We start from the raw sequence: 111606 nt of genomic DNA on the forward strand, positions 1-111606 counted from the left end.
GCGACGACTTCCGCAAGCTCGGCGCAGTCCTCGGCCGAGGCGCCGGCACCGAGCAGACGTCCGGCGCGGGCCTCCACGAGATCGACGTGGACGAGGACCGGTACGAGCTGATCGAGGGCACACGGCTGGAGTACGCCCGCATCAACGACCATGACGACGCCTACAGCGTGCGCGACATCGAGCACGAGGGCGACATCCGGCGGCCGGGCGACGACTGGCGCAAGCTCGGCACCGTCCTCTAACGCCAGTTCGTAAGACGCCCCGAGGCAGAGACGGCACCCCGTCCCGATCCCCCGGGCCCCCGAACAGGCGCGGCGGCCCTTCCCGGCCCAGACCCCCAGGTCCGGCCGCCGCGCCACTGGAAGTGATCACGTGTACATCTGGGAACCGCATCAGCCACGCGGGCGCCGATCCGTCGCCGAGGCAGGCTGTTGCGAGGCATTTCTCTTGTGCTTTGAGGGCGCGGAGTTCTACGTGCTGCGCTACACCGAGGCCGGGAAGGCAGAGGAGACGGCGAGAGGCACCTATGACCACGTTTATTGGGGGGCGTGGCTGGACCTCACTCGCCAGCACGAGCGCGAGAAGCACCGGGTGGCGTCGTGACCGCGCTCCAGTGGATCGGCCTTGTGTGGGCGCCGCTCACCCTGTGGGGCATCGCCCCCGCTCTGCGGACGAGAGCCCGCATCGCCGAGATCGGCTACCTGCGGACGTGCCGAGGGTGCCAAGCACGCCGTGATGCCTACTGGCAGACGGAACGCGCGTGGCGCTACTGGTACGGCGTAGCGGGGCTACCCCTGATGATCCTCGCCGCGGCAACCGTCTGGTGGGCTGCGCCGTTCCTGCCTGCCCTGCGCCGCCTCGCAGGCTTACCCGACCTCCCGCAGTGCGCGGGCCCATCCTGCGCCGCGCACAAGCGCTACATCCCCGCCCAAGCGAGAAGGAGGTGAGGCCCGACCGCCACCGCACCGCAGGTCAGAACCACATCCCGATGGGAGAACCAAGCACATGAGCATCACGGCGACGGAACAACCGCCCCCCGCCGACATCATCGCCGCCGACCTGATCGACGATGACCTGTTCGACCAACTCGCCGCCCGCGTAGCTCGCGAGCACAACCAGCCCACCGAGTACGCCGGCCGCATCATCGAGCAGACGCTCCTGTTCCTGTTCGCCTGCGCCCGCAACCCGGGCGCCGGCCTCACCCCGTCGCCCGAGGTTGATCTCGGGTGGCACGCCTTCATCCTCGACACGCACAACTACGCCGAGTGGTGCCAGCGCGTCGCGGGCCGGTTCCTCCACCACAATCCGGAGGAGACCGGCGGCGACAAGGCGGCGTTCGTGGCGCGGCTGGGCGACAGCATCAAGGCCATGCGCGACCTCGGTCTGAACGTGGACCCGGCGCTGTGGCTGATCGCAGGAGAATGCAGCCAGTGCTACCAGGGCTGCGCCGACGACCCGAGCCCGGAAGGGATCACCGCATGAGCGCCCGCACAACCCGCCCCGCGTGGGAGGACCTGCCCGACGCCGTCATCAACGCCGTCGAGGCGCGATTCGGTCACGTGCTCAAGGCCGAGACGATGACCGGCGGCATCATGCCGGGCGTGGTCGCCCGCCTCGACATCGAGGGCGGCGAGCACGAGCACGTCTTCCTCAAGGCGATCGAGAGGGACCACGACGCCGCCAAGCTGCACCTGCGCGAGCGGTGGGCGGGCGAGAACCTGCCCGAGGAGGTGCCCGCCCCGCGCATGCTGTGGTCCGGGACGCATCGCGGATGGCACACGGCGGTGTGGGAGTACGTCAACGACCACGCCCGCCACGCCGACCTGTCGCCCGGCTCACCGGACCTTAACCCGGTACTCGACACGATGGCGCTGCTCGGCACCATGTTGACGCCGTGCCCGAACGGGGCGATGCCGGTCTCGGACAACGTCAAGGCACTGGTGACCAAGGGGCGGGCCCTGCTCGACAAGCCCAGTCTGCCCAACCGGGAGCTGTACGAGGCGGCGTTCGAGTGCCTCGACCCGGCGCACCTGCGCGGTAACACGCTCCTGCACTACGACCTGTCCGCGAGCAACCTGCTCGTCTCCGGCCAGCGCGTCAAGGTCGTGGACTGGTCGTTCGCGGCGCGCGGCGCGGCTTGGCTGGACGCCGCCCTGTTCGCCCCCCGCCTCGTCGAGGCCGGGCACAACCCGGTCGAGGTGGACGGGCTGCTGTCCACGCTCCCGCCGTGGCGCGACGCGCCCCGTTCGGCCGTGGCGGGGATCGCGGCGGCCTGGACGCTGTTTCGCGAGTACAAGGCCCGATACGGCCCGGACGAGGTGCGAGAGGCTCGTGCCCGCGCCGCCGAGGCTGGCCGGGCGTGGCTGGCCTATCAGCGGGCGAAGGGCTGAATAGGCGCCCGGCGGTCCTTCCCCCGTGACGACCGCCGGGCTCGGCCCTCCCCCGGCCGGGACGGGGCAGGGCCGGACACAAGAAGGACCCCCGTCGCCTCCTGCTGAAGAGGGCGACGGGGGTCCGTTGCTTGTCGTGCGTCAGCGGGTGTCGGTGGTGAAGCCTGCCGTGGCCGGGTCGCCGCCGGTGCCCGCCACGATCGACGTGAGCAGCGACACCACAGCGGCCAGACCGGCGATGGACGCGACGCCGGACCATGCGACGTCGAAGATGCCGAGCGCGCCCGTGCCGATCGTGGCGAGCGCCGAGGAGGCGGCAGCGCGGACCATGCGCTCTACCGCGTCGAGCCAGAACAGGCCCGTCAACATCCGTCGTGCCAAGGGGACCTCCCGGAGGGTGGTGGGGCCCGGCCAGCACGGGGGCGACTGGCCGGGGGTCTGAGAGGCGCGCAGCATGTAGAACTGCGCGAGGGGGTCGAGCACGGTCAGGCCACGCGCAGGAGGTGGGGCCAGGTCAGTTTCCCGACCCACCCGTCCGGGTCGAGGCCCTCGGCGTCCTGGAACACCTTCACCAGCTCGACCAACTCGGGGTCGGCCTTGGTCAGCTTCATCCATGCCTCAAGGCCGATGTCGGCATAGGCGTCAGCGGGGACACGTCCGCGAGCGAACAGGCAGCCGCGCACGGTCTTGACGTCGAAGCTGTCCGAGCCGGGGCCGACGAGGGGCAGGTCCTTCACGATGTCCTCCGTCCAGGTGAGGAGAGGCCCGCCGGCGAGGATGGCCGCGATCTCCTCCCGGAAGTCGTTCATGTTGATCGAGTGGGGATCGGGCTTGGAGCGGTTGACCTCCTTGTGTCCCTTCACCCGGGCCACCGACAGGCCGAACTCGCGGCACAACTCCGCGCACAGCTTCCGGTAGGCGTCGAGCTGTACCTCGGGCCACGGCTGTCTGCCGTCCGATTCGGCCTCGATCCCGATCGAGCTGCTGTTGTCGTGGTAGCCCGAGGTGGACGGGGCGTTGTGCCAGCACCGCCCGGCCGCGATCAGGTAGATACGGCCCGAGCGCCCGAGCCCGAACTGAGACAGCGGGCCGGCCAGGTCGGCACGCCCGTCACGGACGACGCGCAGCGACGGGTAGTCGCCGCCGGCGGACGGACCCGCCGAGTGGTGACAGACGATCCCCTGCACCTCGGGCTGCGGCCCGTGGCCACGGGTGCGCCACCCGGGTACCTCGGTGACGGGGCATCCGGTACGGCGGGCGACCTCGGCGAGCTGTACGAGCCACGGCATGACGTCTCACACCTCGTACGAGATCTTGAACTCGGAGAGTTCGAGCTTGACCGACGTCGAGGCGTTGTGCTTGACCATGAGCCCGATCGGGGTTCCGGGGTGCACGAACATACCCCACGTCTTCGCGATGTACTGCCCGCCCGGGGTGAGCGCCCGGTCCTCGGTGCACGTCGAGTCGTAGCCGGTGGACAGGTTGAGCGGGTCGCGGACGAACCGGTCGCGCAGCTCGGTGTAGTCGTCGGCCTCCCAGTACATGAGCGCGTGCAGGGTCGCCCATGCGTCGTGCTGCGGCCAGATTAGGCCCGACCGCTCGTCCGGGTAGGCCGAGGTGGGGCCGTCAGGCTGCGCCGGGTTGTGCATGCCGTGGGCGTCGTAGCTCTCGGTGCCGTACGGGAAGCGTACGAGGTAATAGTCCGTGGTGATGGGGATGGTCTGGCTCGCGGCGAGCAGACTGCACACGTACGTCACTTAGTCCTCCTGTTGCCGTAGCTGCTCGTGGAACTGATCCGACAGGCGTGTCACGGTGCGCTCGACGCGGTTGATGGCGTCCCGGGCGGACGCCCCGCCGTTGGGTCGTAGCTGCGCCTCGATCGCCTCAAGGCGTTCCATTACTCCCGGCCGGGCGGGTACACCCTTGCGTGCGGGCTCGCCCTGCCAGTCATCGACGGCGTCGCTCAACTTCTTCAAGAGCTTGATCAGCTTGGCTGCGACCGCCCCGCCACCGGCCAGCGTGACCAGGGCGACGCAGACAGCAAGGATCTCGGGCATGGTTACGGTCCCTCCGTGCAATACAGGGCGGGCTGGTTTGGTGAGGGTCCGTAGGGTGTCGGGGCTGCTACAGCCCTGCGCTACTGATCAGCGATGTGTGGGAACTGCTCGTCCCTACAGGCAAACCGAGATAGCTAACCGTGGCAACTTAGCTACGCTATGTATCTGCTGGGGCGGGGGATGCCCCTGGGGCAAGCCTTCCCCCAGAGACGGGAGTCTCCCATGCGCCGCTCGATCGCCGCCGCCATCCTCGCCCCGGCCGCCGCAGCCTGCCTGCTGGCCACCGCCGTACCCGCGAACGCCGCCACCGGTACGGTGACCTTCTACACGCAACAGTTCGACCAACTGGCCGCCTACACCAACCCCACCGGCTGCCAGGCGGTCCCCAACGGCGCTGCCAGCCTGCAGAACGAGACCAACAAAACCATTTCCCTCTACTGGAACTCTGACTGCCGCCCGCCAGTTGTGCTGGTTATTGTCAGCGGGCAGATCGACAGTATTTCCGACCGAGTCAAAAGCTTCATGCCGGTCGAGAGCTCCTGACGCCCCGCCCCGGTCAACGGCCCCCGCCCACGCGGGGGCCGTTACTTGCGCGGCCGGGGCTTCCCGCAAGCTGCCGATCCCGATCCCTGTGCGGCTCACGTTGAGGTGGGCTATGGCACGGGGATGATCGCCAGGTTCTTCTGGCGCAAGTCCACGCTCGCGCTGCCGGCGGTCTCGGTCTTCATCATGATCCGGGCGAAGTAGACCTGACCTGGCCGGAGGCCCTGCATGATGGTGATCCGCGAGTGGTAGTAGTAATCGCTGGCCTCGGGCATGGAGATGATGCCGCGCACGTAGGCGCTCGCCGCAGCGACAACCGCGCCGGACACGTTTGTCTCGCGGATCTCGACACCCAGGAACCCCTGGTTGTTGTTCGTCTCGTCGCGGAACCCGCCACCCACCACTATCTTCACGCGGCCCGAGGTGGGCGCCGTGAACGTCACCCGGCACTGGTTGGTCGGCTCGACGTAGCCGCCCGAGGTGTTGATGTTGGACTGCAAGGTGTCGTCCGTCGCGTACTGGCTCACCGGCCGGTCGAGCGCCAGGACGACGGTTCCCGCGAGCAGGTCGGGCATGGCGTCCTCCTACGGGATCGGCTGGACGATGATGGAGCGCGAGGCGATGTCCGCCGTACCGGCGCCCGAGGACGCCCGGTACTGCAGGCGGGCGAAGTAGGTCCCGCCCGGCGTCAGCCCGGTCACCACGTAAGCGCGGCTCTGGTACTCGTAGCGCAGCGACTCGTCAGCACACGAGAGGGTGCCCGGCCCGGTGACGCTCGACGACACCACCACCGCACCGGCGCCGTTGGTCACCCGCACCTCGGAGTCCACATACACCTGATCCGCGCCGGAGTCGTTGCGCGTGCCGGCCCCGTTGATGATGAGCACCCGGCCCGAGAACGGCGCGGTGAAGGTGACGGACACCTCGGGCGAGCCGTTCGTGAACGCGGTGACGGTCAGGCTCGTGATGTCCGTGCTGTCGGCGGACCAGACGGTCGGCGGGAACTCGGCGTCCTGCACGCGGGTGCCCACGGCGACATCGGTCATGACGTCGGCTCCACCACGATCTCGCGGGCCTTGACCTGCACGGTGGTGCCCTCGGGCGACATCATCACGCGGGCGTAGTAGACCTGGCCCGGCGTCAGCCCGGTGAGCAGCGACACCCGCGAGCCGAACACGTAGTCCGAGTTCGAGCCCGGCGCGCTCCACCCGTACGACTCCACCGAGGGGGCGAGCACCTCCGTGCCCGAGGAGTCGCGCACGAACACCTGCGAGGCCAGGAACGCCCGGTTGTCGTTGGTGGCGTCCCTCGACCCGCCGCCCACGGTGATGAGCACGCGGCCGGACGTGGGCGCGGTGAAGTACACGCCGACCTCGGGCGAGCCGGCCACGTACGCGGTCGAGGCGGTCCCGTTCTGGATGGTGTCGTCCTGCGCCTGCACGGTGCGCGGGAAGTCCACCCCGCGCACCAGCTCGCCGTCACTGATGTTCGGCATGCGGGTCTCCCTTTCCTACAGCGCCCGCACGGCGGGCTCGGCGAGCTTCACCGCCGCGCCGGCGGACTGCGCCTTGACGACGCCGTTGACGCTGCGGACGACGGTGAACGTCTGCGGGCTCGACACCCCCGAGATCGCGGTGACGCACATGCGCTCACCGGCCACGAGGATGTCGAGCGGCAGGTCCCCGGCGAGGGTCGTCCACAGTTGCCCCCGGGACGTGGCCACCGACAGGGACGTGGCCGTGCTGGTCGCGCCCGCGCTGAGCGTGGACCACTCGGTGCCGTACCGGGCCACCCGGGCGCCGGTGCTCGCCTCGACGGCGTCCAGGTAAGCGACGACCTGGCCGTTGGTATGGCCGTTCGTGGTCCACACCTGGAACTGGATGTTGTCGAGCGTGGCGGACAGAGTGACCGTGCGGAACACCCGGTGCCACGTGTCGGCGGTCAGGTGGGAGGTGTTGGCGAACTCGAACGTCATGCCGTCGCCGCCGATGACCACGCCCGTCACATGCGGGAACGAGGCGGCCGGAACGTACAGGTAGCAGGAGACAGTGACGACGTCGCCCGCGCTGGTCTCCAATCCCACGTCGCTCACGCTCGCGCCGTACAGGTTGAACGGCGGGTTCGTCGCCGTTCGGGTGATCTGCAGGGACGCCGCGCCGATGTACTTCTGCGTGGTGACGCGGGCGATGGACGAGTTGGTCTGTGCGCCCCACCCGGTCGTGTTCGTCTCGAACGAGGGGTTCACGATCAGGTTCCCCGAGCTGTAGACGGCCACCTGGTAGGGCGTCTCGGGCGAGCAGTTGACCGTGACGCTCCATTCCTTCGTGGTGAGCTGCTCGGAGAACCCTCGGGCTATCTGGCTGATCTGGTCGGGCGGCAGCCACGGCGGCGGGTTGTCGATGGTGAGCCGGTCGCCCACGTCGAGGGCGATCACGTCGGCGGTGAGGTCGGTGTCGCCGGACACGGCCGAGTTGCCGAGGTTGACCGTGATCTGCGGGTAGCGGGCTTCATCGACGGTGCCGAGGTGGACTCTCCACCGTGCTTGGTCGGGTAGGTCGTTGTCGGCGGCCACGTTGACCGTGACCGGTTCGTCGTACCGGCCGACGCCGTTCGGTGGCGCTGCCGTGGACAGCGGGCCGGTGTCGAGCATGGCGCGGGCCGACGACCCGCCCGTCCGGGTGACGGTGACGTCGTTGCGTACGAGCTGGTCGTCATCGACCGGTTCAAGGGGCGGCGACAGGTGCCGGGCGTCGTAGTCGAGCGCGAGCGCGGGCATCTGGTTCTGCAGGCTGCCTCGGGTCCGGTAGGCCAGGCCGAGCTGGTCGCGCGGCTCGTACAGGATGCCCATGTCCGCCTCGGCGGCCTCGCCGATCAGGTCGAGCACGGCGGCCGGACGCTGCGCCCCCATGGCCGCGCTGTCGTCGAGGTCGCCCTCGGACGTGAGGGCGATCTGTTCCTCGGCGCACAGCCGCTCGATCCGGCGGCCGGCCGACTCGCCTACGTACGCGGCGAGCTGCGGCCCGAGGTCGAAGATGGTCGTGATCGCAGACTGCACCGAGATGTGCCCGATCGCCGTGTCCGTGATGCCGCCACCGACCGACACCACCACCTGCTCGATCTGGCCGAGGGTGCGTGAGGCCAGCGTGCCCCCGGCCGTGAGCCCGGTCGCCGCGCCCGGTTCGAGCGTGGACAGGTCCCAATCGACGTTGGCGCCGTTCTGGTCGAGGTCGAGCGCCACCCGCAGCCGCTTGCCGGTCACCGCGTAGGCGATGAACCCGCTGTCCAGGATGGTGTTGCCGTCCTCGTCGTACGCCTGCACCTTCAGGTCGCCGCCCGGGTCGCCGTAGCGGACGACCCACGAGGCGGCGGTCCCGGACGTGTACAGCGTGATGAGCGCCTCGTCACCGGAGATGCCGGCGATCGGGACGGCGAGCAGGAACCGGATGGACGCCTCGCCGGTCACGGTGTAGGCCGGGACTGTGCCCGTCCATACCGAGTCGCTCAGTAGCGGGATGGGCTCGGAGGAGTCGAACCCGGTGTACGCGGCCAGGTCGGGCTGTCCGGTGAACGTCATGGCCGGGCCGCCGACCGCCGACGCGAGCCGGGACGCGCCCTCGCCGTCCTCGCACGGCCAGTACGCGACCGGCCGGGCGGTCAGCGACGGGTTGGTCATGCCCCGGTACAGGGCAGAGCGCAGCGCCGCCGCGCCCTGCCCGAGCCTGCGCAGGATGCCTGCGGCCTCGACCGGCGTCCACACGTTGTTGCCGGTGACGTCCCAGCGCGGCGGCCAGGACGACACCTCGCCCACGAACCGCACCGACCCCTCGGCGGTGACCCGGATGGGCGTGTTCCGGCCGAGCAGCCCGTAATAGGGCGAGGAGGGGTTCCGCGGCGAGTAGACGCCCATCCGGTTGTTGAACGACAGGGTGAGCCGGGACACCTCGGCGCGGGCGCTCTCGTCGGCCTGGCCGCGCGTGATGGACACGCCGTCGCGGATACGAACGTCCCCGGTGACGTCCACCCACGAGCCGTTGATGAACAGCTCCACCACCACGTCGAAGCGGTTCGCCACGGTCACCTCCCCAGTACGGACTGGACGTTGCCGCCCCGGACTCGGATCGCGCGGCGCAGCAGCTCCACGAGGAGGTCGTCGATGCGGCCCCCGGCCGAGTCGATGATGAGCTGCACCTCGGCGGGCGGCATCTTGTCCAGGTTGCCGAGCGGCTCGGGCGCCCCGGTGCCGTTGTGCACCATGGACAGGCCCTCGGGCAGCATGCCGCCGTTGTCGAACGACCACGGCATGACGCCGCCGGACGCGAGCTTGAGCCCGTACCGGCGGGTGAACAGGCCGTTGTTCGCTCCCCGGGCCGCCGACCCGACGACGACGCCCCTCGACCCGCGCGACTCGACATTGACGCCGCCGAGCGTGCCCGCCATGTGGCCCACACCGGCGTCGGTGACGCCGACCCGGAACCCGCTGTTGCGGTTGCGGACGAACCCGCCCGGCCCCGAGGTGGCGCCGAACGAGTGCGTGCTGAACAGGCGGGAGTACGGCTTGCGGCCCTTGATCACGTTGGTGATCGCGGACATGAAGCCGCTGCAGTCGTAGCCGCGCGGGCCCACGCCGCCCCAGATGTACGGCTTACCGGCCTGCGAGCGCGCCCACTTCAGCGCGTTCTGCACGCCCGGCCCGCCGACGAACATCTTGTTGAAGAACTTCGACAGGCTGGACCCGATGTTGCTCGCCCACGAGCCGTACAGCTTGTTCGCCCTGGTCGCCATCTTCTGCACCGACGACAGGCCCGACACCGAGCCCTTCACCATGACGCCGCCCTTGGCGAAGAACGCGCCCTCGCCGCCCATCCGCTTGGGGCCGAGCCCGCCGGCCAGGACGCGCCGCACGCCGTCCACGCCGCCGGTGCGGGCGGCCCGGTTCATCTGCTCGATCGCACCCGGGCCGACCGCCTTGGTCCACTCGGGCCGCATGACGGCCTCGCCGCCGGACAGCCCGAGCGTGCCGCCGGTCGGGGAGTGGAACATGTGCACGTCCCGGCCGGGCGTGTAGCCGGGCAGGATGCCGCCGGACGCCTTGAGCAGCGTGCCGCCCTGCACCTTGTACCCGATCAGCTCGCCGCCGGCGCGCACCTCGATGCGGACCTTGCGATCGCGGATCTTGTCGGTGGCACTGTTGATCTGGCCTGGCATCTTCGCGTACCGGGCCACCAGCTTGTCGATCTCGGCCCGGGACAGGCCCGACGCGGTCAGCACGCCACGGAGACGGTTGATCTCGGTGGCAAACACCTTGTTGGCCTTGTCCACCGAGCCGGTCTGCTCGCGGACCTTGGCCGAGTGCTCGATCGCGGCCTGAATCGAGCCGATCAGCACGCGCGTGGCCTCGCGGCCCGCCTTGTTGTTGATGCCGATCTTGCCGGTGCGCTGGTCGATCGACACGTTGTTCTTGTTGAACGCGGTGGTCAGCTCGTCCAGCGAGTCACGGAACGCGATAGCCGCGAGGTCCGCATCGCCGTTCAGCGTCCGGAACTTGGCCAGCGAGGTGTTGAGGGCGTTGACCTTGCCGGTGGCCCGGTCGGCGGCGGTGCCCACCCCGTTCACGCTGCCTGCGACGGCCTGGCCGCTGGACGCCACCGAGGGCGCGGCGGCGATCAGCCGTTGGTACGCCTCGCGCGCCTCGGCCAGCTCGGTGTTGGACCCGGCCACGGTGTCCTGCACGAGCTTGGCCGTGCCGGACAGCGTCTTCCACTGCGAGTTGACGCTCGCACCACGGCCACCAACGGCCTGCGTCACCGTGGCGTTCTCGGCCAGCTTGGCGTTGACCTGCGCGATAGCGTCCCGGTTGCCGAGCGCGGCATCGGTGACCAGCGACAGGTTGATGCCGAGCTGTTGCGCCGCCTTGTAGACGCCCTCGGTCTCCAACCGGTTCTTGATGTTGGCCACGGCTTGGTCGTCGAGCGCGCCCTTGTTCCGCATGAGGGCGTCGGTCAGGTCTTGGACCCGGCGTTCCGCCTCGTCGTTGCGGGTGGCGAAGATACCGAGGACCGCAGCGCCGCCGGCCAGGGCGATGCCCCACGGGCCGGTGAGCATGCCGACCATGCCGGACAGGACGCCGCGCATCTTCCCGCCTGCGCCCTGCATGCCGGACAGCCGGTCGCGGAAGCGCTGCACCGGCCCGTCCGCGCTGGTCACGGCGCCGATGAACGACCCGACCCCGGACACGAGCGGGCCTAGCTTGCTGGTCAGCGTGCCGACCACGACGGCGAACGCGAGCGATTGGATGGCGCCCTCGCGCAGCGGCTCGGGCAGGCCGTTGATGAGCTTGACCACCGCGCCGAGCGGGCCGAGCAGCAGCGGCAGCACCTCGACCACGGCCGAGGCGGCATCGTGCAGCAGCTTGAACGTGGCGGCGGCCTGCTCTTGCCCTTGCGCCGAGCGCGACCAGGCGGCGAACTTGGCCGTGCCCGACTCCAGCGTGTCGAGCAGCCCATCGGCGGTGAACTTCGCTTGCGAGAACATGCCGACCAGGCCCTTGACGACGTTGCCGCCAATCCGGCCGAGCTGCGCGAGCACGTCCCCGGCCTTGGTGACGGTGCGCTCCAGCTTGGCCGCGCCCTGCTCGGAGGTGAGGAACGCCGCCGCGGCCTTGGCCCCGTTGGTCGCCCACGCCGCCATGCGCTCGGCGAGAGGCAGGCTCTTGACCGTGAGCTGCGTGATGACCTGTAGGGCGGGCCGGGTGGCGCCGGCCAGGGTGCCCATGATGCGGCTCGTCGAGGCGAACGTGGCGTTGACCGCGCCCTTGGCCAGCGGCGTGCCCGCGAAGCGGATCGCTTCCTTGGCCCCGGCGTTGAGACCGGCGGCGACGTCGGTCATGCCGGTCTTGATCTCGGGCAGCAGTGAGCGGGCGACCGGCGCCATCTCGGCGGCCAGGTCGGCGAACAGCTCGTCCTGGACGGCCCGCTGTACGCCGTCGAACTCCTTCTTGAGCGCGGCGGTCTCGCGCACGAACTTGCGGGCGTTGGGCGAGAGCTTCTCCAACGCCTCGTCGAGCTTCTTCGCGTCGCCCTCGGCTACGGCCGACATGGCGTCGCCGACCCCGATCAGGCCGACCTTGAGCACGCCCGTGGCGACCTTGGTAGCGACCATCGCGGCGGGCATCGCGGCCACGGCGGCGGCGGCCGGGGCGACGGCCGCACCGAGGGCGGTCGCGCTGCCCGCCAGTGCGGCCAGGCCGAGACCCGCGCCCGAGACCTTCCGGACGCGCTGCATCCGGGACTCGACCTTGTCCAGCTCGCCGCCCACCCGCTTGAGCGCGGGCGAGACGCGCTCGCGAGCGAAGATGGTGAACCCGAGGGCGGTCGTGTTGGCCACAGCTCACCCCCGGGGGCACTAGTCATCGAACGGTCGCGGGAGAGGCTCGGGCCGAGGCGGTTCCGGGCCACGCCCTCGATGCGCCGAGGCGAACAGCCAGTTGGCTTGCGCGATCAGGTCGCGCACCTGCGCGAGCAGCTCGGTCTGCGTGGACCATGCGGCCCGGTCCTCGCCGAGGTCGGCGGTCACCGTGGCGGACTCCCGAGGGAGCCGCGAGACGAGCACCCACAGCCGCCGCCACGACATGCGGCCCGCCCAGAACTCGGCGAGTTGGTCAGCGTCGCGCGGGTAGTAGCGGGCAAGGTCCGCCTCGACCTCGTCCTTGTACTCGACCAGCAGGCGGGCGAGCCCTACGAGCTTTTTGGGTCAAGGCCCGCGATGGCCTCGAACAGCTTGGTCTGCAGGTCGTCCCACTCCTCCGGGGACAGGTCGAGGTCCTCGAACGCCTCGATCTCCTGCTCGGTGAAGACGACGTCCAGCGCGCCGATCATGTCGTTCTGGCCGAGGCGGCGAGCCATCTTTCCGCGCTTGATCCGCTTGGGGATCACGAGGCGAAGGGACTGCCCGTCCTCGCCCGCCCACTCGAACACGCGCGTGGGCTCGATCTTGTCCTCGGTCTGCGTCCTGGTAGCCATGCGGGTCTCCTCAATCTGTGCCTGCGGGTCTGAGGTGGTACGAGACGGCCGGTAGACCCGCATCCCCGGCCGTCTCGCGCTCATTGGGCGATCCGGGCCGCCACGCGGTCCATCGCCTGCTTCATCTCCTCGCGCGCCTTGGGCGCGGTCTTGGCGATGGTCTGGCGGAACCACGGGTGACCGGGCTGCGTCACCCACCGCTCGCGGTTGCCGAACACGGGGTGCCGCCACCCCTTGGCGGTGTCGAACCCGCGCGGCAGCATCTCCAGCCCGGACGGCATGCGGGTCACGATCCGCACCCGGCGGGCGTCCGCCTGGATACCGACGCCGCGCGCCATCCGCCGGCGTAGCCCGGTCGAGCGCGGGCCCTTCACGGGGATGGCGCGGGCGGCGAGCTTGGCGGCGTTCCGGCCGGGCTTGGCGGCCTCGCGCACCGCCTTGCGCAGCTCACGGGCGAGGTCCTTCTCACCGGCGTGCCGCAGGCGGCGGTTGACGTCCTTCCACTCCCGGCCGAACTGGAACGCCACTTCCCACTGCGACCGCTCGGCGGCCATCAGGCGTAGGTGCCGCGCGTGACGACGCCGTCCACCTGGAACTCGGCCGAGAACGACACCTTGTCCGACACGCTCGACTCGGCGGTGTAGGAGGTGATCCACGCCTCGCCGCTGTACTTGACCTTGCCCGAGGTGTTGCCCTCGGGGCCGTACTCGAACGTCGCCGTGGCGCTCTGGCCGGTCATCAGCGCGCCGAGCACGGCGTCCGGGCCGGTCGTCACGGTCGAGTCGAAGTGACCCGAGATCGAGAACGTGGCGTTGACCAGGCCCGGGATGTTCTTCACACCCTCGTCGCCGAACGCGGTCACCTCGGACAGGTCCCTCGACCCGGGCAGGCCGGAGACGTTGTCAACGTACTGGGACAGGGTGCGGAGCGTGCCGCCGGTGTCATCGACAGCGAACGCGCTGTCCTTACCGTGTGTGAAAGCCATGTCGTCGCCCTCCAGGCATGAAAAAACCCGGCGACGTGGCCGGGTGGCTGTGCGGAAGAGGTGGAGCTATCGGCGGGCGAACGCCGCCGCGTAGGTGAAGCTCGGCGTGGTGCCGCTGATGGTGTGGGTCTCGCGCACGTACCGGTTGACCGTGCCGGCCACGGTGCGGCGCTGGGAGCCTGCGGCGGTCGCCGCGCTGAAGGTGATCAGGTCCACGAACGTGTTGCCGTCCACGCTGTGCTGCACCTTCACGGTCAGCGAGGGAGTGGTGCCCGAGGCGGCGGTCACGTGCAGGGAGGCGACGCCGCCGTTGAGCGAGGATGCGCCGTTGTCCACCGACGTGGCGGTGTTGCCGGTCGCGGTCTCGGCGGTGTGGGCGTGCACGACCCGGCCATGGTCCACGCCGTCGTTGGGCGTGGTCTCCACGGTCAGGCTCACCGTGTCCGACACCGACGACTCGACGGTGTACGAGGACAGATTCGAGGTGGCGATGAACGCGGGCTTGCCGATCGTGAACCCGTCCGGGAGCACGGTGGTCAGCAGCCCATCGAGCGCGCCATCGGTGGCCTGAATCGTCTCGTCGATGTCGCCGTCCTCGCCGTCGAACAGGCCGGTGACGTTGATGCTGCCCGCGCGCAGGCCCGGGATGAACCGGGCCCCGTCGTCGAGCAGCGTCGTCGTCTCGCCGAGGTTGCGCTCACCGGCGACGGTCCATCCGTTGATCCGGCCGGACAGGTGCTTGTCATTGACCAGCACCCGGCCCTGCTTGCTGTGTACGAACGCCATCGTCGGTCACCTCCTCGATCGCGCCCTGCTCCAGCAGCCACGCCACGCTCGTCTTGGGTAGGTCCTCGACTACCTCGCCCGGTTCGGCGCGGCGCTCGCCGCCGCGGCCTCGGGCCGGGTAGTCGAGACCGGCCAGCACCCGGTATTGCTTGGCCACCACGTCCTCCTCGGAACGCTCAATGAAATACACGCGCCGATCGCCGCATCATTTGCGGTGATATCAAGCGTTGCTTCTGCCGAGTTCGCTTACCCTCGCGTGACTAATCCCTTACCTATAGTGACGCTAAGTAGCGTGATCGCTACTCTCCGTTGTGATCATCGGGACAACATCAGGAAGGGACCACGATGTTCACCAAGTCCGCAGGACTTCGCCTGCTCACTGGCGCAGCCCTCGCTGCCGCCGCCCTCACTCTCTCCACCGGCACGGCCCACGCCATCGACTCCCCCTACGCACAGGCTGCCGCCAAGGTCGACAACACCGGTTCGCTCATCTACGGCAAGAACATCGCCGCGGTCAGCAAGCCATCGACCGGCGCCTACTGCGTTCGGGTGACCGATGACGTTGACCTCTCCAAGGCCGTCATCCAGGTAACTCCTGCCTGGTACCGGGACCGAACGATGACCGTTACCACCGGGAACACCTCATACTGCGGCGATAACTCCAAGACCATCACCGTGAGGTCTTACAGCGCCAAGAACAACACCGACGCAGACGCCTCCTTCTACCTCACCGTCTCCTAACAGCACCTCTGCCCCCCAGAGCCCGCAGGCACTTGCCTGCGGGCTCACCCGCCTCATGTGGGTTCAGGGAAACCTCTAAGCCGTGATCTCAACGGCGAAATCGACGCCCACATACCGGGCCTCGTCCCGGCCCCACGTCTGCGGGCCGTAGTTGCGGGCCTCCCGGACGTGCGCGAAGTGCACCAGGTCGCCGAGGGACGGGTCGGCCTCGATGACGGCCTTGATGGACCGATCCCCGGTGCCGTCGAGGTAGGCGTCCAGTTCTTCCTGGCCCGACCGGTCGTCCGCCATCGACACGAGCAGCGTCACCGTGAACAGGAAGTCGTCGGCACCGCGCGCCATGGTCGAGTCGAACCGGATGCACGGCTCGCCCTCGAACCCGGGCGTGATGACGGCCACCGGCGGCGTGATGCTCTCGGGCACCTGCGGGTGCACGGTCAGGACCGGGATGGTCCGCAGCCGCACCGCGAGGCCCTCACGGAGCTGCGCGAGGCTGGCCATCAGCCGAACCCGGGCAACATGTACGGCTCGATGAGAGCCCGCACGTCAGGGTCAAGGTGAGGCACGCGCATCAACCCCCATTCAGCGGACCCGGCCACGCCCTCGGGCGAGTCCTTGCGTTTGAACAACCGCCCCGCCTGCAGCAGGGTCGCCTGCACGATCTCGTCGGGCACGGCCGGCCACCCCCAGCGGGCGGTGATCCGTACCCGGCCGGTGCCGATGCCCCATGTACCGGTGGCAAGTAGCAGGCCGGTGATGGCCTGCCCGTTCAACAGGGCGTTGTCGGGCGCGGTCTCGTACGAGGTGACGGGCGACCACGAGCCGGTCGAGCCGGTCTCCACCACGAGGTCGTCGAGACTGCCGATGTCGTCGATCAGCAGCAGCTCGCCGCACTCGTCGCGGACCACCCGGCCGCGCGGGTTGAACGTGCGCGTGACGGCGGTCGCGTCGAGCCAGAACCGGCGGCCGGTCTTGGTGTCGATCGCCCTCGACGCCGCCGCGAGCACGTTGCCGAGCAGCGCGTCCCGGTCGTCGTCCTTGATGCCCACCTGCGTCTTGAGATCGGCCAGGCTCGCGTATTCGTTGGCCACGGCCTGCCCGCCCTTACGTAGTGGCCTTGCGCGCGACTCTACGGCCCTTGGGAGGTGTTGAGCGGTCGCCCGCCCCTGTGGGCCCTTCAGACGTCTGTGAGTCGTTCTGAGACGTCTTGTAGCCGCGCAGAGACAACTGCTCGTCCACCTGCGCCACCCGGTCGTCGAGGCCGCGCTGTACGTAACCCTCGCGCTCGCGCAGGAGGGCGGCGATCATCGGGTCTTCTGTCATCGTCACTCCCATGCAAGGCGCTGGGGCCCGCAGCGACGCGGACCCCAGCACGAGCGGATCAGGCGCCGGTGAAGGTCGGCGTGACCAGGCCGGTGCCGCCGATCTTGCGGGCGTGCGGCTGACGCTGGAACGTGAAGGCGTAGTAGCCGTACACGACCATGAGCACGCCGAGGTTGCCCGCCTTGGGCTGCTCGGCGCGGATGTAGACCGGCGCGTCCGGGTCCTCCCAGAGGTGGCACTCCATGCGGTCCACGAGGTAAATCTCGTCCTCGTTGGTGCCCGCACCGGCACCGATCGTGACGTTGTTGTCCACGATCACCGGCGTGCCGTTCGGCAGGATGCCACGCACACCCCGGCCGTACGCCTCGGCGTAGTTCGCGCCGAGCGTCTGCGCGATGACGCCCGGCTGAGTGATCAGCGGGTACGAGGTGCCCATCGCGTTCTGCATCCAGTACCACCGGCGGGAGTGCATCACCGCGAGGTTGTCGCCGGACGCCTGGTCGAGCAGCGCGGACTCGACACCGGCCAGGCCCTCGATCACCTTCGGGTACAGCTCGGCGGTGGTCGGGGTGCCGTCCGTGTAGGCGACGGCGGTAGCGACCGCCGACAGGCCCACCGTGGCGACGTTCAGCAGGGTGGTGTCCAGGCGGGTGCCGTAGGCCCGGAACAGGTCGTCGAGGATGACATCCTCGACGCCGGCGCCGCGCTCGATCGACTGCCGCGAGGCGGTCTGCTGACCGGCGGCGGTGCGCACGGGGATCGACAGCGCGGTGTCGTCCATGTCCTGCTCGGCCACCGCCGCGTTCTCCGCAGACTGGTTGTCCACGCTCGACCCGGTGGTGACCCGCGAGATTTCCACGGTCATGCCCTGCGCGGGCAGGGTGTGCCTGCGGCAGGCGTCGGCGAACGGGCGGTTGGCCTTGGCCTGCGGCGCGTACATGTCGGTGAGGTACTGCGGGATCACCAGGCCACCGAACGCACCGGTGCCGACCGCGCGGAGCTGATCGCCGCGTTCCACCCGCTCCTCCTGCATGTGCCGGGCCAGACGCGCCTGTGCCTCGTAGTCGCCGAGGAACGCGGCGGCCACGTCGCGCTGAAAGCCAGAGCCCCGCTTGTCGAGGTCCTGCCGATAGATGCGCTCCTCGGCACCGACCCGGCCCACACGGTCATAGGCGGGCGGCCGGTTGCCGGTCGGAGCGACCCGAGCCGACAGGGCGGCGATCTCCTCCTCGCGGGCCTGCTCGGCGAGCAGCTCGTCCAGCGCGGTCTGGCGCCGGGTGACCTCGGCGTCGGCGGTGTCCCGGGCGGTGACCTGCGCGGTCACGGCGTCCTCGGTGAGGCTCGGGTCCTCGCGCAGGGCGAGCAGCGCATCCTGCTCACGCTGCCGCGCGCCGATGGCGGTCTGAAGCGCCTCACGCGCCTGGTTGATCAGATCGTTGAGCGTCATCGCTCGATCTCCTCTGTCTCGATCGGATGGTGACGCCCCGTCGTTCCAGGTCAGACGGCCACCCGAGGGCATGCGCCGGGTGGGCTCGTGCGCGTAGAGCGCAGGGCAAAGACCCGCCCGAGGGCGGAAGCTCAAGGCCAGGTACGGGTTTGCCGCCAGCAAAGTAGCGGTACGTAATCAACGGCTACGGATAGTAGCTATAGGAAATCTCCCTTGGAACGACAGGAGATCGCATGCGCATCACTGCAGCACTGGCCAGCGGCCTGCTAGCCGTAGCCGCCCTCAGCGTCGTCACACCGGCGGCATCGGCAACGGCCTACGCCCCAGCACAAGCCCACGACTACACCTGCACGGTCGAGAAAAATCAGATGACCTGCACCGATGCCTCCGGCGGCACCTTCACCGCGGATACAACCACCGACCAAGCTTGGTACGCGTTCGGGTAGCCAGGCGCCGACGCCGCCCCTCGGGGTTCGTCTACGCGGAAGGTTCAACGGGCGAGCGCGATCTCCAATAGCGCGCGAGCCCGGCTCGACCTGGCGACCGGCGCACGCAGCGCGGCCTCGGTCGCCGGATTCGCGCCGTAGCCAACGATCGCCACGTCTCCCCGGTGGATGTCGTACCGGGTGATCCGGTACTCAGAGTAGTCCGGACTCCACTGACCAGCGTCGATGCGGAATGCGAACGACATCTCGTCGATCAGCCCAGAGCGCAACTTGGGCGCGATGTACGCCACGTCGTAGTCGGCGGGGTCGAGGGACGGCGCCCGGACGGACAGCCCGTTGTCGTCCTCCGAGAGCTGCAACGTCCCGGTGGTGGTCCTGGCCAGTCTGCGGAGCTGGTCATGCCCGAGCACGAGCGGCACGTCCAGGTCCGCGCGAGCGAGCGACTCGGCCCCGGCCCCGGCGGACACGACCTCGGTGTACGGGCCGTAGTAGTCCCACATCTCGTAACCGCGCTCGTACACGGTGGCGTAGCCGAGGAACTCCAGCGCCCCGCCGCCGCCCTGCTCACGCAGCTCGATCGAGGCGGGCACCCGGGCGACCGCGCGAGAGCCGGTCAGCTCGGCGCAGCGGCGCTGCGACGGCCGGTCGCCGCGCTGCCGTACATGCTGTGCGCGGGCCGCCGCGGCGGCCTCGCGAGAGGTGGCGCTCATCCTGTCGCTCCCGACGTCGCGGTGGTTGGTGGTGTGCGAGGACTGCCGAACAACGTCTCGAACTCGGCGAGCTGCTCGGGCGTGAACGGCGGCAGGTCCTCCAGCGCGCGGGCCTCGGACGGTGCCAGCGTGCGCGAGTTGATCCGGGCTGCGAGGGTGCGGGCGCGGGCCTCGGGGTCCATGGCCAGCAGCGAGCCCCGGTTCAGCTTCACATAGCGCGGGCCGGGCACCAGGCCGCGAGACAGCGCGTCCTCGCGCCGGGTCACGGCCGGGCCCAAGTGCATGATGAGGAACTGCAGGTTCCGCTGCGTGATCGTCGCGTAGGTGATGTGGCCGGTCGAGACGGCGGCGTCGATCAGGTCGGACGGGCAGCCGAAGAACCGGGCGATGTCCGTCAGCCCGAACTGCCGGGCCTCGATGAAAGCGGACTGGTGGGCAACCGCCTGAATGGGCCGGTACTCCCAGTCATTGCCGTGCACGAACAGGTCGCCGTTCGCCACCGACGCCCGGAAATGCTCCTTGGCGACCTTGGCCTCGGCCTTGTTGATGGTCTTGGCCTTGTTCACCAGCTCGGCGAGAGGGATCGCGCCGCCGCCGAACCAGTCCCGGGCGAACTTCTGCGCGTTGAGCGACTCCTCGATGCCCCACGCCGCGTACGCCACCGGCGACAGGCCGAGCGGGAAGCCGGCCACGGTGAACTGCTTCTCATGCCACACGTCCCACGGGTCGTACTCGACCCCGGCCACCACGTACTTCGTGATGGTCGCGCCGTTCGCGCGGACGGTCACGTCCTGCAGAGCGAGCAGGTCAATCCGCGCGGGCAGGCCGCGCCCGTCCGGGCCGATCACGCCCGACCGCTCGGTGATGAGCCCGAACGTGTTCCCGGCCCGGTCGAGATCCACCTGTGTCGAGTAGAGCCATTCCATGATGCCGATCTGCTGCCCGCCCGGGTTGACCAGGACGGGAGGCTTGGGTACCTCGACCTGCACGCCGTTCACCCGCCGGTACACGTCCACGGGCATCGTGCTCACCAGGTCGGCCCGGACCCGCAGGCACGCCCACACGGCGCTGTGCCGTAGGGCCGTGTCGTTGGTGACGAGCACGCCGCCGCCGGTGCGCTGGCCGCGCTGCGCGGCGAGCAGCTCCTCGGGGGTGGTGATCTGCGCGTCGCGGTTGAACGCCGCTCGCAGCCTCGCCAAGACGCCCATGATCCTCCTCTCACCCGAACGAGTCCTCAACGTCGTAGTCGTCATCAATCACGTGGGCTCGGGTCTCGTACGCCCACCGGGCGACGGTGCCGGAGACCAGAGGCGAGATGTCCACGCTCGACACCCGCCGGCCCCACGCCCACGCCTCGCCGAGCGGCCGGGTCTTGACCCCGCGTACGGCGGTCTCCAGTAGTTCCTGGCCGATGTGCCGCAGCGTGCCCTGCCGTACGGCGTCGGAGAGCTGCCCGCACCCGGCGGCCACGTCCTGCACGGTCGGGATGGCGAGGTCTCCCCGCTTGGGGTGCTCGGGGTCCTCGGGCGGGGTGATGCCCGCCTTCTTCAGCGGTTCGAGCAGCGACCCGGCCGGGCCCTTCACGTCGAGGCCGATCGCCACCGGCGCCCACCGGTCTTTCAGCGTCACCAGGCGATCCACCACCCAGTCGGTTCCCGGCCGATGGTCCACGACCTCCAGGTGGCCGAGCCCGTCCTCGCGCAGGCCGTACGCCGAGATGCACGCGGCGTCGCGCGACGGGGTGACGTCGAGGGCGAACGCGACCTCGCCCGCGCGCTTGGACTCGGGGTCGGTGAGTTCGAGCCAGTCGTCCACCGACAGGACCGCCGCGCCATCGGCGGCCCGGGGCAGCCACACGCCGAGGCGCTCGACGGCGAACTTGTCGCCGAGGCCGGACGGCTTGGCCTCATCCTCGACGGTGTCCTCGGTGATGCGCAGGCCCATCGCGGGGTTGCAGGCGTACCAGAGGTCCCGGTCGCGGGCGGCCCGCCGGCGGTCGGCGGCGTCGGTGATGTCCAGTGCGGCGCCCCAGTCGAAATGCGCGAGGCGGGGCACGCTGGCCTCGCCATCGGCGCGCAGGCCGTACACCCATGCGGCCGGGTCGTCCGGCGGGGTGCCGAGGAACCACACCTGCCAGTTGGGCATGGCGCTCACGGTCGGGAGCACGGCGGCCATCTGCTCGCCGGTCAGCTCTTGAGCCTCGTCAAGGATGATCTTTGCCGAGCTGAACCCTCGGATGGCCGTTCTCGACCGGGTCACGTACTGGAGTAGCCGCCCGTCCCTGGTCTCGATCTGCTGCTCGCCATTGGCCTGCCGGAACTGCGCGACCTGCCGGTACAGGTGCGGGGTGTCGCGGATGATCCGCTCAAGCCGGGCGTACGCGCGAGACGAGGTCCGGTGCTGATGAGCCGAGTGGATGATCAGGTCATCCTTGAACAGGAACAGCCACGCCAGTTCGAGGGCCTCGATGATGCCGCCCTTGCCGTTCTGCCTCGGCACCCACACGCTGACCTTGCGCGCGGTCCACTGCTCATCGAGTCCCTGCCCGAGGCCATGCGTGAGCACGTATTGCTGCCACGGGTCGAGGATCAGGCCGGCGGACGCGGCCAGGTCGATCACCTCGGGGGCGGCACTGAGCGGGTAGTCAGGCCAGTTAGCGACCCTGGGCGTCTGCGATCCGACGCGCACGGCGGGCGGTGAGATCGTCAACCGGGTTCACCCCCTTGCCACCCGGGAGGCTCTCCAGCTCGGCGATCGTCGCCCGCAGCTCTTTCGCGATGACGGCGGCGTCCCGGCCGGAAGCGTCGGCCAGCTCAACGGCGAGCTTGTCCCGGATGCCCTCCAGCGCGGCCCGGCGGTCGCCACCCTGCACGGTCGAGGCAAGATCCGACTCGCTCATGATCACCGCCCATGCACTCGCGGGGAGAGAAAAAAGGACGCCTAGGCGCGGGGTCATTCAGGGGGTTGATCAAAAGTCTCTGACCTGCGGAAACGTGGATCTCACCAATCTTGCGACGTCTTGAGAGGTGCGCTGGTCAGCGGCTTGTTGCCTCGCTCGGTGTTGCACTTCCGTCCGCACACCGGGCACGGGCTGTTCGCTCCGTGGGCTGGTCTCATCGCATGAGGGTCAACGGGCTGATCAGGGTCAAGGCTGATCGGTGTCAAGTGATCAGCTTCGTGTGCGTCACCGTGCAGACATAGGTGGCAGGTGTGCCCATAGATCAGGAACATCCGCTCGCGTGCTCGGCGATACGGGCGTCCGCTTCTGTGTCGTGCGTTTCGCATGTCGTCTCCCTTGCTGGGGCTGGACATGCGAAAGGCCCGGTCGTTGCGACCGAGCCCTACTCGCCTATGTCACACGCGGCTATCACAACGCAGTGTGACAGAGGATGGTTGCGTCTGCAACTAACTGGCCTGCTGCTCGGGCAGCATGAGCGCAGCGATGTCGGCGAGGCGGTAGATGCTGTGGCCCTTGTCGTCCACCCCGGCAGGCAGCAGCTTGCCGCGCTTGGCCCACACCCTGATCGTGTTCGCGGGGATCGGGCGCACGAGGATCGACAGGGCGTAGCTCGCTTCCGGTGGCGCCATGCACAGCACGGCCATGGCCGAGAGCATGGCGTCCCGTCGCTCTTGCACGCTGTAGGTGGTGCGCTCGCCCTCGGGTCCGACGCACACGGGGCAGACGGCCTGCGATGCACGCTCCGAGGCGTACAAGGCCGAGCCGCACCCGTCGCACTGTCCGCTGTACCTGCGGTCTCGCGGCCTGTCGATCGCACGGCGGACAGCTCGGACGGCGTCGCGGATCTCGGTCACGGCGTCGGGGCCGGCCTCGTGGTGGCGCAGCCAAGTCACGTGCTCGATGAGCCACCTCGACATGGGGGCGAGTCCGTCGAGCGGGCCGGGTACGCCGCGCTTGTCGGAGACGAGGGCGCACCACGAGGCGAGCACGGCCTTGAGTGCGCGGCCGGTGTCGTCGGCGGTCGCGTTGTACGGGACCGGCGTCTCGGTGGCGTGTCCGCCGCCGGTGTTCCCGGCGGTCATCTTCGCGAGCCGGAACACGGTCACGTCCAACTCGGCGTCGAGGGCGGGCACGTCGCGCAGGTCGGTGATGAGCGGGGCGGCGCAGCGAGAGCAGACGCGCCCCATGTCGTGTACGGGTGCGGTGCAGAGGTCGCAGTCAACGGTGGTCATCGGTCCCCCGATCACAGTGATGATGCAGGTCGGCCAGGTTACGGACGTGGGTAACCTGGCCGGTCGTTCTGGTCGTCGAATGAGTCGATGGACATCTGTACCCGGATGGTCTCGCCCTCGGCGGTGCTCATGTAGGCCAGGGCGCGTCATAAGTGAAGGTGAGCCTCTTGCGGGAGGCTCACCTGAGGAGATCAGCAGGGGAGGGAGATCCTGCCGCTTTCTTTGGGACTGCTGCTACTGGAGGGGCGGAATGTCTTGGCCGTTGTAGGTACCGCCTTCGCAGTAGGCGCGTGGGGGATTGCTCATGAGGAACGCGAACGTCCCGCCTCCCGCGTAGCAGTCGTCGTAGGTGACGGCTGGAGCGGCTGAGGCCGCCGGAGCAAGGGCGACCAGGGCCGCCGCTGCTGTGGCGAGTAGGCCAGCGGAGAGGACTGCGATTTTGCGCACGAGTGGACTCCCTGTCGAAGCGATGAACCATGGCCACTATCTGTAGTCAAGCCTTTACTTACCGTTACCTTTCGCTGGTCAAACCTCGTATCTCGATGGCCTCCCGTGGGGGTTGTCCTGTAGCTCCAGGTGAACGACGTCATCGAGTTCAACCCCTATGCCTGGACATCCCGGGGTAGCCGGTCGCATCCGCGCTGGCCTGACGTCGCGCGGGCTTCTTCGTCACGGCTGTGCTGATCCGCGCACCGACGAACCCGGACTTGGAAGTGTCGGCCAATGGTGTCTCGCATGGGATAACCCGTTCCGGCCGGGCCTGATGTGAGCAGGTCCGGCCATGTGCTTAGCGGACGTGGACGATGGGGCCGTTGGTGAGGTAGGCGTCGATGCGGGCGCGGCGCTCCAGCTCGGCGGCCCATCCCTCATCGCTGTTGCGGTGGGCGACCTCGCGGGCGATGGCCTCATGTAGGGCCTGCTCGATCGCCTTGTCTCGCAGGCGGGAATGCTTGGTGTTGAGCGCGTCGAGGCGCTTCAACTCGGTCTGGTTGGTGACCATGTCGGGGACGCTGAACACGGACTCGCGGTCGTCGGCGGCGATGCCTCGGGCGCGGTGGTAGAGCGCGGTCCTGACCCGTTCAAGGATCTGGATGCGCTGCTCGGTCTCCTGTCCCTGCGGGTCGAGGGCCTCGTACCAGTGGAACGCCTCCATGACCTTGGTCGGGCGGGCGCTCGGCAGGGTGGCCTTGAGCCGCTTGATCTCGGTGGCGACCACGGGCCGGGTCGCTGCGGACAGGTCCCTGTCGAACTGGTCGCGCTCGGCGACCTCGGCCGGGGTCAGGTAGTGCTCGACGCTCTCGGGCACGCGCTGCCACGGGTAGCACTGAGTCCTCACCGCGTCCTCGGCGCCGGCGGCCCACTCCTCGCGAGTCGGCCACGTGCGGGTGTGCATGTCGTTCCTCTCGGGTGTCGTGAGATGGTGGGCGGTGGGGGCCGGGCCTGCCGTAATCAGGCCCGGCCTCATCACACGGCCAGGGCGACGGGGCTGGTCAGCGACTTGTACGCGGCGGCGGTGACGGCGGGGTTGTGCTGCGAGCAGCGGGCGCCGATGCCTCCGAACACGGCGACCTGGTGAGTGCCGCCGCAGTACGCCTGCGCGCGGGCCGACCAGTAGGCGCAGGCCCGGCGGAACGGCTGGACGGGCTGCTCGTCGGGGATCTCCAGCTCGCGGGTGGCGATGCGCAGCAGCGCGGGGAGGCTGTGGCCGATGCCGCCGTTCATCGTGCACATGACGCACGAGTGCGGGCGGGGCTTGCCGTTCCAGGTGTCGTCCGGCTTGGGGCCGGTGAAAGGGATCTGGTTCGCGCTCATGATCAAACTTCCTTCGTGGTGTTGTTGAGGCGGGCCTCGGACGCTTCGCGGACGGTGCGGAGCGTGGTGGTCATGGCGTTGATCCGCTCGGTGCTGCGCTCGATGTCGCGGAGGCGCTCGGCGTGGAGCTTGTGGATGCGGTCCCACGCCTCGTCACGAGAGGTGCGGGCCAGGTCGCGCGACTCCTTGAGCGCCTTGATCTCAGACCGCTGGTAGGCAATGAAGATCGCGGCGAACACGAGCACGTAGCTCAGGACGATGACGACGTTGGTCATGGACTTGTCCCTTCGGTCAGGCCGTCTCGGTGGCGGCGGCGAGGAAGATCGGCGTACGGCTGTAGCGGTTTCGGCCGGTGCCCTCGTAGCCCGGCAAGTTGCGGGTGCGCCACTCGTGACTGACCTGCGCGGCCTCCTCGGCGGTGTCGTAGGTGCCGAGGTAGTGAGTGCGCTGGTTGACCTTGCCCTGCGCCACCCACCGATTGCCGGAACGGACCACGCCTCGGTAGCCGGAAGACGAGAGCGCCCGGCGGTTGCCGGCGTTGGACTGGTGAGTCGCGATTCTCAAGTTGGACAGCCGGTTGTCCAGGCGGTCGCCGTTGATGTGGTCGCCGAGCAGGCCGTCACCGCGCTTGAGACCGAGCAGGTATCGGTGAACCGGCGTGTCCTGCCCGTCGATCGCGAGGCTCGCGTACCCGTGGCTGCCAAGGTGCAGTCGCCGCTTGCCGAGGCGCTCGGCGCCCTCCTCGCACAGCCACACGACGACGAGGCCCTCACGGGTGCTCGCGGGTACGGCGACGGCGTCCCAGTCGGTCGGGTGAAGCGGGGCTTGGAAGTAGGAAGTGGTGGTCATTTCTTGCCTCCCGGAGGGATCTCAGGGTTAGCGGGGTTTGGCGGCGGGGTTTGGAAGCGCTCCATGGGGCTAAAGCCCGCCGGTGTTGTTGCAGGTCAAGGCGGGTCGGCGGGGTTTGCGGGGTGTAGCGGGGTTACTTGAGCGGTCCCGGACATGTGCGCGCGTGTGTGTGCGCGTGTACGTGTAGGACTTGAACTCAAACCCCGCTACACCCCGCCAGAGGTAGTTACAGAGGTTCTGACCTGCGGTTTTATCGGCGGGGTTTGGCTGAAACCGGGGCTCGTAAACCCCGCCCAAACCCCGCTCAGACCCCGCCGGGCGAACCCAAACCCCGCCGACCCCGGTCACTGGTCGGCCTCCTCGTCGTGCGGGAGGACCCGGTAAGACCACACCTTCGATTTCTTGTCGAGGTCGGCACGCAGCACGTGACCAGCGAAGATGCGATCCCGGCGGGCGGCGAGGAACTTACCGAGACCCTTCGCGGTGAACGGGATGTTCTTCCCGTCCTTGTAGGTGCTCGGGAAGGTGCCGTCCCACGGGTCCACCAGCGTGCCGCCGAAGTTGTCCACGCGGGCGCTGTCCACGAGGGCCGTGGCGCGCTGGGGTGCGGTCCCGTACTTGCTGAACCACTTGAGGATGAACGCCGCCGTGCTGGTCTCCTCGTCGTCCGAGCCGGTGGTCAGCTCGTCGAGGTTGGCCAGGAAGTCGGGCAGGCCGTGATAGGCGATCAGCCCGCCCATGGCCTGCGCCCACGAGGTGAAGTTCCTCATCCGGCGCGTGGTGTCCTTCTCGGCCCCGTCCGCGATCCACGCGCGGGCGAGGATGAGCAGGCTCCTGAGCAGGTCGGCCCGGTTGGCCTCCTCGCCGAGCCACGACCAAAGGTCGTCGATGGCGAACCCGGATCGTTCCTCGGGCCGCTCCATGCGCGGGTCGAGGCGGGTCAGGACCGACCGGGACGCGACGTCCCCGCCGACCGAGAGGTTGTTGCCGGTGGCGGCCCACAGCCGATCATTCAGCGCGGTGAACATGTTGGACGCCCCGAGGATGCGCTCGCTCCACTTGGTGGACGTGAGCAGCATGGACAGCGAGCCGTGGCTGATGGTGTCGAACGGCTCGACGTTGTCGAACACGATCACCGGCTCGGACGTGTCCTGGAACAAGGACGTGATCTTCTTCTTGAATTCCTCCTCGCGCCGGACCCACGGCGTCATGTGGATGCCGTACGCAGCTTTCATGATCTCCGTGAGCAGGGACTTGCCGGACCCGCGCGTCGCCGCGCTGATCAGGATGAACGGGGGAAGCCCGCCGATGAACCGGCGCAGGATCGGCGTCATGAGCGCGGCGAAGTAGTTCGCCTTGCTCGCGTCCGAGTCCCAGCAGAAATCGGTCAGGACGTAGTCGAAGACGAACATCCGCGCCTCGGACACCTCGGCCAGCGTGGGCTGGTCGGGGATGGGGCCGACCGCCAGCGCGGGCTGGTAGTAGAGGCGGGTCGCCGAGTCGTAGCCGGGCGTCGCCAGGACGGTGCCGTCCGGCCGGATGATCGGCATGCCGATGACCCCGGCCAGCAGGTTGAGGCCCGGCCAAGACGTCCGGGACAGGACCGCGCGACCGGTGGACACGGCGGGCAGGCCCGACGTCTCGATGGTCTTGGACCCGGCCTCGGTCTTGATGGTCTTGGACCGGTAGCAGTAGGTGTGCTCGGCGAGCAGCAGCCTCAACCGGTCGGCGTCCACGGGTCGGATGACCAGGCGCGGACCCTCGCCGTCGTCGATCTCGCAGACCTCGCACACCTCGCCGCTACGGACGTACACGTCGGGGATGACGTTGGTGTTGATGGCCTTGACGATGGCGTTGACGGCCTCGTCCTCGTGGGTGATGTCGATGCGATGCCGCAGGTCTGCGGGGATCGCCTCGCCGCCCTCAGCGAACGCGGATCGCGTGATGTCCTCGGCGGTGATCGTCATCGAACCCCCCTGATGTACCGGGGCTTGCGCAGGCCAGCACCGAGGCCGGACGCGATGGTCGCTTCCACGGCGCGCGGCCCGTCCTCGGCGATGAGCCCGACCGCGTCAGCGGCGGCACGGAGGGCAGCCTCGGCCGTGGCCTGGTTGAGCACGTATGCGCCCACGAGCCGCCCGAGCGCGTACGCCGACCGGTTGAGCTGGTCGTTCCGGCCGGGCACCCCGGGCCCTCCCTTGGGAGTGTCGAGGATGCGCTGAACCTCGCCCTGCACGGCGGCGGCGACGTACTTGTTGTCCACCGCGGGCATGGGCCCGAGCGGCTTGGTCGTGTTCTCCTGCGGCGGGTCGAGCAGGTCGGCCAGCCACGAGGGGAGGATCTGCACGGGCATGTCCCGGACGACGACGTACGGCTTGCCGCCGACGATCGAGCCGGGGCCGATCAGGTAGCCACCGCCGTTGCCCCGGCCGGGGCCGCGCGTGTCGATGCCGAGGCCGATCCGGGACGTGGTGTTGCCGAACGTCCGCCCGGCCGGCGCCCAGTAGTAGAGGTGGAGCCCACCGCGAGGGGTCTGCACGGTGAAGGTCTTGGGCCAGGTCTGGCCGTGCTGCTCGCACAGCTCGGTGAACGACTCGACGCCGTCCGCCTCGCTGTGGTTGCGGTCGAGGTCGATGCCGACCATGCCGCTCGCCTTGCAGCCGACGCAGATGTTGGAGCCGTTCGGCCAGTGTTGCAGGATGACGGCCCGGTCGTTGCTGCACCGGTTCGGCCAGTCCTTCAGCGCGGGCACCCGCCCGCCCGGCGGGATCGGCGCGACGGCGAGGCCGCGCTCCACCACCGCGAGCGGGTCGGGAAAGTAGTCGGGAATGGGCATGGCGCCGCTGGTGGCGCCGGAAACAGGCGTCACCACGGTCCCCCGGGTCTGCTCGTCGAGGACTACTACACGGGGGTAAAGGAGGACCGTGGATCAGGCGACGGCAGTGGAGCTGCTCTCGTCGGCCTCGGCCTTGAGCAGCTCGATCCACGCCGCGAAGTATTCGACCGGAATCCGGCGGGCGCGCGGCGTGGGCTTGACGCTCTTGAGGCGGCCGGACTTCAGCTCGCGGAAGATCGTGCCCTTGGAGAGCTTGGTCTCCGCCATGACGTCGCGGACCCGCATCAGCGCAGGCAGGTGCGCGTAGTTGGAAAGGTCGATCTGGGGCGACTCGCCCACCGGGCGCACAAGGGCAGCATCCGGGAAGGGGGTTTTCCTGTGCCCCTGGGCACACATAGAATCAAGGCGCGCTTGACCCATCTTGGTTACTCCTGGTTCTTGGCGGTTCTAGGAGGTTCAGCCTGGGTTAAGTTGTCGGCCCCCTCAGTGGGATCGGTGCAGGGAACGGAGTTGCACCTCTGTTCACCTGCACCCCACTGGGGGGCTTACTGCTTTCCGGGCACCAGAGATCTAGGGGAAGCTCCCCTGTCCTTGCTTGACCCACGGAAGACTCTACTACGGCTGATCCGGTCTCTCCACTCGGCAAGCCGGGTTACCCGCGCAGATGTTCGCACTTCGCTCGCGAGCGAAGCCGTGCTTGTACATGCGCAAGACGCATTAGCGCTCTTAAACGCCTGCCAAGGCGTGCCAACGCGCGCCAAGAGGGGCCGCTGGGTGCCAAGAAAGGCCAACCCTGGGGAACTCAGGGGAACTAACGAGAACTGATGAGAACTAACGGAAGATAACGCGAGACAACGCAAGGACCGCAGGTGGCGAAGCAGATCCAGGCAGGACGCGGCAGACAACAAGATGGAATGCTTAGGAAGCATCGGCGCTACAGAGCGATACAGACTTTATGACAGGAGGAGACAGGTGCGCAGCGGTGCGCACGTGTGCATCCGTGCACGCGCCCATGCGCATCATTAGCCCTTCGACCTGCTGCTACAACTTGCTACAACTACAACCAACTTGCACGGATGCATGAGCGAGGCTACCGTCTCATGCACGGACGAGCTGTCATGAACCAGCCCTCCACGACCCGCGAGATGTTCCCAAAGGGACGGCATGGACAACGAGATGACCACGTTCGCCGAGTGGGTGAGCACCACCGCCAAGGGCTTGGGCTACCGAACAGATGCCCAGCTTGCCGCCGCGATCGGCGTGCAGCAGTCCACCGTCACACGGTGGCGGCAGGGCAACCAGCCCCAGATCAAGCACCTGGTGGAACTCGCCCGACTCTTCAAGATGAAGATCGACCCGCTGTTGGCCCTGTCGGGTCACGTCCCGGCAGACCTCCTCAGCGATGCGGCTCCCCCTGGACTGCCGATGACAGAGAGCGTCCGCCGGATACGCGACGCGCCCCTGACCCCCATGCAGAAGGACGCCCTACAGAACTACTGGAACCACCGCCTCGATGAGGAACGCAGCCGACTGAACAACCTCATTGAGGGGATCGTCGAAAGCGAGCGCCGAGGGCGCCAGGAGGTCGCCGTCTGGGCAGGCCGTGCCCTCGTACTGGCCGGCCACAGTGACCGTGCCGCTCACACGACGCAGTTGCTCGGAACGCTGTTCGCGGTCGAGGCTGCGCCCCGCAAGCGACGCCGGCGCACCGCCAACTCTATGGAACCTCTCTGGGAAGACGACGACGACACATCGGAGTAGCCCATGGCAACGAGAAAGCCCCGTACGCGCGGAAATCGCGACGGGCGGCCCTACCAGCGCAGCAGTGACGGGAAGTGGGTTGCCACCGTCTACCTGCCCAACGGCAAGCGTAAGCCGGTGTACGGCAGCACCCGCAAGGAAGCCGCCGACAAGAAGAAGAAGGCCGAGGCCGAGATCGCGGCCGGCCAGCCGATCACGGCCGGTCGGACGGACACCATCGCCGATTACTTGCTCACGGCCTGGCTCGCGGTGACGCTCCCCCAGCGGGTCGCCGCCGGGCGGCTCGCGCCGTCCACGCTCGACTCCTACCGGGAGAAGATCGAGCTGCACATCGTTCCCCACCTCGGCAAGGTCAAGCTCGTCGAGCTGAACACCACGCACATCCGTACCTGGTTACTGGAGTTGGCCGCGAAGCCGAGCAGGAACCGGCGGCACAAGCTCCGGCCCGGCGAGAAGAAGCTTCCCGAGCCCGCGAAGCTGTCGGCCCGGACGATCGCCTACACGCACGCCATCCTGCGCAAGGCTCTCAACGACGCGGTGGACGACGAGATCCTCGGCAAGAACGTCTGTCTGCTCGTGGACGCGCCCTCGGTGGACAAGAAGGAGTTCAAGCCGCTGACCAAGGAGGAGGCGGCGCGGTTCCTGGTCGAGGCCGCTGATGATCGGTTGTGGGTCTACTGGCTCGTGCTGCTGGCCCTCGGCCTGCGCAAGGGCGAGGGACTCGGCATGCGGTGGTCGCATATCGACTTCGAGGCCGGGACCGTCCGGTTGGAGAAGTCAATCCAGCGGCTACGGGGCGAAAAGGACGAGGAGACCGGCCGGCGGCGTGGCGAGCTGGTCGAGAAGTCGCTGAAGACCGTCGCCAGCAAGGCGACGGTGGCCATCCCCGCCACGGCCCTGCAGGCGTTGAAGGAACTGCGCACGACGCAGAAGGCCGACCGCTTGCGAGCCGAGGTGTGGGTCGATCCCGACCTCGTGTTCTGCACGGGCCACGGCACACCGCTGGAGCCGCGGAACGTCAACCGGGCGTGGTATGCCCTGTGCAAGCGGGCGGACCTGCGGCAGGGCCCCGGCGAGGAAGGGCTGAGAATCCACGACCTGCGGCACGCCTGCGCGACCTTCCTGTTCTCGGAAGGTGCCGACATCAAGACCATTCAGGGTGTCCTGCGGCACGCACGCCAATCGACGACGGCCGATCTCTACGTCCACATCTTCGACGAGGTGAAGCACAAGGCGGCCAAGAGCATGGACGGCCTGCTCGCCAGCCTCACGAATGGCCCCGGTTCGAGGGGAAAGAGGGCATCGTGAGCGCGTTGCTACACGCGTTGCTACATACGCGATCTTGGTCCGTTTGGCGATCAAGGGACCGCCAGGTCAAGAGTTGCGCGCCCTGCAGGATTCGAACCTGCGACCGTCGGATTAGAAGTCCGGTGCTCTATCCAGCTGAGCTAAGGGCGCTCCCGCCTTATTGTGCATGATCCGGCGACATGTCACGCACACGTTTTCCCCGTGTCAGTCTGTCAACCCGATCACACCCCACACGAACAACGTTCCCAGCACGGTCGCCGTCAACGTCCATCCAGTGGCCCGTCTGGGCGTATGGGCCTCAGGGAGGATATCGGACGTGGCGAGGTAGAGGAGGAATCCGGCGAAAAGGCCGAGGTAGGCGCTGAGGATGGTGTGGGGGATGGGGAGGAGGGCGGTGAGGGTGGCGCCGGCTACGGGGGCGAGGGCGTCGAGGGTGAGGAGGGTGAGGGCGCGGCGGCGGGCGTTGCCATAGAGGGAGGTGAGTGTGTAGGTGTTGAAGCCGTCCGTGAAGTCGTGAGCGATGACGCCTATCGCTACGGCCAGCGCCAGGGAGGTGTCCGCCTGGTACGCGGCGCCGATGGCGGCGCCGTCCAGGAAGCTGTGGAGGACGAGGGCCGAGCCGGCTGTGAGGCCGACGCCCGCCCGGGCGTGTCGGTGGGTGGCGTAGTCCGTTTCGTGGGCGTCGTGCATGCCCATCGAGCGTTCGACGATGTGGATGCCGAGGAAGGCCAGGGCGAGCGTCAGCATGGGGAGCGGGACGCCGTGCAGGTGGAGGGGGGCGGTGGCGAGGGCTTCCGGGAGGAGGTCGAAGGCGACGACGCCGAGCATGACGCCGGCCGCGAAGCCGAGGACGAGGTGGCGGCGGCTGCCGACGCGGTCGGCGACGAGGCCGCCGAGCAGCGTCATCGCGAACGCGGCCAGCGACAGCAGGATCGGCATGAAGCTGCAGGCTAGCGGGCCGCGGCGATGATCCCTTGTGTGGGAAAAGGCCAGGCGAGGGTGGGGCGAATAGGTCTAAGCTGTCTGGGCATGGTCGCGACGCTCCTGCATGAGATTCCGCTGCAGGGCGGGGACGTGACAGACGGAGTGGTGCGCGTCGGTGACACCGTGCGCAGACCGGCCAGTACGTCGACGCCCGCCGTGCACGCCCTGCTGAGACACCTGGAGACCGTCGGGTTCGACGGGGCGCCGAGGGTGGTGGGGATGGATGAGTTCGGTCGCGAGGTGCTCACCTTTCTTCCTGGCACGACCGGGCTCCGGCTGGAGAGCGTCACCGATGAGGCGTTGGCCCAGCTTGCCGGGTTGTTGCGGCGGTTTCATGATGCGACGGCCGGGTTCTCGCTGGCGGGGGCGGGGTGGGAAGGGGGGTCGAATGACGATCGGCCGGCTGAGGTGATCGGGCATTGTGACCTGACCCCTGAGAACGTGATCTTTCGGCGGGCGGGTGGGGGTGGGCCGGCGGGGCCGTATGCGTTCATCGATTTTGATCTGGCGCGGCCGACGACCCGGCTGTTCGACATCGTGACCACGCTGCGCCACTGGGCGCCCATCTCCGATCCTGTCGATCGGGCGCCGCTCCTGCGTTCGGTGGATGTGGGGGCGCGGTTGCGGTTGTTCTGCGACGCGTACGGCGTGTCGCCGCGCGACCGGCGGCGGCTGGTTGAGCTGGCCAGGCTGCGCTTTCATCGTTCCTACACGGTGATGCGCACGCGTGCGGCGAGCGGTGGGAACTGGGCCAAGATGTGGGCGGGCGGCGCCGGTGAGCGTATCCGCCGGGCCGCGGCGTGGCTGGATGTGCACGAAGATGAGCTTCATGCCCATTTGGTATGACCCCTTGGGGCTCGCGCTCGGCGTGGCCCTTGACCGGCTCCTCGCCGACCCGCAGAGCCCCGCCCATCCGGTCGCGGTGTTCGGGCGTGGGGCGGCGCGGCTGGAGCAGTCCCTGTACGCCGACGACCGGCCGCGCGGAGTGCTGCACGTCGCCGTGTGCGTCGGTGGTGCCGCCGCGCTCGGCGTGCTGGCCGTGCGGGCGACCTCGCGCAGCAGGGTCCTTCGTACGACGGTGACCGCCCTGACGACGTGGGCCGTGCTCGGCGGCACCACGCTGGCCGGGGAGGGCGCGTACATGGCGGACGCGCTGGAGCGCGGCGACGTGGAACGCGCCAGGGCGCGGCTGCCGCACCTGTGCGGTCGCGACCCCAGCGGGCTGGAGGCGCCCGAGCTGGCGCGGGCCACGGTCGAGTCGCTGGCCGAGAACACCTCCGACGCCGTGGTGGCGCCGCTGTTCTGGGGGGCGGTGGCGGGGGTGCCGGGGATGCTGGCGTATCGGGCGATCAACACGCTGGACGCGATGATCGGGCATCGGTCGCCGCGGTACGAGCGGTTCGGGTGGGCCGCTGCCCGGCTCGACGATGTGGCGAACTACGTGCCGGCGCGGGTGACCGGGGTGCTGACCGTGCTGACCGCGCCTGATCCTGGTGGGGCGCGGGAGGTGCTGCGCAGGGACGGGCATCGGCATCCGAGCCCGAACGCCGGGCGGTGCGAGGCGGCGTTCGCCGGGGGGCTCGGGGTCACGCTCGGGGGGAAGAACGTTTACGGGGGGAGGGTCGAGGAGCGGCCGACGATGGGTGATGGGCCTCGGCCTGGGGTCGGGGATATCGGGCGTGCGGTACGGCTGACGCGGGCCGTGAGCCTGGCTGCTGCCGGGGTCGCGGTGGTGGTGGCGGCCGGGTTGGCGAAGGTGGTCGCGGCCCGGCGCACGTGACCGACGTGGTGGGTGTTGTGCTGCGGGCTCGCTGGAGGCAGCACGCAGCACAACTCGTCGTCCCGGCACGCGCTCCCCCGCGACGCGCACCCCCCACCCCGCACCTACATGATGCGGTTGAGATTGAGCACGAGCCAGATCACGAAGATCGCGACGAACGTGACCCCGATCATCGACTTGGCGGCGTTGTGCGCGGTGGCCCTGCGGGCCGAGACCTGCCTGGCGCTCTGCTTGTACACCTGACGCATGATGATCATGGCCTGGAACCGGCGTCCCAGGGCGAACACGGCGAGTCCGATCAGGATGAATAAGATGACGCGGCCGTCTGAAGGTTCCACGGGAATCCCCCCTGTGGTCCTCTGGAGTTGCTTACCGCCCCCGAAACTGTGAGAACACAGAATACTCGGCCGACAGCGATTTGTGACTCTCTTTATGCCTGCAGGTCAACGACGATCGGCGCGTGGTCCGACGGCCCCTTGCCCTTGCGGGCCTCCCGGTCCACGTACGCCGAGCGCACCCGCCCCGCCACGTCCTCGCTGGCGTACACGAGGTCGATCCGCATCCCCTTGTTCTGGTGGAACATCCCGGCCCGATAGTCCCAGTACGTGTACGGATGCGGCCCCTTCATCGGCGTGGGCACCACGTCCCGCAGCCCAAGGGCACGCAGCTCGGCCAGGGCCTGGCGTTCGGCGGGGGTGACGTGGGTGGCGCCGACGAACAGGGCGGGGTCCCACACGTCGGCGTCCGTGGGCGCCACGTTGTAGTCGCCGCAGGCCACCACCGGCCCGGCGGCCACCTCGGCGGCCAGGGCCTCGCGCAGCGCGGCGAACCAGTCCAGCTTGTAGGTGAAGTGCGGCGAGTCCAGGGTGCGGCCGTTGGGCGCGTACAGGGACCAGACGCGCATCCCCGCGCAGGTCGCGCCGATGGCGCGGGCCTCGGGACGGGCGGCGCCGACGCCCTCCAGCTCGCCGAAGCCGGGCTCGCCGGGGAAGCTGAGCGTCACCTCCTCCAGGCCGACCTTGGACAGCAGCGCGACGCCGTTCCAGCGGCCGTCCCCGTGGGCCGCGACGGCGTAGCCGAGCGCGCCCACCTCCGCCGCCGGGAACGCCTGCGCGGGGCATTTGGTCTCTTGCAGGCACACGATGTCGGGCGCGGTGTCGGCCAGCCATTCGAGCAGGCGGGGCAGCCGTGCCTTGACGGAGTTCACGTTCCAGGTAGCCAGGCGCATGTCCCTAGCGTGCCACCACAGCCGGCGGGAGGGCCGGAACGGCGCATCGGCTACACCGCCTTCATCAGCGCGCCGGACACCTCCTCCAGCAGCCCGCCCCTCCCCCGATCCAGGGCCTGCTTGGCATGCCGGGCGGCGTCCAGGGCGTTGCCCGCGGCGCTCGGCGAGTCCTCGACGACCATGCGCAGCTCCAGCTCCAGCGGGGACCCGCCGAACCCCTCCCCGTTCAACCGGATGTAGGCGACCTTGCGGTCGTCCATGAAAGGCACGTACTGGGCGGCGACGTGGGTGGCGGCTCCCGCGCCCGTCGCCTTGGTCGCCTGCTTGCTCCGCATCCGTGCGGAGTCCTCCAGGTTGACGAAGTCCATGTTGCCTCCGCCGAGCAGCTGGGCGCCCTCGGTGAGGTGGACGCCGCTGCCGGTGAGGGCGTCGACCAGCGCGCGGTGCACCAGCGTGGCGCCGAACGAGCTCTTGAGGTCGTCGCCGACCAGCGGCAGCCCGGCCGCGGCGAAGCGGGCGCGCCATTCGGGCGAGCGGGCCAGGACGGCGGGCATGCAGTTCACGAACGCGCAGCCGGCCTCGATGGCGGCCTGCGCGTACAGCTCGGCGGCGCGCTGGGCGCCGGTCGGCAGGAAGTTCAGCACGACGTGGCTGCCCGTCTCCCGCAGGTGGGCGGCGACCTCGGCCGGGGTGGCGGCGCCGCGCGGGTCGATCAGGTCGGCCGAGCCCGCGCCCACGCCGTCGGCCAGGATGCCCTCCACCACGGGGACGCCGAGGTGCGGCACGTCCGCGAAGGCGCGGGCGTTGTTCGGCGCGGTCCAGATGGCCTGGGAGAGGTCCTGGCCGAGCTTGGCGCGGCCGACGTCGAAGGCGGCGGTGAAGCGGACCTGGGAGATCGCGAAGCCGGCGCAGACGGGGTTCGGCAGGCCGGGGGCGTCGCCGTCACGGTAGTGCTCGACGCCCTGCACCAGCGAGGACACGCAGTTTCCGACGCCGATCACGGCGACGTTCACAGTGTTCATGCCCGGATTAGATCAGGTGCGGGCTGTCTCGAGGCCCGCGAGGGCTCAGATCAGGCCCGTACGCCTGGCCCTGGCGACGGCCTCCACGCGGGACGCCGCGCCCAGCTTGGCCATGATGTTCGACACGTGCACGCCCGACGTCCTGGCCGAGATGAACAGCCGCTCGGCGATCTGCCGATTGCTCAGCCCCTCGGCGACCAGCCCGAGCACCTCCCGTTCCCTGGCCGACAGGAGGAGCTCCTCGCCGAGGGACACCCGCAACGTGGCCGCCGCCGCCTCGGCCGCGTCGCGCAGCGGCTGCGAGCCGAGGTCGCCGGCGATGGCGACCGCCTCGCGCAGCCGTTCGCGGGCGTGCTCGGGGTCCTGCTCGGCCGCTCGCACCAGGGCCTGGCCCAGCGCGTACGGTTGCCCGACCGCCCGCCAGCTCGCCACGGCCGCCTCCCACGGCCCACCGCACTCGGCCTCGAACGTGGCCCGGTGCGCCTGCTGGACGCGTCCCGTCGTGGCGAGGCCGGTGGGCGCCGTGCGGACCCGTCCCAGACCGGCCGCCAGCGCCAGCAGCGGCCAGGCGTAGCGGCGGCTCAGCCTGAGGTCGTGCCCGGCCAGCACGTGGTCCACCATGCGGCCCGCCCGCCGCGGGTCCCGGGCGGCCAGGGCGAGCCGGCATTCGAGCAGGTCGGGTTCGAGGCAGGAGTCGTAGCCCCGCGAACGGCCGCGCATCAGCGGCCTGACCCTGGCCACGATCTCCTCGGCCTCGCCGAGCGTGCCCTCCCAGACGGCGATGGTGCCGAGGACCATGAGGATCCAGGCGCGGTGGATGGGCGGCGGGTCGAGCGCGAGCGCTGTCCGCATCACCTCGCGGGCCTCCTTCCAGCGGCCCATGGACGCGAGCGGCTCGGCCAGGTTCGCTGCCAGGTGGCCGCCGCGTGACCTGGCCAGGCCGAGGCGGCGGGCCCTGGCGATGCCCTCGCGGGCGACGGACTCCGCCCTGGCGTGCTTGCCCGCCGCCTCCAGGACGTCGGCTTCGCTGGCGTACGTCATCAGCAGGCTGTCGTCGTCGGGGGCGGTCGCTCTGGCCTCGGCGTACAGGCTCGATGCCGCTCCCAGGTCGCCGTCCAGGGCGGTGAGGGCGGCCAGGGTGGTGAGGGATCTGGTGTCGCCCAGCGCGAGGGCTTCCTCGGCGTGGGTTCTGGCCTCGGTGTCCTGGCCGTTCCAGGCGAGCAGGGTGGCCAGGGCGCCGATCAGGCGGGACTCGCGGGGGGCCAGTCGTACGGCGGCGCGGAGGTCGTCCAGGCCCTCCTCGCCGAGGAGGTCGCGGATGGCCACCCGCAGCTCCAGCAGCCGCGCCGCACGCAGCGGGTCGCTGTACGCGCGGGACGAAGGATCGCCGTACGGGCCGTGGGCAAGGTCGCCGTGCTGGGCAGGCGCCGGGTCGCCGTGCGGAACGCGGGCCGGGTCGGCGGGGTGGGCGCGGGCCGGGCCGGAGACCTCCTCCAGCGCCCGGGTGGCCAGCTCCTCGGCGCGTTCCGCGTCGCCCTCGCACAGCGCGTCGCGGGCGGCCAACTCCAGGACGTGGACGTGGTCGGCGCCGTCCCCCGCCTGGTCCCACAGCTCCAGCACCCGTTCCCAGCGCCGGGCGGTCCAGGCGGCCTCGAAGGCGCGCCGCCGGTCCCCCGCCGCGTACCAGTGGTCGGCGGCCAGCTCGGGGTGGGCCTCGGCGCAGCGGGCGTGCAGGCGCCGGCGTTCGCCCGGCAGCAGGTCGTCGTAGACGGCGTCGCGGATGAGGGCGTGGCGGAAGGTGTAGCCGTCGCCGTCCACGAGCAGCAGCCGGGCGCGGACGACCGGTCGTAACGCCTCGTCCAGTGCGAGGTCGTCGAGGCCCGCGACGGCGCGCAGCACGTCGTGCGGGGTCCTGCGGCCGGCCACGGCGGCGATCCGCAGCACGTCGAGGCCCTGCGCGGGCAGCCGTTCAGCGCCGGCGAGCAGCAGCTCGCGCAGCGAGGCGGGGGTGGCGGCGCCGGCGTCGGCGAGCGCCTCGGCGAACAGCGGGTTCCCCTCGCTGCGCGCCACGATCGCATCAAGATCAAGGGCCGCCCGCGCGGGTCGGAGGTCGCGGCCGAGCAGGCGGGCCACCTCCTCGCGGCCGAGCGGCGGCACCCTGATCACCTCGGCCCCCGGCAGCCGCAGCGGCTCCCGCGAGGTCGCGACGACGAGCACTCCCGGAGCCATCAGGTTGCGCGCCAGGAACACCAGCAGATCGAGGCTGGCCTGATCGGCCCAGTGCAGGTCCTCCAGGACGAGGACGAGGGGCCGCCGCGCGGCCGACCGCTCGACCAGGAGCAGCACCTCCTCGAACAGCCGGCCCCGCCCCAGGTCAGGCAGCTCCTCGACCTCCCCCAGCTCGGGCAGCAGCCGGGCCAGGCCCCGGCGCCCGCCGCCCGGCACGAGCGCGGCGCCGTGGTGCCTGACCATGCCGCGCAGCACCGGGACGAACGGCGCGTACGCGACGCAGCCAGGATCGGCCCCGCCCTCGGCCACGAAGGCGTCGATCCCCGAGACGAACTCTCCGACCAGCCGCGTCTTGCCGATGCCGGCCTCGCCGACGACCAGCACGACGCCCGGCGCACGCTCCCGCGCCGCCGCCAGGCGGGCCAGCTCCGCCGCACGTCCCACGAACACGCCCCCCATTATGAAGAGGCGGCTACGCATCATGCCCGATGTGGCGGGGGCGGCTTTCCGCGACCGTCGAAGCCATGATGACCCGCGAGATGAACCTGATGATGGCCGCTTCGACGGCCGGGCTGCTCGGCTTCTACCTGCTGTTCTCCTCCGTACCGCTGTACGCGGCGACGGGCGGCGCCGGCGGGCTCGGCGCCGGGGCCGTCACCGGCGCCATGATGCTGGCCACGGTGGTGGCGGAGCTGGCGGTGCCGTGGCTGCTGTCCCGGCTCGGGTACCGCGCGGTGCTGGGGCTCGGGCTGGTGCTGCTGGGGCTGCCCGCGCTGGCGCTGCCGGTGTCGGCGGCGGTGGGGTGGGTGGTGGCGGTCAGCGTGCTGCGTGGGGCCGGGCTGGGCATCCTGGTGGTCGCGGGCACCGCGCTCACGGCCGAGCTGGTGCCCGAGGAGCGCCGGGGCGAGGGGCTGGGGCTGTACGGGGTGGCGGTGGGCGTCCCGTCGGTGCTCGGGCTGCCGGTGGGGTTGTGGGCGAGTGAGGCGCTGGGGTTCGGGCCGGTGTTCGCCGTGGCGGGGCTGGTGCCGCTGGCCGGGCTGGCGGCCGTGCCGGGACTGCCTGGCAAGAGGCCCACGGCTGCGAAGCGAGCCGGTGGTGAGGACGGCGGCGGTGGGCTGGCGGGGCTGGCGCTGCTCTTCGCGGCGGTGACGACCGCGACGGGTGTGCTGGTGACGTTCCTGCCGCTGGCGGGGACGCCGGAGCTGGCCTCGGCGGCGCTGCTCGTCCAGTCGCTGGCCACGCCCGCCGCCCGCTGGTGGGCCGGCAGGCACGGGGACCGGCACGGCTCGGCCGGGCTGCTCGCGCCCGGCGTGCTGGCCTGCGCCGCCGGCGTCGCGCTGCAGGCCTGGACCGACGGGCCGGTGGCGGTGGTGGCCGGGATGGCGCTGTTCGGGGCCGGGTTCGGGGTGGTGCAGAACGCGACGCTGGCGCTGATGTTCGAGCGGGGCGGCGCGGCCAGGGTGAGCGCGCTGTGGAACCTGGCCTACGACGCGGGCATGGGGGTGGGGGCGATGGGGTTCGGGCTGGTGCTGGGGCTCACCGGCTACGCGGCGGGGTTCGGGCTGGTGGCGCTGCTCGTCGCCGCCACACTGCCCCTGGCCGGACCGAGGGTCAGGACGGCCGCCGCGTCCGCTCCACCCCCACGGTGATCTCGTTGCCGAGGCGCCGCCCCAGCAACAGCTCCAGATCGTCGCCGCTCCAGAACTTCCCGGGGTCGTACCAGTTGGGCCGCTTCCCCTCCGGCAGCAACCCCATCGCCTCGTAGGTGACGGCCACCACCTCGGCGCAGTACGCGCGCTCCAGCGTCTGCTCCTTACGGCTGCGGCGCGGGATCCGCCCCTTCATCCACCGTCCGGCCAGCCGGGCGGTGGACGGGAACGGCGTGCCGTCGAGGCGGGCCACCGCCCGCAGGGCGGCGTCCTCCATCTCGGGGGTGGCCTCGGGGTCGAGCTGGCGCAGCCAGGCGCGCTGGTCGTAGCGGTCGGCCCAGACGGTCACGGCGGCGCGCAGGTCGTGCAGCTGCACCCCGCGCTGGTGGGTGCCCGACCACAGGTCGGGCAGGGATTTGCCCAGCTCCGCGTGCCACATCATGGGCGGCAGGTCCTCGATCACGATGGCCATGCCCACGTGGTTGACCGGGCTGTTGGTCATCGTCTGGATGGCGCGGTCGGGCACCGAACGGCCGCGGAAGATCCACAGGTCGCCGGTTCTCGTCACCTTGACGGCCTCGTCGAGAGTCAGCACAGGGTTAGCCTAGGCAACATGCGCTGGTGGAAGATGCTCGGACTGGCCGGAATCATGGGTGTGGCGGCGACGGGGGTGGTGATCGCGCGGGCCGAGCGGCGCCGCCGCGCCTACACCCCGGAGGAGATCAGGGCCAAGCTGCGCGAGCGGGTCGAGAGCGCTCAGCCCGACGGCCGCAAGTCGTAGACGAAGACCACGTCGGGGTAGGCCGGGTTGTCGTCGTAGCCCTGGATGCCGCCGAGGTAGGCCCGCCGCGACTTGACCACCCACGGCAGCGCGGCGGCCGCCCGCTGGTCCAGCACCCGCGTGGTGGCCTGCTCGTAGACCCGCTGCGCCGCCGGCTTGTCGGTCACCGTCAGCTCGGGCACCGTGCCGAGCATCGCGTCGAGGGTCCGGTCGTTGAGGTAGGTCATGTTCAGCTCGGGCGGGTTCGCGCTGTGGAAGACCTGGCCGAAGTAGGAGTAGCCGTCGGCGTAGTCGGGCCACCAGTACATGACGAAGATGTCCTGGCCGCGTTTCTTGCCCAGCTCCCACTGGTCGTTCCAGTGCATGCCCCTGACCTCCAGGGTCACGTTGAGCTTGCTCAGCGTGGCCCGCAGCCGCCGGGCGAGCACCTGCTCGTCGGCCTCACCCTCGCCGTAGGTCAGCCGCAGCCGCAGCGGACGGCCGCCGGGGCCGTAGCCGGCCTGCTGGAGCAGCCGGGTGGCGCCGGCCAGGTCCTGCTCGGGCACGCGGCCGGGCACGTGGCCGAGCAGCCCTTCGGGGACGACGCCGCTGGCGGGCATCACGGAGCCCTTGAGCGCCTTGATCAGGCCGCGGTAGTCGACGGCCTTCTGCACCGCCTTGCGGACCCTGATGTCCTTCATCGGCCCGGTGGCGGTGTTGAACAACATCATCGCCGTGGTGAACGACGGCCGGTCGGAGGTGCGCAGCCCGGGCGCGGCCGAGGCTCGGGCGAACAGCCGCGGGTCGAGCCGGTCGACGAAGCTGGCCTCGCCGTCCTGCAACATCCGGTACGCCCGTTCGGTGTCGGGCACCACCTTGTACCTGATCGTGTTGTAGTGCGGCCGCTGCCACCCGCCCCAGTACCCGTCGTACGCCGAGAGCGTGAGCTCGTCCTCCTTGCCCTGGTTCCACTTCGTCACCGTGTACGGCCCCGAGCCCGCGTCCCTGCCCTCACGGAAGAACTTCGTCAGGTCGGGGGCGGCCTTGGTGTCGTAGATGTAGGCGGCGTACCCGGCGGAGGCGACCAGGTCCAGCGGCACGGGGTACTTCAGCGCGAACGTCACCGTGAGCGGCCCCTCGACCCTGATGGAGGAGACGGCGTCCCAGATGTAGGAGGCGCCGGTCCTGGCCTTCACGGTGCGCTCGATGGAGCTCTTGACCGCCTCGGCGTCCAGCGGCCTGCCGGTGTGGAAGGTCACGCCGGAGCGCAGGGTGAAGGTCCAGGTGCGCCCGTCGGCCGAGGAGCGCCACGAGGTGGCCAGGCGGGGGGCGGACTTCTTGGTCACCGGGTTCCAGAGCGTGAGGGTCTCGTAGACGTTCTGGAAGGCGATGATCTCGTTGGAGTAGGAGCGGCTGGGGTCCCATTCGGTGACGATGTCGGTGTTCTTGACGTAGACGAAGGGGGACTCCCCCGCCGGCGCCCGCTGCGGCTCCGGGGGCGTCGAGCAGGCCGCCAGGAGCACCAGCGCGGCGGCCGCTACGAGTCGACGGCGCAACGCGAGCTCCCTCTGTGGCCGATGTGATTCCCGGGAAACCTACTCCAAGATCCACCCGGGGCGTGACACGTGTCCAAAAGTCCCGAAAAATTGGGCATTCAGGTGATCGAATTGCTATTCTCGGGGCTTGTCCCGTCCGGGGTTGCCAGCTTGGGACCGACCGGAGTGAGGTGCCATGGGTCGTAGCCGAACGATCCGCATGAAGATCATCGGACTACTACTGGTGCCGCTGACCTCCATGGTGGTGTTGTGGGGGGTCATCACCGCCGTTACCGCCAGCGAGAGCTTGGAGCTGCGTCAATACAAGACAGTCTGGACGAACCTCCGCCTTCCCGCGTACAAACTGATCAGCGAGATCCAGCGCGAACGTCTCATCTCGGCCCAGCTCCTGCGTAACGTCGCGGACGAGTCCGCCGTCGCCGCGCAGCGCACCAAGACCGACGCCGCCCGGGACTCGTTCACCAAGCTCTCCAGTACCACGAAGGACAGATCGGAAGAGATCCGCACACAGGTGAACGCGGTGTACACGCAACTCGACAGGCTCGACTCGGTCCGTGGGGAGATCGACGCGGGTCTGTCGGACCGTCTGCACACGGTGGAGGCGTACAACTCGATCACCGACACCCTGTACGGCCTGCACCGCAAGGTGGCGCTGATCGACGACATCCCGATCTACGAGCAGTCCCGCGTGGTCATCGAGATGGGCTACGCCAGGGAGCTGCTGAGCAGGGAGCAGGCCATCGGCCTCGGCACGGTGAACGCGGCGGAGCGCAGGCTGTTCACCCAGATCGCGGGCAACCGGCGCTTCCTCATCGACCAGAGCCTCGGCGAGCTCGACCCGGCGCTGCGCGACCCCCAGGTCGCCCTCATCAGCACCGCCGCCTACCAGCGGATGCGGATGATGGAGGACCAGATCATCGCCGGCGGCACGCCGATGGGCTGGCTGAGCACCACCGAGGGGCTGTCCAAGTCGTTCCACGAGGCCCAGATGCGGGCCAGCACGCTGCTGAACGAGCGCGCCGACCCGGTGGCCGACCAGGTGCTGTCGCGGGCGTTCCTGCTCGCGGGCACGGCGCTCGCGCTGGTCATCGTGTCGATCGCGTTCTCGCTGCGCATGGGCAACCGCCTGTCCAAGGAGCTCGGCGCACTGCGGCTGGCCGCGCTGGAGGTCTCGCAGGAACGGCTGCCGCACGTGGTCGCCAAGCTGCGCAAGGGCGAGAAGGTCGAGATGCCCGAGCTGTCGGTGGCCAGCACCACGGTCGAGATCGACGACGTGGGCCAGGCGTTCTCCACCGTGCAGCAGACGGCGGTGGAGGCCGCGGTCGGCCAGGCGCAGCTCAGCGAGGGCGTCGGGCACGTCTTCCGCAACCTGGCCAGGCGCAGCCAGACCCTGCTGCACCGCCAGCGCATCCAGCTCGCGGACATGCAGCACCGGGCCACCGACCCCGAGCAGCTCGACGACCTGTTCAAGCTGGACCATCTGACGACGCGCATGCGCCGCCACGCAGAAGGCCTGATCATCCTGTCGGGCGCGACGCCGGGACGCGGCTGGAGCCGCCCCGTGCCACTGCTGGACGTGGCCCGCGGCGCCGCCGCCGAGGTGGAGGACTACCAGCGGGTCGTCATCGAGCCGATGTCCGGCCAGCGCCTGGCCGGCTCCGTGGTCGGTGACGTGATCCACCTCATCGCCGAGCTGATCGAGAACGCCACCGTCTACTCCCCCGCGCACACGCCGGTCATCGTGCGCGGTGAGGCGGCTGCCCGGGGCTTCGCCTTCGAGGTCGAGGACCGGGGGTTCGGGATGGAAGCAGAAGAGCTGGCCGACTACAACGAGCGGCTGGCCAGCCCGCCGGAGTTCGACCTGGCCGACAGTGACCGGCTCGGCCTCTTCGTCGTCTCCCGCCTGGCCGCCAGGCACGACATCCGCGTGACGTTGCGCGGTTCACCATATGGAGGGACCACCGCGATCGTGTTGATCCCGGAAGAGCACGTGGCAGAGCCGGAGCCAGAAGCCCCGGCGAAGGCCGTGCAGAAGGAGCCCGCCGCTCGCCCCATGCGGGTGGTGCGAAGTGACTGAAGAGCGCTGGCTGGACGAGGACGCCGGTCCGATCGTCCCCGCCTACCTGCTGACCAGGGGCCGGACGGTGCCCGCGAGCGAGGCCATCGACCTCATCGCGGTCATCATCACCGCCGGTGGTCTGACGCCGCCCCGCGGCCTGGACCCCGAGCATCTCATCATCCTGCAGAAGTGCACCCAGCCCACCCGGCTGGTGGACGTGGCGGCCGAGCTGAACCTGCCCATCGGCGTGGTCCGGGTGCTGGTCGGCGACCTGCACGCCCAGCAACTCGTGCAGGTCGAGCTGCCGCCGCCCGCCCCGGACGCCAAGGTGCTGCTGGAAGTGATCAGTGGCCTGAAGGCGCTGTGACCGCCCTGCGGTTGAGATAGCCGTAACCGGCCGCGAACAGCGCGGCCACGACGCCCGCTCCGGCGGCTGCCCCGAACACCGACGGGTAGCCGCCGCCCGCGGCCAGCACGGCGGCGATCGCGGCGCCCGCCACGCTGCCGCCCACGATCCGCACCAGCGCGTTCACCCCGGCCGCGACGGCCGTCCTGTCGGCGGCCACGTGCTCCACGGCCATGGTGCCCAGCGCCGCGTAGCCGACGCCGAGGCCCACCCCCATCAGCGAGGACGCCACGTACAGGTGCGCCGGGGCCGTGTGCTGGAGCACCAGCCAGAGCCCGGCCAGCGCGGTGACCCCCGAGCCGATCGCCACCATGGCCGCCGCCGGGAGCCTGCGCATGATCCGGCCCGCGAACAGCGAGATCACCAGCATGAACAGCGTGCTCGGCAGCAGGTAGAGGCCGACCTGGAGGACGGTTGCCCCGAGCCCGCCGGCCGCCTGCGGCGCCTGGGCGAAGCCGGACATGCCGGTCAGCAGGGTGAAGAACGAGAACCCGAGCAGGAACGAGGACACCGTGGCCCCGACCGTTCCCCTGTGCACCAGCATCGCCATCTGCACCAGCGGCTCGGCCACCCGGCGCTCGACCAGCACCCATACGGCCGCCAGCACGACGGCCGCGGCGAGGAGCCCGAGCACGCCCGGCGAGGTCCAGCCCCAGGAGCCGCCCTCGCTGACGGCCAGCAGCAGCGCGACCAGCCACGCGGTCAGCAGCGCCGCCCCCAGCAGGTCGGGGCGGCCCTTGACCGGCGGGGCCGAGTCACGGACGAGGAAGGCCACGACGATGCCGGCCACCAGCGAGATGCCGCCGGTGATCCAGAAGACCAGGTGGTAGTCACCGGAGGCGAGCCCGGCCAGGATCATCCCGCCACCACTGCCGAAGCCCATCGTCGCGCTCAGCACCCCGATGCCGGTGGCGAGCTGCTGCCTGGGCAGGGAGTCGCGGACCACCCCGATCGACAGCGGCACCAGCGCGGACACGAAGCCCTGCAGCACCCTGGCCACGATCAGCCAGGCCAGCGAGGTCGCCAGCGCGGCCATCACCGAGCCGATCACCAGCAGCGTCAGCGCGCCGAGGATCATGCGGCGCCGGCCGTACATGTCGCCGAAGCGCGACAGCAGCGGCGTGGACACCGCGCCGACCAGCAGGCTCAGTGTGAGCAACCAGCTCACCGCGCTCAACGAGGTGTTCAGCTCCCGTTGCAGCACGGGAAGCAGCGGCACCACCGCGGTGTTCTGCAGAGCGGCGATGGAGGCGGCGAAGGCCAGCGAGATCACCGCGGGCCAGGGGTTCCGGCTGGTCGTTGCCCGCGACGCGGGCACGACGACTGTCGCCATGACGGCTCCTTTGGATAACTTGGGTAAGTAATCGAGCACCGATAATACATACGTAAGTTAGGTAATCAAGCGGATGGACGAGAATCTGCACCGAACCGTGGACGCCTATCGCCGGCTCGCGACCTCACTCAACCGCGCCAAGACGCACGAGCGGCTGACCGAGGCCGCGGGCATCCGCCTGGACCGGCCGGATGTCCAGATCCTCGTCGATCTGCTGGACGCGGCCGAGCCGCGCAGGATCGGGAAGATCGCCGAGAGCCTGCAGGTGGAGAGCCCGCACGTGACGCGGCACGTGGCCGCGCTGGAGCGGCGCGGGCTGGTCGAGCGGGTCCGCGACCCCGACGACGGCCGGGCCTGGCGCATCGCGCTCACGGAGGCGGGCGGCCATGCGGCCCTGGCGTGCCGGCGGGCGGCCTCACAGTGGTTCGAGGCCGTGCTGGCCGACTGGCCGGAGTCGGAGCGGGGAGAGCTGGCCCGGCTGCTGGAGAAGCTCTCCGACGACATGTGCGCGTACCTGAGGACTCAGGTGGAGAGCACGTCCTCCGCCCGGTGACAGGCCACCTGACGGCCGTCCACCTCCCGCGGGGCCGGCGCCTGCTCGCACGCGGGCACGGCCAGCGGGCAGCGCAGCCTGAACGGGCAGCCGGTCGCCGCCGGGACGGCCTCCGTCCTGCCCCTGGCCCGCGGCGGTTCGCCGCCGAGCGTCGGCACGGCGTCGCGCAGGGCCCTGGTGTACGGGTGCGCCGGGTTCGCCAGGAGCCGCGCGGTGGGGCCCGACTCGACCACGCGGCCGGCGAAGAGCACGTGGGAGGTGCGGCAGAGCCGCCGCACGACGGCCAGGTTGTGGGTGATGAGCAGGCGCTCGGTCTCCAGCGAGGCCAGCAGGTCGAGGATCCTGGCCTGCACGGTGACGTCGAGCGCGCTGGTGGGCTCATCCAGGATGAGCAGGCGGGGGCCGACCGCCAGGGCCCTGGCGATCACCACGCGCTGGCGCTGGCCGCCCGAGAGCTGGTGCGGGCGGCGGCCGGCCAGCTCGGGGTCGAGGCCGACCTGTTCGAGCAGCTCGCCGACGCGGTCGCGGGCGGCGCGCGGGAGCGCCTCGGCGACGGAGCGGCCGACGCGCATCCTGGGGTCGAGGGCCTCGGCCTGGAAGACGGGCTGCACGTCCCTGCGGAACGCCCTCAGGTCCGCTTTGTCGAGCGTCCGGTCGCCGTACCAGATGTCGCCTGACAGGGGGCGCAGCAGGCCCAGGAACGCGCGCGCCAGCGTCGTCTTGCCCGAGCCGCTCTCCCCGATCAGGCCCACGCCGCCCTCGGTGATGTCCAGGCTGACCTCGTGCACGACGGGGCGGCGGCCGTACCCGAGCGTCACCCGCTCGGCCCTGAGCATGGTCACGGCAGTGCCTCCAGCAGCTCTCGGGTGTAGGGATGGGACGGCCGCGCCAGCACCTCGGCGGCGGGCCCCGACTCCACCACCGCCCCGTCCTTCATGACCAGCACCCGGTCCGCGATCGTCGAGACCAGGGCCAGGTCGTGGGAGACGAGCAGGAGCGCCAGGTCCCGCTCGGCCCTGAGCCTGCGCAGCACGCCGACCACCTCGGCCTGCACGGTCACGTCCAGCGCGCTGGTCGGCTCGTCGGCCAGGACGACCTCGGCGCCCAGGGCGATGGCCAGCGCGATGGCGAAGCGCTGGGCCTGGCCGCCGGAGACCTCGTGCGGGTAGCGGCGCAGGATCTCGCGGTCGAGCAGGACCGCCTCCAGGGCCGCGTCCACGTCGTTGCCCTGCCTGCCGTGCAGCTTGAGCGCGCGGCGCATGAGGGTGCCCAGGCGGGTGGCGGGGCTGAGCGCGGCCTGCGGCGACTGCATGACCAGGGCCGCGCGGGCGCCGCGGATCCGGCGCAGCGCCTTCTGCGGGGCGGTGAGCACGTCCACGCCGCATACCCGTACGTGTCCTGAGATTTCGGCATGCTCGGTGAGGCCGAGGAGCGAGAGCAGCGTCGTGGACTTGCCCGACCCGCTCTCCCCCACGATCGCCACGCACTCCCCCGCGCCCACGTCCAGCTCGGGCACGTCGGCGACGACCCGCTCGCCGTAGCGCACCTTGAGATCCCGCACCTCGATCACCTGACCGCCCTGCGTGCTCATGGTCGCGGCCGCTTCGGCATCCGTTGGCTCCTTCGTCGCTCTCTCCTGCCGAGCTCCTCCGCTCGGGGGTCGAGGGCGTTGCGCAGGCCCTCCCCCAGCACGTTGAACGCGAACGCCGTCAGCAGGATCGCCAGCCCGGGGAAGGTCACCACCCACCAGTTCGTGGTGAACAGCGTCTGCCCCTGCTGCACCATCAGCCCCCACTCCGCCGTCGGCTCCTGCGCGCCCAGCCCCAGGTACGACAGCGCCGCCGAGGTCAGGATCACCCCGCCCGCGTCCAGCGAGAGCTGCACCAGGACGGGGGTGAGCGAGTTCGGCAGCACGTGCCGCAGGACGATCAGCGGGGCCGGCACGCCGAGGCAGCGCGCGGCGTCCACGTACGGCCTGGTCGCGATCGAGGCGGCCACGGAGGCGGCCAGCCGGGCGTACCAGGGCCACCAGGTCACCGCGATGGCCAGGATCACGGTGTTCACGCTGGGCTGCAGCACCACGGCCAGCGCCAGGGAGAGCAGCAGCGCGGGGAAGGCCAGGAACACGTCCGTGACCCGCATGATCGCGTCCCTGAGCCAGCCGCCCGCGTACCCGGCGACCACGCCCAGCGTCACCCCGGCCACCGCGGAGACGCCCAGCACGGCCACGGCGATGGTCAGCGAGGTGCGCCCGCCGTACAGGATCCGGGTGAGCACGTCCCGCCCCACCTGGTCGGTGCCGAACCAGTGCGCGCCGCTCGGCGGCAGCAGCCGCTCCAGCGGGCGCGGCTCGTCCAGCGGGTACGGAGCCAGCCACGGCGCCAGCACGGCGGCCAGCACGATCACGGCCAGCAGGATGGCCCCGAAGGCGGCGAACCGGTCGGGGACGCGGGGCAGGCTGCGGCGCAGCGGTTGCGTGTCCGTCGTCATCGCGACCTCGTACGGGGATCGACGAAGCCCTGGAGGAGGTCCACGACCAGGTTGGCCAGCACGTACACCAGGGCGACCAGGAGCGTGACGCCCGCGATGCCGGGAGTGTCCAGCGAGCGGATCGACTCGGCGGCGTAGCGGCCCAGGCCCGGCCAGTTGAAGACGGCCTCGACCAGGAAGCCGTTGACGATCGCGTACGCGAAGACCAGCGCGATCAGCGACAGCACCGGGCTCAGCGCGGGCCGCAGCGCGAACTTGGTCAGGATCGACGTCTCCCCGAACCCCAGCGCCCGCTCCAGCCTGGCGTGGTCCTGCCCCGACTCCTCGATCAGCGCGGCCCTGGTCATCTGGGCGATCACGCCCGCCGGGTAGGCGGCCACGACCACGGCGGGCAGCACCAGGTGCTCCAGGGTGCTGGTGAAGATGGGCCAGTTGCCGGTGATGAGGGCGTCGACGACGGTGATGTTCGTCCAGAGGGTGAGCGGGCTGGTGGTGTCGAGCGAGGTGTCGTACTCGCCGGCGACCGGGAACCAGCCGAGGTGGCTGGCGAACACCGTCTGCAGGGCCAGGGCCAGCCAGAACACCGGCACGGAGACGGCCAGCATGCTGCCGAGCCGCACCCCGAAGTCCGGCAGCCGCCTGTTGTGGCGGGCGGCGAGCACCCCCAGCGGGATGCCCACGGCGATGGCCAGGAGCAGCGCCGCCCCGACCAGTTCCAGCGAGGCGGGGAAGGCCAGGTAGAGATCGTCGCGCACCGGCTGCCTGGTGCGCAGGCTGGTCCCCCAGTCGCCGGTCACCAGGTCACGCGCGTAGTTGACGAGCTGCACGGGCAGCGGGTCGTCCAGCCCGAACCGCGCGCGGGCCTCGGCGAGCTGCTCGGGCGTGGCCTTCGGCCCGGCGAACGCGACCGCCGGGTCACCGGGCACCAGCCGCATGACCGCGAACGTGAGCACGACCACGCCGGCCACGACCAGGAGGGCCTGGCCGAGCCGGCGGGCCAGATGACGCAGCACGGGCTAGCCGGCGCGCGTCAGATCGTAGAAGAAGACCACGCTGGGGTAGGCCGGGTTGTCCTGGTAGCCCTGGACGTCGGCCGACAGCGCGCGCTGGTAGCGCTGCACGTACGGCACCGCGACCGCCGCCTCCTCCTGGATGATCTTCTGCTGGAGCCTCTGGTACTCCTGCTCGGCCGCCAGCTTGTCGGTGGCCGTCAGCTCGGGCAGCTTGTCGATGGCCGCGTCGATCTCCGCGTTCTTCAGGTACGACAGGTTGAACTGCGGCTTGTCGGCGCTCTTGAACACGTTGAGGAACCAGGAGTAGGCGTCCGGATAGTCCGGGTACCAGTACATGACGAAGACGTCCTGGCCGCCCTTCTTGCCCAGGTCCCACTGCGCGCTCCAGCTCATCGGCTTGGCCCGCAGCGTCACGTTGAGCTGCTTGAGCGTCGAGCTGAGCAGCGTCACCAGCAGCTTCTGGTCCTCGTCGCCGGTGGCGTAGGTCAGGCTCAGCTCCAGCTCCTCCAGGTCGGGGCCGTACCCGGCCTCGGCGAGCAGCTGCTGGGCCTTGGGCAGGTCCTGCTTGGGCTCCATGCCGTTGACGTGGCCGATCAGGCCCTGCGGCACCAGGCCGCTGGCCTTGACGCCCGAGCCCTCCAGCGCCGCCGCCAGGCCGTCGTAGTCGATCGCGAGCTGCAGCGCCTGCCGCACCTTGACGTCCTTGGTGGGGCCGGCGGCGGTGTTGAAGAGCACCAGCAGGTTCTGGAACGACTGCGCCTGCGCGGTCTGCACGCCCTGGGTCATCCCGGCCTGCTCGAACAGCTGCGGGTTCAGGCGCCTGACGAAGTTCACCTCGCCCTTCTGCACGAGCTGCCAGGCGGTGGTGATCTCCGGCGTGACGCGGAAGGTGACCTTCTTGTACTGCTCCGGCTTCCAGCCGCCCCAGTAGTCCTCGAACGCCTTCAGCGTCAGCTCGTTCTCCTCGCCCTTCTTCCACGAGTCGATCGTGTACGGGCCCGTGCCGGCGGTCGTCTTGCCGTCGGCGTCCACGGCGTCCACGTCGTAGATCCAGGCCGCGTAGCCGGAGGAGGTGACCAGGTCGAGCGGGGCGGCGTACTTGAGCGTGAACTTCAGCGTGCTCGCGTCCACCGCCTCGATCCGGTCCACCGGGTCCCAGATGTAGGCGGCGCCGCCCTTCTTCCCGATCGTCCGCTCGATCGCCTGCTTGGCGGCCTCGGCGTCCATCGGGTCGCCGGTGTGGAATTTCACGCCCTGCCGCAGTTTGAACGTCCACTCCTTGCCGTCGTCCGACGACGTCCACTCGGTCGCCAGGCGCGGCTCGGCCTGCTTGGTCTGGGAGTTGTACCTGGTGAGGCCCTCGTAGATGTTCGCCAGGGCGACGATCTCGTTGGAGTAGGAGGTCGCCGGGTCCCAGTCGGTGACCACGTCGGAGTTCGGCGCGTAGACGAACGTGCTGTCGTTGGCCTGCCCGCCGGTCTGGCCGGCCGGACTTCCGCTGCTCGCCTGGGGCTGGGGCGTACCGCCGGCGCCGCGCACCTGACCGCCCGCGCACGCGGACGCGGTCAGGGCGAGGACGCCGGCTACCCCGGCGACGAGCAGCCGCTTGTGCCAGCGCATGGTGGGGGGATCCTTTCGATGTGTCACCGGGCGAGGGGTCCGGCTGCTTTGACGTGCACCCGCACGGCGGGCTCGGAGAGATAGCTCAGCGGCACTTCGAGGAGGTCCACGATCTCGACCCCGGCGGGGTCCGCCCCCGCCGCCACGGCCCGCGCCCGCGCCTCCTCCTTGGCGCCGTCGATCGCCGCCGACCGGCTGTCTCCCGCTGGCAAGATCGTATCGACTCTGCCGCTCGCCAGGGCGATGGCGGCGCCCACGGCGTTGGCCACCTCGGCGTGCTCCGGCCTGATCACGCGGCTCACGCCCGGGATGCGATCGGGCAGCAGGAACGCCCCGCCCCCTACCGCCACCAGGGGACGGTCGGTCCTGCCGAGCGTCATGCGGTCCACGGCGTCGATCACCATCTCGTCGGCGCGGGTAACCGCGCTTTCCAGAATGTCTGCCTTTTCTTCCGACATGTCACCCCGAAGGCGGTCGTGCCAGGTTTCGCCTCCCGAGGGAACCCTGCCCGCCGCGACGGCCGCGTCCGTCATCGTCGCCGTCGTCCCGCCGAACACCAGCGCCTCACGCCCGATCCGGTAGCCCACCGAGTCGGGGCCGAGCCCGTGCGGGCGCACGACGGTCCCGCCGCCGAGCGCGATGGCCAGGATGTCGGGCATGCGGAAGTTGGTCAGCACGCCGCCGATCTCGACCGCAGCCGCCGACTCCCGGGGGAACCCGCCGGCCAGCACGCCGAGGTCCGTGGACGTGCCGCCCACGTCCACCACGACCGCGTCGGCCACGCCCGACAGGTACGCGGCGCCGCGCAGCGAGTTCGCCGGGCCTGAGCCGATCGTGGAGACCGGCAGGCGGGCGGCGTGCTCCAGCGTCATGAGCGTGCCGTCGTTCTGCGCCAGGTAGGGCCGCGCCCCCAGGCCCCGCTCCGCCAGCGCGGTGACCAGGGCGTCGACGACGTGGGCGGCGACGCCGTAGAGGGCGGCGTTGAGCACCGTGGCGTTCTCGCGCTCCAGCAGGCCCAGGGAGCCGATCTCGCTGCTCACCGAGACGGGCAGGCCGTACTCGGCCCTGACCAGCTCCTCGACGCGGCGCTCGTGGCCGTCGTCGGCGGGGCTGAACACGCTGGTCACGGCCACGGCGTCGGCGCGCACGCCGTCGAGGAAGCGGCGGATCGCGTCCAGGTCGAGCGGGCTGATCTCGCGGCCGTCCACGTAGTGGCCACCCGGCACGATCGCCTCGCCCGCCGAGACGGCCTTGCGCAGGTCGTCCGGCCAGTCGCAGAGCGGGGGGACGGCGGTGGTGGCGGGGGCGCCCAGCCGGATCACGGCCACCCGGCCTAGGCCGCGGCGCTCCAGGATGGCGTTGGTGGCGTGGGTGGTGCCCAGCATGACGCGCGTGACGCTCTCACGGCCGCCGCGCCCGCCCTCGCGCCTACCGTCGCCGCGCCCACCGTCGCCGCGCCCGCCGCCGTCGCGCCCACCCTCACGCCCACCGGCGGGGCTGTCTCGGCGCGCGTCGTCGTCGTCCAGCTCGGCGAGCACCGCGTCCAGGGCCGCGCGCAGGCCGTCGGTCACGTCCGGGCTGGTCGGCCGCTTGGCCTTGGCGATCACCCGGCCGTCGGCGTCGAGCACGACCGCGTCGGTGTTCGTCCCGCCGACGTCGATCCCGATCTTGAGGTCAGCCATGCGTCAGCTCCTCGACGGGCACGTAGTCCAGGTCGTAGCCGAAGGCCCGCGGCCCGGCGGTCTCCAGGCCCTTGGGCGTGCGCCACAGCGGGTCGCAGGGCCAGGCGAGGACGGTGACGCGCTGCCCGTACCGCAGGCCCTCGGTCTGGACGGCGGCGGCGGTCTCGGTGTCCACGACGGTGATGAGGTCGGGCACCATGGCGCGCATCCGGCCGTCCTCGACCGCGACCAGGTTCTCGTTCTGCAGCTCCAGGGTCAGGCTGCGGCCACGGTCGTCACCGGTGCCCTCGATCGTGGCGGTGCCGCGGACGAAACCGCCCGTGGTGCGCCGCTCCACGTCGGTCAGCTTGCCGGTGATGAGCCTGGCGGCGCCGAGGGAGTCGCGCAGCGCGCCGAGCGGGTCGGCGGCGCCCTCCGTGGCCCGGCCCACCTCCAGGGCACGGGTGACCGTACCCTCGATGACCGCGCCCCTGGCCCGGTCGGCGGTCAGCAGGTAGTCGGACATCAGCGCGTGCGAGCCCGCCGCCACGCAGACGGCCCGCGCGATGCGCTCGGACCAGAGCCCGTCCACCGGGCGGATGGTCACCACGTTGCCCGCGACGTCCGACATGATCACCAGGTCGGCCGGGATCCCCGCCACGTACATCGAGACCATCTGCACCTCGGGGAAGGCCCGGCCCATGCCGTCGGCGTCGAGCAGCGGCACGCCGAGCTGGGCGGCCCAGGCGACGGGCGCGACGCCGTTGGCGCCGCCGATCTCCGAGGACATGATCGCGCTCGGCGGCCGGCCGAAGAGCCGCTCGGCCTCCTCGGCGATGCGCTTCGGCTCGTCCTCGCCGTGGATCATCTCGTGGCTGACGGTCGGCGCGCCGATGCCGGACAGCGGCAGGATGAGCGCGTCGCCGGGCAGGTCGTCCAGTTGCAGAAGAGGGACGGGGCCGTACGCGCGGATGGCTCGGATCGCGGCCAGCGAGCCCGTCCGCACATCTCCCCCGCCGCCGGTGCCCAGCACGGCGCAGCCGCGGGCGAGGGCCGGGATATCGTTCGCATCAATTCTCATATGCCGCCACAACCAAGCACATACCGCCTCATGACGCCAGTCTCACAGCCCCGCGCCGCGCTCTACCCTGGAACCGGAAGGGGGCGCGCATGCGGTTTTCTGTGGCCGCCGACAGCAAGGACGGCGTGGCCGAGCGGGTCGTGTCCGAGCTGCGCAGGCGGGGTCACGAGGTGGTGACGCACGGCGCGCTCGCCGACAGCGAGCGCGACGACTGGGCGTGGGCCTGCGAGCTGGCCGCCAGAGACGTCAGCGAGGGCCGCGCCGACCAGGGCGTGGTCTGCTGCTGGACCGGCACGGGCGCCTCGATCGCCGCGAACAAGGTGCCCGGCGTGCGCGCGGCCCTGTGCGTGGACGCCTACACCGCCGACGGCGCCCGCAAGTGGAACGACGCCAACGTGCTGGCCCTCAGCCTGCGGCTCACCTCGGAGGTGGTGCTGGAGGAGATCCTGGACGCCTGGCTGGAGGGGCGCCGGAGCACCGATCCGGCCGACGTCGCGAACGTCGCCCATCTCGACGCCATCTGACCGGCTCTCGACGCCATCTGACCGGCGCAGCGGGCGTTCCCGCTCGGTTCAGGAGCTGAGCGCCCGCTCGGCGCCGTCCGACCGGTTCAGGAGCTGAGCACGCGGGCGAGCGCCTGCTCGACGGCCCTCTTGACGGTGGCGGGGTCGTCGAGGTCGAAGCCGACCACGAGCCCGTCCCTGAGCAGCATGAGCACGTCGGCGGTGCGCTCGGGATCCGGATGCCCGTCGGCGGCCAGCAGGTCGCGGTAGAGCTCACGGTTCCAGCGCCGGTGCGCGGCGATGGCCGCACGCACGGGATGCCCGGGATCGGGGTATTCGGCCGCCGTGTTGACGAACGGGCAGCCCCGGAAGGTGGGCCCGGCCCCGAACTCGCACATGAACGCGAAGATGGCGTGCAACCGCTGCCGGGGTGAGCCCTCGCGGACGCTGTCCGCCAGGCCGCGCTGCAGCGTCGACTGCTCGACGATGTAAGCCCTGACCAGGTCGTCCTTGCTCGGGAAGTGGTGGTAGAAGGTCGCCTTCGCGACCCCCGCCTCGGCGATGATGCGGTCGATGCCCACCGTGTGCACGCCCTCGCCGTAGAACAGGCGGGCGGCGGTCTGGAGCACGCGGGTGCGTGCCGGGCTCTGCCGCGTTTCTGTGCTCACCTGTTGACGGTACCAGACAGACCTGTCTAGTCTTGCTTCTAGACAGACAGGTCTGTCTACCTAGGGAGAGGTCACGGATCATGAGCATCTACACCGCCATCGCCACCTCAGCCGGCCGCGACGCCCGCGCGGTCTCCTCCGACGGCAGGCTCGACGTCAAGCTCGCCCTGCAGAAGGAGCTGGGCGGCGACGGCGAGGGCACCAACCCCGAGCAGCTGTTCGCCGCCGGCTACGCGGCCTGCTTCGCCTCGGCGCTGCGCCTGGTGGCGGGCAGCAAGCAGCTCGACGTCGAGGACGCCGCCGTCACGGCCGAGGTCGGCCTGTCCCCCAACGGCAAGGGCGGCTTCCAGCTCGACGCCACGCTCCGGGTGGAGCTGCCCGACGGCATCGCGCCGGACGTCGCGCAGGAGCTGATCGAGGCCACTCACCAGGTGTGCCCGTACTCCAACGCCACCCGTGGCAACATCCCCGTCAAGCTCGTCGTCGAATAGGTCTTCAGAACCGTCACACCAGAGGCAGGGAAATCGTCGGTCCCGCCCTTTAGGGTGCTGGGCATGACCGACGTGCTGCTCCGTGGCGGGCTCCCCTGGGGGCTCGGAGCGCCTGCCGACATCCTGGTCCGCGCCGGCCGCGTCGAGCGGGTCTCCACCGGCCCGATCGCGGCGCCCGGCGCGCAGGTCTTCGACGTGGCGGGGCAGCTCGTCCTGCCCGGTCTCGTCGAGGCCCACTGCCATCTCGACAAGACCCTCTACGGCGGCCCGTGGGTGCCCCACTCCGCCGACGACACGCTCGCCGGCCGCATCGCCAACGATCTGGGCCGCCGCGCCGAGCTGGGCGTCCCGAGCGTGCCGCGGATCGCCGCCCTGCTGGAGCGGATGAGCAGGGCGGGCACCACGCACGTGCGCACCCACACCGACATCGACCCCGCGGCGGGCCTGCGCGGGGTCGAAGCCGTGCGCGAGGCCGCCGCGAGCTCCCCCGTGGACGTGCGCCAGGTCGCCTTCCCCCAGCACGGCGTGCTCACCAACCGCGGCACGGCCGAGCTGCTGGAGGAGGCGCTCAAGAGCGGCGTGGAGGCCGTGGGCGGCCTCGACCCCGCGGGCATCGACCGCGACCCGGTGCGCCACCTCGACATCGTCTTCGGCCTGGCCGCGCGCTATGGCACCCACCTCGACATCCACCTGCACGACGGGGGCTCGCTGGGCGGGTGGGAGCTGGAGCTGATCATCGAACGGACGAGGGTGCTCGGGCTCGGCGGCAGGGTGGCGGTCAGCCACGCGTACGCGCTGGGCCAGCTCGACGACGCCCACCAGGACCGCCTCGCGGAAGCCCTGGCGGAGGCCGGCGTCGCGGTGATCACGGCCGCCGTCTACGACTTCCCCGTGCCGCCCGTCAAGAAGCTGCGGGCCGCCGGGGTCACGGTCGCGTGCGGGCACGACGGCATCCGCGACCTGTGGGGCCCGTACGGCAGCGGCGACATGCTGGAGCGGGCGATGCACGTCGCCTACCGCAGCACGTTCCGCAGAGACGACGACATCGAGCTGGCGCTGGAGGCGGCCACCGTCGGCGGCGCGCGGGCGCTGGGGCTCGACGACTACGGGCTCGCTCCGGGCGACCGGGCCGACCTCGTCGTGGTGCCGGCCGGGAGCCCGGCGGAGGCCGTGGTCGTTCACCCTGCGCGCACTCTGGTCATGAAGGACGGCGTCGTCCTGCACAATTGACCGGCGGGACCATCGAAAGGCAGGCAAGTGCTCTCTATTCACCAGCGGATCGCCGCAGAGCTCGGCGTACGCGACGGGCAGGTGCAGGCGGCCGTCGACCTGCTCGACGGCGGCGCGACCGTGCCGTTCATCGCGCGATACCGCAAAGAGGCCACCGGCGCGCTCGACGACGCACAACTGCGCACGCTGGAGGAGCGGCTGCGTTACCTGCGCGAGCTCGATGAGCGCAGGGCGGCGATCCTGGAGTCCATCGAGTCCCAGGGCAAGCTCGACGACGAGCTGCGCGAGCAGATCATGGCCGCCGAGACCAAGGCCAGGCTCGAGGACATCTACCTCCCCTACAAGCCCAAGCGGCGCACCAAGGCGCAGATCGCCCGCGAGCTGGGGCTGGAGCCGCTGGCCGACCAGCTCCTGGCCGACCCCACGCTCGACCCGGCGGCCACCGCCGAGTCCTTCGTCACCGAGGGCGTCGCCGACGCGGGCGCGGCCCTCGAAGGGGCCAGGGCCATCCTGATCGAGCGCTTCGCCGAGGACGCCGACCTCATCGGCGGGCTGCGGGAGCAGTTCTGGAGCCGCGGGCGGCTGGTGTCGAAGGTTCGCGAGGGCAAGGAGGAGGCGGGGGCGAAGTTCTCCGACTACTTCGAGTTCGGCGAGCCGTTCACGAAGCTGCCCTCGCACCGCATCCTGGCCATGTTCAGGGGCGAGAAGGAGGAGGTCCTCTCCGTCACCCTGGAGCCCGACGACAGCCCCGACTACGAGCTGCGCATCGCCTCCCGGTTCGGCGTCTCCGACCAGGGCCGCCCCGCCGACAAGTGGCTGACCGAGACCGTGCGCTGGGCCTGGCGCACCCGCATCCTCGTGCACCTGGGCATCGACCTGCGCATGCGCCTGTGGCAGGCGGCCGAAGACGAGGCGGTCCGGGTCTTCGCCACCAACCTGCGCGACCTGCTGCTCGCCGCGCCGGCCGGCGCGCGGCCGACGATGGGGCTCGACCCCGGCCTGCGTACGGGCGTCAAGGTCGCGGTCGTCGACGCCACCGGCAAGGTCGTCGAGACGGCCACCATCTACCCGCACGAGCCCAAGCGGCAGTGGGATCAGTCGCTGGCGGTGCTGGGCGCGCTGGCGCAGCGGCACGGCGTCGAGCTGGTCGCCATCGGCAACGGCACGGCCTCCCGCGAGACCGACAAGCTGGCCGGCGAGCTGGTCAAGCACATGCCGGGGCTCACCAAGATCGTGGTCTCGGAGGCGGGCGCCTCGGTCTACTCGGCCTCCCCGTACGCCTCGCAGGAGCTGCCCGAGCTCGACGTGTCGCTGCGCGGCGCGGTCTCCATCGCCCGCCGCCTGCAGGACCCGCTGGCCGAGCTGGTCAAGATCGACCCGAAGTCGATCGGCGTCGGCCAGTACCAGCACGACCTGGCCGAGTCCAAGCTCTCCCGCTCGCTCGACGCGGTCGTCGAAGACGCCGTCAACGCCGTCGGCGTGGACGTCAACACCGCCTCGGCGCCCCTGCTCACCCGCGTGTCCGGCATCGGCTCCACGCTGGCGGAGAGCATCGTGCGCCACCGCGACGCCAACGGTCCCTTCCGCACCCGCGCCGCGCTCAAGAGCGTGCCGCGCCTCGGCCCCAAGGCGTTCGAGCAGTGCGCGGGCTTCCTGCGCATCCGCGGCGGCGACGACCCGCTCGACATGTCGAGTGTGCACCCCGAGTCCTACCCGGTGGTGCGCCGCATCCTGACCTCGGCCAAGACCGACCTCAAGTCGCTCATCGGCAACACGGCGGCGCTGCGCACCCTGCGTCCGGACGACTTCACCGACGACACCTTCGGCCTGCCCACGGTCACCGACATCCTGCGCGAGCTGGAGAAGCCGGGCCGCGACCCGCGTCCCGCCTTCAAGACCGCCACCTTCAAGGAGGGCGTGGAGAAGATCTCCGACCTCACGTCCGGCATGATCCTGGAGGGCGTGGTCACCAACGTCGCGGCGTTCGGCGCGTTCGTCGACATCGGCGTGCACCAGGACGGGCTGGTCCACGTGTCGGCCATGTCGCGCACCTACGTCAAGGATCCTCGCGATGTGGTGAAGCCGGGTGACATCGTCCGGGTGAAGGTGCTCGACGTGGACATTCCGCGCAAGCGCATCTCGCTGACGTTGCGGCTGGAGGACGAGACCGCCGCCGAGCAGGGCGGTGAAGGGCCTCGCCGGGGGGCCGGTCGCCAGGGCGGCGGGCGTGGTGACGGCCAGCAGGGGCGTGGTCAGGGCGGGCGCGCTGACGGTGCTCGTGACGGTGCTCGTGATGGTGGCCGTGAAGGTGCTCGTGACGGTGGTCGCGGTAACGGTGGCCGTGGTGACGGCGGTCGCGGTAACGGCGGTCGTGGTGACGGCGGGCGCGGCAAGGGCGATGGGCAGCGTGGTGGCGACGGTCAGCGCGGGCGCGGTGACGGGCGCGGCGGTCAGCGCCGTCAGGAGCGGCCCGCTCCCAGCGGCGCCATGGCCGAGGCTCTCCGTAAGGCGGGCCTGACCGGCGACAACCGTTGACGATGGAGGTGGGAAGGCGTACTGTCCGGCCCTGCGACGGCCGGCAGTACGCCTCACCGAGGTGATATTCGCATGCGCGACGCGCCCGCGTCATTCAAGCCTCGGTAGCCATCAGCTGGAGCAGCGTCCGGGCGTCCTCGTCGAACCCGTCCCCAGGTCTTGGAGCAACCGCGTGTAGGTCTCGACCACCACCCGCTCACCGTCGAAGACGGCGAACCCGTGCAGGGGGACGCGAGGTAGCTCCGCCGACCAGGGCACGACGCCGAGCCGGACGTTCGTCAGAGTGGAGATGTTGGCCAGTCGATCGAGCTGGGCTCGCATGACCTCGGCAGGCCCGAGCCTGGCCCGCAGGGCGGCCTCGGTGATCAGGAACTCGACCGGTGCCCGATCGCGTAGAGCAGCGTCTGACGCTCCGTCCGCGCGGCAACCGCTCGAGTCGTCTCCTCCGCGGTCAGGAACATGCTGCGCGCGAAGACCTGCCGGGCGTATTCAGCGGTCTGGAGCAGGCCGGGCACCGCAGCCGGGTGAAAGGACCTGCGGATGGTGGTGGCCCGCTCGCGCTCGGCCAACAAGGTCTGCTTCGCCTCTCCCCTGCCGCCCGACCTGCGCCAGGTCGCGATGTCGGTGCTGATGCGCGCCAGCTCTTCAAGCAGATCTTCCCGAACGTCGGCCTCCAGGCCGATCGCCTCCGCGAGCCGAGTCACCATCTCGACCGAGGGCAACATCTCGCCGGTCTCGTTCTTGCTGATGGTGGGCTGTGTGACTCCGGCGATCTCCGCCAGCCGCTTGCCGCTTATGCCTGCGGCCTGGCGAGTTTCGCGCATACGCTCGCCGAACTGGCGGAGCTGCGGGACCGGTAGTCATTCATCGCGCCATGATGCCAGCGGACGAGCCACCTGCCAGACGAGGTCACGCGCGAGGACATATGCCTGCGCATTCCCCTCGTACAACTCGCCCTCCTCGCTGTAAGGCATGAGCACGATCAGAGCCGCTGACGGCCTCATCGTCGAGCGAACTGCTCTCATGCGACTGAGCGAGGCCGATCGTCTATGGGCGGACATCTTCTCCGGGACCGCCCGACGGATCCGGACCGGCGGGGGTAAGGCCGGTCGCCTGACGGGGGCCGGCAGAAACCGAGCCGTCCGACGCAACATGACGGTACGCACGTGGTGCGTGCAGCAGCCCGTCCCGAGGTCTTGACGCCGGGATCGGCCCAGGTGACCGCATCGGTTCACGCCACCGCCCAGACCAACCGTGTGCCGTCCTCGATCACCGAAGCCCGAGGGACTTAGGACTTCGGCTGAGCGCGTAGCCGAGCCTCAGGATGGTGGTGTGGCGATACGGTCTAGAGGTGAGCACGACGACGTTCGACACGGCGATCAACCAAGCGCGCGACCTGCTCAGATGGCGTTCCCCGCTGCGGACGGAGCTCTGGGCGGCCCGGCTCACGGCCGAGCTGGCGGCGTCCGGGCAGGTGCAGGAGTTCCTGCGGCGGGCAGCTGACGACGATGGCCAGGAGGCACGGCTGGCCCTTGCCGCCTTGGCCTCGGTCAACGGTCCCGCCGAGGCGGGTACGCCGTTGATCGCAGCCGGCGAACCGGCTGAGACGGGCACGCCGCTGGTTGATGCCGATGACCCGGCTGAGGTGACTGCTCCGAGTCAGCCGTACACCGAGGCGGGGGCCGGTGTGGCGGAGAGCCTGCCCGGGTGGGTGCGGCGCATGGGCCGGGTGGCCTGCGATCATGCCTGGTACGGCAAGGCCGATCCCTATGGCGAGCAGGTGCTGGCGGTGCTGGGCTTTCGCTACGACAACGGCAAGGAGCCGCATGTTCTCGTCGTCGGCATCGACCAGCCCAATGGCGGCTTGGCCGTGGACGCGCTGGTCGAGGAGGAGAAGTTCCTCGACGAGCTGGACCTGCGCCCGGCCGATCCCGGATGGGTTGCGCGCCGCGTGCTGAACGCCTTCGAGTTGACCGGCCGGGTCATGGGCGCGCGGGTGGCCGACACGCTGCCCGCCGTAGAGCCGTTCGCGATCGCCCGTGCTCGCTCGGTGGCCGGTAAATATGACGTTTCCGGGACGGAGACCCACGATCAGGTCCCCGGGATGGAGGGCTTGCCCGGCCACATCCTGGACGAGATGCCCGGTGCCCGGGAGGCGTTCGGGAAGCTGGTCGAGTTCGTGGGTGATCGGCCGTTGTGGTGGAGTCCGGCGAGGGTCTCGCAGTTCCTGACGCAGTGGCTGCCCCGAGAGGCGATTCTCAGCGATGAGGCGATCGCCGCTATGCCGGAGGTCGTGCGGGCCTGGACTCGTCACCATGGCGATCATTCCGCGGTGCGGCGCCGGATCGACGAGGACGCGCCTCGTCTGCCCCTGCTCATGGCTGATGATTCGCTGGCTTCCTTGAACAAGCGCCTGGCCCGGGCCGCCGCCGGCCCGCATCCACAGCACGAGTGAGGTCATCGAGCTGCGCTCTTGTACGGTGAGCGCGTGAAGATCGGCCGGCCTGATCACCCTCGTGCTGGCGTCGCCGGCCTCGACGCGGCGGTTGCCTTCTACACCCGGGTGCTGGAGGTGGGGCGGTGCGGTCTGTGGGGGATGTCGTGCGCTGGTGATCTTGGTCCGCTGGTCCGGGCTTGCAGTTGTCGGCAACCGGGGCACGGGTGGGCGAGTGCGCCGTAGGCGCGGGGGTGCGCCGCAGGCGCCCGATCAAAGGCGCCCGATCGAAGGCGCCTGAGCGATGTGGCGCGGAGCGCCTCCTTGCGAAGCCCTTTCGGGGCGGGCGTCACATGGCCGGCCACCTCATTGGGCAAGGGGTGGGTGTCGCGGTTCAGAAGGCGTACCGGATGCGGCAGTACGGGAGGCGGGCCGAGATCAGGTCGGTCAGGGCGGTGACGTAGCGGCCCTTGTGGCCGTTGCGGTAGCGGACGTTCCAGCCGCCCGTCTCCGATCGTTTGGCCTGCTGGAGGTCCGGCCGCCACAGGACTTCCTCGGCCTTGGGATGCCAGCCCAGGTTGACCTGGTGGAGGCGGTCGTTGTGGGTCAGGAAGATGACTTCGGCGGCCAGCTGCCGGCGGGACTCCTCGTTCAGGGCGGAGTCGAGGTGGCCGAGCAGGTCGGCCCAGTCCTCCAGCCAGCCGTCGCGGACGACGACCGGGCTGAAGTTGACGTGCACCTCGTAGCCGGCCGCGACGAAGTCGTTGATGGCTTCGATGCGGGCCGCGATGGGCGAGGTGCGGATGTCGAGGAGCTTGGAGTCGGCGGGCGGCATGAGGCTGAAGCGGACGCGGGTGCCGCCGCGCGGGTTCCAGTCGAGCAGATCGCGGTTGACGTACTTGGTGGCGAAGCTGGCCTTGGCGTCGGGGAGGCGGCCGAACAGGTCCACCAGGTCGCGGACGTTGTCGGACACCGTGGCGTCGAGGGAGCAGTCGGAGTTCTCGCCGATGTCGTAGACCCAGGCGTGCGGGTCCACCTGGTTGGGCTCGGGTTTGGTGCCCTGGCGGGCCGCGTGGCGTTCGACGTAGCCGAGGATCTTGTCGATGTTGGCGAAGACCGTGATCGGGTTGCTGTAGCCCTTGCGGCGCGGGACGTAGCAGTAGGCGCAGGCCATCGCGCAGCCGTTGGCCGTGGAGGGGGCGATGAAGTCGGCGGAGCGGCCGTTGGGGCGGGCGGTCAGCGACTTCTTGACGCCGAGCACCAGGGCCTCGGTCTTGATGCGGACCCAGCGGGCCACGTTCGCCTCGTCGCCGTAGAGCTCGGGGATGCGGTGGTGGCTCTCGATCTCCACGCGCTCGGCGTCGGGGTAGCGGGCCAGGATCTCCTGGCCGCGCGGCAGCTCGGCGGCGGCGGGCTCGACGTAGATGCGCCGGATGTCCAGCAGCGGGTTACGGATCGTGGTGGCCATGTCACTGTTCAGGCTACCTGCCCTGGTCAGGTGGGCTGTGCATGCGTGGCCCGGCCCAGGAGGCCATGGCGTGCTCAGCCGGGCTGGTCGAGCGGGCAGGCGTACGCCGTCCGGGAGGCGAGCTGCCACGTCTCGACGGGCGTGCCGCAGCGGCGGCAGCGCTCGCGCTTGTACACCCAGCGCTCGTCCGGCGCCGCCGGATCGCTGACCACCTGCCCCGCGTCGCGCCCGAGCGCCATGTACGAGGACGCGGCCTCCCACAGCCGGGCGGCGGCGCTCTCGTCGAGGTGGCGGGTGTCCGGATGCAGGCCGGTCAAGAACAGCAGCTCCGCCCGCCAGGCGTTGCCGACGCCCGCCCACACCTTCTGGTCGAGCACGGCGGCCCCCACCGGCCCCCGGAACGCGGTCAGCCGCCGCACCGCCTCGGCCTCGGACGCGTCCTCGCGCAGCGGGTCGGGCCCGAGCGAGGCGAACAGCGCGCCGACGCCACCCGCGTCGAGGGGCTCGCAGCGGGAGGGGGCGATGAGGTCGTAGGCCACCTCGTCCGTGACCAGGCGCAGGCGCGTGCCGGCCCTGGGCGAGGACGCCGGGTCGTCGTAGCGGAGGAAGAGTCCGCGCATACCGAGGTGCACGTGGACGGCGGGGGCGGCGTCGAAGTGGTAGAGGAGGTGCTTACCCACCGCTTCCACCGAACGCAGCAGCCGCCCGTCGTAGGGCTGGGCGTCGAAGCGGCCCTGGGGGCTGGAGGCGTGCACGGTGCGGCCGGCCAGGTCCGCGTGCTGCTCGCGGGCGTGACGGTGGATGAGATGTCCTTCGGGCATGCCGGAGGGCTTACCCCGCGAGCTGGGCCGCCGCGCTGGTGAGCAGCAGGTCGAGTGCCGTCGGGTAGGCGCTGTCGTTCATCCTGGCCACCAGCAGCGGCGCGGTGGCCGCGATGTTGGGGTGGGTGCTGGCGGGCAGCCGGGCGTAGGTGTCGCGCCACACCTCCTCGTCGGCCTCCCGCGCCGCCTTGGGCAGGGCGAGGGTGGCGGCGTCGAGGATGGCGAAGGCCAGGCTCTGGTCGATGAAGGCGTGGTAGATCCGTACGGCGTCCGCGTCCGCGAACCCGGCCCCGCGCAGGATGCCGAGGATGGTCTCGTCGCCGGCCACCTCGTTCGGGCGGCCGGTGACCCGGCTGGCGGTCAGCACGGCGGCCTGCGGATGCGCCAGGTAGGCGTTGTGGATGCGGGTGCCCAGCTCGCGCAGGTCGGCCCGCCAGTCGCCGCGGGGCCGGAAGGACGCCATGGCCCGGCCGAACAGCTCGTCCGCGATGGCCAGGATCAGGTCGTCCATGCCGCGGAAGTAGCGGTAGACGGTGCTGGCGTCGGCGCCGAGCGCCAGGCCCAGGCGGCGGGCGGTGAGGCCGGCGGGCCCGTGCTCGTGCAGCATGCGCAGGGCGGTCTCGACGATGAGCGCGTGGGTGAGCACCTGGCCCTGTTTGGTGGGCCGCCGCCGCCGGCGTGCCGCTTCCGGCACCACCCGCTTGGCCATGGAACGCCTCCCTTATGCCAACGCCATTGACGTTGATAAGCCTACAAGCGTTTGATGTAGGACACACCCCCCAAAAAAGCCATAAAAGGGGATCTATCGTCATGCGTATCCTTCTTGTGGGTGCCGGCGGCGTGGGCACCGCCATCACCCGGATCGCCGCCCGCCGACGTTTCTTCGACCACATGGTGGTCGCCGACTACGACCTCCCCCGCGCCAAGGCGGCCGTCGCCGCGCTCGGTGACGAGGCCGCCAGGTTCACCCCCGTCAGGATCGACGCCGCCGACACCGGCGCCGTCACCGCGCTGCTGGCCGAGCACCGCTGCGACGTCCTGCTCAACGCCACCGACCCCCGGTTCGTGCTGCCGCTGTTCGAGGCCGCCCTCGCCGCGGGCGTCGACTACCTGGACATGGCCATGTCGATGTCCAAGCCGCACCCGGACCGCCCGTACCAGGAGGTCGGCGTCAAGCTGGGTGACGAGCAGTTCGCCCGCGCGCCCGAGTGGGCCGCACGGGGCAGGCTGGCGCTGGTCGGCATGGGTGTCGAGCCCGGCCTGGCCGACGTCTTCGCCCGGCACGCCGCCGACGAGCTCTTCGACGAGATCGAGGAGATCGGCATCAGGGACGGCGCGAACCTGACCGTGGACGGCTACGACTTCGCCCCCTCCTTCTCCATCTGGACCACGATCGAGGAGTGCCTCAACCCGCCCCTCATCTACGAGCGCAGCCGCGGCTGGTACACCACCGAGCCGTTCAGCGAGCCGGAGATCTTCGACTTCCCCGACGGCATCGGCCCGGTGGAGTGCGTGAACGTCGAGCACGAAGAGGTCGTGCTGGTGCCCAGGTGGATCCCGGCGCAGCGGGTGACGTTCAAGTACGGGCTGGGCGAGGAGTTCATCGGCACCCTCAAGACGCTGCACGCGCTCGGCGTGGACCGCACCGAGCCGGTCGCCGTCAGGACCGACCAGGGCACCGCCAGGGTGTCGCCGCGCGACGTGGTCGCCGCCGTGCTGCCCGACCCGGCCGAGCTGGGCGCGCGCATGCACGGCAAGACGTGCGCCGGCACCTGGGTCAAGGGCGTCAAGGACGGCCGGGCCCGCGAGGTGTACCTCTACCACGTGGTGGACAACCAGTGGTCGATGCGCGAGTACGGCTCGCAGGCCGTCGTCTGGCAGACCGCCGTCAACCCGGTGATCGCCCTGGAGCTGCTGGCCACCGGGGTCTGGCAGGGCACGGGCGTGCTGGGGCCCGAGGCGTTCGCGCCGCGGCCGTTCCTGGACCTGCTGGTCGAGTACGGCTCCCCCTGGGGCATGCGCGAGCAGTGAGGGGGCCGGGGGTCACCGCCTGATCCGGACATTGGATCATTGTGGTGCCGCAACCCGTACATCGGAGGAACCTCGTGAGCATCGCCGACGATCCCGACCGCGCACCGGCCCGCTCCCACCTGTACGCCATGGGCGTGTCGGAGGAGGAGATGCGCCGCCCCGTGGTCGGCATCGCCTCCACCTGGACCGGCACCATGCCGTGCAACCTGAACCACCGCGAGCTGGCCGCCGAGGTGGCCGAGGGCGTGCGCGCCGCCGGTGGGCTGCCGATGGAGTTCAACACCATCGCGGTCTCCGACAACCTCACCATGCACACCCCCGGCATGCGCACCTCACTGATCAGCCGGGAGGTCATCGCCGACTCGATCGAGCTGATGGGCCGCGCCCACCAGTTCGACGCGCTGGTGGCCATCGTCGGCTGCGACAAGACCGTCCCGGCGGCGATCATGGCGCTGGCCCGGCTGGACGTGCCGTCGGTGGTCCTCTACAGCGGCAGCATGATGCCGGGCCGCTGGCGCGGGCGCGACGTGACCATCCAGGACATGTGGGAGGCGCTCGGCGAGCGCGAGGTCGGCCGCATGGACCAGGCCGACCTCGACGACCTGGCCCGCCACGCCTGCCCGGGCGCGGGCACCTGCGCCGCCCAGTACACCGCCAACACCATGGGCACGGTCGCCGAGTTCCTCGGCCTGGCCCCGTTCGGCATCGGCGACATCCCGGCGGTGGCCGAGGAGAAGGGCGCGGCGGCCCGCCGGATCGGTGAACTGGCCATGCGCGCGCTGGCCGCCGGCGCCCGCCCGTCGCGCGTGCTCACCGAGGACGCCCTGCACAACGCGATCGTGTCGGTGGCGGCCATGGGCGGCTCCACGAACGCCGTGCTGCACCTGCTGGCCATCGCCCGCGAGGCCGGGCTGCCGCTGGAGATCGACCGGATCGGCGAGGTCTGCCGCCAGGTCCCGATCATCACCGGGCTCAAGCCGAGCGGCGGCGACGCCACCGCGCTGGACCTGTGGCGGGCCGGCGGCACCTCGCTGGTGGTGCGCCGCCTGCTGGAGGCGGGCCTGCTGCGCGAGAACGTCACGCTGGTGGACGGCCGCACGCTGGCCGAGGTGGGCGCGCAGGCGCGGGAGACGCCGGGCCAGGAGGTGGTGGCGAGCGCGGAGCGGCCGTTCAAGCGGCGCGGCGCGCTGGCCATCCTGCGCGGCTCGCTGGCGCCCGACGGGTGCGTGCTCAAGCTGGGCGGCAAGGACGACTTCCGCCACGAGGGGCCGGCCCGGGTGTTCGACTCCGAGAGCGACTGCTACGTCGCCATCCAGGAGGGCCGGATCGTGGCCGGGGACGTCATCGTGGTCCGCTACGAGGGCCCGGCGGGCGGCCCCGGCATGCGCGAGATGCTCTCCATCACCGGCCCGCTGGTCGGCCGGGGCCTGGGCAGCTCGGTGGCGCTGGTCACCGACGGCCGCTTCAGCGGGGTCTCGCACGGGCTGGTGATCGGGCACGTGGCGCCCGAGGCCTATCGCGGCGGGCCGATCGCGCTGGTGCGCGACGGCGACTCCGTGGTGATCGACAGCGCCGCCGGGACCCTCGACCTGCTGGTGCCCGAGGCCGAGCTGGCCGAGCGGCGGGCCGCGTGGGTGCGGCCTGAGCGGGAGGTCGAGCGGGGAGTGCTGACCAAGTACGTGGCCACGGTCGGTTCCGCGTCGGACGGAGCCGTCACCGCCTGAGGGCCCAGCCCGGCGGGAACGTGCCTGAGGGCGGCGCCCGGCGGGAACGGCCTGAGGATCGAGCAGCGGGCGGGGGCGGCTATGCTGCGCATTGGCGTTTGCCCCCACCCCTGACCTAAGGAGACTTACGCGATGTACAAGGAGTTCGCGGGCGAGGTCGTGATGTGGCTCGTGCCGGTCGTGGTGCTGATCGGAGTAGCGCTCCTCGTCACCGCGTGAGCCAGGAGGGGCCGGCCGGACCGGCCCCTTTCAGCCACATCTCAGCGGTAGTACCTGTACGACACGTACGTGCTCGCGTAGGTGTTGAAGTCCCGGTAGCCGTCGATGTAGTCGTTCCACGCCTCCGCCAGCTTGGCGGTCCGCACGGTGCAACCCGTGTAGCGGACCTTGCGTGCCGCGATGCGGCCCACGTTGGCGTAGCAGGAGCCGACCTTGCGGCCGTTCACCTTCAGGTTGACGTTGAGCTTGACGTTGAAGAGGTTCTTGCGGGAGATGTTGGTGATCCGCACCTTGACCCGGCAGGTGTCCTCGCACTTGCCCCAGTAGGACTTCGTGCGGATGAGCTGCGCGCTCGAGGTGGCGGCTTCGGCGGGCGCGGCCATCAGCGTGGTCGCGGCGGCAGCCACTAAGGCCGTGGCAGCAAGGCGTTTGAACATTTCGCCCCCATGTCGAGACAGTCGCTCCCCCCTGTGGCAGCGACACGTACGTGTCCGACTACTACCAGGCAGCCCGCTATCTGGGGTTTGCCGGGGATGATCCGATACGAAACGGTTATCCCTTTATCTCGGGCTTATCCGCCCGCAACCTGGCGGGGTCAGGAGGCCCACGCCAGCAACGGCCCCCCTTGCCTGAGCCGTCTCAACGCCTGCTTCTCCAGTTGCCTGATGCGCTCCCTGGTGAGACCGAGATGCTGCGCGATCTCCGTGTAGGTGTGGACCTCCTCCCCGGTCAGCCCGTACCTGAGCCTGATCACGAACGCCTCCCGCGGCGGCAGGGTGGTGACCACCTGGCACAGCTCCGCGCTGAGCGCGCGGCGCTCGGTCAGCTCCTGCACCTGGAGCCCGTCGTCGTCGGCGATCATGTCGCCGATCCGGCCCTCGCCGTGCTCGCCCACGGGGATGTCCAGGCTGACCATGTCCTGACCCAGCCTGCGTAACGCGGCGACCTGGCCGGGCGACCGCTCGGCCACCTGCGCCAGCTCCGCGTCCGTCGGCTCGTGGCCCAGCTCGGCGGCGAGCTGCCGCTCCACCCTGATCAGCCGCGACAGCTCCTCCGCGACGTGGATCGGCAGCCGCACGGTACGGCTCTTGTCGTGGATGCCGCGCTCGATGGCCTGGCGGATCCACCACATCCCATACGTGGAGAACTTGTATCCCCGCGTGTAGTCGAACTTCTCCACCGCCCTGATCAGCCCGAGGTTGCCCTCCTGGATGATGTCGAGCAGGGGCAGCCCCCGGTAGGAGTACCGCCTGGCGGCGGACACCACGAGCCGGAGGTTGGACCTGATGAGCAGGTCCTTGGCGCGCTTGCCATCGAGCGCGACGAGTTCGAGTTCTGGCGTGCCCTCACCACGCTCGATCAGATGGCCCGCGTACAGGCCTGCCTCGATCCGCCGGGCGAGCTCCACTTCGTCCGCGGCGGAGAGCAAGGGGGTCTTTCCGATCTGCTCGAGGTACGTACCGAGCAGATCGGGCTCTTCGGCCGACATGCACGGGGACTACCCGGTAAACGGCGGCGAATTCCCCTCTTCGTTGAGCTCGGCGATGGCCAGCTCCGCTGTACTGCGGATATCGAAGAACTTGTCCAGCGCGGTGATCGCGAACAGATGCTTGCACCGGCCGTTGAGCCCCGACAGCAGCAGCCGCCCGCCGGAGGCCGTGACCGCCTTGTGCAGGTAGACCAGCACCGACAGACCGGAGGAGTCACAGACGCTGACGGCCTGCATGTCGATGACCAGCATCGGGGGCTGCGTGAGATCGAGCGCCTTGGTGACGCGGTCGCGCACCTCGGCCGCGGACCCGAAGTCGAAGTCCCCCGTCAACCGCGCGATGACGCAGGGTCCCTGGAGCCCGAGGCTGATCGACAAGGCCTGCTCCGAAGTCACCCAGCTCCACCTACCCGCGTCGCTCTCCCGATCCACTTACTTTACGAGAAGTAGCGCTTCGGGTTGAACACCAGCATCTGCTCAATCTGGTCATCGGTCACACCCGAGTCGAGCAGGGCGGCCAAGACGTCGTCGTGAATGTGATCGTAGCGCCAGTTCGGCGCCAGCGTACGGCGGGCCTCGTCCCAGGCGTCGCCGAAATAGTCCATGAAGCAGGCCGTATCGTGGCTGAGCACCATGCGATCGGCGTATCCCCGCTGGCAGAGGGCCGCGATCGTGGCCACGCGCTGCTGCGTGGGGTTGTAGACGTCCAGACCGAATCGGTCCATCCCGAGGATTGCGCCCGTGTCGGCCAGCCGCATGAGGTAGTCGAGGTCGTTGCTGTCGCCGGCGTGCCCGACGACGACCTTCTCCAGGTTCACGCCCTCCTTGGCGAACAGGTCGAGCGCGATCAGCCCGCTCTGCGTGAACGCGTTCGTGTGCACGGTGATCGGCGCGCCGGTGCGCACGTGGGCCTGGGCGACGGCCCGGCAGATGCGCTCGACGCCCGGCGTCAGGCCCTTGGCCTCGACCACGCACTTGAGGAAGGCGGCCTTGACGCCGGTGTCGGCGATGCCCTCGGTGAGGTCGCGGACGAAGTCGTCGATCATCGGGTCGGGGCAGTCGATGAACAGGCCGGGGCCGCGGTGCTCGTACTGGTGGGGCAGCTCCTCGAAGGAGTAGATGCCGGTGGCGGCGATGATGTGCAGGCCGGGCACCTGCTCGGCGATCCGCTGGACGCGCGGGATGTAGCGGCCCAGGCCCCAGACCGTCGGGTCGACGATCGTGCGCACGCCCTTGGCGGCCACCGCGTTGAGCTTGGTGACCGCGTCCGCCACCCGGAACTCCTCGTCCCACCAGGCGCCCCTGCCGTAGTTGTCCAGGTGCTCGGTGGCCACCACGAAGACGTGCTCGTGCATCAGCGTCTGCCCGAGCTCGTCGACGTCCACGGGGCCGCGCAGGGTCTCGACGGTGGGCATGCGCGCCTCCATACCGGCTGGTCGGTGTGGGCGCCAACCTAGGCCGTCGTACGACCTGCGTCAACAGCGCGCCGCCGTGCCGCGTGGATCACCGGCCCGGTACGACGCCGTACCGCGTAGATCACTGGCCGGTACGACGCCGTACCGGGTAGATCACCGGCGGGTGAGCCGTACCGCGTAGATCAGCAGCCCCGCCGCGAACACCGCCAGCCCCGCCACCACCGACGCGCCCGGCAGCGTGGCCGCCAGCGCCAGGCACAGCACCAGCCCCAGCACGGGCACGGCGCGCGGCGGCGCGCCCTCGTCGCGGCGCAGGGTCAGCGCGCAGGCGTTGGCGACGGCGTAGTAGACGAGCACGCCGAACGAGGAGAACCCGATCGCCTCCCGCAGGTCGGCCACGAGCAGCAGCACGAGCACCGCGCCGCCGACGGCCAGCTCGGCCCGCCTGGGGACCTGCCGCACCGGGTCCACGGCGGCCAGCACGCCGGGCAGGTCGCGCTCGCGCGCCATGGCCAGCACCGTGCGGGAGACGCCCAGCAGCAGCGCCAGCAGCGCGCCCAGCGCCGCCACCGCCGCCCCGGCGCGCACCACCGGCGCCAGCCCGCCGAACCCGGCCTCCCTGACCAGGTCGGCCAGCGGCGCGGCGGAGGCGGCCAGCAGCTCGGGCCGCAGCGTGCGCAGCGCGGCCACGGCGACCAGCGCGTAGACGGCCAGCGTGATGCCCAGCGCGATGCCGACGGCCCTGGGGATGGTGCGGGCGGGATCGCGCACCTCCTCGCCCAGGGTGGCGATCCTGGCGTACCCGGCGAACGCGAAGAACAGCAGCCCGGCCCCCTGCATGATCCCCCACCCGTCGGCCGGGTGGACCCCGGCCGCGTTACGCAGGAACGCCTCGGACGCCGGCGCGTAGGAGAACCAGCCGGAGGCGGCCGAGTCCTCGCCCAGCAGCCCGACCGCGATCACCATGACCAGCACGGCCAGCACGAACGCCACGATGACCCGCGCCACGCCCGCCGACCGCCGCACGCCGAACAGGTTGAGCACGGTCAGCACCGCCACCGCGACGATCGCGAGCGGCCGTTCGAGGCCGGGCATGGCGTAGGAGCCGAACGTGAGCGCCATCGCCGCGCAGGAGGCCGTCTTGCCGACGGTGAAGCCCCAGCCCGCCAGGTAGCCCCACAGGGGCCCGAGGCGGCGCCTGCCGTAGACGTAGGTGCCGCCGGACTCGGGATACAGCGCCGCCAGCCGGGCCGAGGAGGTGGCGTTGCAGTACGCGACGACGGCGGCCAGCGCCAGCGAGGCGAGCAGCCAGTGGCCCGCTGCCGCGGCGGCGGGGGCGAACGCGGCGAACACCCCCGCGCCGATCATCGCGCTCAGTCCCACGACCACCGCGTCGGTGGTGCCCAGCCGCCTGGCGAGCTCGTCCGGCAACGCCTGCCCCCTCTCAGGAGGCACCCACTCTGCCGCATCGCACCGGCAGCCCGCACCAACGCCCAGGTGAACGTCTCAAGGCGGCTCAAGGCGGGCCAAGGCGGCTCGGTGCAGGTCAGCCGCCCTTGCCGTTCGGTCCCGGCACCACCAGCACCGGCCGGTGCGCGTGGTGCAGCACCCGGTCCGACGTGCTGCCCAGCAACAGGGAGCGCACCCCGCCCAGCCCCCTGGTGCCGGTCACGATGAGCTGGGCGTCCAGCTCGTCTGCCACGTCCACGATGGTCGACCACACGGCCACGGAGTCCACGTCGCAGCGCGGGGTCGCGTCCAGGCCGGCCTCCCTGGCCAGCTCGGCCCCGTGCCGGGCCAGCTCGGACATCGCCTGCCCGATGGCCTCGTCCTCCACGCCCGACTGGTCGACCGCCACCATGAGCCCCGCCGACGTCCTGGCCGAGGTCATCGCCAGCCGCTCCCACACCGTCAGCACGACCGCGTGCTGCCCGGGGAACAGCTTGCCCGCGAAGGCGACGGCGGCCTTGGAGTCGTCGGATCCGTCGTACGCGATCAGAATCGTCATCTCAGCCACTCCTGAAGTCAGAGGTCGGGGTCCTCCTCTTTCCCGGGCGGCGCCTTTCAAGCCTGGCGTGTCACGCCATGACCGGCGACACCGCGCGCCGGGCCGACGGCCTGAGCAGCGACAGCCCGGCCAGCGTCAGCACGCCCAGCTCGGTCACGACCACGGCCCGCTGGGTCACGCCCGCCGGGATGTCCTCGTTGCTCAGCGGGATGCCGAACATGCGCACCACGTACGGGATCACGACCAGCACCAGCGCGCCCACGGCCAGCATGCTGAGCAGCCGCATCGCCCCGGCGTACCGGATCCTGGCCCTGGCCAGGAGCAGCCCGGCCGCGGGCATGACCAGGAAGGCGGCGAAGGCGGCGTACCGGTGGATGCCGCCCGACAACGACAGCGGCACGCCGGGGCGGTCGGTCGGGAAGGCTCCGATCAGGAACATGCTCGCCCCCCACGCCAGCAGCAGCGCGACGATCCAGCGGCTCATCCCGGCGCGGCGCGTCGCCTCGGCGATCAGCGCCGCGCCCGCGGCGAAGAGGGTCAGCGAGGCGGGCAGCAGCCAGCCGGCCGACTGCCAGACGTACTCGCTGATCACGCTGTGGAACGGATCCAGGTCGGATCCGGCGTGCAGGGTGAGCATCGCGCCGCTCCCCGCGCCGATGGCCGCAAAACCGCTGACAAGCAATCCCTTCATGCCTTCAAGCTCGTGGAACGCGGCCTTTGCGAACATCGGAGATGAACCCGAACGGGCCCTGAAGTACCCCCTAATCCCTTGGTCTGACCGACCCTTACTGGTAGCCCATGACCTGCTCGTACGTGACCCCCGGTAGGGGCAGCCCCCTCAGGGTGCGGGCGGCCACCCGCACCACGGATTTGACTTGGAGCGCGCTCTAAGGTCCACCCTGGACGCATGACGATCCAGGAGGCCGCGCAGCGGTCCGGCCTGAGCGCTCACACGCTGCGCTACTACGAGCGCATCGGGCTGATCCACTCCGTGGGCCGCAACAGCAGCGGCCACCGCGACTACGCGGAGGAGGACCTCCAGTGGCTGGAGTTCCTCACCAGACTGCGCACGACGGGCATGCCGATCGCCGACATGTGCCGGTACGCGGAGCTGCGCCGGCTGGGCCCGCGGACCGCGGACGACCGCAGGCGGATGCTGGAGCTGCACCGGGAGCGCGTCAGCGCCAGGATCGCCCAGCTCAGCCAGGACCTGGAGGTCCTGGACTACAAGATCGACAACTATCGCAGGGGGCTGCAAGCATGAACAGGCGCACTCTCGGCAGCGGCGGCCTCGAGGTCTCCGCGCTCGGGCTCGGCTGCATGGGCATGTCCGAGTTCTACGGCCAGGGCGACGAGAAGGAGTCGATCGCGGTCATTCACCGCGCTCTCGACCTTGGCATGAATTTTCTGGACACAGCCGACATGTACGGCCGCGGCGCCAACGAGGAGCTGGTCGGCCGGGCCATCAGGGACCGGCGCGACGAGGTCGTGCTGGCCACCAAGTTCGGCATCAAGCGTGACGGCGACACCCGCACGGTGGAGAACAGCCCCGAGTACATCAGGGCGGCCTGCGACGCCTCGCTGCGCCGGCTCGGCGTCGAGCACATCGACCTGTACTACATGCACCGCCGCAACCCCGACGTGCCCGTCGAGGAGTCGGTCGGCGCCATGGCCGAGCTGGTCCAGCAGGGCAAGGTCCGCTATCTCGGCCTGTCGGAGGTGAGCGCCGACACCCTGCGCCAGGCGGACGCCGTCCACCCGATCGCGGCCCTGCAGAGCGAGTACTCCCTGTTCACCAGGGGGCTGGAGGCGGAGATCCTGCCGGCGGCCAGGGAGCTGGGGATCGGGCTGGTGGCGTACTCGCCGATCAGCCGCGGCCTGCTGTCGGCGGCGCTGCCCGCCGCCGACGAGCTGCCCGCCGACGACTTCCGCCGCCACCTGCCGCGCAACACCGGCGAGAACGCCGAGCACAACCGGGCGCTGGCGGCCGAGGTGAAGAAGATCGCCGACGCCGCCGGGATGACGGCCGCCCAGCTCTCGCTGGCCTGGCTGCTCGCCCAGGGCGAGGACGTCGTGCCGATCCCCGGCACCAAGCGGCTGAAGTACCTGGAGGAGAACGCCGCCGCGGCGGACGTCACACTCACGGCCGAGCAGCTCGACGCGCTGGCCGCGGCCGTGCCGGCGGACGCCGTGCGCGGCCCCCGCTACCCCAGCATGCGGGAGGTCGAGCGCTAGGACGGGCTCTGGGGCAGGCTCTGGGGCAGGCTGAAGTAGGCGCGGATCACGGTGGCGCCGGGGCGGGTGTGCACGCGCACCAGATCGCTGAGGAGGTTGACGATGAGCAGGCCGCGCGAGCCCGCGTCACGCGGATCGACCGGCCTGCGGCCCACCAGCGGGTCGGTGATGTGGCCGGTGTCGCTGACCTCGCACACCAGCGCGTCGTCCGCGGCCCACACCCGCAGCACGCCGGAGCCGCCGCCGTGGTCGAGACTGTTGGCGCCGAGCTCGGCCACCGCGAGCCGGATGTCGTCGAGCCGGTCGCCGTGGAAGCCCAGCGCGGCGGCCTCCCTGGCGGCCAGCACCCGCACCGCCGACAGGTTCGTGTGGTCGAAGCGCAGCGAGGCGCACCGCTCCGGCTCGTCCAGCGGCCGGTTGTGCCCGTCGACGACCAGCTCGGGGGCGTAGTCGTCGCTGGCCCACTCACGCGTCGCGTCACGCAGCACGGGGTGGGTGCGCGCCGCCTCGCGGATGACCTCGGCGGCCAGCCCCTCCACGTCGTACGGGCACAGGATCGTGACGTTCCGGCCCGTGAACGCCAGGTTGATCAGCGCCTCGTGCTGGGCGCAGGCCGGATACTCCGTCGCGCTGCGCCCCGCCCAGATCGGCTCGCCGATGATCCGCACGTGCCGGCCGGGATCCTGCCGGTCGGCGAAGGCCCGCAGCACGTTGGGGATGATCCGCCCGGGGTTGCGCCCGGCCTCGGTCATGTCGAGCAGCAGCACGCCGGCGGCCTGGGCGCCGAGCTCGGCCTCGATCAGCGCGAGGTTCCACGGCGGGACGGCCACGGCAACGGGCTCACCCGCCGCCAGACCTTCGCGGATGAAGGTCGTGGTGGCAACCAGATATTCGTCGACATCCCGGTAGAAGAGCGCCGGATGCACGAACGGTTCCGCCCACATCAGTACCACGTTACCTAAGGTTGATGACTTCACGACAATCTGTTGGGTACCTATTGAGGTGTGAAGAGAGTCCAGCTCATCCGCCGCCCCCGTCCCGAACGCCGCCCGTCTCCTCTCGACCTCCGCACCCCTTCCGGACGACGCCTCCCGTTCTAACCCCGTCACGCCTATGCTCGGGACATGTCGGAATTGCAGATGCGGGTCTCCGACGAGGACCGGGAGCGCACCACGCAGCAGCTCCAGCAGGCGTTCTCCGAGGGCCGGCTGACCCAGCCCGAGCTTGAGGAGCGGCTGGAGGCGGCGCTGTCCGCCAGGACCTACGGCGACCTGCTCGCGCTGATCACGGATCTGCCGAGCGCGCAGCCGCAGGCCGGCGACGTGGTGGAGCTGGGGTCGAAACACGGCAACGTCAAGCGCTCGGGTGACTGGGCCGTCCCGCGCCGGCTGCGCGTGTCCTCCAAGTACGGCAGCGTGGAGCTGGACTTCACCGAGGCCGTCGTCCCCCATCAGGTCGTCGAGGTCGAGCTGGATCTCACGTACGGGTCCGCCAAGATCATCCTGCCCGAGGGCGCCGTGGCGAACGTGGACGGCTTCCAGGCCGACTGGGGCCATCCGACGTCCAAGGTGCCGAGCAGGCCCCGGCCCGGCGTGCTCTGCGTGGTCATCACGGGCCGGGCCAAGTACGGCGGCCTCACCGTCCGCTATCCGCGCAAGCGCTGGTTCACCCACTGATGGAACAGGGCGAGGTGGTGCTCACTGGGCACCAGCACCCCGCCCTCCCGGTAGGCCCGTGACGACATGCCGGGCTGGGTCCGCTCGCAGGCGTCGAAGTCCTGCTCGTTGACCCGGTGGAACAGCTCGACCGACAGGCTCAGGTCGGCGCCGGACTCCACGACGTCGGGGTGGTAGAGCCAGTCGCACTCCACCACCGTGCGGTCGGCCGCCATCGGGTACATGCGGTGCAGGATCACGTGGTCGGGCACCAGGTTCACGAACACCTGGGGCTTGACGGTGATCGCGTAGTAGCGGCGGTCCTGCTCCCGCGACACGCCGGGCAGCTTGCCGAAGCCAGGGCTGCCGTCCACCGTGAACCCCTCGGCCCGCTCGGCGAACTCGGCGCCGTGGCCCACGTAGTACTGCGCCGCGTAGCCGCCGGCGAACTCGGGCAGCACGGCGGTCAGCTCCGGGTGGATGGTGGCGCAGTGGTAGCACTCCATGAAGTTCTCGACCAGGAGCTTCCAGTTGGCCTTGACGTCGTAGACGATGCGGCGGCCGAGCGCGAGCCGGTCCACGTGGTAGTGCTCGATGGCGGCGGGGTCGCCGAGCCGCTCGGTGGCGGCGTACGTCACGCTCTGCTCGAACGAGGGCGGCTCGGCGGCCAGGCACACCCACGCGTACCCGAGCCACTCGCGCAGGTGCACGGGCACCAGCCCGTACGCCACGCGGTCGATGTCGGGCATCTTGGCCAGGTTCGGTGCGGCGGCCAGCCGGCCGTCGAGGTCGTAGGACCAGGCGTGATACGCGCACCTGATCGTCCGCCTGACCTCGCCCGCCTCCTCCAGGCACAGGCGGGCGCCCCGGTGGCGGCAGACGTTGAGGAAGGCGCGCAGCAGGCCGTCGCGCCCGCGCACCACGATCACGCTCTCGCGGCCGACCTGCACGGTTCTGAACGCGCCTGGCCCCGGCAGGTCACCCGATCGCACGGCGCAGAACCAGAGGCTCTCGAAGATCTTGGCCTGCTCGTCGGCGAAGATCTCGGGGTCGGTGTAGGCCCGGCCGGGAAGCGTGGAGATCAAGCTCGACGTGGTGGTCAACCGACACCCCTTGTTGCGTATTACGCACCGAGTTGCTCTATATGCGACATCGTCAGACGGCCTCAGGAGGCTGTCAAGAGGCGGTTGCTGTAGCGGCGCAGCATCGAGGTGTAGACCCGCGTCGCCAGCCCGTCGGGGATCAGCCGCACGATCGGCCCCTGCCTGTCGGTCAGCTCCGTGCCCGCCATCCTGGCGGGCCTGCGCACCACCTTCGCCCTGGCCCGCTCGTACGCGCGCAGGTCCCCCAGGGAGCGGGCCAGCAGCCAGGCGTCCTCCAGCGCCTGGTTGGCGCCCTGCGCCATGGTGGGCGGCATGGTGTGCACGGAGTCGCCGGCCAGCGTGGTCGGGCCGTTGCCCCACACGTCGGGGATGGGCTGCTTGTGGTGGGGGAAGAAGTCGATGTCGGTGATCGTCTCCAGGATGCCGGGCACCGGGTCCGTCCAGCCGCGGAAGCGCTCCCGCAGCCGCTCCACCACGTGCGGGTCGTCGGCCCAGAAGGGCCGGCCGGGAGCCGAGCGCACGTCGAACCACCACAGCAGCCGTCCGCGGCCCGCCGGGATCAGCCCGCACAGGCCCTGCCGGCCCGCGATCATCACCGCCCGGTGCGACTCCGTCAGCGCCGTCGGCATGGTGGTGAACCCCTGCCAGGTGACCCAGCCGCTCAGCTTCGCCCGGTCGTCGCCCAGCAGGGCCTCGCGCACCACCGAGCGGCGGCCGTCGGCGCCCACCAGCACGTCACCGCGCACGGTGCGGCCGTCCGCCAGCCGCGCCTCGGCCCGCTCGGGCACCACGCGCTCGACCCGCGCGCCGTACGTCACCGGCACGCCGTCGGAGAGCAGCTCGACCAGCTCGCGACGGGCCACGTGCACGACGGGGTGGCCGTAGCGGCGCTCGGGCACGGTGAGATCGACGGTGAGCAGCGGCCGGCCGTCGGGCGCCCACGACTCCAGGGTCTCCAGCCGCCGGCCGATGCCCGCGTAGTCGGCCTTCAGCTCCTCGAGGATGGCCGTGCTGCCGGGCCAGAGGGAGACGGAGCCGCCGGCCGTGCGCAGCTCGGGGGCCTCCTCGTACACCTCGGGCTCGTGCCCGGCGTTGAGCAGGCCGCGCGCCAGGGCGAGCCCCGCGACGCCCGCGCCGACGACGATTACCCTCATTACGTCTCCTCATACTGAGACTCCGAATATCGGATACTAGGAGTATCACAATGTCTGCGCGCGGCCGCAAGCCCGACCCCACGGTCGACCACCGCATCAGGCAGGCCGCTGCCGGGCTGGTGCTCTCTCACGGTCTCGACTTCACCATGGACGACGTCGCAGCGGCGGCAGGCGTGGGCAGAGCCAGCGTGTTCCGCCGCTACGCCTCCAAGCGCGACATGCTGCTCGAAACGCTCACCGGCCTGATGAACGCGCACGTCGCCATCCCCGACACCGGCTCCCTGGAGGGCGACCTGCGCGTGGTGGTCGCCGACACGCTCGCCCTGTGGCACCAGCCGGGCGTGGCCCGCATGGCCAAGCAGGTGTACGGCGAGGCGGGCCGCGACCCGGCCGTGGCCGAGCTGATCCGCACCTCGATGCGCACCCGGATGGAGCGGTCGTGGGTGGTCTACGAGCGCGCGATCGAGCGCGGCGAGCTGCCGCCGAACGCCGACCTGTGGCTGCTCACGGACCTGTTCACCGGCTTCGTCGCCTACCGGGGGCTCCTGGATCTTCCGCTGCCCGATCCGGAGGAGATCGTGCAGGTCCTGCTGCACGGCTTTACGCCCGCTTGATACCCGTGGTGTTAGTGGGGTGCAAGCGGCGGTCAAGTCTGGGCCCATAATGTTCCCTTCGTTCGCTAAACCTACGAAGGGCACGGATAATGACTCCCCCTCGTCGTCGCCTCGCCGTCGCGGCCGCGACGCTGACCATTGCCGCTTTCACCACCGCCTGTGGTGCGATCGGCCAGGCTGTTGACTGCACTCAGGTCAGCCAGGAGATCACCAAGATCACCACCGAGTACAGCAGCTCCCTGAGCAGCGCCGCCACCGATCCCGCGGCCATCGACAAGGCGAGCCAGGAGACCGCCGACAAGCTCAAGTCACTCGCGAGCAAGTACGACGGCGACCTCGCCAGCGCGGTGAACGACATGGCCGCTCTCTTCGAGGGCATCAAGTCCGACAACATCGCCGCCGCGTCGGACACCATGAGCAAGATTCCCGACATCCAGGCCAAGATCGTCAGCGCCTGCGGCTGATTCGGGCTCGCGGCCGACGCGCGACCGCCTGTGGGGGGCAGGTCGGAGCGGGTGGCCGCGTCGTGACGGGCAAGACCGGCGTGGCGCGAGCGTAGGGGGCGCGCCACCTGCCGGAGGGGCGTGGCGCAGCTTGGGGGGCGTGCCACCCCCTCACACCGCCCGTCACGGTCTTCAGGCCACCGCGTGCGCCTCAGGCGCCGCGGTGGCCTTTCGCGTTCAGGCCGGTTTCATGCCCCGGGCCTGCTCGTAGGCCCGCTCGAATGCATGCCCCGGGCCTGCTCGTAGGCCCGCTCGAACCCTTCGAGCACCGTCGGCCACGACCCGGCCGCCGGCAGCGTCGCCCGGTTGTGCGCCGCGATGGACTCGCGCAGCTCGGCGTCGGCGCACAGCCGCGCCACCGCCCTGGCCAGATCGCCGAGCGTGCGCCCGAGCAGCCCCTCGGTGCCGTCCTTGACGAAGTCGGCGACCCCGCTCTGCGCCCTGGCCACCACCGGCACCCCCGCGGCCCGCGCCTCCAGCGCCGCGATGCCGAACGACTCGCGCGGCGCCGGCGCCACGAACACGTCGGCCGACTCCAGCACCTTGGCGATCTGCTCGCGGGTGTGCCGCCCGGGCAGCGAGACCCAGCCGCTCATGCCGTGCCGGTCGAGGAAGCGCGCCATCTGGCCCCGAGCGGGCCCGTCGCCGACGATCGTGGCCCGCATGGGGATCCGGGAGGGCACCCGCGCCCGGGCCGCCTGGAGCAGCTTCAGCAGGCGCACGGGCTGCTTGCGCGGCGCCAACCGGCCCACGGCCACGATGTGCACCTCCTCCGACGCCTCACGCCGCCGGCCGGGAGGCGGCGCCCAGCCCGAGAGGTCGAGCCCGTTGGACACCACCCGCACCGGCACCGCCGGCCCCGCCACCGCCCTGATGGGAGCCGCCGCGGCGGTGCTGACCGTGGTGGCCACCAGCCGCCAGCGCTGCCACCCGTACACCAGGCGCAGCAGCCGGTACATCGCCCGCGTCACCGGATCCCACATGCTGTGCACGGTCACCACGCACGGCACCCCCGCGCGGAACGCCGCCCGCACCCCCATCCACGCGAACGGCGAGACCGCCCCCGCGTGCACGTGCACCACATCGGGACGCGCCGAGGCGATGCGGCGTGTGAGATGCCCCACCCCGAACGGGTGCACGGGCAGGTCGAACGGCATCTTCGCGACGATCCTGTGCACCCCGGGCAGCGGCTCCCCCCTGGTCGCGGTGGCCACCGACACCTCGTGGCCCGCCTCCCGCTGGGTCCGCACGAGATCGGCGACCTGGACCTCGATCCCCCCGAGTCGCGGCAGGTAACAGTCACTCACGTGAAAGATCCGCACCCCTCCCAGACTAATCTGGGCGTGTGCCTCCACGTACCGCTGTGTTCTTCCATGCCCACCCCGACGACGAGGCCCTGCTGACGGCGGGCACCATGGCGATGCTCGCCGCCGAGGGGCACCGCGTGGTGCTCGTGGTGGCCACGGCGGGCGAGCGCGGCCTGGCCGAGATGGAGCCGGGCGAGGCGCTGGGCGAGACCCGGCTCAAGGAGCTCTACGAGTCGGCCGCGCTGCTCGGCTGCGCCCGCGTCGAGTGTCTCGGCTACGGCGACTCCGGGCTGAGCCCCAAGGGCGGCAGCGCCGAGGAGCGGCCCGACAACGCCTTCATCGACGCCGACACCGAGGAGGCCGCCAAGGCGCTGGCCGCGATCCTCCAGGAGGAGCAGGCCGACCTGCTGGCCATCTACGACCCGGCGGGCGGCTACGGGCACCCCGACCACGTGCAGGTGCACCGGGTCGGCAAGCGGGCGGCCGGGATCGCGGGCACGGAGATCGTCCTGGAGGCGACGGTCAACCGCGACCCGCTGCTGCGGCTGCTGCGGGTGGCGGGCCGGTTCTACAAGTTCCCGCCGGAGTTCGACGTACGCACGTTCGAGAGCGCGTACTCACCGGGCGAGGCGATCACCCACCGCGTCAACGTCCGCGGATACACCAGGCAGAAGCGGGCCTCCATGGCCGCGCACGCCTCCCAGGCCAGCGGCGGCGACAGCGACCGCACGCTCGCCGTGATGCTCAAGGTGCCCCGCCCGCTCTACCGTTTCGTCTTCGGCACCGAGTGGTACGTCCGCCGCGACCTGCCCCCCGGCGCCCGCCTCACTCATCCCTTCGACCGGTGGCCCAGCTAGTACTTCAGAACGACGAGGCCGCCCGCCGCCACGCGGCAGACTGGACCCCGATGAAGAACAAGTGGCTGCAGATCGCCCTGTCCGTGCTGTCGCTCGGCCTGGCCGTGCTGCTCGTGGTCTACCTCCCCCAGATCGTGCAGGCGCTGACCGGCAAGCCGGTCTCCTGGGCGGAGATCGGCCGGGTGTTCGGCGCGCTCGACGCCGGGGAGATCGCGCTGATGGCCGGGCTGTGGCTGCTCAGCCTGCTGGCCTACACGTTCGTGCTGACCAACTCCCTGCCCGGCCTGAACAACCTCCAGGGCCTGGCGCTCAACGCGGCGGGCAGCGCGGTCAGCAACCTGCTGCCGTTCGGCGGCGCCGTCGGCGTGGCGCTGTCGTGGGCGATGACCAAGGGCTGGGGCTTCACCAGCCGCGCGTTCGTGGTCATGACGCTGGTGAGCGGCGTGTGGAACACCTTGTTCAGGTTCATCCTGCCCGCGGTCGGGATCATCGCGCTGCTCATCGCCGGGCAGGCGCCCAACGCCACCGTCGCCAACGCGGGCTGGACGGGCGCGATCTCGATCATCGTGCTCTGCGTGGTCGTGGCCGTCGCGCTCTACTGGGAGCGCGCCGCAGTCTGGCTCGGCAAGGGACTCGACGCGGTGACCCGGCTGCTGCGGCTGAAGGTGCACGCCTCCGCGGCCTTCCACCGCCTGCGGGCCGACACCGCGGGCGTGGTGCGCACCCGGTGGCCCGGGCTGTCGCTGGGCATGCTTTTCTTCCTCGGTTTCCAGTGGGGAATCATGGCGGTCTGCATGCAGGTCACCGGCGCCTGGCCCGGCCTGGCCCAGTCGATCGCCGTCTTCGCCCTGTCGCGGGTGCTCACCAGCGCCCTGATCACGCCCAGCGGGGCGGGGATCATGGAGGGCGGCGTGGTGCTCCTGCTGACCTCCGCCTTCGGCGTGCCGGTCGCTCCGGCGACCGCGACCGCACTGCTTTTCGGCTTCTGGACTTACACTATCGAGATCCCGTTCGGCGGCCTGGCACTGGGCGCATGGGCGCTGCTGCGCAGGCGCAACGGCCGGAACGCCGGCGCGGAGCCCCCGTCCGCGATCTCGAAGGCCACCCAGTGACAATCCCAAACCCATCGCGTGCTAATCGACCACGGGCCTTGTGCGTGATTCGCAGGCCCGCATAGCGTGGCGGCTGACATGGTGGCGTTCCGAGTTCTGGGGCCAGTCGAGGCGTACGAACACGACGACGAACTCGACCTCGGCGGGTTGCGGCAGCGGGCCGTCCTCGCCCGACTTCTCGTGGCCAGAGGTCAGGTCGTGCCGGTTGACACGCTTCTTTACGATCTGTGGGACGACGACGCGGCCAAGGGCGCGCAGTCGGGGCTGCAGGTCTACATCTCGCGCCTGCGCCGCGTGCTGGAGCCCGGCCGCCCGCGCGGCGGGCCCAACCGGCTGCTGGTGACGGTCGCGTCCGGCTACGCGCTGCGCGTGGCCCCCGACCAGGTCGACGCGCTGCGCTTCGAGCAGCTCGTCCGCGCGGCCGGCGAGCACCTGGAAGAGGGTGACCCGCAGTCCGCCCGCGACCGTCTGGAGAAGGCGCTGGGGCTGTGGCGCGGCACCCCCTACTCCGACTTCGCCGACCAGGCGTGGGCCGAGGCCGAGGTCAACCGGCTGACGGAGCTGCGCCTGGTCTCCCGTGAGCGGCACGCCGACACGGGCCTGCGGCTCGGCCTGCACGCCGAGACCGTGCCCGACCTGGAGGCGCTGACCACCGAGCACCCGCTGCGCGAGGAGGGCTGGCGGCTGCTGGCGCTGGGCCTCTACCGCTGCGGCCGGCAGGGCGACGCGCTGGCCGCGCTGCGCCGCGCCAGGAACATCCTGGCCGACGAGCTGGGCATCGACCCCGGCCCCGCGCTGCGCAAGCTGGAGTCCGACATCCTGGCCCAGGCGCCCGAGCTGGAGCTGGCGCCCGCCCCCGCGCGGGCGCCGCGGCCCGCCGCGCCGGTCAGCGACACCTGGCCGCCGCGTCCCGCCGCCCCCATCGAGCCGCCGCCGCTGGAGCCCGAGCCGTTCGTCGGCCGCGACGCCGAGCTGACCAGGCTGACCACGGCCGCCTCGCGCACCGGCCGGTTCCAGGTCGCGATCGTGACCGGCGTCGCGGGCGCGGGCAAGACCACGCTGCTGCGCCAGCTGGAGAGCAGGCTGGGCGGCGACGGGTGGATCACCGCCTCCGGCGCCTGCCCCGACTCCAGCGCCACCCCGCCCGGCTGGGCCTGGGTGGAGATCCTGCGCACGCTCATCGGCATGACGGGCGCGGGCGAGTACGCCCAGCTCCTCGCGCCGCTGCTCGACGACGCCGCCCCCGACCCCGACGAGGACGAGGCGTCCGGCGGGTTCCGGCTGCACCGTGCGGTCGGCGGTTACCTGGCGGGCGTGGCGCGGCGCGGCCCCGTCCTGCTGACGCTGGAGGACCTGCACTGGGCCGACGACCAGACGCTCGCGCTGCTGCGGGCGCTGCCGAGCCTGCTGGCGACCAGCCGGGTGCTGCTCGTCGTGACGTGCAGGGAGAGCGAGCTCGACGACCGCCAGTCCGACGTGCTGGCCTCGCTGGCCAGGCTGGGGCCGCTGCGGGTGGGGCTGTCGGGGCTCGACCCGAAGGCCGTGGCCGAGCTGGTCAAGGCCACCTGCGTACGCGAGATCGACGAGGACGCGGTCGAGTCGATCGTGGAGCGCACGGGCGGCAACCCGTTCTTCGTCCGCGAGACCGTGCGCCTGCTCGACGCCGAGGGCGCGGCCGACCGGGCCAGCGCCACCGAGGTGCTCTCCCAGGTGCCGTCGGGCGTGCGCGACGTGCTGCGGCGGCGCATCTCGCGGCTGCCCGCCGGGGCGCAGCAGATCCTGCTGCAGGCCGCGGTGATCGGCCGCGACGTCGACCTCGACGTGCTGGTCGCGGTGGCCGTGGACGAGGAGTCGGTGATCGAGGCCGTCGAGGCGGCGCTGCTGGCGGGCCTGGTCACCGAGCCGGGCCCCGGGATGCTGCGCTTCGACCACGACCTCGTCCGCGACACGATCTACTCCGACGCCTCCAGGCTGCGCCGCACCCGGCTGCACGCCGCCGTGGCCTCGGTCATCGAGCAGCGCACGCCGTCCGACGTCTCGGCGCTGGCCCACCACTACTACCTGGCCGACGCCGCCGACAAGGCGGTGCACTACGCGGGCCTGGCGGCCGAGCAGGCCGAGCGGCGCTTCGCGCACCGCGAGGCGGCCACGCTGTGGGAGCAGGCCATCGCCGCCTTCGACCGCTCGCGCGGCGACGAGCAGAGCGGCGAGCAGCGGCCCGAGCGGGCCAAGGAGCGGCTGCGGCTGATGCTGCGCCAGATCAGGGCGCTGGCCCTGTGCGGCGACATGCACGCGGCCCGGCTGCTGCGGCGCCAGGCCATGGACGCCGCGCTGCCGCTGGGTGACCTGGAGATCACCGCGAAGGTGGCGGCGTCGCTGGCCGTGCCGCACAAGGGCATGGCGCGCGACTTCACCCGCACCGCGTGGGAGATCGTGGACGTCACCGAGAAGGCGCTCATGGAGCTGCCCGCGGGCGAGCAGCGGCTGCGGGCCAGCCTGCTGACCACGCTGGCGCTGGAGCTGGAGGGCTCCTCCTCGCCCGAGCGGGGCCGGCAGGCGTCGCTGGAGGCGCTGGAGCTGGCCCGGCAGAGCGGCGACCCGGCGCTGATCGCGGCGGCGCTGAGCGGGCGGCTGCGGCAGTCCTACGACATCCCCGCCGTCGACACGCGCGAGAGCATCGGCAGGGAGCTGCTGGAGGTCGCCCAGATCTCCGGGCAGATGGCCACGCAGGCGCTGGCCCACCTGGTGCTGCTGGAGTGCGCGGCGGCCAGGGGCGAGTTCAGCGTGGCCGACGAGCACGCGGCGGCGGCCGACCGCCTGGCCAAGCAGTACGATCTGTCGGCGCCCGCCGCGGTCGTGGTCTGGTACCGGGGCCAGCGGCAGATGATCGCCGGCGACTACGAGGGCGCCGAGCGGTCCTACGCGGAGGCGGCCAGGATGACCGCGCGGGCGGGCATGCTGGAGGGCCGCCAGGACCTGCCACTGATCACCAGGTTCTGCCTGCACCTGGTGGCCGGGCGGGCGGCCGAGATGGTGGACCTGCTGGCCGAGGCGCACATGCGGGGCGCCAAGTGGACGCTCGACGCGTACGCGCTGGCGCTGGCCTCGGCCGGGCACCAGAGCGACGCCAGGGCGGTGGCCGCGACCCGGCCGCCCGTGCGCCCCGACTTCCTGTACGAGCTGGCGATGACCTGGCGGGCGCTGGCCGGGATGCTGCTCGACGACCGGGAGCGGATGGTCGACTGCTACGACAAGCTCAAGCCGTTCGCCGACCGGGTGGCGGGCGCGGGCACCGGCGTGGTGGCGCTGTGGCCGGTCGCGCTGACGCTCGGCGACCTGGCCATCCGCCTGGGCCAGCCGGAGGCCGCGCGCGAGCACTACGAGAAGGCGCTGGAGGTGGCCGAGCGGGTGGGTGTGCCGCGCTGGGTGGAGGCCGCCAGGCAGTCGGTCAGCAGCTCACCTGGAAACGGTCGCTCGTGACCGGCTCGGCACCCTCGACCGCCAGCTCGATCCGGTACCAGCCCGGGTTGCCGGTGACCTGGGGGTGCCACTCGACCGTCCGCTCGGGAGCGGCGAAGCCGTCGTGGTCGGCCAGGTAGGTGCGCCAGGTCTTGGCCGACGGGCTCCAGCGGGCCAGCCGCCAGCTGTAGAAGACCGAGCCGGCGGGGCCGGGGCGCGCCACGCGGCTGCGCGCCACGTAGGACTTGGTGCAGCCGGGGCCCGCCTCGGTCAGCACGGCCACCGTCACCTTGCCCGCCGTGACGACCTGCTCGGCCGGGGCCGTGATGGGCAGCTCGCGGGCCGACAGGGTGACCTGGGTGGCGGGCTCGGCGATCGTCGTGCCGGCGTTACTGTAGGCGGTGAAGCCGACGTAGGCGCTGGTGAAGGCCAGGGCCGCCACGAACAACTTGGCGGCGTTGGCGGTCCCGCTGGTGAGGACGGCTGCGCTTCTCGTCGACATCTTCAACACCCCTCTTGGCTCATCCCAAGAGTGAGGGTGGGTGGTTGAGTGCTGGTTGTCGGCGGGTTGCACCTTTTGCGGGAGGCTTGCAAGGGCGGTGTGGCCCTGGCTCGCACCTGAAGGGTAAGGTAAGGCTGGCCTTAGGTTTGTGGAGGGGTGGTGGGCCGGGCATGAGGCAGGTAGTCGGCGCCGTCCCCGCGCCGGGCGAGCCGTTCTGGCTGGGGCTGCCGTACTGGCTCGTGGGAGCCGTCCTCATCCTGGCGCTGTTCGGAGCGTTCCAGGTCTACTACTGGGTCGGCCGCAAGCTCGGCGAGAAGCTGTACGACTCGCGCGTCGGCGTCAAGGTCGGGCGCGAGCGGATCCAGAAGATCGAGCACGTCGTCGAGCGGTGGGGGGCGCTGGCCGTCTACGGGTGCTTCTGGGTGCCCATGCTGCGGCACACGCTGCCGTGGGTGGCGGGGGCGTTGCGGGTGTCCTACCCCTGGTACGTGGTCGCCAGCGCGCTGGGGTGCCTGACGTGGGCGCCGCTGTGGTGGTTCGGCGGGACGGCGGCCGTGTTCGGCTGGATGGAGCTGGCCAGGCGGTCGCCGGTCGCGGCGGGGGCCGTGGCCGTGGTGGTGGCCGGGGGCGTGACCTGGCTGGTGATCCGGCGCCGGCGCAGGCGTCAGCGCGCCGGCGAGGACCAGGCCCTGGCCTCCTGACGCACACCCGCGGCCCGCGACCGCGCGTGGCGGGCGCGGGCCGGGAGGCCGTCAGGCGCCGACGTAGTCCGCCAGGTGCTCGCCCGTGAGCGTGGAGCGGGCGGCGACGAGGTCGGCAGGGGTGCCTTCGAAGACGACCCGCCCGCCGTCGTGACCGGCCCCTGGGCCCAGGTCGATGATCCAGTCGGCGTGCGCCATGACCGCCTGGTGGTGCTCGATCACGATGACCGACTTGCCCGCGTCCACCAGCCGGTCCAGCAGCCCGAGCAACTGCTCGACGTCGGCGAGGTGCAGCCCGTTGGTCGGCTCGTCCAGGACGTAGATCCCGCCCTTCTCCGCCATGTGGGTGGCCAGCTTGAGCCGCTGCCGCTCGCCGCCCGACAGCGTGGTGAGCGGCTGCCCGATCGTGAGGTAGCCGAGCCCGACGTCGGCGAGCCGTTCGAGGACGGCGTGCGCGGCCGGCGTGCGTGCCTCGCCCGCGCCGAAGAACTCCTCGGCCTCGTTCACCGACATCGCGAGCACCTCGCTGATGTCGCGCCCGCCGAGCCGGTAGTCCAGCACCGCGGCCTGGAACCGCTTGCCCTCGCACTCCTCGCAGGTGCTGGAGACGCCGGCCATGACGCCCAGGTCGGTGTAGACGACGCCGGCGCCGTTGCAGCCGGGGCAGGCGCCCTCGGAGTTGGCGCTGAACAGCGCCGGCTTCACGCCGTTGGCCTTGGCGAACGCCTTGCGGATCGGCTCCAGCAGCCCCGTGTACGTCGCCGGGTTGCTGCGCCGGGAGCCCTTGATCGGGCTCTGGTCCACCGACACCACGCCCGCGCCGGCGGGGATGGAGCCGTGCACGAGCGAGCTCTTGCCGGAGCCCGCGACACCCGTGATGACGGTGAGCACCCCGAGCGGGAGGTCCACGTCCACGTTCTTGAGGTTGTGCGTCGTCGCGCCGCGGATCTCCAGCTTGCCCGTGGGCTCGCGGACCGTCTGCTTGAGCGCGGCCCGGTCGTCGAGGTGGCGGCCGGTGATGGTGCCGGCGGCCCGCAGGTCCGCCACGGTGCCCTCGAAGCAGACGGTGCCGCCTGCCGAACCGGCGCCGGGGCCGAGGTCGACGACGTGGTCGGCGATCGCGATCACCTCCGGCTTGTGCTCCACGACGAGCACCGTGTTGCCCTTGTCCCGCAGGCGCAGCAGCAGGTTGTTCATGCGCTGGATGTCGTGAGGGTGCAGGCCCGCGGTGGGCTCGTCGAAGACGTAGGTGACGTCGGTGAGCGAGGAGCCGAGGTGCCGGATCATCTTGGTGCGCTGGGCCTCGCCGCCCGACAGCGTGCCGGCCGGCCGGTCGAGCGACAGGTAGCCCAGCCCGATCTCCACGAACGACTCGAGCGTCCGCAGCAGCGCGGTCAGCAGTGGCTTCACCGACGGCTCGTCCAGCCCTCTGATCCAGTCGACCAGGTCGGTGATCTGCATCGCGCAGGCGTCGGCGATGTTGACGCCGGCGATCCGCGACGACCGCGCCGCCTCGCTGAGCCGGGTGCCGTCGCACTCGGGGCAGGTGGTGAAGGTCACCGCCCGGTCCACGAACTCGCGGATGTGCGGCTGCATCGCCTCGCGGTCCTTGGACAGGAACGACTTCTGGATCCTCGGGATCAGCCCCTCGTAGGTGAGCGTGGACCCCTCGACCTTGACCTTGATCGCCTCCCGGTAGAGGAAGTCCCGCATCTCCTGCTCGGTGAAGTCGCGGATGGGCTTGTTCGGGTCCAGGAAGCCGGAGGCGGCGTAGGTGCGTACCGTCCACCAGCTGTCCGACTTCCAGCCGGGGATGGTGAACGCGCCCTCAGCGATCGACTTGGAGTCGTCGTAGAGCTGGGTGAGGTCGATGTCGGAGACCGTGCCGCGGCCCTCGCAGCGCGGGCACATGCCGCCCAGGCGTGTGTACGTCGCCCGCTCCGCCTTCTTGGCGCCGCGCTCGACGGTGATGGCGCCGCTCGCCCGCACCGTGGGGACGTTGAAGGAGAACGCGTTCGGCGAGCCGATGTGCGGCTGCCCGAGCCTGCTGAACAGGATGCGCAGCATCGCGTTGGCGTCGGTGGCGGTGCCGACCGTGGAGCGGGGGTCGGAGCCCATCCGCTGCTGGTCGACGATGATCGCGGTGGTCAGCCCGTCGAGCACGTCCACGTCGGGCCTGGCCAGCGTCGGCATGAAACCCTGCACGAAGGCGCTGTAGGTCTCGTTGATCATCCGCTGCGACTCCGCGGCGATCGTGTTGAACACCAGCGAGCTCTTGCCCGAGCCGGACACGCCGGTGAACACGGTCAGCCTGCGCTTCGGGATCTCGATGCTGACGTCCTTGAGGTTGTTCTCGCGCGCGCCGTGCACGCGGATCAAGCCGTGGCTGTCGGCAACGTGCGGCTCGGCAGGCTGCGTGTTCGTGGTCGTATCCCTGCTCATCGTGTCTCCATCCGTCAGGCCCGGCTGTGGGGCGGGGCCGCTCTCACGGTCTCCGTCGGTGCTCAGGCGTCCTGGAGCACGCCGAGGACGTTGCCGTCGGGGTCGGTGAAGGTGGCCACCAGCCGGCCGCCGCCCACGTCGCGGGGCTTGTCCTGGACCGTGCCGCCGGCGGCGGTGACCTCGGCCAGCTTCGCCTCGATGTCGTCCACCTGCCAGTACGCCACGGGCCCCGTCATGCCCTGCTCCGCACCGCCGGGGACCAGCCCGATGTGCTGACCCTCGGCCTCGAACCCGACATAGTAGGACTCATCGGTCTGAGGTGCGAAGCCGAGCAGCGCGGTGTAGACGGCCTTGGCCGCCGCGAGGTCGGAGACGGGGTGCAGCACGGTCTTGATGCCCTGGGTGGTCATGGGTCTGCTCCTGCAGTCGGGGGTCGTCGCGACCCGGGTGCGTCATCGGGCCGGGAATGCCCGAAGAACGGTGTATCTGCAGGTTAGGCGGGATGCCGTGAGCGACGCTTCTCGATTCCTGATCGGTTCGCCCGGCGCGGGAGGGGCCGGGGTCAGCCCGTCTCCGCCGGGGTTCCCGCGCCGCTCCGGTCGTCGATGGGGGCGTCGGGGGCGTTCCTGCGTACGGTCTCGATGCCGTTCACGCACGCCACCTTGTTCGGGAAACCCTCGCCGGTCGCCAGCGTCTGCCCGTTGTTCGCGACCAGCGCGAAACGGTAGCCGCCCTGGCCGTCCTCGCTGATGATGAATCTTCCTGCCATGGCCGCCGCTCCCCCGCCATATCGGATCTATCAATGATTTACCCCCATCTGAGGACGGCTCGCGGCCTATTCCGGCAAACGGCGCGTCCGGCTCTGTCAACATGATGTCCATGCGTATTGGGCGTTTGATGGGCTCTGTCGTGATCGCCTTGGTCGTCGGGGCCTCCTCCCCCGCCATGGCCGCCGACGAGCCGACCGTGGGGGCCAAGGCGGCATACGTCATCGACTCCGCTGGAACGGTGCACGTCGGCAAGCGGGAGACGAAGCGGGTGCCGGTGGCCAGCCTCGTCAAGATCATGACTGCGTACGTGGTGCTCCGCGAGGGCAACCTGACCGACACGATCACGATCACCGCGACCGACGTCAAGTACGCCGCCAAGAACGGCGCCGCTACGGCGGGCCTGCGCAAGGGTGAGCGCTTCACCACCCGGGACCTGCTGTACGCGCTCATGCTGCCGTCGGGCGCCGACGCGGCCAACGCCCTGGCCCGCCACTACGGGCCCGGCAAGACGGCCTTCGTCGCCAAGATGAACCGCACGGCCCGCTCCCTCGGCCTCACCGACACCCACTACACGAACGCCGACGGCATGCCCACCCCGGCCAACGGCGGCTACTCCACGGCCGTCGACCAGGCCAAGCTGGCCGGGCTCGCGCTGCGCAGCACCGTCTTCACGACCGTGGTCGGCAGCCAGGCGCACAAGGTGACCAAGACCAAGGTGCACCGGGCGCACACCTGGCGCAACACGAACAAGCTGCTCACGCGGGCCGACGGGGTGCTCGGCGTGAAGACCGGTTACACGAACGCGGCCGGTTACTGCCTGCTGTTCGCCGGCGAGCGCAACGGGCTCCAGGTCGTGGGCGTGCTGCTGGACGACGGGAACGAGCGCCGCTTCTCGACGGCGGAGAAGCTGCTGGACTACGCGGGCGAGCAGATCGGTCTCGGCTGACCGCCCTCGGCTGACCGCCCTCGGCTGACCGCCCTCGGCTGATCGGCCTCGACTGATCGGCCTCGGCTCACCCCGCCCGCTCGCGCGATCGCCGCGCCGTCAGCCGAGAACGGTGCGGCCGTCGCGCCGTCAGCCGAACACGATGCGGCCGCTGCCAGGCAGGGTGGCCATGCCCTGGGTGGCGCAGCCGAGCAGGCCCATGGCGGGGGTGATGCCGCCCTTGACCGGCTTGCCGGCCAGCCACCCCGCCGCGACGGTGCCGGTCAGCAGCGTGTCGGCCGGCCGCCGGGCCACCAGCCGATCGGCCCTGACCCGCAGCCGTGAGGTGCCGACGGGCCGCCCGTTCGCCCCGAACCAGGTGATCACGGCGCTGCCCCGCACCTGACGGGCGCTGGTGCACGACGCCTGAGCGGTGGCCTTCACGCTCCCCCACCCCGAGCGCAGGAGCGCGGCCGTGCCGTCGGGCGAGGTGCACCCGGTGAGCTCCAGATGCCCGCGCGCCGCGACCCGCCGCGGCGTGAGCCCCAGCTTCGGCTCGAACACCAGCGGCCGCGCGGCCGGAGTCGCGACCGCGCAACTCAACGCGCCCTTCTCCGCCGCCCGCGCGCCGAAGGCGTCCGGGCTGAACGGCCGGACACCGAAGCCCTCCGGCCCCGCCACCCCGGACGAGCCCAGCGCCCCGGCACCCAGCGCCCCGGCACCCAGCGCCCCGGCACCCAGCGCGCCAGAACCCGGCGCACCTGAACCCAGCGCGCCAGAACCCAGCGCCCCGGCGCCGAACGCCCACGGGCCGAGCGGCCCCGCATCGGACGGCACCGGCCCCAGCGTCCCCGCCGCGGTGACCAGTCCGATGATCCAGACCACGTTCATGGAGCCCCCGCTACTGCACGCGATTCTGTAACCGATCGCTCACATTCTGCATCATCACAGCGGGCGGCACACCGGATCCAGCCGGTCGGCCGTCCACCTGAGCGAGTACGCCAGCCGCACGCGAACCCGCGCGGCCGGCCGCTCCGGACGCCGCGGCGCCCCGGGCAGCGCTTCGCCGAGCGACCCCCGATGCCCCATTGCGGTCTGGTGGGCGAGGACTTGCATGGCATCCATCCGATCCTCCTTAATCAATTAAGAGCTTAATCAATTAAGAAGGATGCGGCAAGCCTCTTCGATACGGTGGCCCCATGGCCAAGGTCACGCTGCAGACGATCGCCGACCGCCTCGGCGTCTCCAGAGCCACCGTGTCCTACGCCTTCTCCCGCCCCGACCAGCTCAGCGACGGCCTCCGGCGGCGCATCCTGGAGGTCGCCGACGAGCTCGGCTACGCCGGCCCCAACCCGACCGCCCGCTCGCTCCGGCTCGGCCGCGCGGGGGCGCTCGGGCTGCTCTTCAGCGAGACGCTGGCGTACGCGTTCGCCGACCCGTACGCGATCGGCTTCTTCCAGGGGCTGGCCACCGCGGCCGAGGACGCGGGCGTGGGCCTGCTCATCCTGCCCCTGCCGCACGGCGACCGGCGCAGCGACACGGTCAGGGACGCCGTGGTGGACGCGTTCTGCGTCATGTCGCTGCCCGACGGGCATCCGGCGCTGGCGGAGGTGCTGGCCAGGAAGCTGCCGGTCGTGGTGGTGGACGAGCCGTACGTGCCGGGCCACCCGTTCCTCGGCATCGACGAGCCGGCGGCGGGCGCGGCGGCGGCGCGCCACGTGCTGGAGCTCGGCCACCGGCGCCTGGGGGTGGCCATGGTGGGGCTGCACGACGACGGTCACACCGGCTGGGCCGACCCGCAGCGGCAGCGGGCGGCGCCGTTCGCGGCCATGCGGGCGCGGCGCCAGGGCTACCAGCAGGCCTGCGAGGAGGCCGGCCTCGACTGGGCGGGGGTGCCGTTCTACGAGGTGGCGCGCAACTCGCGCGAGGCGGGGCGGCGGGCCGGCCACGCCCTGCTCGGCCGCGACCCGCGGCCCACCGCGATACTCACCAACACCGACGTGCTGGCCCTCGGCATCCTCGACGCCGCCGCCGACCTGGGGCTCAAGGTGCCCGAGGAGCTGTCGGTCGTCGGCTTCTCCGACAGCGCGGCCGAGGAGGCGGGGCTCACCACGATCCGCCAGGCCAAGCAGGAGATGGGCGCGGCGGCGGGCCGGCTGCTCCTGTCGGGCGGCACGGCTCCCCCGGAGCGGCTGCTGTTCCCGTACGAGCTGGTCGTCCGCACCTCCACCGCCCCTCCCCCTCGGCCGTGACCTGCGCGCCTATCTTCGCGACACGAACTAACCAGGGAATTCCCCGCGAAATCCGGCCTCTCCCTCGTTTCCGCAGGTAGGGTGAGGTCCACACCCCTCCCCTAAGGACACCTCATGGCGGAATTCTTCGAGGTCCGCATGACGATCGGGAGCCACGAGAGAGCGGCCGAGCTCGCGCACGGCATCCTGCTCGCGGGCCTGGCCACGTCGATCGACATCGCAGAGGCCCCGGACCAGCCGATCCACCGCGATGAGCCTGTCTGGCAGCTCACGCTCATCACGACGGACGAGCAGGTCCCCAGCTTGGAGCAGCACATCAGGAGCAACGGCGACGACGCCGCCGTGGTCTGGAGGCCGGTGGTCCACGACTTCGACAGCCTGCCCGACTGGCTCACGGACGACCAGCCGTGAGCCCTCGGGCATCAGTGGCCGCGACGCCGGAAGGTCTGCGCGCCGGTGCGGTGCACGGCGGCCTTGACCAGTCCGAAGATCGCCCCTTGCAGGGCCGCCGCGACCAGCACCTCGGTCCAGCCGCGTTCGAGGTCGTCGGCGTCCGGGGCGTCGTCCTGACCTGACGCGAACTTCCAGGCCCGCTTGAACAGAGCGGACGCCAGCACGCCGCCCAGCAGGCCCATCCCCAGTGACGTGGCTTTCTCTACGGGTTGCATGGCATCTCCTTACCGTGACGTGGTGTGTGCCCGTGCCCTGTACCGACGGGTTGACACCTGCCGCGGCGGCCATTGCCGTCTAGGGCCAGCGCAGAGGTGACTCGGAGCTCACGTCCAGCCCGGCGACCCGATCCCTCCAGTACGCCCGGCCGTCACGGATGCGTCTCGCCAAGAACGGGTCCAGGCATGGAGTCTCAGCGATCGAGGCCAATCGCCGAACTGCCTCTTCGGGCGCGCCTGCTTCGCCGATCCAGTGCGCGAGGCGCGCCAGGATGCCGAGCCGGTAGACGTCCGACTCCCCCAAGCTGGATGCGGTCTTCCCCGCGAGTTCCTCGAGCATGGCGACTGCGGCCTCGGGATCACCCGCGCAGCCTGTCCATGAGGCGAGCCCTCTGGCTGTGACGACCTGATCCATGGTGAAGAGGCCCGGGTCGGCGAGACCGGCCAGATGGTCCATGACCTCTTGATACTCTCTGACCGCATCCGCGTGTCGGCCCAGGTGTCCCAGGGCGTCCGCGCGACCGCACCTGGCAGAGAGCGTTCTGATGTGTAGCGGGCCGTCCATCGCGGCGAATGCCTCGACGCTCTGGGACCACAGGGTAAGGGCCTCGCCATGGCGTCCGGCCTTCTTCAAGAGCCACGCGCACTGCTGCCTGAGTTGCAAGCTGACGGGATCGGTCGTTCCGCGGAGCGCGAATACCCTGTCGAGCAGTGCGGTGGCCGCTTCCGCGCCGGCGGGGGGATCATGGTCGGCCGTCATCGTGGCCACCGCTTCCTGGACGCGGATGGTTCGTTCGTCGTCCTCTCCCAGGGCGAGACTGAACTCCTCCGCCAACGCGGTACCGCGGCTGACCGCGGCTGCGGCGTCGCCCCGGTAGAAGATCCACCACACGGTGTCGGTCATGATGCGCACCGTCGTCTTGTGGCCGGCGCCCAGTGCATGCCTCGCCTGGCCGGCGAGCCGGTCCAACGCAGCACAGGCTCCGGCGGCATCACCGTTCTCGCCCCTCTGCCAGGCGATGATCCTGCGGGCTTCGAACCAGTCAGCCGACCCACGAGCGACACGTCGCATCACCGTCCTGGACAGTTCCGCCGCCGCCGCTTTCCCTTCGAGCTCTTCCAGCAGGTAAACGGCCGGTGCGAGCGCACTGATCTCCCCGGCGTCGAGCGCCATGTGATAGGCCTGCCTCGCGATGGCCTGCTTCTGCCAACTTTGCGCCGCCTCGCCCAACGCCACAGCCTCCTGAGGGCTCGCCACGCAGAGCAGCGCCCGCAACGCCGCCCCCGGAATCGGATCCTTCGGCACCGCATCGATCAGATAGTCGAACGCCAGGTGACACTCACCGCCGGCCTCCGGAAGCAGCAGGCTGCTGGTGGCGTGGAGCGGCGCGCCCGCCCAGGCGAAGGCGTTGTCGAGGCTCTCCGGCCGCAGCAGGAGCCCACCTCGCCTGTCCAGGTAAGCCTCATGCATCGCGACGAGAACGGCCGCCGGCACACCTCTGTGCACCCCCGCCCGCCGGGCATCCACAGCCGCCAGAACCAGCGCCGCCCCGCGCGGGTTCGCCCCGGGAGCCCAGGCGTCGTGCCACTGGCTCAGCAACTGCGGCCCGGCCGCGAGGAACTCCGCGACGCCGAACCTCCCGGCCTGCGCGACGGCCGTCGCCATCCGGGCGTCCGCCACGTGGTCACGGGCGCGGGCCAGCTCCTCCTGCGACCACAGCCGGTTCACGTCGACTCGCGTGGCCAGCCGGAGCACGTCCCTGCCCTGGCGGGCCGTATCGGCGGCGACCACGTCGCTCGCCGCCGAGAAGAACTTCCGGTATTCCTCTGACCGCATCGTGGCCACGATGTGGCGCGGCCTGCCTGGAGCCTCCAGCATGCGCTGCACGTCCTGCCCGGTCAGCCCGCCCTGGCCCAGGAAGCGCTCCAGGTCGTCGAGCCACAGCACGCTGCCGGAGGCCGCGACCACCGTGTCGACCGCCACCCGCGCGCCGGCGGGGCTCGTCGGCTGGACCAGCCGGCAGCGGGGCAGCACGCGGCGGACGACCTCGAGGGCGAGCCGGGACTTGCCCGCTGTCGACTCCCCGACCAGCAGGACGTATCGATCGCAGGTGAGTGCGTGCTCGACCCGTTCGTCCACGTCGCGCCGGACGTAGGCAGGGGGCGACCGCTTCCCGTCGGACGCGGGAGCTGCCGGGTGCACCCCGAAGGTCACCGGGTCGTCCAGGTGCCGGACGAGGGGGAGGCGGCCACGTCTGCCGGCCCGGAGCAGCTCCCGCCTGGTCCGTACGCCGTCGGCGCGCTGCTCGATCCTCTTGGTGCCCACGGCGGCCAGGACCCCGTTGGCCACCGCGACCGCCGCCACCACGGCACCGGTCACGCCCACCGGCACCTTCAGCACGGCCGCCAGGCCCGCGAGGGACACGGCGAGAATGACCAGAACCCAGCCGCCGGCCTGCCTGGAGGCATTCCTCATGCGGTCGCCGCCTCTCGACGCGGGCGCTCGCGTTGATTCTCCCCCACGCCACGGCCGTGGCAACGGAACCGTTCTGTCAGCAAGTCCTTCCCTGGCCCGCCGGAACGTGGCTCGCCCGCATCAGCCCGTGGCAGGCGATGGCCGCCGCCGCGACCACGTTCAGCGAGTCCACGCCTGCGGCCATCGCCGCCGCGCTCATCGGGATGCAGACCGCCTGGTCGGCCTCGGCCAGCCAGTGGGAGGAGAGCCCGTCGCCCTCCGCGCCCAGCAACAGGGCGACCCGGTCGGCCGTGGCCACCTCCTCGATGGGGACGGCGTCCTGGGCCGGGGTCAGGGCGAGGGTCTGGAAGCCCGCCTCGCGCAGCCTGGCCAGCCCCTGGAACCAGTCGTCCATCCGCGCGTACGGGATGGAGAAGACCGCCCCCATCGACACCTTCACCGCCCGCCGGTACAGCGGGTCGGCGCAGCGGGGTGACAGGATGATCGCGTCCACCCCCAGCGCGGCGGCGGACCGGAAGATCGCCCCCACGTTGCTGTGGTCGACCAGGTCCTCCAGGACGAGGAGGCGGCCGGCGGCGCCCTTCAGGAGGGAGTCCATGGCGGGCAGCGGCAGGCGCTCCATCGAGGCCAGCGCTCCCCTGTGCACCTGGAAGCCCGCGATGCCCGACATGATCTCGTCGCTGACGACGTAGACGGTCGCGTCGCCGAGGACGTCCTCCAGCGGGGCGAGCCAGCGGCGGGTGGTCAGGACCGAGCGGACGGGGTAGCCGGCGCCGATGGCCCGGCGGATGACCTTCTCGCCCTCGGCCAGGAAGAGGCCGCGCTCGGCTTCGAGGCTCTTGCGCAGCTCGACGTCCCTGAGCCGGGTGTAGTCGGACAGGCGGGGGTCGTCGGCGTCGGTGACGTACTCAAGCACCTTCCGATACTGCCATGCGCCGCCTGACCTGCCAGACCACGGCGTAGCAGAGCAGGACGGCGGCCAGGCCGATCACCGTGCCCGCGCCCGTCTTGGTGATCACGGCGGCGACGCCGAAGGCGGGGTTCGGCTCGTCGATGACGGGCCAGCAGAGGGCGCCCGCCAGGATGCCGGCGCCGGAGGCGGCCAGCGTGGTCCAGCGGGCGCGGGGTGTCAGGCGCAGCCGGTCCGGTACGGGCGCCGCGGGCATGCGGGACAGCCCGCGCCACCCCCACCACACCACCACGGCCAGGCCGATCGCGGAGGAGACGTACTGCAGGAGGCGGAAGAGCCTGATCACCCCGAAGACGGACACCGACAGCCACGCGCCCCACTCGACGGGGCCGGTGGAGTGGGTGAAGGAGTCCCACAGGACGTGGGTGGCGGCGCCGGCGACGGCCCCGGCCGCCATCGGCAGGAGGCGCAGCCGGTCGGGTACGAGGAGCGCGGCGCGGCCCGCCAGCCCGGGCGGGAGCAGGGCGATCAGGGGGTCGCGCAGGACGGCGTGGAAGATCGGCAGCAGGATCAGGACCGCGAGCGGGTCGATCGTCAGGACGCCGATCCAGGAGTGCGTGTCGGTGTAGTCGGGCATGAACGGCAGGAACACCGGCAGGTCGGGCACCATGGCGCCGAGCGCGAGCGCCCACGGGTCGAGGTACCTGCGCAGCCGCGCCGAGCCGATCATCGGCAGCACGGCAGCGACATGACTGGGCGTGAACGGCACCGGCGTCTCCCCCTCGTGAACAGGCCCCCGCTGATCATTATGCGACCGGAATTTGACCTTGCTTTGCCGGCGTCCTACCAGGTCACGGGCGGTAGTGGGTACGGTACGTATCGCTGTCGACGGCCGGATAAGCCGGGAGTTCGGGGGTTCATGGTGCCTGATCAGCGAATTCAGGAGCATCCGGCCGCGTCAGCCGAATGGTTGCGTGCCGCGCGCGCCGCTCGTTCGCTCTCCGTGGCGACGCTGGTCTGGCTGGGCGTGGAGAGCACGCTCGGCCTGGCCGCGGGGCTGGCGGCACACTCGGTGGCGCTCATCGGGTGGGGGCTGTCGGCGTTCGTGGAGGCGGCGGCCAGCCTGATCGTGGTGTGGCGGTTCACCGGGGCGCGCACGTTGTCGCCGAGCGCCGAGAGCACCGCCAGGAAGGCGGTGGCGGTGAGCTTCTGGCTGCTGGCGCCCTATCTCGTCATCCACGTCGCGCACGACCTGGACGCGGGCCTGCGGGCGGCGCCGAGCGTGCTGGGGATCGTGGTGACCACGGTCAGCCTGGTCAGCATGCCGGTGCTGGGCATCGCCAAGCGGCGGCTCGGGGCGCGGCTGGCGTCGGCGGCCACCTCGGGCGAGGGCACGCAGAACCTGATCTGCGCGGCCATGGCGGCGGGGGTGCTGGCCGGGCTGTGGCTCGCCACCGTGGGCTGGTGGTGGGTGGACCCGCTGGTGGCGGTGCTGCTCGCGGTCGTCGCCGTACGGGAGGGCAGGCGCGCCTGGCGCGGCCACACCTGCTGTCATTGACACGAGATCACGGTCACGCTCTCCAGCAGATATCACCACACTGGGTAATCGTCGCACCAAAAGGGCTGTTTTGCCACAGAGACCGCACCGAGTATCGTTCCCGAAGTATTGCGGAGCATCTCCCGCTAGGGTCTCCGGAAGGTCACGAGAACACCTAAGAGGACATCGTGGGGCGACACCGCACAGACGATCTCGACGGCGGATACAGGGCCAACGAACCACCAGCACCGCGCAGGCGAGCCAGACGCGGCCGGGGGCGAGTGCTCGTACCGCTGGCGGGAGCCGTCGCCCTGGCCGTGCTCCTCGGCGTCGCGGCTTTCGTGATCTTCAACCGGGATCACGACTGCTCCGGCGGCAAGCTGGCGCTGCGGGTCGTGGCCACGCCCGACATCCAGCCGGCGCTCAACAAGATCGCCGGTAACTACAACAAGGCGCTGCACTCGATCGACAGCAAGTGCGTCGAGGTGACGGTGGCCAAGGAGGCCGCGGCCAGGACGGCGAACGCGCTGGCGGCGGGCAAGGCCACGGCCGACTTCTGGGTGGCCGACTCCAGCCTGCTCATGGAGAGCATCCGCAGCACCGGCAACGGCGACGCGATCCCCCAGGTGGACGGGTCGATCGCGACCTCTCCCGTGGTGCTGGCGGCGGCGAAGTCGGCCGCCTCGAAGCTGTCCGGCACGTTGCAGCCGAGCTGGGTCTCCATGATCTCGGCGGCGAACGTGGCCAACGTGGACGGCCCCGGCAGGAAGGTCCGGGTGCTCGCCCTCGACCCGCAGAAGAACTCCGCGGGCCTGGCGGCCCTGCTCGCCGCGGCGGGCACGGCCAGGGCTGCCAAGCAGGACAAGGCGCTGGTGGGCGCGCTGAAGGAGCTGTCGGGCCAGCTCGCGTCCGACTCCACCGCGCTGCTGGCCAGCCTCACCGTCAAGTCGGGCAGCAGGGTGCCGGTGGGCGTCACCTCCGAGCAGGCCATCTACGCGCACAACACCAAGAAGCCCGAGTCGCCGGTGGTCGCCCTCTATCCCAAGGAGGGCACGCTCAGCCTCGACTACCCGGTCACGATCCTGACCAAGGACCCCGACACGCTGAAGGCGGCGGCGGACTTCAAGCAGGACCTGACCACCGAGTCCGCCAAGAAGATCCTGCGTGACGCCGGCTTCCGCGGCACCGACGGCAAGGCGGGCGACGCCCTGTCGGAGGACAAGGGCTTCACCGCCGAGACCCCGGCGGCGCTGGACCCGCCGGACGGCGCGACCGTGGCCCGCATGGTGCAGACCTGGACCCGGCTGAACCTCGGCACCCGCCTGCTCACCCTGCTCGACGTCTCGGGCACGATGGCGCTGCCCGTCCCCGGCACGAGCATGACCCGCATGCAGGCCATCAACCGGATCGCCACCGAGGGCCTGGCGCTCTTCCCCGCCGGCTCGGAGATGGGGCTGTGGTCGTTCTCCACCCACCTGGACGGCCAGGGCAAGGACTGGAAGGAGCTCGTCTCGGTCGGGCCGCTCAGCGAGACGATCGACGGGGCGACCCGCAAGGAGCAGCTCGTCAGGACGTTCGCGCAGCTCCAGGCCAAGTCCACCGGCGACACCGGGCTCAACGACACGATCAAGGCGGCCTACACGGAGCTGACCAGGACGTTCCAGGAGGACAAGGTCAACACCCTCCTGATCCTCACCGACGGCGCCGGCAACGACGACCCGGACGGCGGCGTGAAGAACGCCGAGCTCCTGCAGTTCCTGAAGAAGACCTACAACCCGAAGCGGCCGCTCACCATCCTGCTCATCGCGTTCGGCCCGGACGCCAAGAAGGGCAGGGCGCAGATGGAGGCCGTGGCCAAGGCCACGGGCGGCGAGGCGTACATCGCCGAGGACATCCTCCAGGTCCGCGACTTCTTCCTCCAGGGCATGGAACGCCGCCTGTGCATGCCGAACTGCGACGGCTGAGTCAGCAGACGGCCGAGTCAGCAGACGGCCGAGTCAGCAGACCCGCCATGCTCGTTGGGCATGGCGGGCGAACCTGGCCGATCGAGGCGGCGTCCTCTCCGCGTGGGGCTTGTCTGAGCGTCCTACCTGCGGGGAGGGAAATCCGTGCCTGGATGGCCGACCGTCGATCGCGCGGGCGATCAGGAGCTGGTCGAGGCTCTGCGCCGCGCGGAGAGCGCCGCTCCCGCCACGCTCTACGACTCCTACGCGGAACGCCTGCACGACTACGCCTTCACCCTGTCCGGCCGGTACGACGTGACGGCGGACTCCGTGCACGACGCGCTGGTCACCGCCCAGGGCTGCGTGGCCCGGCTCAGGGAGCCCGGCCGGCTGCGGGCCTGGCTCTACGCGCTCACCAGGTTCCAGGTACGCGCCAGGATGGCCCGCCGCTCCGGCACCCCGTCCGGCGGCATGCCCCTGCCCGAGCTGCCCGAGCCGGGCGAGCACGGCGACCGCGAGCTGACCGGCCTGGTCCACGAGGCGCTGGGTGAGCTGAGCAAGGCCCAGCGCGAGGTGCTGACGCTGTCGGTGCGCCACGGCCTGACCCCCTCGGAGGTCGGCGCGGTGCTCGGGCTGACCTCCCGGCAGTCGGCCGCCAGGCTCGGCCGGGCCCGCGACCATCTGGAGAACGCCGCCGCGGCCGTGGTGCTGGCCAGGACGGGCCGGGCGCACTGTCCCGACCTGTCGGCGATGCTGGACTCCTGGGAGGGCCCGCTCACCCCGCTGCTGCGCCGCCGCCTGTCGGGGCACATCAGCGGCTGCGAGGTGTGCACCGAGGGCAGGCACCGTCAGGTCTCGGCGGCGAAGCTGCTGGACATGACCCCGGTGGCCCATCCGCCGATCTCGCTGCGCCGCCGGGTGATCGACACGTGCGTCCGGCCCGAGCTGGACGAGACCCGCGTGCTGATCACCGATCGGGGTGACAGCTTCGACCGGGCGGGGTTCCCGGTGCCCGCCGATCGCGGCGCGCGCCGCCGCCGGCCGCGCAGGCTGGCGCCGCTCGTGCTGGCGGGCGCGTGCCTGCTGGCCGCGACGGGCGCGGTGGTGGTGATGAACGGCGTCGGCACCTCGGGGACGACCACGCTGCGGCCGATCCCCTCACCGGCGGCCCCGGCCGAGGAGAGCCCGGCCCCGGAGCCGGTGATCGAGGAGGACGAGCCGGAGGCGACGCCCACGCCCACGCCGACGCCGAGCGCGAGCCGTACCCCGTCCCCCCGGATCACGCCGCCGGCGGCGGCGCCGCGCAGGAGCAGCAGGCAGGCCGCCGCGCCCACGACCTCGCGGCGCAGGCCCGTGCCCGCCGCCAGGCTGCGGACCTCCTGCCCGCAGACGATCGTCGGGGTGGCCAGGATCGGGCTCGGCGCCCGCCACGCCGCAGTCTCCTGGGTGGCGACGGCCTCGCAGGGCCTGGACGTGCACCCGGCGAGCGGGTCGGTCAGGGCGGGCGCCTCCGTCACGGTGCTCGTCACGGTGGCCGAGCCGAACGCCGCCGGCAGCGGCCGCGTCACCTTCACCTCGAACGGCGGCACCGCGACGTGCTCGCTGTCCTGGCAGGGCGACGACGACCCCGAGCCGCCGACCGACGACCCGACGGCGACCGGCGAGCCGAGCGAGTCGCCGACCGCCGGAGTGGCCACCACGTCGCCCCGCGGTTCCGTGGAGCAGCCGAGTGCGGACTCATAGTAAGTCCACAGTTTTAACACGACAAATATGCATAAATCGGACCCTGACTCGTGAACCCTAGGCTACATAGGGCATTCTGGTGTGCTTGGGGACCGCGCCTGTGCATGACGATTACTTGACCGTGTGTCGAAGGTCACACGAGAAACTTCTGCGTGCCGGTAAACCAGAGCGCGGTGCCAAGCGTCGGCATTGACGTGTCATAGCGTGGATTGGTCCCATGAACTGCGATCAATCGCGCGCTACAACCAGCAAGAGCAGGAGAGAGACAGGAGATGCTCAAGCAGCACCGCAGAGCGCTGGCCTGGCTGGTCGCGCTCGCCTGCATAGCGGGAGCGGTCATCGCGCTGTTCGATATCGAGACACCGCTGCGCCCGTTCCTGATCTCCTTGTTCCTCTTGGTCGTGCCAGGAGCGGCAGTGGTGGGACTGTTGCGTGATCGTGACCCCCTCGCCGCCCTATCCGTAGGAGCCGCGGCGAGCCTCGTACTCAACGTGCTCCTCGCCGAGGCCATGCTGCTCTTCAACGCGTGGTCGCCCCGAGCCGGCGTCGCGACGGTGGCCGTGCTCGGCGGGTTCATGTACGTGCTTCGCGTGTTGTACCGGGGGAAGAGCATGCAGACCGAACAGGGGGCCAGGGCAAGGTGAACATCCAGGTAGTTCGGCCGGGAGAGCTCGGGGACTCCGAGCGGGCCCGATGGCGGGAGCTGCAGAAGGCCGACCGCAGTCTGGACAACCCGTTCCTGTCCGTCGAGTTCGCCGTGGCGATGGACCGCTTGCGCGACTACGTGAGGGTGGCGGTCATCTCCGACGGGGGCGGCGTCAAGGGGTTCTTCCCGTACGAGCGGCACAGCTTCGGCATCGGCAAGCCGCTCGGCGGGTTCCTGACCACGTGTCACGGTCTGATCGCGGTCCCGGACCTGGAGCTCGACGCCAAGGCGCTGCTGCGGGCCTGCAAGCTGAGCGTCTTCGACTTCGACCACCTGGTGGCGGGGCAGCCGACCTTCGCGGCGTACGAGGCCGACGTCAGGCCGGCGCCGGTCATGGACTTCACCTCGGGCTTCGAGGCCTGGGTCGAGCAGGTCAAGGCCAACTCCCCCAAGAACCTCAAGACCGTCCGCTACAAGGAACGCAAGATGGGGCGGGAGCAGGGCGAGCTGCGCCTGGAGTGGGCCTCGGCCGACCCCGAGGTGCTGCGCACCCTGCTCGCCTGGAAGTCCGACCAGTACCAGAGGACTGGCCGGGTGGACAGGTTCGCACAACCGTGGATCGTCGAATTGACGGACATGATGCATGCCGAGAACTCATCGGACTTCGCGGGTGTCCTGACCATGCTTTATGCCGGTGACGTACCGGTAGCAGGGCATTTCGGCCTTCGTACGGCGACCACGCTTGTAGGGTGGTTCCCCGCCTACGACACCGAGTACGCCCGCTACTCGCCGGGCATCGTCCACCACCTCCAGATGGCCGAGGCCGCCGCGAACGCGGGTCTGCACATGGTCGACATGGGCAAGGGCGGCAAGGAGTACAAGGACTGGCTCAAGAGCGGGGTCCTGTACGTCGCCGAAGGCCGCGTCTCGCGTCCGTCCGCCTCGGCGGCCGTTCACTGGATGGGCCGAACTCCTTTCAACAAGGCCCGAACAATTGTCATGGACCGACCGTCTCTCTATAAGGCGGCCGATCGTGTCCTGAAGGGCTTCGGTCGGGTGCGCACCTCGATGCAACGTCAGGAGCCATCCAACGCAGTAACTCAGGAACCCACGGGAGCGCGCTGAGCGACCCCGGCAACACCCCCCGGCACCAGCACCAACACCCTCACACTCCACACAGGACCCTGCAATGCACCGTTCGCCGGCTTCGCCGTTCCCGCAGCACCCGGGGGTGGTTCCGTCCGGCCCGCAACGCGGGGTCCCGGAAGGATTTCCCTCGCCATGAGTCCCGAGATAACCAAGCACAACGGCAAGGTTCACTCCTCGCCCCTCCGGTCGATGCCGCCGCCTTCGAGCTTCACGCCGGTCACCCCGCACCTGGCCATCTCCCCGACGGTCAGCGTGGTCGTGCCGGCGATGAACGAGGCGGAGAACCTGCCGCACGTCTTTGCCACCATCCCGCAGTGGGTTGATGAGATCGTGCTCGTCGACGGCAACTCCGTCGATGACACGGTGGCCGTGGCCAAGCGGCTGCGGCCGAACGTCAAAGTGGTGACGCAGACGGGCAAGGGCAAGGGTGACGCCCTGTCCGCCGGTTTCGCCGCTTGCACCAGCGACATCATCGTGATGATCGACGCCGACGGCTCGACCGACGGCCGCGAGATCATCAACTTCGTGGGCGCGCTGGTGACCGGTGCCGACTTCGTCAAGGGTTCGCGCTACGCCGCCGGGGGCGGCAGTGACGACCTGACGCTGAACCGGCGTCTTGGCAACAAGGTGCTGACCGGCATCGTGAACGTGATGTACCGCACCCAGTACACCGACCTCTGCTACGGCTACAACGCCTTCTGGGCGCGCCACCTTGATGTGCTCGACCTCGACTGCGACGGCTTCGAGGTGGAGACGCTGATGAACGTGCGCGCGGCCAAGGCCGGGCTGAAGGTGCACGAGGTGCCCAGCCACGAGCGCAACCGCATCCACGGCGAAAGCAACCTGCACGTCGTACGAGATGGCTTCCGCGTGCTCAAGACCATCCTGAAGGAGTGGCGTCGCCAGCCCACCCCCTCTCAGCCTGAGCCCGCCGCCACTCCCGCCGCTGACCGAGGCGTCGCATAAAAAAGGGATCGTTGTGAACACGTCTGTTGTCATCTGCGTCTACACCGAGGAGCGGTGGGAGGACATCAGGCAGGCAGTCGAGTCGGTCGAGAACCAGACGCGCCCGGCACACGAGCTGATCCTGGTGGTCGACCACAACCCCGACCTGCACCTCAAGCTCAAGCACGAGTACCCGCAGGCCATCGTGGTGGAGAACACGCACGAGCAGGGGTTGTCCGGTGGCAAGAACACCGGGGTGGCCACGGCCAACGGTGAGATCGTCGCCTTTCTCGACGACGACGCGGTCGCCGATCCCGGCTGGCTGGAGGCTTTGGAGGAGGGCTTCCAGGAAACCGGTGTCGTCGGCGTGGGCGGCCGTACCGACCCCATCTGGGCGTCGGGGCGGCGGCCCGGCTGGTTCCCGTACGAGTTCGACTGGACGGTCGGCTGCACCTACCGCGGCATGCCCGCGGTCAGGGCGCCGATCCGCAACGTCATGGGCGGCAACGCCGCCTTCCTGCGTGAGGCCGTCTCCGAGGTGGGCGGCTTCCACAGCGGCATCGGCCGCAGCGTGCAGGGACGCAAGTCGCGCCCGCTCGGGTGCGAGGAGACCGAGTTCTGCATCAGGCTGAGCCAGCGCAAGCCGGGCTCGGTGATGCTGTTCGAGCCGCGCGCGGTGATCGGGCACAAGGTGTCCAGGCAGCGCGAGCGGTTCGCCTACTTCAGGTCCAGGTGCTACGCGGAGGGGCTGTCGAAGGCCCTGGTGACGCGGGAGGTCGGCACCCAGGACGGGCTGTCCAGCGAGCGCGCGCACGCGATGAAGACGCTGCCGCTCGGTGCGCTGCGCGGGGTCGGTGAGGCCCTGCGCGGCGACGTGGGCGGGCTCGGCAGGGCGGCCGCGATCGTCGTCGGGCTGGCCTGGACGACCTGGGGATACGTCGTGGGTTCCGTACGGCTGAAGGTGGCACGGTCATGATCCGCGTACCGATCCTGATGTACCACTCGGTCACCGACTCGCCCAACGACGAGACCAAGCCGCACGCGGTTCGCCCCTCCGACCTGGAGGAGCAGCTCGCCTACCTGGCCGAGAGCGGCTTCACGCCGCTCACGCTGGGTGACCTGGTGGCCAGGTTCAACAAGAACAACGGGTTGTCGCTGCCGGACAAGCCGATCGTCGTGACGTTCGACGACGGCTACGCCGACTTCCACAGCCGGGCGCTGCCGCTGCTGGAACGCCACAACTTCCCCGCCACGGTCTTCCTGACCAGCGGCTGGGTGTCCGACGCCGGCAAGGACGCCGCGGGCCGGCCCCTCGACGACATGCTGTCGTGGGGGCAGGCCCGCGAGGCCGCCCAGACCGGCGTCGAGATCGGCGGCCACAGCCACAGCCACCCCCAGCTCGACCAGCTCCGCACCGAGGACCTGCGGCAGGAGCTGCGCAGGAACAAGGGCCTGCTGGAGGAGAAGATCGGCATGCCGGTCGCCACCATGGCCTACCCGTACGGGTACTCCAGCGCCCGGGTCCGCCGAGAAGTGCGCAAGGCCGGATACTTCGCCGCTTGCGCCGTGAGTAACACGATCGCCGCCGATCGTCATGACATGCTCGCCATCCCCCGGTTGACGGTCGGCAAGAGCACGACCATCAACATGTTCAAGCGCGCCGTAGAAGGCAATGCCGTACCTCTCATCTACATGCGCGAGCGCATCCTCACCAAGGGGTATGCGGTCGTCCGCAGGACGAGGTACGGATTGCAGCGGGTGCGCGGAAATGTCTAGCCTCTGGGGAAAGCTCCTTCGCGACCTGCGTAACCCGCTGTTCCTGCAGGGCTACGCGCTGATGGCCAACACCGTGGTCACGGGCGTGCTCGGCATGGGCTACTGGCTGCTGGCCGCGCACTTCTACTCGGCCGAGGAGTTCGGCCGCGGGCAGGCCGTGATCACCGCGATGCGGCTGTTCGCGTCGCTGATCGCGCTCGGCTTCGTGGGCGCGCTGGCCCGGTTCCTGCCGGTGGCGGGCCGACGCACGCCCGAGCTGATCCTGCGCGGGTACGGCCTGGCCGCCGCCACGGGCGGGGTCGCGGCCGTGGGGTTCCTGCTGACGCTGCCGCTGTGGGGGCAGACGTACTCGGTGCTGGCCGGGTTCGGGCCTGGCCTGTTCTTCCTGGCGTCCGTGGTGGTGTGGGCGGTGTTCACGCTCCAGGACGTGGTGCTGACCGGCCTGCGCAAGGCCACGTTCGTGCCGCTGAACAACCTGATCTTCGGCCTGGTCAAGATGGGGCTCCTGGTCGCCATGGCCGGGGCGCTGCCGTCCGGCGGGATCTTCGTCTCGTGGGTGATTCCGACCGCGCTGGCCCTCATCCCGGTCAACTGGCTGATCTTCGGCGTCGTCGTGCCCCGGCACATCAAGCAGGCCGCCCCCGGGCAGGAGCCGCCCCGGCTGCGCGAGATCGGCCGGTTCCTGGCGGGCGACTTCCCCGGGACGCTGTCGATCCTGGCGATCGTCTACCTGGTGCCCGTGGTGATCGCCACGCAGGTGGGCGAGGCCACGTTCGGGCGCTTCTCGATGGCGCACACCCTGGCGAGCATGATCGAGCTGCTGGCCATGAACATGGCGGTCTCGCTCACCGTCGAGGGCTCCTTCGACCGCAACGCGCTGGCGGCGAACTGCCGCCGGGCTCTGCGGAGAGCCTTCATGATCGTCACCCCGATCATCGCGGTGGCGATCCTCGGGGCGCCGCTGATCCTGCGCATCTTCGGCTCGGAGTTCGCCGAGGAGGGCACGACGCTGCTGCGGCTGATGGCGCTGGCGGTGCTGCCCCGGGTGCTGATCGAGGTGTACCTGAGCGCGCTGCGGGCGCGGAGCAGGGCGCGGACGCTGGCGATCGTCCAGATCGGGCTGGCGGTGCTCGTGCTGGTGTCCACGGTGGCACTGTTCCCTCACTTCGGGGTGAACGCCGTGGGGTACGGATTGCTCTTCAGCGAGGTACTTGTCGCACTTTTGATCTTCGGAAATCTACGTAAAATTCTCAAATTCGACGAAAGCGGTAGACCGACTGTCACCCAGGGGTCGTCCGGGGCTTCATGATGGTCAACGTGAGGCAACGGGACGGCGATGGCATGCAATCGGGGGTCACCGGCTCCTCGGACGTGCGTGGGGACAAGGAGGAGTCTGAGGTGCCCTTCGATCCGGAAGCTACGGGAGTCATCCCCAAGCTGACGTTCCCGCCCCCGGGCGAGGAGTCCGGCTCGGCCGAGGACTCCCCGAAGGGCTCCGGCGGCGAGGGAAAGGCCGTGCCGGACGCGGAAGCGACGACGGCCGTCCGGCTGCCCGGGCC

At 70.7% G+C, this 111606-nt stretch carries 117 protein-coding genes, 1 tRNA gene and 1 pseudogene (1 of these 119 only partly in view); 44 read left to right on the plus strand and 75 right to left on the minus strand.

Translation table 11 applies throughout. From position 1 onward, the window contains the following. The 4 genes from LCN96_RS45985 to LCN96_RS46000 form a co-directional block, all read left to right on the plus strand. Window positions 1–242, plus strand: the 3' portion of a protein-coding gene (locus LCN96_RS45985) for a hypothetical protein (protein ID WP_225268702.1). It extends 169 nt beyond the left edge of the window; only the last 242 of its 411 coding nucleotides appear in the window; its start codon lies off the left edge, out of view; its stop codon occupies window positions 240–242. A gap of 130 nt (window positions 243–372) precedes the next feature. Beyond that, window positions 373–603 (plus strand): hypothetical protein, encoded by a 231-nt coding sequence (locus LCN96_RS45990; RefSeq protein WP_225268703.1) that lies wholly within the window; start codon window positions 373–375, stop codon window positions 601–603. 402 nt (window positions 604–1005) lie between these two features. Beyond that, entirely contained in the window at window positions 1006–1482 is a 477-nt protein-coding gene (locus LCN96_RS45995) for a glycine-rich domain-containing protein (RefSeq protein ID WP_225268704.1), read from the plus strand. Beyond that, window positions 1479–2390: a protein kinase family protein gene (locus LCN96_RS46000; RefSeq protein WP_225268705.1), complete on the plus strand. Its 912-nt coding sequence runs from the start codon at window positions 1479–1481 to the stop codon at window positions 2388–2390. The genes LCN96_RS45995 and LCN96_RS46000 overlap by 4 nt, the downstream gene beginning before the upstream one ends. Window positions 2391–2531: 141 nt before the next feature. Here LCN96_RS46000 and LCN96_RS46005 read toward each other — a convergent pair whose 3' ends face one another. From LCN96_RS46005 to LCN96_RS46020, 4 genes are all read right to left on the minus strand, one after another. Next, on the minus strand, window positions 2532–2771 hold the full coding sequence (locus LCN96_RS46005; protein ID WP_225268706.1) for a holin: 240 nt from the start codon (window positions 2769–2771) through the stop codon (window positions 2532–2534). A 104-nt stretch (window positions 2772–2875) separates the two neighbouring features. Further along, complete coding sequence (locus tag LCN96_RS46010) at window positions 2876–3679, minus strand: peptidoglycan recognition protein family protein (RefSeq protein ID WP_225268707.1); 804 nt, start codon at window positions 3677–3679, stop codon at window positions 2876–2878. Between the two features lie 6 nt (window positions 3680–3685). Then, a complete protein-coding gene (locus LCN96_RS46015) occupies window positions 3686–4147 on the minus strand; it encodes a hypothetical protein (protein WP_225268708.1) in 462 nt (153 codons plus the stop codon). Continuing rightward, the gene (locus tag LCN96_RS46020) at window positions 4148–4447 is read right to left on the minus strand and encodes a hypothetical protein (protein WP_225268709.1); all 300 of its coding nucleotides are present in this window, start codon (window positions 4445–4447) and stop codon (window positions 4148–4150) included. Window positions 4448–4669: 222 nt separating this feature from the next. Here LCN96_RS46020 and LCN96_RS46025 point away from each other — a divergent pair, with 222 nt between their 5' ends. Further along, on the plus strand, window positions 4670–4990 hold the full coding sequence (locus LCN96_RS46025; RefSeq protein ID WP_225268710.1) for a hypothetical protein: 321 nt from the start codon (window positions 4670–4672) through the stop codon (window positions 4988–4990). Between the two features lie 110 nt (window positions 4991–5100). Here LCN96_RS46025 and LCN96_RS46030 read toward each other — a convergent pair whose 3' ends face one another. The 11 genes from LCN96_RS46030 to LCN96_RS46080 form a co-directional block, all read right to left on the minus strand. Further along, a complete protein-coding gene (locus LCN96_RS46030; protein WP_225268711.1) occupies window positions 5101–5565 on the minus strand; it encodes a hypothetical protein in 465 nt (154 codons plus the stop codon). 9 nt (window positions 5566–5574) lie between these two features. Then, a complete protein-coding gene (locus LCN96_RS46035; protein WP_225268712.1) occupies window positions 5575–6036 on the minus strand; it encodes a hypothetical protein in 462 nt (153 codons plus the stop codon). Then, complete coding sequence (locus LCN96_RS46040; RefSeq protein WP_225268713.1) at window positions 6033–6485, minus strand: hypothetical protein; 453 nt, start codon at window positions 6483–6485, stop codon at window positions 6033–6035. The genes LCN96_RS46035 and LCN96_RS46040 overlap by 4 nt, the downstream gene beginning before the upstream one ends. Before the next feature lie 15 nt (window positions 6486–6500). Next, window positions 6501–9062, minus strand: a complete 2562-nt coding sequence (locus LCN96_RS46045) for a carbohydrate binding domain-containing protein (protein WP_225268714.1) — start codon at window positions 9060–9062, stop codon at window positions 6501–6503. A gap of 2 nt (window positions 9063–9064) precedes the next feature. Next, complete coding sequence (locus tag LCN96_RS57260; RefSeq protein WP_311132094.1) at window positions 9065–12373, minus strand: phage tail tape measure protein; 3309 nt, start codon at window positions 12371–12373, stop codon at window positions 9065–9067. 18 nt (window positions 12374–12391) lie between these two features. Next, window positions 12392–12562 (minus strand): hypothetical protein, encoded by a 171-nt coding sequence (locus tag LCN96_RS46055; protein ID WP_225268715.1) that lies wholly within the window; start codon window positions 12560–12562, stop codon window positions 12392–12394. Window positions 12563–12723: 161 nt separating this feature from the next. Beyond that, a complete protein-coding gene (locus tag LCN96_RS46060) occupies window positions 12724–13008 on the minus strand; it encodes a hypothetical protein (RefSeq protein ID WP_225268716.1) in 285 nt (94 codons plus the stop codon). An 80-nt stretch (window positions 13009–13088) separates the two neighbouring features. Next, complete coding sequence (locus tag LCN96_RS46065; protein WP_225268717.1) at window positions 13089–13562, minus strand: hypothetical protein; 474 nt, start codon at window positions 13560–13562, stop codon at window positions 13089–13091. Further along, window positions 13562–13993 (minus strand): hypothetical protein, encoded by a 432-nt coding sequence (locus LCN96_RS46070; RefSeq protein WP_225268718.1) that lies wholly within the window; start codon window positions 13991–13993, stop codon window positions 13562–13564. The genes LCN96_RS46065 and LCN96_RS46070 overlap by 1 nt, the downstream gene beginning before the upstream one ends. 66 nt (window positions 13994–14059) lie before the next feature. Further along, window positions 14060–14779: a hypothetical protein gene (locus LCN96_RS46075; protein WP_225268719.1), complete on the minus strand. Its 720-nt coding sequence runs from the start codon at window positions 14777–14779 to the stop codon at window positions 14060–14062. Then, window positions 14736–14969, minus strand: coding sequence for a hypothetical protein (locus LCN96_RS46080; RefSeq protein ID WP_225268720.1), 234 nt, complete (start codon window positions 14967–14969; stop codon window positions 14736–14738). The genes LCN96_RS46075 and LCN96_RS46080 overlap by 44 nt, the downstream gene beginning before the upstream one ends. A gap of 155 nt (window positions 14970–15124) precedes the next feature. On the opposite strand from LCN96_RS46080, the gene LCN96_RS46085 reads away from it, so the two are divergent. Next, the gene (locus LCN96_RS46085) at window positions 15125–15520 is read left to right on the plus strand and encodes a hypothetical protein (RefSeq protein ID WP_225268721.1); all 396 of its coding nucleotides are present in this window, start codon (window positions 15125–15127) and stop codon (window positions 15518–15520) included. Between the two features lie 75 nt (window positions 15521–15595). Here LCN96_RS46085 and LCN96_RS46090 read toward each other — a convergent pair whose 3' ends face one another. Genes LCN96_RS46090 through LCN96_RS46105 form a run of 4 tightly spaced genes read right to left on the minus strand, consistent with a single transcriptional unit; the run spans window position 15596 to window position 18290 of the window. Continuing rightward, a complete protein-coding gene (locus LCN96_RS46090) occupies window positions 15596–16021 on the minus strand; it encodes a hypothetical protein (protein WP_225268722.1) in 426 nt (141 codons plus the stop codon). Further along, the gene (locus LCN96_RS46095; protein ID WP_225268723.1) at window positions 16021–16611 is read right to left on the minus strand and encodes a phage head-tail connector protein; all 591 of its coding nucleotides are present in this window, start codon (window positions 16609–16611) and stop codon (window positions 16021–16023) included. Before LCN96_RS46095 ends, LCN96_RS46090 begins: the two co-directional genes overlap by 1 nt. A 13-nt stretch (window positions 16612–16624) precedes the next feature. After that, the gene (locus LCN96_RS46100) at window positions 16625–16843 is read right to left on the minus strand and encodes a hypothetical protein (protein ID WP_225268724.1); all 219 of its coding nucleotides are present in this window, start codon (window positions 16841–16843) and stop codon (window positions 16625–16627) included. 58 nt (window positions 16844–16901) lie between these two features. Beyond that, window positions 16902–18290, minus strand: coding sequence for a phage major capsid protein (locus LCN96_RS46105; RefSeq protein ID WP_225268725.1), 1389 nt, complete (start codon window positions 18288–18290; stop codon window positions 16902–16904). 233 nt (window positions 18291–18523) lie between these two features. On the opposite strand from LCN96_RS46105, the gene LCN96_RS46110 reads away from it, so the two are divergent. Beyond that, a complete protein-coding gene (locus LCN96_RS46110; protein ID WP_225268726.1) occupies window positions 18524–18736 on the plus strand; it encodes a hypothetical protein in 213 nt (70 codons plus the stop codon). 44 nt (window positions 18737–18780) lie between these two features. Here LCN96_RS46110 and LCN96_RS46115 read toward each other — a convergent pair whose 3' ends face one another. From LCN96_RS46115 to LCN96_RS46170, 12 genes are all read right to left on the minus strand, one after another. Beyond that, a complete protein-coding gene (locus tag LCN96_RS46115) occupies window positions 18781–19446 on the minus strand; it encodes an HK97 family phage prohead protease (RefSeq protein WP_225268727.1) in 666 nt (221 codons plus the stop codon). After that, a complete protein-coding gene (locus tag LCN96_RS46120; protein ID WP_225268728.1) occupies window positions 19443–20654 on the minus strand; it encodes a phage portal protein in 1212 nt (403 codons plus the stop codon). Before LCN96_RS46120 ends, LCN96_RS46115 begins: the two co-directional genes overlap by 4 nt. 10 nt (window positions 20655–20664) lie before the next feature. Further along, complete coding sequence (locus LCN96_RS46125; protein WP_225268729.1) at window positions 20665–22065, minus strand: hypothetical protein; 1401 nt, start codon at window positions 22063–22065, stop codon at window positions 20665–20667. 34 nt (window positions 22066–22099) lie between these two features. After that, window positions 22100–22345, minus strand: coding sequence for a hypothetical protein (locus LCN96_RS46130; protein WP_225268730.1), 246 nt, complete (start codon window positions 22343–22345; stop codon window positions 22100–22102). Window positions 22346–22851: 506 nt separating this feature from the next. Next, complete coding sequence (locus tag LCN96_RS46135) at window positions 22852–23637, minus strand: MerR family transcriptional regulator (protein ID WP_225268731.1); 786 nt, start codon at window positions 23635–23637, stop codon at window positions 22852–22854. A gap of 787 nt (window positions 23638–24424) precedes the next feature. Further along, window positions 24425–25030 carry a hypothetical protein gene (locus LCN96_RS46140; protein ID WP_225268732.1) on the minus strand — a complete coding sequence of 202 codons (606 nt, stop codon included), beginning with the start codon at window positions 25028–25030 and terminating at the stop codon, window positions 24425–24427. 71 nt (window positions 25031–25101) lie between these two features. After that, window positions 25102–25449 carry a hypothetical protein gene (locus LCN96_RS46145; RefSeq protein WP_225268733.1) on the minus strand — a complete coding sequence of 116 codons (348 nt, stop codon included), beginning with the start codon at window positions 25447–25449 and terminating at the stop codon, window positions 25102–25104. 2 nt (window positions 25450–25451) lie between these two features. Continuing rightward, on the minus strand, window positions 25452–25724 hold the full coding sequence (locus LCN96_RS46150; RefSeq protein WP_225268734.1) for a hypothetical protein: 273 nt from the start codon (window positions 25722–25724) through the stop codon (window positions 25452–25454). Between the two features lie 16 nt (window positions 25725–25740). Further along, a complete protein-coding gene (locus LCN96_RS46155) occupies window positions 25741–26298 on the minus strand; it encodes an HNH endonuclease (protein WP_225268735.1) in 558 nt (185 codons plus the stop codon). 344 nt (window positions 26299–26642) lie between these two features. Beyond that, window positions 26643–28265, minus strand: coding sequence for a hypothetical protein (locus tag LCN96_RS46160; protein WP_225268736.1), 1623 nt, complete (start codon window positions 28263–28265; stop codon window positions 26643–26645). Next, complete coding sequence (locus LCN96_RS46165) at window positions 28262–29167, minus strand: bifunctional DNA primase/polymerase (RefSeq protein ID WP_225268737.1); 906 nt, start codon at window positions 29165–29167, stop codon at window positions 28262–28264. The genes LCN96_RS46160 and LCN96_RS46165 overlap by 4 nt, the downstream gene beginning before the upstream one ends. A gap of 60 nt (window positions 29168–29227) precedes the next feature. Next, window positions 29228–29482, minus strand: a complete 255-nt coding sequence (locus LCN96_RS46170) for a helix-turn-helix transcriptional regulator (protein WP_225268738.1) — start codon at window positions 29480–29482, stop codon at window positions 29228–29230. Window positions 29483–30298: 816 nt separating this feature from the next. On the opposite strand from LCN96_RS46170, the gene LCN96_RS46175 reads away from it, so the two are divergent. After that, on the plus strand, window positions 30299–30895 hold the full coding sequence (locus tag LCN96_RS46175; RefSeq protein WP_225268739.1) for a helix-turn-helix domain-containing protein: 597 nt from the start codon (window positions 30299–30301) through the stop codon (window positions 30893–30895). 3 nt (window positions 30896–30898) lie between these two features. Then, window positions 30899–32203 (plus strand): tyrosine-type recombinase/integrase, encoded by a 1305-nt coding sequence (locus LCN96_RS46180; RefSeq protein WP_225268740.1) that lies wholly within the window; start codon window positions 30899–30901, stop codon window positions 32201–32203. 76 nt (window positions 32204–32279) lie between these two features. Here LCN96_RS46180 and LCN96_RS46185 read toward each other — a convergent pair. Further along, a tRNA-Arg gene (locus LCN96_RS46185) sits at window positions 32280–32353 on the minus strand. Window positions 32354–32407: 54 nt separating this feature from the next. Further along, window positions 32408–33142, minus strand: coding sequence for a ZIP family metal transporter (locus LCN96_RS46190; protein WP_225268741.1), 735 nt, complete (start codon window positions 33140–33142; stop codon window positions 32408–32410). Between the two features lie 90 nt (window positions 33143–33232). Here LCN96_RS46190 and LCN96_RS46195 point away from each other — a divergent pair, with 90 nt between their 5' ends. Continuing rightward, window positions 33233–34033 (plus strand): phosphotransferase, encoded by an 801-nt coding sequence (locus tag LCN96_RS46195; RefSeq protein WP_225268742.1) that lies wholly within the window; start codon window positions 33233–33235, stop codon window positions 34031–34033. Beyond that, a complete protein-coding gene (locus LCN96_RS46200; RefSeq protein WP_225268743.1) occupies window positions 34017–34967 on the plus strand; it encodes a cobalamin biosynthesis protein in 951 nt (316 codons plus the stop codon). The genes LCN96_RS46195 and LCN96_RS46200 overlap by 17 nt, the downstream gene beginning before the upstream one ends. 104 nt (window positions 34968–35071) lie before the next feature. On the opposite strand, the gene LCN96_RS46205 is transcribed toward LCN96_RS46200, so the two are convergent. The 4 genes from LCN96_RS46205 to LCN96_RS46220 all read right to left on the minus strand — a co-directional run bounded on the left by LCN96_RS46205 (window position 35072) and on the right by LCN96_RS46220 (window position 39896). Then, window positions 35072–35305, minus strand: coding sequence for a hypothetical protein (locus LCN96_RS46205; protein WP_225268744.1), 234 nt, complete (start codon window positions 35303–35305; stop codon window positions 35072–35074). Window positions 35306–35397: 92 nt separating this feature from the next. After that, window positions 35398–36195 (minus strand): exodeoxyribonuclease III, encoded by a 798-nt coding sequence (locus LCN96_RS46210; RefSeq protein ID WP_225268745.1) that lies wholly within the window; start codon window positions 36193–36195, stop codon window positions 35398–35400. Window positions 36196–36245: 50 nt separating this feature from the next. Then, entirely contained in the window at window positions 36246–37217 is a 972-nt protein-coding gene (locus LCN96_RS46215; RefSeq protein WP_225268746.1) for an inositol-3-phosphate synthase, read from the minus strand. Window positions 37218–37262: 45 nt separating this feature from the next. Then, window positions 37263–39896: an ATP-binding protein gene (locus tag LCN96_RS46220; protein WP_225268747.1), complete on the minus strand. Its 2634-nt coding sequence runs from the start codon at window positions 39894–39896 to the stop codon at window positions 37263–37265. 74 nt (window positions 39897–39970) lie between these two features. On the opposite strand from LCN96_RS46220, the gene LCN96_RS46225 reads away from it, so the two are divergent. Next, on the plus strand, window positions 39971–41095 hold the full coding sequence (locus LCN96_RS46225) for an MFS transporter (RefSeq protein ID WP_225268748.1): 1125 nt from the start codon (window positions 39971–39973) through the stop codon (window positions 41093–41095). On the opposite strand, the gene LCN96_RS46230 is transcribed toward LCN96_RS46225, so the two are convergent. Beyond that, the gene (locus tag LCN96_RS46230; RefSeq protein ID WP_225276207.1) at window positions 41058–41687 is read right to left on the minus strand and encodes a hypothetical protein; all 630 of its coding nucleotides are present in this window, start codon (window positions 41685–41687) and stop codon (window positions 41058–41060) included. The two genes, LCN96_RS46225 and LCN96_RS46230, sit on opposite strands and share 38 nt — an antisense overlap. Window positions 41688–41708: 21 nt before the next feature. Here LCN96_RS46230 and LCN96_RS46235 point away from each other — a divergent pair, with 21 nt between their 5' ends. Beyond that, the gene (locus tag LCN96_RS46235) at window positions 41709–41876 is read left to right on the plus strand and encodes a hypothetical protein (RefSeq protein WP_225268749.1); all 168 of its coding nucleotides are present in this window, start codon (window positions 41709–41711) and stop codon (window positions 41874–41876) included. Here LCN96_RS46235 and LCN96_RS46240 read toward each other — a convergent pair. Next, window positions 41852–43411 carry an ABC transporter substrate-binding protein gene (locus LCN96_RS46240; RefSeq protein WP_225268750.1) on the minus strand — a complete coding sequence of 520 codons (1560 nt, stop codon included), beginning with the start codon at window positions 43409–43411 and terminating at the stop codon, window positions 41852–41854. The genes LCN96_RS46235 and LCN96_RS46240 overlap by 25 nt on opposite strands. A 175-nt stretch (window positions 43412–43586) precedes the next feature. Here LCN96_RS46240 and LCN96_RS46245 point away from each other — a divergent pair, with 175 nt between their 5' ends. Together LCN96_RS46245 and LCN96_RS46250 are read left to right on the plus strand one after the other, a co-directional pair. Next, window positions 43587–45488 carry a sensor histidine kinase gene (locus LCN96_RS46245; RefSeq protein ID WP_225268751.1) on the plus strand — a complete coding sequence of 634 codons (1902 nt, stop codon included), beginning with the start codon at window positions 43587–43589 and terminating at the stop codon, window positions 45486–45488. Further along, a complete protein-coding gene (locus tag LCN96_RS46250; protein WP_043630385.1) occupies window positions 45481–45837 on the plus strand; it encodes a DUF742 domain-containing protein in 357 nt (118 codons plus the stop codon). Before LCN96_RS46245 ends, LCN96_RS46250 begins: the two co-directional genes overlap by 8 nt. Here LCN96_RS46250 and LCN96_RS46255 read toward each other — a convergent pair. Next, window positions 45815–47209 carry an MFS transporter gene (locus LCN96_RS46255; RefSeq protein WP_225268752.1) on the minus strand — a complete coding sequence of 465 codons (1395 nt, stop codon included), beginning with the start codon at window positions 47207–47209 and terminating at the stop codon, window positions 45815–45817. The genes LCN96_RS46250 and LCN96_RS46255 overlap by 23 nt on opposite strands. A gap of 73 nt (window positions 47210–47282) precedes the next feature. Between LCN96_RS46255 and LCN96_RS46260 the strand changes: the two genes are divergently transcribed. Next, on the plus strand, window positions 47283–47762 hold the full coding sequence (locus LCN96_RS46260; protein ID WP_225268753.1) for a MarR family winged helix-turn-helix transcriptional regulator: 480 nt from the start codon (window positions 47283–47285) through the stop codon (window positions 47760–47762). On the opposite strand, the gene LCN96_RS46265 is transcribed toward LCN96_RS46260, so the two are convergent. From LCN96_RS46265 to LCN96_RS46295, 7 genes are read right to left on the minus strand one after another with little or no spacing between them, the layout of a single operon-like run. Continuing rightward, window positions 47732–48598 (minus strand): ABC transporter ATP-binding protein, encoded by an 867-nt coding sequence (locus tag LCN96_RS46265; RefSeq protein ID WP_225276208.1) that lies wholly within the window; start codon window positions 48596–48598, stop codon window positions 47732–47734. The genes LCN96_RS46260 and LCN96_RS46265 overlap by 31 nt on opposite strands. A gap of 2 nt (window positions 48599–48600) precedes the next feature. Continuing rightward, window positions 48601–49353: an ATP-binding cassette domain-containing protein gene (locus LCN96_RS46270; RefSeq protein WP_225268754.1), complete on the minus strand. Its 753-nt coding sequence runs from the start codon at window positions 49351–49353 to the stop codon at window positions 48601–48603. Beyond that, window positions 49350–50252 (minus strand): ABC transporter permease, encoded by a 903-nt coding sequence (locus LCN96_RS46275; RefSeq protein ID WP_225268755.1) that lies wholly within the window; start codon window positions 50250–50252, stop codon window positions 49350–49352. The genes LCN96_RS46270 and LCN96_RS46275 overlap by 4 nt, the downstream gene beginning before the upstream one ends. After that, window positions 50249–51265 carry an ABC transporter permease gene (locus LCN96_RS46280; protein WP_225268756.1) on the minus strand — a complete coding sequence of 339 codons (1017 nt, stop codon included), beginning with the start codon at window positions 51263–51265 and terminating at the stop codon, window positions 50249–50251. Before LCN96_RS46280 ends, LCN96_RS46275 begins: the two co-directional genes overlap by 4 nt. 3 nt (window positions 51266–51268) lie before the next feature. Further along, window positions 51269–52885 carry an ABC transporter substrate-binding protein gene (locus tag LCN96_RS46285; protein ID WP_225268757.1) on the minus strand — a complete coding sequence of 539 codons (1617 nt, stop codon included), beginning with the start codon at window positions 52883–52885 and terminating at the stop codon, window positions 51269–51271. A gap of 23 nt (window positions 52886–52908) precedes the next feature. Next, window positions 52909–54567, minus strand: a complete 1659-nt coding sequence (locus tag LCN96_RS46290) for a hydantoinase/oxoprolinase N-terminal domain-containing protein (RefSeq protein WP_225268758.1) — start codon at window positions 54565–54567, stop codon at window positions 52909–52911. Then, complete coding sequence (locus LCN96_RS46295; RefSeq protein ID WP_225268759.1) at window positions 54560–55627, minus strand: DUF917 domain-containing protein; 1068 nt, start codon at window positions 55625–55627, stop codon at window positions 54560–54562. The genes LCN96_RS46290 and LCN96_RS46295 overlap by 8 nt, the downstream gene beginning before the upstream one ends. 89 nt (window positions 55628–55716) lie before the next feature. On the opposite strand from LCN96_RS46295, the gene LCN96_RS46300 reads away from it, so the two are divergent. Continuing rightward, window positions 55717–56151: an RpiB/LacA/LacB family sugar-phosphate isomerase gene (locus LCN96_RS46300; RefSeq protein WP_225268760.1), complete on the plus strand. Its 435-nt coding sequence runs from the start codon at window positions 55717–55719 to the stop codon at window positions 56149–56151. An 86-nt stretch (window positions 56152–56237) separates the two neighbouring features. Here the strand turns inward: LCN96_RS46300 and LCN96_RS46305 are convergent, their stop codons facing one another. Further along, window positions 56238–56798, minus strand: coding sequence for a TetR/AcrR family transcriptional regulator (locus tag LCN96_RS46305; RefSeq protein ID WP_225268761.1), 561 nt, complete (start codon window positions 56796–56798; stop codon window positions 56238–56240). Between the two features lie 80 nt (window positions 56799–56878). Here LCN96_RS46305 and LCN96_RS46310 point away from each other — a divergent pair, with 80 nt between their 5' ends. The 3 genes from LCN96_RS46310 to LCN96_RS46320 all read left to right on the plus strand — a co-directional run bounded on the left by LCN96_RS46310 (window position 56879) and on the right by LCN96_RS46320 (window position 61054). Beyond that, complete coding sequence (locus tag LCN96_RS46310; RefSeq protein WP_225268762.1) at window positions 56879–57289, plus strand: organic hydroperoxide resistance protein; 411 nt, start codon at window positions 56879–56881, stop codon at window positions 57287–57289. A gap of 63 nt (window positions 57290–57352) precedes the next feature. Continuing rightward, window positions 57353–58519, plus strand: coding sequence for an amidohydrolase (locus LCN96_RS46315; RefSeq protein WP_225268763.1), 1167 nt, complete (start codon window positions 57353–57355; stop codon window positions 58517–58519). A 27-nt stretch (window positions 58520–58546) separates the two neighbouring features. After that, a complete protein-coding gene (locus LCN96_RS46320) occupies window positions 58547–61054 on the plus strand; it encodes a Tex family protein (protein WP_225268764.1) in 2508 nt (835 codons plus the stop codon). 111 nt (window positions 61055–61165) lie between these two features. Here LCN96_RS46320 and LCN96_RS56975 read toward each other — a convergent pair whose 3' ends face one another. The 3 genes and pseudogenes from LCN96_RS56975 to LCN96_RS56985 form a co-directional block, all read right to left on the minus strand. Next, window positions 61166–61423: a Scr1 family TA system antitoxin-like transcriptional regulator gene (locus tag LCN96_RS56975; RefSeq protein WP_311132637.1), complete on the minus strand. Its 258-nt coding sequence runs from the start codon at window positions 61421–61423 to the stop codon at window positions 61166–61168. Beyond that, the gene (locus tag LCN96_RS56980; protein ID WP_263657557.1) at window positions 61420–61626 is read right to left on the minus strand and encodes a DUF5753 domain-containing protein; all 207 of its coding nucleotides are present in this window, start codon (window positions 61624–61626) and stop codon (window positions 61420–61422) included. Before LCN96_RS56980 ends, LCN96_RS56975 begins: the two co-directional genes overlap by 4 nt. A gap of 90 nt (window positions 61627–61716) precedes the next feature. Beyond that, a pseudogene (locus LCN96_RS56985) lies at window positions 61717–61881 on the minus strand (helix-turn-helix domain-containing protein); the annotation flags it as partial. Between the two features lie 524 nt (window positions 61882–62405). Here LCN96_RS56985 and LCN96_RS46330 point away from each other — a divergent pair. After that, window positions 62406–63509: a hypothetical protein gene (locus LCN96_RS46330; protein ID WP_225268765.1), complete on the plus strand. Its 1104-nt coding sequence runs from the start codon at window positions 62406–62408 to the stop codon at window positions 63507–63509. 373 nt (window positions 63510–63882) lie between these two features. Here the strand turns inward: LCN96_RS46330 and LCN96_RS46335 are convergent, their stop codons facing one another. From LCN96_RS46335 to LCN96_RS46345, 3 genes are all read right to left on the minus strand, one after another. Beyond that, entirely contained in the window at window positions 63883–64956 is a 1074-nt protein-coding gene (locus LCN96_RS46335) for a spore photoproduct lyase family protein (RefSeq protein ID WP_225268766.1), read from the minus strand. 74 nt (window positions 64957–65030) lie between these two features. Then, window positions 65031–65777, minus strand: coding sequence for an Fpg/Nei family DNA glycosylase (locus tag LCN96_RS46340; RefSeq protein ID WP_225268767.1), 747 nt, complete (start codon window positions 65775–65777; stop codon window positions 65031–65033). Window positions 65778–65787: 10 nt separating this feature from the next. After that, on the minus strand, window positions 65788–66486 hold the full coding sequence (locus LCN96_RS46345; RefSeq protein WP_225268768.1) for a TetR/AcrR family transcriptional regulator: 699 nt from the start codon (window positions 66484–66486) through the stop codon (window positions 65788–65790). A 101-nt stretch (window positions 66487–66587) separates the two neighbouring features. On the opposite strand from LCN96_RS46345, the gene LCN96_RS46350 reads away from it, so the two are divergent. Continuing rightward, window positions 66588–67808: a saccharopine dehydrogenase family protein gene (locus LCN96_RS46350; RefSeq protein WP_225268769.1), complete on the plus strand. Its 1221-nt coding sequence runs from the start codon at window positions 66588–66590 to the stop codon at window positions 67806–67808. Window positions 67809–67882: 74 nt separating this feature from the next. Continuing rightward, window positions 67883–69532 (plus strand): dihydroxy-acid dehydratase, encoded by a 1650-nt coding sequence (ilvD, locus tag LCN96_RS46355; protein ID WP_225268770.1) that lies wholly within the window; start codon window positions 67883–67885, stop codon window positions 69530–69532. A gap of 260 nt (window positions 69533–69792) precedes the next feature. Here ilvD and LCN96_RS46360 read toward each other — a convergent pair whose 3' ends face one another. From LCN96_RS46360 to LCN96_RS46390, 7 genes are all read right to left on the minus strand, one after another. Next, window positions 69793–70158 carry a hypothetical protein gene (locus tag LCN96_RS46360; protein ID WP_225268771.1) on the minus strand — a complete coding sequence of 122 codons (366 nt, stop codon included), beginning with the start codon at window positions 70156–70158 and terminating at the stop codon, window positions 69793–69795. Window positions 70159–70346: 188 nt separating this feature from the next. Then, window positions 70347–71240, minus strand: a complete 894-nt coding sequence (locus tag LCN96_RS46365) for a sigma-70 family RNA polymerase sigma factor (protein ID WP_225268772.1) — start codon at window positions 71238–71240, stop codon at window positions 70347–70349. A gap of 9 nt (window positions 71241–71249) precedes the next feature. Beyond that, window positions 71250–71636 (minus strand): STAS domain-containing protein, encoded by a 387-nt coding sequence (locus LCN96_RS46370; RefSeq protein ID WP_168010020.1) that lies wholly within the window; start codon window positions 71634–71636, stop codon window positions 71250–71252. 41 nt (window positions 71637–71677) lie between these two features. Then, window positions 71678–72655 (minus strand): phosphotriesterase family protein, encoded by a 978-nt coding sequence (locus tag LCN96_RS46375; protein ID WP_225268773.1) that lies wholly within the window; start codon window positions 72653–72655, stop codon window positions 71678–71680. Between the two features lie 153 nt (window positions 72656–72808). Then, complete coding sequence (locus tag LCN96_RS46380; RefSeq protein WP_225268774.1) at window positions 72809–74086, minus strand: APC family permease; 1278 nt, start codon at window positions 74084–74086, stop codon at window positions 72809–72811. A gap of 115 nt (window positions 74087–74201) precedes the next feature. Further along, window positions 74202–74663, minus strand: coding sequence for a universal stress protein (locus LCN96_RS46385; RefSeq protein WP_225268775.1), 462 nt, complete (start codon window positions 74661–74663; stop codon window positions 74202–74204). Between the two features lie 70 nt (window positions 74664–74733). Next, window positions 74734–75354, minus strand: a complete 621-nt coding sequence (locus LCN96_RS46390; RefSeq protein WP_225268776.1) for a DUF998 domain-containing protein — start codon at window positions 75352–75354, stop codon at window positions 74734–74736. A 216-nt stretch (window positions 75355–75570) separates the two neighbouring features. Here LCN96_RS46390 and LCN96_RS46395 point away from each other — a divergent pair, with 216 nt between their 5' ends. Then, window positions 75571–75927: a MerR family transcriptional regulator gene (locus tag LCN96_RS46395; RefSeq protein WP_225268777.1), complete on the plus strand. Its 357-nt coding sequence runs from the start codon at window positions 75571–75573 to the stop codon at window positions 75925–75927. Then, window positions 75924–76898 (plus strand): aldo/keto reductase, encoded by a 975-nt coding sequence (locus tag LCN96_RS46400; protein WP_225268778.1) that lies wholly within the window; start codon window positions 75924–75926, stop codon window positions 76896–76898. Before LCN96_RS46395 ends, LCN96_RS46400 begins: the two co-directional genes overlap by 4 nt. On the opposite strand, the gene LCN96_RS46405 is transcribed toward LCN96_RS46400, so the two are convergent. Next, window positions 76895–77842: a sensor histidine kinase gene (locus LCN96_RS46405; protein WP_225268779.1), complete on the minus strand. Its 948-nt coding sequence runs from the start codon at window positions 77840–77842 to the stop codon at window positions 76895–76897. The genes LCN96_RS46400 and LCN96_RS46405 overlap by 4 nt on opposite strands. A 180-nt stretch (window positions 77843–78022) precedes the next feature. Here LCN96_RS46405 and LCN96_RS46410 point away from each other — a divergent pair, with 180 nt between their 5' ends. Further along, on the plus strand, window positions 78023–78574 hold the full coding sequence (locus LCN96_RS46410) for a DUF1707 SHOCT-like domain-containing protein (RefSeq protein WP_225268780.1): 552 nt from the start codon (window positions 78023–78025) through the stop codon (window positions 78572–78574). On the opposite strand, the gene LCN96_RS46415 is transcribed toward LCN96_RS46410, so the two are convergent. Both LCN96_RS46415 and LCN96_RS46420 read right to left on the minus strand, forming a co-directional pair. Further along, on the minus strand, window positions 78544–79656 hold the full coding sequence (locus LCN96_RS46415) for an aromatic ring-hydroxylating oxygenase subunit alpha (protein ID WP_225268781.1): 1113 nt from the start codon (window positions 79654–79656) through the stop codon (window positions 78544–78546). The two genes, LCN96_RS46410 and LCN96_RS46415, sit on opposite strands and share 31 nt — an antisense overlap. Before the next feature lie 62 nt (window positions 79657–79718). Beyond that, a complete protein-coding gene (locus LCN96_RS46420) occupies window positions 79719–80810 on the minus strand; it encodes an FAD-dependent oxidoreductase (RefSeq protein WP_225268782.1) in 1092 nt (363 codons plus the stop codon). Window positions 80811–80860: 50 nt separating this feature from the next. Between LCN96_RS46420 and LCN96_RS46425 the strand changes: the two genes are divergently transcribed. Beyond that, a complete protein-coding gene (locus LCN96_RS46425; protein WP_225268783.1) occupies window positions 80861–81424 on the plus strand; it encodes a TetR-like C-terminal domain-containing protein in 564 nt (187 codons plus the stop codon). Window positions 81425–81513: 89 nt separating this feature from the next. Then, window positions 81514–81888: a hypothetical protein gene (locus tag LCN96_RS46430; protein WP_225268784.1), complete on the plus strand. Its 375-nt coding sequence runs from the start codon at window positions 81514–81516 to the stop codon at window positions 81886–81888. Between the two features lie 227 nt (window positions 81889–82115). Here the strand turns inward: LCN96_RS46430 and LCN96_RS46435 are convergent, their stop codons facing one another. After that, window positions 82116–83234 (minus strand): glycosyltransferase, encoded by a 1119-nt coding sequence (locus LCN96_RS46435; RefSeq protein ID WP_225268785.1) that lies wholly within the window; start codon window positions 83232–83234, stop codon window positions 82116–82118. Window positions 83235–83272: 38 nt separating this feature from the next. Between LCN96_RS46435 and LCN96_RS46440 the strand changes: the two genes are divergently transcribed. The 3 genes from LCN96_RS46440 (at window position 83273) to LCN96_RS46450 (ending at window position 88683) form a co-directional block, all read left to right on the plus strand. Then, window positions 83273–84091: a PIG-L deacetylase family protein gene (locus LCN96_RS46440; RefSeq protein ID WP_225268786.1), complete on the plus strand. Its 819-nt coding sequence runs from the start codon at window positions 83273–83275 to the stop codon at window positions 84089–84091. Window positions 84092–84141: 50 nt separating this feature from the next. Continuing rightward, window positions 84142–85203, plus strand: a complete 1062-nt coding sequence (locus LCN96_RS46445) for a lysylphosphatidylglycerol synthase domain-containing protein (protein WP_225268787.1) — start codon at window positions 84142–84144, stop codon at window positions 85201–85203. Window positions 85204–85281: 78 nt separating this feature from the next. Further along, on the plus strand, window positions 85282–88683 hold the full coding sequence (locus LCN96_RS46450) for a BTAD domain-containing putative transcriptional regulator (RefSeq protein WP_225268788.1): 3402 nt from the start codon (window positions 85282–85284) through the stop codon (window positions 88681–88683). Here LCN96_RS46450 and LCN96_RS46455 read toward each other — a convergent pair. Further along, window positions 88652–89164 carry a hypothetical protein gene (locus tag LCN96_RS46455; RefSeq protein ID WP_225268789.1) on the minus strand — a complete coding sequence of 171 codons (513 nt, stop codon included), beginning with the start codon at window positions 89162–89164 and terminating at the stop codon, window positions 88652–88654. The two genes, LCN96_RS46450 and LCN96_RS46455, sit on opposite strands and share 32 nt — an antisense overlap. 170 nt (window positions 89165–89334) lie before the next feature. On the opposite strand from LCN96_RS46455, the gene LCN96_RS46460 reads away from it, so the two are divergent. Beyond that, entirely contained in the window at window positions 89335–89865 is a 531-nt protein-coding gene (locus LCN96_RS46460) for a DedA family protein (RefSeq protein WP_225268790.1), read from the plus strand. 51 nt (window positions 89866–89916) lie between these two features. Here the strand turns inward: LCN96_RS46460 and LCN96_RS46465 are convergent, their stop codons facing one another. The 3 genes from LCN96_RS46465 to LCN96_RS46475 form a co-directional block, all read right to left on the minus strand. Further along, window positions 89917–92307: an ATP-binding cassette domain-containing protein gene (locus LCN96_RS46465; protein WP_225268791.1), complete on the minus strand. Its 2391-nt coding sequence runs from the start codon at window positions 92305–92307 to the stop codon at window positions 89917–89919. Between the two features lie 62 nt (window positions 92308–92369). Beyond that, window positions 92370–92717 (minus strand): VOC family protein, encoded by a 348-nt coding sequence (locus tag LCN96_RS46470; protein WP_225268792.1) that lies wholly within the window; start codon window positions 92715–92717, stop codon window positions 92370–92372. A 152-nt stretch (window positions 92718–92869) separates the two neighbouring features. After that, window positions 92870–93076, minus strand: coding sequence for a YegP family protein (locus LCN96_RS46475; RefSeq protein WP_225268793.1), 207 nt, complete (start codon window positions 93074–93076; stop codon window positions 92870–92872). Between the two features lie 128 nt (window positions 93077–93204). Here LCN96_RS46475 and LCN96_RS46480 point away from each other — a divergent pair, with 128 nt between their 5' ends. Continuing rightward, a complete protein-coding gene (locus LCN96_RS46480; protein ID WP_225268794.1) occupies window positions 93205–94023 on the plus strand; it encodes a D-alanyl-D-alanine carboxypeptidase family protein in 819 nt (272 codons plus the stop codon). Window positions 94024–94152: 129 nt separating this feature from the next. Here LCN96_RS46480 and LCN96_RS46485 read toward each other — a convergent pair whose 3' ends face one another. Together LCN96_RS46485 and LCN96_RS46490 are read right to left on the minus strand one after the other, a co-directional pair. After that, window positions 94153–94893 carry a hypothetical protein gene (locus tag LCN96_RS46485; RefSeq protein ID WP_225268795.1) on the minus strand — a complete coding sequence of 247 codons (741 nt, stop codon included), beginning with the start codon at window positions 94891–94893 and terminating at the stop codon, window positions 94153–94155. Window positions 94894–94947: 54 nt separating this feature from the next. Next, complete coding sequence (locus tag LCN96_RS46490) at window positions 94948–95127, minus strand: hypothetical protein (protein WP_225268796.1); 180 nt, start codon at window positions 95125–95127, stop codon at window positions 94948–94950. A gap of 74 nt (window positions 95128–95201) precedes the next feature. On the opposite strand from LCN96_RS46490, the gene LCN96_RS46495 reads away from it, so the two are divergent. After that, window positions 95202–96254 carry a LacI family DNA-binding transcriptional regulator gene (locus tag LCN96_RS46495; RefSeq protein ID WP_225268797.1) on the plus strand — a complete coding sequence of 351 codons (1053 nt, stop codon included), beginning with the start codon at window positions 95202–95204 and terminating at the stop codon, window positions 96252–96254. 114 nt (window positions 96255–96368) lie between these two features. After that, complete coding sequence (locus tag LCN96_RS46500; RefSeq protein WP_225268798.1) at window positions 96369–96665, plus strand: hypothetical protein; 297 nt, start codon at window positions 96369–96371, stop codon at window positions 96663–96665. Window positions 96666–96676: 11 nt separating this feature from the next. Here the strand turns inward: LCN96_RS46500 and LCN96_RS46505 are convergent, their stop codons facing one another. The 4 genes from LCN96_RS46505 to LCN96_RS46520 all read right to left on the minus strand — a co-directional run bounded on the left by LCN96_RS46505 (window position 96677) and on the right by LCN96_RS46520 (window position 101077). After that, window positions 96677–96922 carry a DUF4235 domain-containing protein gene (locus LCN96_RS46505; RefSeq protein WP_225268799.1) on the minus strand — a complete coding sequence of 82 codons (246 nt, stop codon included), beginning with the start codon at window positions 96920–96922 and terminating at the stop codon, window positions 96677–96679. A 79-nt stretch (window positions 96923–97001) separates the two neighbouring features. After that, window positions 97002–99398 (minus strand): tetratricopeptide repeat protein, encoded by a 2397-nt coding sequence (locus LCN96_RS46510; RefSeq protein ID WP_225268800.1) that lies wholly within the window; start codon window positions 99396–99398, stop codon window positions 97002–97004. A 76-nt stretch (window positions 99399–99474) separates the two neighbouring features. Further along, window positions 99475–100314, minus strand: a complete 840-nt coding sequence (locus tag LCN96_RS46515) for a TrmH family RNA methyltransferase (protein ID WP_225268801.1) — start codon at window positions 100312–100314, stop codon at window positions 99475–99477. Continuing rightward, complete coding sequence (locus tag LCN96_RS46520) at window positions 100307–101077, minus strand: DUF4184 family protein (RefSeq protein ID WP_225268802.1); 771 nt, start codon at window positions 101075–101077, stop codon at window positions 100307–100309. Before LCN96_RS46520 ends, LCN96_RS46515 begins: the two co-directional genes overlap by 8 nt. 234 nt (window positions 101078–101311) lie before the next feature. On the opposite strand from LCN96_RS46520, the gene LCN96_RS46525 reads away from it, so the two are divergent. From LCN96_RS46525 to LCN96_RS46565, 9 genes are all read left to right on the plus strand, one after another. Beyond that, window positions 101312–101866 carry a cation diffusion facilitator family transporter gene (locus LCN96_RS46525; protein ID WP_225268803.1) on the plus strand — a complete coding sequence of 185 codons (555 nt, stop codon included), beginning with the start codon at window positions 101312–101314 and terminating at the stop codon, window positions 101864–101866. Window positions 101867–102126: 260 nt separating this feature from the next. Next, entirely contained in the window at window positions 102127–103809 is a 1683-nt protein-coding gene (locus LCN96_RS46530; protein ID WP_225268804.1) for a substrate-binding domain-containing protein, read from the plus strand. A gap of 144 nt (window positions 103810–103953) precedes the next feature. Next, the gene (locus LCN96_RS46535) at window positions 103954–105531 is read left to right on the plus strand and encodes an RNA polymerase sigma factor (protein ID WP_225268805.1); all 1578 of its coding nucleotides are present in this window, start codon (window positions 103954–103956) and stop codon (window positions 105529–105531) included. 272 nt (window positions 105532–105803) lie between these two features. Then, entirely contained in the window at window positions 105804–106175 is a 372-nt protein-coding gene (locus LCN96_RS46540; RefSeq protein ID WP_080045753.1) for a hypothetical protein, read from the plus strand. Further along, complete coding sequence (locus LCN96_RS46545; RefSeq protein WP_225268806.1) at window positions 106172–107302, plus strand: GNAT family N-acetyltransferase; 1131 nt, start codon at window positions 106172–106174, stop codon at window positions 107300–107302. Before LCN96_RS46540 ends, LCN96_RS46545 begins: the two co-directional genes overlap by 4 nt. 213 nt (window positions 107303–107515) lie before the next feature. Further along, the gene (locus tag LCN96_RS46550) at window positions 107516–108292 is read left to right on the plus strand and encodes a glycosyltransferase family 2 protein (protein ID WP_225276209.1); all 777 of its coding nucleotides are present in this window, start codon (window positions 107516–107518) and stop codon (window positions 108290–108292) included. A gap of 13 nt (window positions 108293–108305) precedes the next feature. Next, window positions 108306–109247 (plus strand): glycosyltransferase family 2 protein, encoded by a 942-nt coding sequence (locus LCN96_RS46555; protein ID WP_225268807.1) that lies wholly within the window; start codon window positions 108306–108308, stop codon window positions 109245–109247. Then, window positions 109244–110047 carry a polysaccharide deacetylase family protein gene (locus LCN96_RS46560; protein ID WP_225268808.1) on the plus strand — a complete coding sequence of 268 codons (804 nt, stop codon included), beginning with the start codon at window positions 109244–109246 and terminating at the stop codon, window positions 110045–110047. The genes LCN96_RS46555 and LCN96_RS46560 overlap by 4 nt, the downstream gene beginning before the upstream one ends. Then, window positions 110040–111356, plus strand: coding sequence for a lipopolysaccharide biosynthesis protein (locus LCN96_RS46565; RefSeq protein WP_225268809.1), 1317 nt, complete (start codon window positions 110040–110042; stop codon window positions 111354–111356). Before LCN96_RS46560 ends, LCN96_RS46565 begins: the two co-directional genes overlap by 8 nt. Window positions 111357–111606 lie beyond the last annotated feature (250 nt).

It is taken from the genome of Nonomuraea gerenzanensis (assembly GCF_020215645.1).
Taxonomy (GTDB): domain Bacteria; phylum Actinomycetota; class Actinomycetes; order Streptosporangiales; family Streptosporangiaceae; genus Nonomuraea; species Nonomuraea gerenzanensis.

Coding starts and splice junctions, on each gene's coding strand:
- LCN96_RS46365 (WP_225268772.1), bottom strand. CDS start 71,240: ATGTCGGCCGAAGAGCCCGATCTGCTCGGTACGTACCTCGAGCAGATC.
- LCN96_RS46100 (WP_225268724.1), bottom strand. CDS start 16,843: ATGACAGAAGACCCGATGATCGCCGCCCTCCTGCGCGAGCGCGAGGGT.
- LCN96_RS46110 (WP_225268726.1), top strand. CDS start 18,524: ATGCGCATCACTGCAGCACTGGCCAGCGGCCTGCTAGCCGTAGCCGCC.
- LCN96_RS46375 (WP_225268773.1), bottom strand. CDS start 72,655: ATGCCCACCGTCGAGACCCTGCGCGGCCCCGTGGACGTCGACGAGCTC.
- LCN96_RS46490 (WP_225268796.1), bottom strand. CDS start 95,127: ATGGATGCCATGCAAGTCCTCGCCCACCAGACCGCAATGGGGCATCGG.
- LCN96_RS46315 (WP_225268763.1), top strand. CDS start 57,353: ATGACCGACGTGCTGCTCCGTGGCGGGCTCCCCTGGGGGCTCGGAGCG.
- LCN96_RS46070 (WP_225268718.1), bottom strand. CDS start 13,993: ATGGCTTTCACACACGGTAAGGACAGCGCGTTCGCTGTCGATGACACC.
- LCN96_RS46405 (WP_225268779.1), bottom strand. CDS start 77,842: ATGTGGGCGGAACCGTTCGTGCATCCGGCGCTCTTCTACCGGGATGTC.
- LCN96_RS46180 (WP_225268740.1), top strand. CDS start 30,899: ATGGCAACGAGAAAGCCCCGTACGCGCGGAAATCGCGACGGGCGGCCC.
- LCN96_RS46090 (WP_225268722.1), bottom strand. CDS start 16,021: ATGGCCAGCCTCGCGCAGCTCCGTGAGGGCCTCGCGGTGCGGCTGCGG.
- LCN96_RS46295 (WP_225268759.1), bottom strand. CDS start 55,627: ATGAGAATTGATGCGAACGATATCCCGGCCCTCGCCCGCGGCTGCGCC.
- LCN96_RS46155 (WP_225268735.1), bottom strand. CDS start 26,298: ATGACCACCACTTCCTACTTCCAAGCCCCGCTTCACCCGACCGACTGG.
- LCN96_RS46425 (WP_225268783.1), top strand. CDS start 80,861: ATGTCTGCGCGCGGCCGCAAGCCCGACCCCACGGTCGACCACCGCATC.
- LCN96_RS46300 (WP_225268760.1), top strand. CDS start 55,717: ATGCGGTTTTCTGTGGCCGCCGACAGCAAGGACGGCGTGGCCGAGCGG.
- LCN96_RS46120 (WP_225268728.1), bottom strand. CDS start 20,654: ATGGGCGTCTTGGCGAGGCTGCGAGCGGCGTTCAACCGCGACGCGCAG.
- LCN96_RS46135 (WP_225268731.1), bottom strand. CDS start 23,637: ATGACCACCGTTGACTGCGACCTCTGCACCGCACCCGTACACGACATG.
- LCN96_RS46345 (WP_225268768.1), bottom strand. CDS start 66,486: ATGGCCAAGCGGGTGGTGCCGGAAGCGGCACGCCGGCGGCGGCGGCCC.
- LCN96_RS46340 (WP_225268767.1), bottom strand. CDS start 65,777: ATGCCCGAAGGACATCTCATCCACCGTCACGCCCGCGAGCAGCACGCG.
- LCN96_RS46020 (WP_225268709.1), bottom strand. CDS start 4,447: ATGCCCGAGATCCTTGCTGTCTGCGTCGCCCTGGTCACGCTGGCCGGT.
- LCN96_RS46420 (WP_225268782.1), bottom strand. CDS start 80,810: ATGAGGGTAATCGTCGTCGGCGCGGGCGTCGCGGGGCTCGCCCTGGCG.
- LCN96_RS45995 (WP_225268704.1), top strand. CDS start 1,006: ATGAGCATCACGGCGACGGAACAACCGCCCCCCGCCGACATCATCGCC.
- LCN96_RS46410 (WP_225268780.1), top strand. CDS start 78,023: ATGTCGGAATTGCAGATGCGGGTCTCCGACGAGGACCGGGAGCGCACC.
- LCN96_RS46290 (WP_225268758.1), bottom strand. CDS start 54,567: ATGGCTGACCTCAAGATCGGGATCGACGTCGGCGGGACGAACACCGAC.
- LCN96_RS46175 (WP_225268739.1), top strand. CDS start 30,299: ATGGACAACGAGATGACCACGTTCGCCGAGTGGGTGAGCACCACCGCC.
- LCN96_RS46145 (WP_225268733.1), bottom strand. CDS start 25,449: ATGAGCGCGAACCAGATCCCTTTCACCGGCCCCAAGCCGGACGACACC.
- LCN96_RS46225 (WP_225268748.1), top strand. CDS start 39,971: ATGATGACCCGCGAGATGAACCTGATGATGGCCGCTTCGACGGCCGGG.
- LCN96_RS46065 (WP_225268717.1), bottom strand. CDS start 13,562: ATGGCCGCCGAGCGGTCGCAGTGGGAAGTGGCGTTCCAGTTCGGCCGG.
- LCN96_RS46475 (WP_225268793.1), bottom strand. CDS start 93,076: ATGGCAGGAAGATTCATCATCAGCGAGGACGGCCAGGGCGGCTACCGT.
- LCN96_RS46495 (WP_225268797.1), top strand. CDS start 95,202: ATGGCCAAGGTCACGCTGCAGACGATCGCCGACCGCCTCGGCGTCTCC.
- LCN96_RS46105 (WP_225268725.1), bottom strand. CDS start 18,290: ATGACGCTCAACGATCTGATCAACCAGGCGCGTGAGGCGCTTCAGACC.
- LCN96_RS46235 (WP_225268749.1), top strand. CDS start 41,709: ATGCGCTGGTGGAAGATGCTCGGACTGGCCGGAATCATGGGTGTGGCG.
- LCN96_RS46260 (WP_225268753.1), top strand. CDS start 47,283: ATGGACGAGAATCTGCACCGAACCGTGGACGCCTATCGCCGGCTCGCG.
- LCN96_RS46150 (WP_225268734.1), bottom strand. CDS start 25,724: ATGACCAACGTCGTCATCGTCCTGAGCTACGTGCTCGTGTTCGCCGCG.
- LCN96_RS46390 (WP_225268776.1), bottom strand. CDS start 75,354: ATGAAGGGATTGCTTGTCAGCGGTTTTGCGGCCATCGGCGCGGGGAGC.
- LCN96_RS46215 (WP_225268746.1), bottom strand. CDS start 37,217: ATGAACACTGTGAACGTCGCCGTGATCGGCGTCGGAAACTGCGTGTCC.
- LCN96_RS46455 (WP_225268789.1), bottom strand. CDS start 89,164: ATGTCGACGAGAAGCGCAGCCGTCCTCACCAGCGGGACCGCCAACGCC.
- LCN96_RS46200 (WP_225268743.1), top strand. CDS start 34,017: ATGCCCATTTGGTATGACCCCTTGGGGCTCGCGCTCGGCGTGGCCCTT.
- LCN96_RS46500 (WP_225268798.1), top strand. CDS start 96,369: ATGGCGGAATTCTTCGAGGTCCGCATGACGATCGGGAGCCACGAGAGA.
- LCN96_RS46140 (WP_225268732.1), bottom strand. CDS start 25,030: ATGCACACCCGCACGTGGCCGACTCGCGAGGAGTGGGCCGCCGGCGCC.
- LCN96_RS46565 (WP_225268809.1), top strand. CDS start 110,040: ATGTCTAGCCTCTGGGGAAAGCTCCTTCGCGACCTGCGTAACCCGCTG.
- LCN96_RS46190 (WP_225268741.1), bottom strand. CDS start 33,142: ATGCCGATCCTGCTGTCGCTGGCCGCGTTCGCGATGACGCTGCTCGGC.
- LCN96_RS46335 (WP_225268766.1), bottom strand. CDS start 64,956: ATGGCCACCACGATCCGTAACCCGCTGCTGGACATCCGGCGCATCTAC.
- LCN96_RS46275 (WP_225268755.1), bottom strand. CDS start 50,252: ATGACGACGGACACGCAACCGCTGCGCCGCAGCCTGCCCCGCGTCCCC.
- LCN96_RS46000 (WP_225268705.1), top strand. CDS start 1,479: ATGAGCGCCCGCACAACCCGCCCCGCGTGGGAGGACCTGCCCGACGCC.
- LCN96_RS46350 (WP_225268769.1), top strand. CDS start 66,588: ATGCGTATCCTTCTTGTGGGTGCCGGCGGCGTGGGCACCGCCATCACC.
- LCN96_RS46130 (WP_225268730.1), bottom strand. CDS start 22,345: ATGAGCGAGTCGGATCTTGCCTCGACCGTGCAGGGTGGCGACCGCCGG.
- LCN96_RS46035 (WP_225268712.1), bottom strand. CDS start 6,036: ATGACCGATGTCGCCGTGGGCACCCGCGTGCAGGACGCCGAGTTCCCG.
- LCN96_RS46460 (WP_225268790.1), top strand. CDS start 89,335: ATGAGGCAGGTAGTCGGCGCCGTCCCCGCGCCGGGCGAGCCGTTCTGG.
- LCN96_RS46470 (WP_225268792.1), bottom strand. CDS start 92,717: ATGACCACCCAGGGCATCAAGACCGTGCTGCACCCCGTCTCCGACCTC.
- LCN96_RS46430 (WP_225268784.1), top strand. CDS start 81,514: ATGACTCCCCCTCGTCGTCGCCTCGCCGTCGCGGCCGCGACGCTGACC.
- LCN96_RS46510 (WP_225268800.1), bottom strand. CDS start 99,398: ATGAGGAATGCCTCCAGGCAGGCCGGCGGCTGGGTTCTGGTCATTCTC.
- LCN96_RS46025 (WP_225268710.1), top strand. CDS start 4,670: ATGCGCCGCTCGATCGCCGCCGCCATCCTCGCCCCGGCCGCCGCAGCC.
- LCN96_RS46445 (WP_225268787.1), top strand. CDS start 84,142: ATGAAGAACAAGTGGCTGCAGATCGCCCTGTCCGTGCTGTCGCTCGGC.
- LCN96_RS46010 (WP_225268707.1), bottom strand. CDS start 3,679: ATGCCGTGGCTCGTACAGCTCGCCGAGGTCGCCCGCCGTACCGGATGC.
- LCN96_RS46505 (WP_225268799.1), bottom strand. CDS start 96,922: ATGCAACCCGTAGAGAAAGCCACGTCACTGGGGATGGGCCTGCTGGGC.
- LCN96_RS46115 (WP_225268727.1), bottom strand. CDS start 19,446: ATGAGCGCCACCTCTCGCGAGGCCGCCGCGGCGGCCCGCGCACAGCAT.
- LCN96_RS46480 (WP_225268794.1), top strand. CDS start 93,205: ATGGGCTCTGTCGTGATCGCCTTGGTCGTCGGGGCCTCCTCCCCCGCC.
- LCN96_RS46030 (WP_225268711.1), bottom strand. CDS start 5,565: ATGCCCGACCTGCTCGCGGGAACCGTCGTCCTGGCGCTCGACCGGCCG.
- LCN96_RS46485 (WP_225268795.1), bottom strand. CDS start 94,893: ATGAACGTGGTCTGGATCATCGGACTGGTCACCGCGGCGGGGACGCTG.
- LCN96_RS46310 (WP_225268762.1), top strand. CDS start 56,879: ATGAGCATCTACACCGCCATCGCCACCTCAGCCGGCCGCGACGCCCGC.
- LCN96_RS46270 (WP_225268754.1), bottom strand. CDS start 49,353: ATGAGCACGCAGGGCGGTCAGGTGATCGAGGTGCGGGATCTCAAGGTG.
- LCN96_RS46160 (WP_225268736.1), bottom strand. CDS start 28,265: ATGACGATCACCGCCGAGGACATCACGCGATCCGCGTTCGCTGAGGGC.
- LCN96_RS46395 (WP_225268777.1), top strand. CDS start 75,571: ATGACGATCCAGGAGGCCGCGCAGCGGTCCGGCCTGAGCGCTCACACG.
- LCN96_RS46060 (WP_225268716.1), bottom strand. CDS start 13,008: ATGGCTACCAGGACGCAGACCGAGGACAAGATCGAGCCCACGCGCGTG.
- LCN96_RS46450 (WP_225268788.1), top strand. CDS start 85,282: ATGGTGGCGTTCCGAGTTCTGGGGCCAGTCGAGGCGTACGAACACGAC.
- LCN96_RS46560 (WP_225268808.1), top strand. CDS start 109,244: ATGATCCGCGTACCGATCCTGATGTACCACTCGGTCACCGACTCGCCC.
- LCN96_RS46040 (WP_225268713.1), bottom strand. CDS start 6,485: ATGCCGAACATCAGTGACGGCGAGCTGGTGCGCGGGGTGGACTTCCCG.
- LCN96_RS46255 (WP_225268752.1), bottom strand. CDS start 47,209: ATGGCGACAGTCGTCGTGCCCGCGTCGCGGGCAACGACCAGCCGGAAC.
- LCN96_RS46540 (WP_080045753.1), top strand. CDS start 105,804: ATGCTCAAGCAGCACCGCAGAGCGCTGGCCTGGCTGGTCGCGCTCGCC.
- LCN96_RS46285 (WP_225268757.1), bottom strand. CDS start 52,885: ATGCGCTGGCACAAGCGGCTGCTCGTCGCCGGGGTAGCCGGCGTCCTC.
- LCN96_RS46550 (WP_225276209.1), top strand. CDS start 107,516: ATGCCGCCGCCTTCGAGCTTCACGCCGGTCACCCCGCACCTGGCCATC.
- LCN96_RS46085 (WP_225268721.1), top strand. CDS start 15,125: ATGTTCACCAAGTCCGCAGGACTTCGCCTGCTCACTGGCGCAGCCCTC.
- LCN96_RS46210 (WP_225268745.1), bottom strand. CDS start 36,195: ATGCGCCTGGCTACCTGGAACGTGAACTCCGTCAAGGCACGGCTGCCC.
- LCN96_RS46465 (WP_225268791.1), bottom strand. CDS start 92,307: ATGAGCAGGGATACGACCACGAACACGCAGCCTGCCGAGCCGCACGTT.
- LCN96_RS46400 (WP_225268778.1), top strand. CDS start 75,924: ATGAACAGGCGCACTCTCGGCAGCGGCGGCCTCGAGGTCTCCGCGCTC.
- LCN96_RS46195 (WP_225268742.1), top strand. CDS start 33,233: ATGGTCGCGACGCTCCTGCATGAGATTCCGCTGCAGGGCGGGGACGTG.
- LCN96_RS46075 (WP_225268719.1), bottom strand. CDS start 14,779: ATGGCGTTCGTACACAGCAAGCAGGGCCGGGTGCTGGTCAATGACAAG.
- LCN96_RS46265 (WP_225276208.1), bottom strand. CDS start 48,598: ATGCTCAGGGCCGAGCGGGTGACGCTCGGGTACGGCCGCCGCCCCGTC.
- LCN96_RS46245 (WP_225268751.1), top strand. CDS start 43,587: ATGGGTCGTAGCCGAACGATCCGCATGAAGATCATCGGACTACTACTG.
- LCN96_RS46385 (WP_225268775.1), bottom strand. CDS start 74,663: ATGACGATTCTGATCGCGTACGACGGATCCGACGACTCCAAGGCCGCC.